The organism is Aliivibrio fischeri, assembly GCA_038993745.2.
GTDB lineage: Bacteria > Pseudomonadota > Gammaproteobacteria > Enterobacterales > Vibrionaceae > Aliivibrio > Aliivibrio fischeri_B.
Window position 1 is genome coordinate 228,209 of the sequence record CP160629.1, and the last position, 115,343, is coordinate 343,551.

Genomic DNA, 115,343 nt, shown 5'->3' on the forward strand with positions numbered 1-115,343 from the left:
AAGAAGAGAAGCCAGAGTTCGATCCGATCCTACTGCGTCCTGTAGACGATCTTGAACTAACGGTTCGCTCTGCTAACTGTTTGAAAGCAGAAGCGATTCACTACATTGGTGATCTGGTGCAGCGCACTGAGGTTGAGTTACTTAAGACTCCAAACCTTGGTAAGAAATCTTTAACTGAAATTAAAGATGTTCTAGCTTCACGTGGACTTTCTTTAGGTATGCGCCTAGAGAACTGGCCACCAGCGTCTATCGCTGAAGATTAATCAGTTCACTAATTATCTAGTTAGAAGGATTAGGTCATGCGCCATCGTAAGAGTGGTCGTCAACTCAACCGCAACAGCAGCCATCGCAAAGCGATGTTTAGCAACATGGCTAGCTCATTAGTTCGTCACGAAATTATCAAGACGACTTTGCCAAAAGCAAAAGAGCTACGTCGCGTAGTTGAGCCTTTGATTACATTAGCTAAGACTGACAGTGTTGCTAACCGTCGTCTAGCATTTGCTCGCACTCGTGATAACGAAGTTGTAGCAAAACTATTCACCGAGTTAGGTCCACGCTTTGCACAACGTGCTGGTGGTTACACTCGTATTCTGAAGTGCGGTTTCCGTGCAGGTGACAAAGCTCCAATGGCATACATTGAGCTTGTAGATCGCCCAGAAGTAGAAGCAGACGCTGAGTAATCAGAATAAGCTTTAAGAAAAAACCGAGTCTTAGGACTCGGTTTTTTTGTATTTGGACATTATAAATTTACTGTTCTAATTTATTAATTAATCTCGCCATTCATCTAAAAACGCATGAACTTTATCGACCATATTTGTTGAACCAACAAAGAAAGGCACTCGTTGATGCAGTTCGCTTGGTTTTATATCTAAGATACGCTGTTCACCATCGGTCGCTTTACCACCTGCCTCTTCAATGAGCATCGCCATTGGATTACATTCATACAGTAATCTTAATTTTCCATTGGGGTAAGCTTGAGTACTTGGGTAAAGATAAATACCACCTTTTAGAAGGTTTCTGTGAAAATCGGCAACTAAAGAACCGATATAACGTGAAGTGTATGGGCGATTGTCTTCTGGTTTACTTTCTTGGCAGAATTTAAGGTATTGTTTAATGCCTTCAGGGAAGCGAATGTAATTACCTTCATTTATAGAATAGATATTACCGTCTTTTGGGATTTGCATATTTTCGTGAGATAAGCAGAAAACACCAAGTGAAGGATCGTAAGTAAAACCATGAACACCATTTCCTGTGGTATAAACAAGCATGGTTGAAGAACCGTAAATAATGTAACCAGCAGCAACTTGTTTATGACCTGGTTGCAGGAAATCTTCTTCAGTAGCCGGTGTTCCAATTGGTGAAATACGACGATATATAGAAAAGATAGTACCAACAGAAACATTAACATCAATATTTGAAGAACCATCCAATGGATCCATTAATACAACGTATTTTGCGTTTTTGTTGAGCTCCTTATTAAAAGCAACTGCTTCATCTTCTTCTTCACTAGCGACACCACAGACTTGATCACGAGCTTCAAGTGCTGCTTTAAATTTATCATTAGCGTAAACATCTAATTTTTGTTGCTGTTCACCTTGAATATTCTCTTCACCAGATGCACCTGTAATATCAACTAATCCGGCTTTATTAATCTCGCGGTTAACGATTTTTGCTGCTAACTTGATTGAGCCTATTAATGAAGACAGTTCACCACTTGCATGAGGGAAGTCATGTTGTTTAGCGACAATGAACTCACCTAAAGTTCTTATTTCAGACATAGTTATTCCTTTAATTCTCTGTTATTAGATATCAACGCGAAGTCGGGTCAGGTACTGATTTATTTTTATAGTAGTTGTGTTACTGTTTGCTGTAATTCATTCTATAGCATAGAACTTTTTAAGAGTATTGAAGTAACTTTGTATAAAAGTTGCTCACTTAATTTAATATAAGACGGTTTTTATTATGCATATTCATATCCTTGGAATTTGTGGAACATTCATGGGTGGCGCTGCAACACTAGCACGTCAACTCGGACATAAAGTAACTGGTTGTGATGCTAACGTTTATCCACCAATGAACACATTATTAGAGTCTCAAGGCATTGAGATTATTGAAGGCTTTGATCCAAGCCAGTTAGACCCTGCACCTGATTTAGTCGTCATTGGTAATGCCATGAGTCGTGGAAATCCTTGTGTTGAATATGTATTAGATAAGAATCTTAAATACACATCAGGTCCTCAATGGTTACAAGAGTTTTTACTGCAAGATCGTTGGGTGATGGCGGTTGCAGGTACACACGGTAAAACAACAACATCAAGTATGCTAGCTTGGGTACTAGAAGAGTGTGGTTACAAGCCAGGCTTCTTAGTCGGCGGTGTATTAGGTAATTTTGGTGAGTCAGCTCGCTTAGGTGAAAGCATGTTCTTTGTTGTTGAAGCAGATGAATATGACAGTGCTTTTTTTGATAAGCGTTCAAAGTTTGTTCATTACCGTCCTCGTACGCTTGTATTAAACAACCTTGAGTTTGACCATGCCGATATTTTTGATGATTTGGCTGCGATTCAGCGTCAATTCCATCACTTAATCAGAACGGTTCCAAGTACTGGTCGCATTTTTGCACCTAAGCAAGATAAACCTTTAGAGCAAGTATTAGAACAAGGCTGCTGGAGTGAATTAGAGTTCACTGGTGAAGATGGTCAATGGAAAGCCATCAAACTTCAAAAAGATGGTAGTCAGTTTGATGTCTATTTTGAGGGTGAAAACGTTGGGCAAGTTAATTGGGACTTAGTTGGTGATCACAACGTAAGTAATGCGCTTATGGTCGTCGCTTCTGCACGCCACGTAGGTGTTATTCCTGATTTAGCTTGTGAAGCTTTGGGTAAATTTATCAATACTAAGCGTCGTCTTGAGTTGAAAGGTGAAGTAAATGGTGTGACGGTTTATGATGACTTTGCTCATCACCCAACAGCTATTGATCTAACATTAAATGGTCTACGTAATAAAGTTGGTGATAAAAAGATTATTGCCGTATTAGAACCTCGCTCAAGCACAATGAAACTTGGCGTTCATAAAGATACATTAGCGGCTTCACTGCATGCCGCAGATTCAGTTTATATTTATCAACCAGATAATATCGCATGGTCAGTTGATGACGTTGCACAACAATGTACTCAACCTGCTCACACGCATAATAACATTGATGCGTTCGTTGATATGATAGTGAACGAAGCACTGCCTGGTGATCAAATTTTGGTAATGAGCAATGGTGGTTTTGAAGGTATTCACGGTAAATTGCTTTCACGCTTAAGTGATGCAGTAAAACATATAGAAATGGTGGATTAATATGAGTAAACAAAAAGCAATTACGTTAGCTATGACAGGGGCTTCAGGAGCGCCTTATGGATTGCGTTTGCTCGAGTGTTTACTTGCTGCTGATTATCACGTGTATTTTCTTATCTCTTCTGCTGCTAGAGTTGTAATGGCGACAGAACATGATTTGAAATTACCAAGTGGACCTGATGCTATGAAAGCGGCATTAGTTGAACACTTAGGTTGTAATGCAGATAAGCTAACCGTTTGTGGTAAAGAGGACTGGTTTTCTCCTGTAGCTTCTGGTTCTGCTGCGCCTAAACAAATGATTGTCTGCCCATGTTCAGCTGGTAGTGTTGCTTCAATTGCTCATGGTATTTCTGATAATTTAATCGAAAGAGCGGCTGATGTGGTTTTAAAAGAACGAGGTCAGCTGATTCTTGTGGTTCGAGAGGCGCCATTCTCAACATTACATTTAGAGAATATGCTTAAGTTGTCGCAAATAGGGGCGACAATTATGCCTGCTGCCCCAGGTTTTTATCATCAACCCAAATCCATTGAAGATTTAATTGATTTTATGGTAGCAAGAATTTTGGACCATTTAGGTGTAGAGCAAGGGCTTGTACCTCGCTGGGGTTATGACCATCGATAGCTGCACAATAAAAGCTCTGGCTCATTAAGCTATTCACACTTACAATACGACTTCTCATCGGGGAGCTTTGGCTGAGATTAATGAAGATTGGATAATGTTCATTTAAACCCGTATCACCTGAACCAGATAATGCTGGCGTAGGAATTGAGATGACATTCTCCTATGAGTATTTCAACTCTAGCCTGTGCCGCTCAAAAGGACGAAAGAGCGCATAATGAAAACAACAGTAACTTCACTTCCAGTTAAAAAACTATCTCTCGCTATTGCATTAGCAAGCATCTCTTCTTTTTCTGTGTCCGCGTCAGAAACACTAACGGTATACACTTATGATTCATTTGCAGCGGATTGGGCCCCGGACCTAAAGTTGAAGCGGCATTTGAAGCTAAATGTGGCTGTAATTTAGAGCTAGTTGCATTAGATGATGGCGTATCTATTTTGAATCGTCTACGTCTTGAGGGAAAGAATGCTAAAGCTGATATTGTATTGGGTTTAGATAATAACTTAATGGCGGAAGCGAAAAAAACAGGGTTACTCGCTCAACATCACATCGATACAAGTTCGGTACATTTACCTAATGGGTGGAGTGATACAACGTTTATTCCTTATGACTTTGGTTATTTTGCTTTTGTTTATAACAAAGAGAAAGTAACTAATCCTCCAAAGAGCCTAAAAGAGTTGGTTGAACAGCGCGACGATTTAAAAGTGATTTATCAAGATCCTCGAACTTCAACGCCGGGGCAAGGCTTATTACTCTGGATTAAATCTGTTTATGGGGATGATGCCGCTCAAGCATGGAAGCAACTATCTAAAAAAACAGTGACGGTAACAAAAGGCTGGTCAGAAGCTTATAGTATGTTTTTAGAGGGAGAGTCGGATCTCGTTTTATCTTATACAACATCGCCGGCTTACCATATTATTGCTGAAAAAGATCAACGATTTGCTGCCGCTAATTTCTCAGAAGGCCATTACACTCAAGTTGAAGTTGCGGCAAAAGTTAAATCTACAAAACACAATAAACTTGCCGACGAGTTTTTAGCATTCATATTAAGTGATGAGTTTCAATTTGCGATGCCAACAGGAAACTGGATGTACCCAGTAACTAAAGTTGAACTACCAAAGGGATTTGAAACATTGACGGTACCTAATAAAGCATTGTCATTTAGCTCTGAAGATATCGCACAAAAGCGTAAATCTTGGATCCGTGAATGGCAGCATGCGTTAACTTTTTAATTGGTGTAATAAGGAGCCACTAGTGCTCCTTTATTTTATTCATGAAATCTCGAACTTTATTTAATTCCACGCCTTTATTCGGCTATATCGTTGCAGCTATTATTCTCTGCTTCGTTGGTGGTGCAATTAGTGCGCTTTTAATCGAATCTCCGAGTTTAGATTTACGTATTATTTGGTCTGATCCTTATTACCGCTACATCACTCAATTTAGTTTATACCAAGCATTTTTATCAACCATAATCAGTATTGGTTTGGCTATACCAACAGCCTATGCTTTATCTCGCCGTCAATTTATTGGGCGTGGATTATTACTAAAACTCTGTGCAACGACGTTAGTATTACCAGTGCTTGTGGGGGTTTTTGGTTTATTAGCTATTTATGGGAACAGTGGATTAATCGCTGATGTTTTTACTTGGTTTGGCGCATCGTTACCATTTTCGATTTATGGCCTAAATGGCATTTTATTGGCTCATGTTTTTTTTAATTTCCCTTTTGCAACTCGGCTGTTACTGCAATCATTAGATTCTATTTCCATTGAACAACATCAGTTATCTGCACACCTTGGATTAATGGGTGGAGTAAGTATCGTCTTGTTGCATGGCCGAGAATAAAACAGCAATTGCCACATGTTGCTGGGTTGGTCTTTATGCTTTGCTTTACGAGTTTTGCTACCGTAATGGCGCTAGGTGGTGGTCCTAAGTCCACAACAATAGAGTTAGCAATATACCAAGCAATTAAGTTTGATTTTGATTTGCAATCAGGTGCCATTTTAGCTTTATGGCAAATGTTATTATGTGGATTATTATCATTGTGTATTCAACGATTCTCAAAATCAGTTTCTGTTGATTCTGCATCGTTATCACAAGTGGTTCTATATCAAGATACCAATAAGGCAAAGTGGTGGGACAGAGCGTGGATAACGCTTTTAGGGCTTTTTATGTTACCTCCCTTATTTATGGTTGTTCTTAGTGGGCTTAATTCTCAATTATTTGTTGTCATCACGTCATCGGAGTTTTGGTCTGCATTAATCAACTCTTTAATTGTGGCCTTTGGTGCCGCTGTGATTGCATTATTTCTTGGTGTTCTGCTTTTACATACAACTCGGTCTTTGCGTTTAAAACAAAAAAGATTATTAGCAGATAAGTTAGATCTGATTGGTGTGATGATTTTAGTCACGCCGGGGTTGGTAATCAGTACGGGGCTTTTTTTATTATTAAGAAACATAACCGATGTCTTTAGTATCGCTATTTGGATTGTCATCTTAGTCAATGCATTAATGGCATTACCTTACGTAATAAAAACATTAGCTCAACCTTTGTTGCATATTGCACAGCAGTATCATTTATTGTGTGCAAGTTTGGGATTGTACGGATTGTCACGATTTCGAGTGATTGAATGGAAAGCATTAAGAAAACCTTTTGCTCATGCTTTTTCCATTGCTTTTATTATGTCTGTTGGTGATTTAAGTGCGATTGCCTTGTTCGGTAGCCAAGATTTTAGAACGCTACCACTCTATTTATTTCAATTGCTTGGCAGTTATCAGATGGAAGCGGCAGCCGTTATTTCATTGAGCCTTTTATTATTGAGTGTGGGTGTGTTTGCTGTTGTTGAATGGCTATTTTTATCAAAGAAAAGGAAACAATAATGCTGCGTTTTTCTGATGTGAAATATCGATATTATACTGATTTGTTTGAGTTCGATTTGAATGTAGAGCAGGGAAGCGTTGTTGCTATTTTAGGTCCTAGTGGGGCTGGTAAAAGTACCTTATTGAGCTTATTAGCAGGTTTTATTGAACCTGAAAGTGGTGATATTACAATAAATAACGAATCACAGCTTTTACGTGCTCCTCATCAACGTCCTTTATCTATGTTATTTCAAGAGCATAACCTTTTTGCTCATTTATCTGTTGCTGAGAATATTGGCTTGGGTATTAAGCCTAATTTACGTTTAAATGAGAAAGATAAAAAACGAATTAATGATGCGGCTCGCCAAGTTGGGGTTGATGATTTGCTGCAACGTTTGCCTGAGCAGTTATCTGGAGGACAAAAGCAACGTGTAGCCTTAGCCCGATGCTTAGTTCAGCAAAAACCTGTCTTATTATTGGATGAGCCATTTTCAGCGCTTGATCCTATCTTAAGGGAAGAAATGATTGTGTTAATTCAGGCGTTGATAAAGAGTGAAAAATTAACCGTTTTAATGGTGACGCACAGTTTACAAGATGCAAAAGCCCTTGCTTCTCATTATGCTTTTATTTGTCAGCAAAAAGTGCTGAGCCAGGGGCGTATTTCTGAATTATTTACTCAAGAAAAACCACCAGAATTAACGCAATATTTACAAGCGGTAAAGTAAACTTTGTTTATAAAAATGCGTATAATCGACTACACTCATTTTTATAGTAAATTGGCGTGACCTGAGTGCTCTCATACAGTAACATTAGCGCCCTTTTGAGCCTTAACCTTTGCGGGTTGTCTATTCTTGGCTTTCGAAAAAATTCTCATTCCATATCTTATAAAACAAATTAATTTTGAGGTGCGTTACCACTATGTCATTTGCTTTGGGACAACGTTGGATCAGTGATACAGAAAGTGATTTAGGTTTAGGTACGGTAGTGGCTGTTGATGACAGAACCGTATCATTACTTTTTGCTGCATCAGAAGAAAACCGTTTATACGCAAAACACGATGCACCCGTTACCCGAGTGATGTTCAATAAGGGAGATACCATTGAAAGCCATGAGGGCTGGTCACTTGATGTTGAAGACGTTATTGAAGAAGGCGGTTTATTAACTTATATCGGTACTCGAGTTGATACTGACGAAGCCAATGTGGTACTTCGTGAGACGTTATTGAGTCATCAAATCCGTTTTAATAAACCTCAAGATAAATTATTTGCAGGTCAAATTGATCGTATGGATCGATTTGCTTTGCGTTTCCGTGCACTTCAAAACCAATACGAACAACACAAAAGCCCGATGCGCGGTTTATGTGGCATGCGTGCAGGATTAATCCCTCACCAATTATTCATTGCTCATGAAGTGGGCCGTCGTTATGCCCCACGTGTTTTATTAGCCGATGAAGTGGGCTTAGGTAAAACCATTGAAGCGGGTATGATCATTCACCAACAGGTGCTTTCTGGTCGTGCTGAGCGCGTATTGATTGTTGTACCTGAAACACTACAACATCAGTGGTTAGTTGAAATGATGCGTCGTTTTAACCTTCATTTTTCTATTTTTGATGAAGAGCGTTGTGTTGAAGCTTATGCCGATTCTGAAAACCCATTTGATACTGCACAATTTGTTTTATGTTCTTTAGACTTTATTCGTAAGAGTAAGCGTCGTTTTGAGCAAGTCGTTGAAGCCGATTGGGATTTGCTAGTTGTTGATGAAGCGCATCACTTAGAGTGGAATCAAACTAAGCCTAGTCGTGAATATCAAGTTATCGAAGCGATTGCAGAAGAAACGCCAGGAGTATTACTGCTAACAGCGACACCTGAGCAATTAGGTCATGAGAGTCACTTTGCTCGTTTACGTCTATTAGATCCTGATCGTTTTTATGATTATGACGCATTCGTAGAAGAAGAACGTCAATATCAACCTGTGGCTGATGCAGTAACGGCATTAATGAGCGGTGAAAAACTATCAAATGATGCGAAAAACCGTATTACTGAACTGCTTTCTGAGCAAGATGTAGAGCCGCTATTTAGAATTATTGAATCATCAGCAGCAGAAGATGAACAAGCACAAGCTCGCCAAGAGTTAGTGGATAATTTAATGGACCGTCATGGTACGGGACGTGTGTTATTCCGTAATACTCGTGCAGCTATTAAAGGTTTCCCACAGCGTAATCTTAATTTAATGCCAATGCCTTTACCATCTCAGTATGCTACGTCTATGCGTGTTGCAACCATGATGGGTGGACGTATGACGGATGAAGCTCGTGCAATGAAGATGCTTTACCCAGAAGAAATCTTCCAAGAGTTTGAAGGTGATAGTGCGACGTGGTGGCAGTTTGACCCGCGTGTTAACTGGTTACTTGAATTACTGAAAGAAAACCGTAATGAGAAGGTGCTTATTATTGCATCTCGAGCTTCAACTGCATTACAACTTGAGCAAGCATTACGTGAGCGTGAAGGTATTCGTGGTACGGTTTTCCATGAAGGTATGTCAATTATTGAACGTGATAAAGCGGCAGCTTACTTCGCACAAGAAGAAGGCGGCGCACAGGTATTGATTTGTTCTGAGATTGGTTCTGAAGGTCGTAACTTCCAGTTTGCTAATCAACTTGTCATGTTTGATTTACCGTTTAACCCTGACTTACTTGAGCAACGTATTGGTCGTTTGGATCGCATTGGTCAAAAACGCGATATTGAAATTCATGTTCCTTACCTACAAGGTACATCTCAAGAATTGCTTGCTCGTTGGTTTGATGAAGGTTTAAATGCATTTGGTGAAACGTGTCCAACAGGTCGTGCTGTTTATGACAAATTTGCTGATGCAATTATTGCTATCTTAGCAACAGGTAAATCTGATGGCTTAGAGTCATTAATTGAAGAGTCGGCTGCATTAAATAAAGCGCTAAAAGCACAATTAGAGCAAGGTCGTGACCGTTTATTAGAAGTACATTCTAATGGTGGCGATAAAGCGAAAGAAATTGCAGAGCAAATTGCGGCAACCGACGGCGATACAAATCTTGTTAATTTTGCATTAAACCTATTTGATACCATTGGCTTAAACCAAGATGATAAAGGTGAAAATGCCATTGTTGTCACTCCAGCGGAAAACATGTTGGTATCAAGTTACCCAGGCTTACCTTATGAAGGTTGTACTATTACGTTTGACCGTGAAACCGCGCTTTCTCGTGAAGACATGAACTTGATCAGTTGGGAGCACCCAATGATTCAAGGTGGTATTGATCTTGTTTTAACCGAAGGGGTAGGGGCAACAGCGGTTTCTTTATTGAAGAATAAAGCATTACCTGCAGGCACTTTATTACTGGAATTGGTTTATGTAGTAGATGCGCAAGCTCCTAAACAGAGTGGTATTGCTCGCTTCTTACCTAAAACGCCTATTCGTATCATGATGGATGGTAAAGGTAATGATCTTTCTGCTCAGGTTGAATTTGAAAGCTTTAACCGTCAATTAAGCCCGGTTAATCGTCATATGGCGAGTAAGTTGGTTAATTCGGTTCAAAAAGAGATCCATGGATTAATCGATAAAGCGGAAATTAGCATGGAAGAGCGTTTAGAAAGCGTTCGCACTGATGCTGAAAAAGAGATGAAAGCAGCACTTAATTCAGAGCTTGAACGTTTACAAGCTTTGAAGGCAGTCAACCCAAATATTCGTGATGAAGAGTTAACTCAAATTGAAACTCAAATGAGCGAACTATCTGGTTATATTGGTAAAGCACAAGTTCAGTTAGATTCATTACGTCTAATTGTAGTGAGCCATAATTAAGTAACATCATGCTCTCTGAATAATGGTATGTTTCAGAGAGCATGCCTATAGTGAGTATAAGCATGGCAATGCTGGAATATTTACCACCCCAAGATCCGTGGATAGACATTGTTTATCAAGACGAATCTATTTTAGTGGTAAACAAGCCATCTGGTTTATTATCTGTACCTGGCCGAGCTCCTGAGCATTACGACAGTATGTGGAGCCGTTTAAAGGTTGAATTCCCTGATATTCAAGTTGTACATCGTTTAGATATGTCTACGTCAGGGTTAATGTTGTTTGCGATGAATAAATACAGCGAACGTCATTTAAAGAAACAGTTTCAGTACCGTCTAACGCATAAAATTTATTATGCGCGAGTATGGGGAAACATTGAGCAAGATGAAGGTGAAATTGATTTACCTTTAATTTGCGATTGGGAGAATAGACCAAAACAGAAAGTGTGTTTTGAGCATGGTAAACCTTCTCAAACTCGCTATCAAGTTGTAAGACGTGAAGAGAAAACGACGATTGTTCGGTTGTTACCGATCACTGGGCGCTCTCATCAATTACGTGTACATATGCTATCGATTGGGCATCCGATTGTTGGGATGAGTTTTATGCGAATGAGGAAGCGAAAAATTTCTCTTCTCGTTTGGAGCTGCATGCAGCTGAATTGAGCTTTTACCATCCCAAATCGGATTGGGTTCGCTCTATTTTTGTCCCTTGTGATTTTTACCCTGAAGCACAAGAGATGATGTTTTCTATTTATGATCCAATAAGAAAGCTACCAGATTATAAAACATTGAAATCATCTTAATAAAAAATCAGTTCGAGATGAATGTCTCGAACTGAATCTTTTCATTATGGTTAGCCTTGTGGCTTTACAACCATGACATTGATTGGTGAGTTTTCAACAACTTTACTTGCCACCGAACCAAGCATCACCTTATCAATTTTTGAGCGTTTGTGACTTGGCATAACAATAAGATCAGCACCTAAGCGTTCTGCGTAATCAAGAATTGTGACATAAGGTTTTCCTTCTGACACATGAACTCTATATACGACTTCCTCATCAACAAACTTCGCAGCAAACTTGTTTAATTGTTCGGATACATCAGCTTTCATTTGCTTTGCCGCATCTTTAGGAAAGTATGTAGAGACCATGGACATATGAATCCCCGGCAATACATTTAAAAGATGCAGCTCTGCATTTGATTGTTTTGCATGCCAAACCGCTAATTCAACGGCTTTATCTGCAAACCCTTTTTCGTTTAAATCTACTGGAACCAAGATCTGTTTATACATATTTTTATTACCTAATTTGGGGAGATGATTCTCCCCATAGATTCCATTCAATTATGCCGCTAAGTTATCCTTTTTTGCTCGGCGACGTTGATTTAAGCCTAATGCCAAAAGTAGTAGTAGAGTTGGAACAAATACCCACTCTTTTAATGGACGATCTGCATCAAGGACAACTTGTTTGATTTCCCAATCAAAATCAATACCAGATGCTTCAGCAGGACTTCCAAACTCAACCATATCGACAATCATTTTGTTGTCGACTTCAGATAGCATTAGCCCCATTGAACTGACCCGCTCTTCACCTGTAATAGCTCTCTCATCAAAAGGTAAACGAACGGTTTTGTTTATGATGTCACCTTCTAGGTTTTCACCACTCACTTGTAATTCCAGTGATTGTCCTATATTTAGCCCTTCTGCGATTTGAGCAATCTCAATTCCTTGGTGATAATCTTTTGCTGGATACAATTGATCCCACCAGTACCCCGGACGGAATAAAGAGAAAGTAATTAACAATAAAAGAGCGGTTTCCCACCATTTTGTTTTAGTAAACCACCAGCCTTGTGTTGCTGCAGAAAAAGTTAACATCGCAATGATCGATGAAATAACCGTTAATGCTAGGTGCCACCATGAATCAATCCCCATTAACAATAGTTGAGTATTGAAAATAAACATAAATGGCAGGATTGCAGTACGGATATCATAGGTAAAACCTTGGATACCGGTTCGTATTGGATCGGATTTCGCAATCGCTGCTGCTGCAAATGCAGCAAGACCTACCGGTGGAGTATCATCCGCTAAGATACCAAAATAAAAGACAAATAAATGAACTGCAATTAATGGAATGATTAATCCATGGGCAGCACCTAATGTCACAATAACTGGAGCCATAAGGGTTGATACAACAATGTAATTTGCTGTTGTTGGTAATCCCATACCAAGAATTAAACTGATCACCGCAGTAAATAACAGCATTAATATGATGCTACCGCCAGAAATAAATTCTACGAAATCAGTCATAACAAGGCCGATTCCCGTAAGTGTTACTACACCAACAACCGTACCAGCTGCTGCCGTTGCAACACCGATACCAATCATGTTTCTAGCACCTGATACCAGACTTTCTAGTAAATCATCAAATCCTTGTTTTACACTTTCGAACATATCGCCATCTTTAGTAAAAAAGCTGATTAATGGTCGTTGAGTTAACAAGATAAAGATCATAAATACTGATGCCCAGAATGCAGATAGACCAGGAGAAAATCGCTCAACAGTCAAACACCACACTAATACCACGATAGGTAATAAGAAATGCAAACCTGATTTGATTGTTGGACCAGGATCTGGCACTTCAGTTAACTCTTCATCAATTGCCATCATGGCATGTTCTTGATATTTAGCTGAAATACGAATTAAGCCAACATAAGACAGCAGCAATGCAATAGTAACAATTGGGGTTGCTGCATCTCCAAAGACACCTTTTGTCCAACCGATACCATAATAAACAGCAGCACTAATAATACACAAACCAAGAATAGTTCCTGTAAAAGAGAGCAAACTTTGAACGAGTGTTGGGTTATGACGACGTGGTAGACCTTTCATTCCAGCTTTACAGGCTTCAAGGTGGACAATATAAAGTAATGCGATGTAAGAGATAAGTGCTGGTAATAAAGCGGCTTTAATTACTTCAACATATGAAATACCTACGTATTCCACCATTAAGAATGCTGCGGCACCCATGATAGGTGGTGTTAATTGACCATTCGTAGATGCAGCAACTTCAACAGCACCCGCTTTTGTTCCTGGGAAACCAACGCGTTTCATTAGTGGAATGGTGAATGTGCCAGTTGTTACAACATTGGCAATAGAAGAACCTGAAACTAAACCCGATAAACCTGAAGCAACAACCGCTGCTTTTGCTGGGCCACCTTTCATATGACCGAGTAAAGAGAAGGCGACTTTAATAAAGTAAGCACCAGCACCTGCTTTTTCTAACATGGCGCCAAAAAGCACAAATAAGAAAACAAATGAGGTTGATACGCCTAAAGCAACACCAAATACCCCTTCAGTTGTTAGCCATAAGTGAGACATGGCTTTATTTAAGCTTGCACCTTTATGAGCAATAACATCTGGCATATGTGGACCAGCAAAGGTGTATAGAAGAAACACGGCTGCCACAACCATGAGTGGTGGACCTAATGCTCGTCGAGTTGCTTCAAGTAGTAAAATCATACCGGTAACAGCAGCCACAATATCAAATGTGGTTGGCGCACCAGAGCGACCTGCAAGCTCGGTATAAAAAATATAGATATAAGCAGCGGAGAAACTGCCTAATAAAGCCAGAATCCAATCAACCGCAGGAATGCGATCTCTTGGAGAGTTTTTAGTGCCGGATAAGCGGTGAATGCTAAAAAAATAGCAAAAGCTAAGTGTATTGAACGTGCTTCTGTATCATTAAGTATGCCGAAATCAAAAATGAACGGTAAAGGGGAAGCATACCAAAGTTGGAATAAAGACCAACATAGTGGAACAAACCATAAAATACGGCCAGATAATCCTTGCGGTGAACGAGCCCCGGTATCAGATTGGGCACCATTTCTTGCACATCTTGCGACGGTGAAGATTGTTGCGTCATGTACTTTTCCTTAGTGATGGTCGAATTTAATACTCTTTCAAATAAGTATTAGGTTTCCGAATATAGCCAATATATAGGCCAAAAAAGCTGATCTTTAAATTCGTTTATTGTCATAACCATCGTATTTATTTTTGTACTTACTTATTTAAAAATGAAGTATCAACATTGAATAATAAGATAGCTATTACCAATTGAGCGGTTGGTATTATTATTGTCCGTTTAAAAGAAAGATCAGAAAGTAGAGCGAAGAATAAAAGAGGCCATATGACCTCTTTTACCTAAAGAAGTGTTTCTATTTTAGTAGGCCGACTTCTTTGTAGTATTTCACTGCACCTGGGTGTAGTGGGATAGAAAGACCAGCTTTAACCATATCTTCTTTTTTCAAAGTCGCAAATGCTGGATGTAGACGCTTAAACGTATCGAAGTTTTCAAATACTGCTTTCGCTACGCTGTAAGCTACTTCATCAGATACATCAGATGTGGTTACCATTGTTGCCGCTACACCAAAGCTATTTACATCACCTGTAGTACCACGGTACATACCTGCCGGTACTGTGCTGTATGCGTAATAAGGATTATCCGCTACGATTTTATCAATCTCAGGTCCTGTTGCTGAAACCAGTTTGCATCACAAGAGGTTGTTGCTTCTTTGATTGAGCCATTTGGGTGACCAACCATATAGATGAATGCATCAATTTTATTATCACAAAGTGCTTGTGAACGCTCAGAACCTTTTAGTTCTGAAGCTAGCTTGAAGCTATCATTTGTCCAACCCATTGCGTCCATAACAACGCCCATGGTTGCTCGGTCACCAGAGCCTGGGTTACCAATATTTATACGCTTACCTTTAAGGTCAGCTACGTTGTTAATACCTGAATCTGTACGAGCTATGATGTTAAAAGGTTCAGTATGAAGAGAGAACATCGCACGTAGTTTTTTGTAAGGGCCTTGCTCTTTAAATTTGCTAGTACCGTTATAGCCATGGTATTGCCAATCAGACTGAACAATACCGAAATCTAATTCACCAGAACGAATAGTATTTACGTTATAAATCGAGCCACCTGTTGATTCAACAGAACAGCGAACATTGTGTTCTTTACGGTCTTTGTTAACTAATTTACAGATTGCACCACCCGTTGGGTAGTAAACTCCAGTTACTGAGCCTGTACCAATGGTTATGAATTCTTGGGCACTTGCAGTTCCCATACCCGCAGTCATCATTGCTGCAGCTACAGCCGTTGCTTTAATTACATTTTGTAATGCCATGTTATTCCCTTCCTTATTATTTTGCTTTTTATCATACAGCTCAATGAAAAGTATAAGATAAAAACCAGTATTTATTCACTTCATCATAAAGTGTTTTATATTTCCTGTTACAGAAATGGCGTGCAAATGATAGCAAACTAATGCAGCCAGTTTAAATTGATGTTAAATAAAATCTATCAAAAATGTGAAATAAACAGCTATTGATAGAGTTGTTTTTTGAAGTTTTTACCTAATTTAGGTGGTTTCTAGCACTTTTAGTGTGGTTAATGAGGAGAGTAATAGATAGGAGGAAGCACTTTATGAGAGGCATAAAGTGCTTAAATTTATGTGATTAAACTGAGTATTCAAACAAGTCGCAAACTGAATCAAACAGTTCAGCAACTTCAATATTACGAGTTGGTGTAATAAAGATAGTATCGTCACCCGCGACAACACCTAAGATACCTTCTGCTTTACCTAAAGAATCTAGTAGGCGGGCAATTAGCTGCGCAGCTCCAGGACCGGTATGAATAACAACTAATGCGTTGTTGTAATCAATATCCATAACGAGTTCACGTAATGAGCTTGAAACAGTAGGAACACCAAGTTCAACGGGTAGGCAGTACACCATTTCCATTTTTGCATTGCGTGTACGAACGGCACCAAACTTAGTCAGCATTCGTGAAACTTTAGATTGGTTGATGTTATCAAAGCCAGATTGACGAAGAGCATCAACGATTTCACCTTGGGAGCCAAATCGTTCAGCTTTAAGAATGGCTTTAAACTCTTTAACTAGTAGTTCTTGTTTTTCATTATTTCGCATACTGTTTTGATTCTTTTTGCAACAATTCTTACTATTCTCGCATAATTATTTATTTATAACCAAGTCAAAATGGTAAATTTGTGAATAATTACCAGTGATTAGTCGGTATCATTAGTAACGAATTTGTAGCACGGATCATATGTCGTTGCGTAAGGTCGCAAAGCGAGGAAAACTTCGTTGAATTTCACCTGTCCTTACTATAACGTCAGATTCAGTCTGAAAGTAAAATCTTTAAATAATAACAATATTCCTACCATTTCAAGGAGAACGAAAATGAAAGTAGCTGTTATTGGTGCCGCTGGCGGCATTGGACAAGCGTTAGCATTACTTCTTAAGAACCGTTTACCAGCAGGGTCAGATCTAGCTTTATATGATATTGCTCCAGTAACTCCAGGTGTTGCTGCGGATCTAAGCCATATTCCAACACCAGTATCAATCAAAGGATATTGCGGAGAAGATCCAACACCAGCATTAGAAGGTGCAGATGTTGTACTTATTTCTGCAGGTGTTGCTCGTAAACCTGGAATGGATCGTTCTGATCTTTTTAATATCAATGCAGGTATTGTTAAATCGTTAACTGAAAAGATTGCGGTAACTTGTCCTAAAGCGTGTATTGGTATTATTACAAACCCTGTAAATACTACGGTAGCAATTGCTGCAGAAGTATTAAAAAAAGCAGGTGTGTATGACAAAAATAAATTATTTGGTGTAACCACGCTGGATGTGATCCGTTCAGAGACTTTCGTGGCTGAATTAAAAGATAAAGATCCAGGTGAGATCCGTGTTCCTGTTATTGGTGGTCACTCTGGTGTCACAATCCTTCCTTTATTATCTCAAGTTCAAGGTGTTGAGTTTACAGCTGAAGAAGTGGCTGCATTGACTCCTCGCATTCAAAACGCGGGTACAGAAGTGGTTGAAGCAAAAGCGGGTGGCGGCTCAGCAACGTTGTCTATGGGTCAAGCGGCATGTCGTTTTGGTCTATCACTAGTAAAAGCACTGAGTGGTGAAGAAGGCGTTGTTGAATGTGCTTATGTTGAAGGTAACGGTGGACATGCTCGTTTCTTCGCACAACCAATTCTACTTGGCAAAAATGGGGTTGAAGAAATTCAATCTTATGGTGAGTTAAGTGCATTTGAACAAGAAGCGCTAGAAAGTATGCTAGATACGCTAAGAGGCGATATCAAAATTGGCGAAGAGTTTGTTCAATAAGTGTTAACTTAGACATTAATTGAAAGAATAAAGGGGCAGATAGTCTAACTATCTGCCCCTTTATTATGTTTGAAAGAAAAGGTGTGGATTATTTACTACGTTTAACGGCTAGGTGCGCTAATGCTTTCAGTGCTTCTTTATAATCTGATTCAGGAAGAATGGCTAATTCAGCAATCGCTTTATCTGCTTCTTCATCTGCTTTTTGTTTTGTGTACTCTAAAGAGCCAACTTCTTTCATACAAGCAAGGATCGGCTCAAGTTTATCTAAACCATTACCATTTTCGATTGCTTCACGGATCATTGCATTTTGTTCTTCATTTCCGTGCATCATTGCATGTAATAGAGGAAGAGTTGGTTTACCTTCAGCAAGGTCATCGCCAACATTTTTACCCATGTCTTCACCATCTGAGGTGTAATCCATGACATCATCAATAAGTTGGAAGGCGGTACCTAAATACTTTCCGTAATTCTGTAATGCCGTTTCAATTTCTTGTGGGGCATCGTTTAGGATCGCACCGATCTGCGTTGCGGCTTCAAATAAACGAGCTGTTTTAGAGTAGATCACTTGCATATAACTTTCTTCAGTCGTATTAGGATCGTTACAGTTCATTAATTGAAGAACTTCACCTTCGGCGATCACATTTACGGCTTCACTCATTAAACTAAGGATCTTTATGGATCCTAAGCTTGTCATCATTTGGAAAGAGCGGGTATAGATGAAATCACCAACAAGTACACTTGCTGCATTTCCGAACTCTGCATTTGCTGTTGCTTTACCACGGCGCATGTCTGATTCATCAACAACGTCATCATGCAACAGGGTTGCGGTATGAATAAACTCAATGAAAGCTGCAGCCATTGTATGGTCTTTACCTTCGTATCCAAGTGCTTTGGCAGATAAAATAGCAAGAACTGGGCGTAGACGTTTTCCACCGCCGCTTACAATGTAAAAACCAAGTTGGTTGATTAACGCAACATCTGAGTTGAGTTGGGCTAATATGGTCTCATTGACGATTGCCATGTCATCAGCCGTTAGGGCTTGAATAGCTTTAAAATCCATTATTCTTCCAGCAAGGTTAGGGCCTAAGTCAGGCTAAATTATAATAAGTGATTAACTAAATAATACACTAAAATGGGCTAAGCAATACAGTCGAAAATTGTCACCTTATAGCTTAATGAGCATGTAGGCGATCTTTTCATCATTTTTCTTCATTTTTGGTTGTCAGATTGAAATGATTAGCGTAGAATCCACGCCCTATTGATGACAAGTTTAACGCACACCAAAATTGTTGAGTAAACAAAATATATGGTAGTGCGGAAGTAGCGGAGTAAAATATGTACGCTGTTTTCCAATCTGGTGGTAAACAACACCGTGTAAGCGAAGGTCAAACTCTTCGTTTGGAAAAATTAGACGTTGAGACTGGCGCAACAGTTGAGTTCGACAACGTTCTTATGATTGCTAACGGTGAAGAAATCACTGTTGGTGCACCTCTAGTAGCTGGCGGTAAAGTAACTGCGGAAGTAGTTCAGCACGGTCGTGGCGATAAAGTTAAAATCGTTAAGTTCCGTCGTCGTAAGCATTCTCGTAAGCAACAGGGCCACCGTCAATGGTTCACTGAAGTCAAAATTACTGGCATCAGCGCTTAATCTAAGGAGAATAACAAATGGCACATAAAAAAGCTGGCGGTTCTACACGTAACGGCCGTGATTCAGAAAGTAAACGTCTTGGTGTTAAGCGTTTCGGTGGCGAATCTGTTCTTGCAGGTAACATCATCGTTCGTCAACGTGGTACTAAATTCCACGCTGGTACTAACGTAGGCATCGGTAAAGACCACACTCTTTTCGCTCTATCTGAAGGTAAAGTGAAATTTGAAGTTAAAGGTCCTAAAAACCGTAAATTCGTTTCTATCGAAGCTGAATAATAACTTTTTAAGTTAATTCTAAAGCCCTGCCAATTGGCGGGCTTTTTATTTATGGATAGTCACCAGTTAAACACTCTTCATCTATAATAAGAGTACTTAACTAGTGACTATATTGATATATACGTAGCGTAAAGATCATTGACGATCCAATCTTAAGGTCTCATTCTGGTCTACAGTAAATGAAGCCGTACTTAAATTATAAAATAAGTACCAACGCTACAGCTCGGAGAAGAAAATGAAATTCGTTGATGAAGCGACAATTAAAGTAGATGCAGGCGACGGCGGTAACGGCGTTGTTAGTTTTTGGCGTGAAAAATTCGTAGCCAAAGGTGGCCCTGATGGCGGTGATGGCGGTGATGGCGGCGACGTTTATCTAGAAGCTGATGAAAACCTTAATACATTAATCGATTACCGTTTTAATCGTTTTTATAACGCTGAGCGTGGTAAAAATGGTAGTGGTGGTAACTGTACAGGTAAACGTGGCGAAGATATTACGCTTAAAGTACCTGTAGGCACACGTGCGATTGATATTGATACAGGTGAGAAAGTTGCAGAACTAATGACTCACGGTATGAAGCAAATGGTAGCAAAAGGTGGTTGGCACGGTCTAGGTAACACGCGTTTTAAATCATCTGTAAACCGTGCCCCACGTCAAAAGACATTAGGAACAAAAGGTGAGGTTCGTGAACTTCGTCTAGAGCTTCTTCTTCTTGCTGATGTTGGTATGCTTGGTCTACCAAATGCGGGTAAATCTACATTTATTCGTGCGGTATCTGCTGCAAAACCAAAAGTAGCGGATTACCCATTCACAACGTTAATTCCTAGTCTAGGTGTTGTGCGTGCTCGTGGTAATAAGAGTTTCGTTGTTGCAGATATCCCTGGTCTAATTGAAGGTGCTGCTGACGGTGCTGGTCTGGGTGTTCGTTTCTTAAAACACCTTGAGCGTTGTCGTGTATTGCTTCATGTAATTGATATTCTTCCAATTGATGGAAGTGATCCTGTACAAAATGCATTAACTATCATTGATGAGTTAGAGCAGTACAGTGAGAAAGTAGCAAGCAAACCACGCTGGTTATTATTCAATAAAACAGACCTTCTATTAGAAGAAGAAGCTGACGAGAAGATCAATGAGATCCTAGAAGCATTAGCTTGGGAAGATCGTTACTTTAAGATTGCTGCTGTAAGTCGCACTGGTACTCAAGAATTGTGTGATGAATTAGCTGATTTCATGGATACATTACCAAAAGAAATCCAAACAGAAGAAGAAAAAGCAGCGAACAAAGTTGACTTCATGTGGGATGATTACCACAAAGATGCAATGTCTGGTAAAGACGTTGTTACTGAAGACGACTGGGATGATTGGGACGATGAAGAAGATGATGGCCACGTTATCTACGTTCGTGACTAACTTGTTCTGTGCTTATTACAGATAATCATTATAAAAAAACCGCACTTGTTGCGGTTTTTTTTATTTAAATCATTAAACACTGAGTTGAAAAGATTAGAATAGATTTCTATTTAACGAATCATTGCGAATAAACATGGATGAGAAGCAAAGAGAAATATCCCGCTTAGTAGCAAAAGCAGGACAAATGTTATTACAACATGGGGCTGAAAGTAGTCTGGTGTCTGATGTCAGTCGACGCTTAGGGATTGCAGTTGGGGCTGATGATGTTGAAGTATCTTTATCAGCGAGTTCGTTGGTTATTACAACGGTGATTAATGAGCACTGCATGACAACGACTCGTAGAGCACCTGATCGTGGAATCAACATGCGAGCCGTTACAGAGATCCAAAGGATCTGCATCATGTCAGAAAAAGGATTGCTTGATAGACATGATGCCACAGAAAAATTAGAAAAAGTGAGCCCTGAAAGATACAACCGTTGGTTAGTTGTGGTCATGATTGGTTTATCTTGTGCTAGTTTTAGCCGTTTAGCTGGCGGGGATTGGGCGGTCTTTCTTGTTACTTTTATTGCTTCAGCTTTAGGTATGATTGTTCGTCAAGAAATTGGACACAGAAACTTTAATCCGTTATTAAATTTTGGTGTTACAGCCTTCGTTACCACTCTTATTTCTTCTCAAGCCGTTATTTATCATATTGGTAATACTCCCTTTTTAGCAATGGCTTCTTCTGTTTTGATGTTGGTTCCCGGTTCCCATTAATTAATGCTGTTGCTGATATGGTTAAAGGCTATGTCAATATGGGTACGGCTCGTTGGACGTTCGCAACTTTACTTACCTTAGCGACCAGTATTGGTATTGTTGGTGCAATGAATTTAGTTGGAGCGTGGGGGTGGTTAAATGGATAGTTTGTCTTTAAGTAGTGGATTGGCGTTATTTATCGCATTATTAAATGATATGTTTTTTGCCATGATCCCTGCGGTTGGTTTTGCCTTGGTATTTAACGTGCCTGTTAAAGCATTAAAATATTGTGCGATCGGTGGTGCGATTGGGCATGGTAGTCGTTTTTTATTATTACACTTTGGTGTGCCGCTGGAGTGGGCAACACTATGTGCAGCCACAACCGTCGGTATGATTGGTGTTCATTGGTCGCACCGATTTTTAGCGCACCCAAAAGTATTTACAGTTGCAGCATTAATTCCAATGGTACCCGGTGTTTTTGCTTTTAAAGCCATGATTGCTGTTGTTGAAATAAATCACCTTGGGTATTCCCCTGAATTATGGGCAATGATGATTGATAATTTAATTAAGACCTTATTTACGGTTGCCGCATTGGCAATTGGCCTTGCTATGCCCGGGTTACTGTTTTACCGTAGAAAGTCGATTGTTTAAGTATAGTGATTAAGGAATAACCGTGAAAATTAGCATGATAGCCGCAATGGCAAAGAATCGTATTATTGGTATTGATAATCAGATGCCATGGCATTTACCCGCTGATTTCGCTTGGTTTAAAAAATGCACTATGGGTAAACCTATTGTCATGGGGCGTAAGACTTATGAATCTATTGGTCGTCCATTACCGGGCCGATTGAATATCGTATTAAGCCGTGATGCTAATTTACAAATAGACGGAGTGACTTGTGTTACTTCGATTGAAGAAGCGAAACAAGCTGCAGGTGATATTGAAGAACTTATGATTATTGGTGGTGGCTCAATTTACCAAGCGTGTCTTTCTGATGCAGATAAGTTATACCTGACTTTTATTGATGCTGACATCAATGGCGATACTCAATTCCCTGATTGGGGTGAGGGTTGGAATCAGACTCATTCTGAAACGTATTCGAAAGATGAAAAGAATCAGTATGATATGGAGTTTGTGGTTCTTGAGAGATAAGAGCAGGACGAACTTCGTTCTAAAGGGCGCTTCGCTTAAGGAGGCTGCGCCCTGAGGAATAAAAGCAAAGAGAAAAACGGAATACAGATTACTATCCTTGCAGGGTTCAGGTTTACTCACTTTTGATTTTCCTGAAACCTGAAATCTCGCTCTTTGTTCTTATAGTTTCTAGCTAGCGAAGCGTATAGTTCCTAGTTTCTACTCTTCCTCGTCCCTCGAGCGTAGCGTCCTCGTTTTTCGTTTCTTTTCGTTACTGTTCTATCGCCTTCTGCGTAAAATACTTCCCATCATCAACACGATACATCGTCATATATTCCCCCATACACAGCCTGTATCGAGTGCTATTACGTTATTTCCGTCATGACCCATCAATGCCGCCCAATGACCAAAAATCACTTTGTGAGAAAGGGGAAGACGATTTTCTAACTCAAACCAAGGTACGAGCTCATCACTATTAATATCTTGAGGAGGTAGCTTGCATTCCATATCCAAGCGTCCATCTAAGTGGCAAAAACGCATGCGAGTAAAGGCATTAATGATATAGCGATAACGATCTATGCCAGATAATGTGACATCCCATGTATCAGGGTAGTTCTCATACATGTTTTCTAATAGCCAAACCCATTTATTAGAGAGTAATACAGATTCAACTTCACGGGCGCAGTCTATTGCTGTAGCCATATTCCATTGAGGTGAAATGCCTGCGTGAGTCATTACGATGTCATATTCAGAATGAACAGCTAGTAATGGTTGATGGCGTAACCAAGTAAGCAGTTCTTCACTGTCTGGCGCGGTGAAAATAGGAGCGGTTTTATCTTTTTCTTTAACGCGAGAAATGCCTTGAGATACTGCAAGTAGGTGGAGATCATGGTTACCCAGAATAGTGACGGCAGCGTTACCTAATGATTTTACAAAGCGTAAGGTCTCTAATGATTTAGGTCCTCTTGCAACTAAATCTCCAGTTAACCAAAGTTGATCTTTTTCTCGATTAAACTCAACGCGTTCTAATAATAAAAGCAGTTCATCTAAACAGCCTTGAATATCACCAACAAAGTAAGTTGCCATGCCATTCTCTCAAAATATGATAAATATAAAAAAGGTGACCATAAGGTCACCTCAATTGAAATCAGTTAATGCTTACTCTGCACTATGATTTGCATCTAACCAGTTCGCCATATTAATAAACTGTTCTAATGTTAGGTTTTCAGGGCGCATAGAAGGATTAATACCTAATTCTTCCAACTGCTCTTTAGTTAGCAATGCTTTATAACAGTTACGGACTGTCTTACGACGTTGGTTAAAGCCTTCACGACATACACGGTCTAGCCATTTTAAGTTTGTTGCTGGGTAAGGCAGCGTTTCGTAAGGAACAAGACGAACAACCGCAGAATCAACCTTCGGTGGCGGAACAAATGCTGTTGGTGGCACTTCTAGTACAGGCATAACCTTACAGAAGTATTGAGCCATAACCGTTAAACGACCATATGCTTTTGTACCAGGACCAGCAGCTAGACGATTAACCACTTCTTTTTGTAGCATAAAGTGCATGTCTTGTACGTCTTTATGGAATTCAAAAAGGTGGAACATTAACGGCGTAGAAATATTGTATGGTAGGTTACCAAAAATACGCAGTTTATTGTTTTCTTTGATTAGCTGAGTGAAGTCAAAGCGCATTGCATCGCCTTCATGAATTGTTAGCTTACTGCCCAATTCAGGGTGGTTACGTAAACGTTCAGCTAAGTCACGGTCAAGTTCAATAACCGTAAATTTATCTACTTCACGTCCAACCGGCTCAGTGATAGCACCAAGACCTGGACCAATTTCTACAAGGTTTTGGCCTGGTAGAGGGTTGATTGCAGATACGATTCCATCGATCACATAAGGGTCATTTAAGAAGTTTTGACCAAAGCGTTTTCTTGCTTTATGGCCTAAATGGACATCATTTCTTGTACTCATTTATTTTCTACCAGTTCTATTGCATGGGTAAGTGCGGTAATAAAGCTTCCTGCATCTGCTTTTCCAGTACCTGCTAATTCCAATGCAGTACCATGGTCTACGGACGTACGGATAAACGGTAAACCTAACGTGATGTTTACGGATTTTCCGAAGCCTTTAAATTTTAGCACAGGAAGACCTTGATCGTGATACATAGCCAGTACCGCGTCTGCTTCTTGTAAGTATTTATCTTGAAATAACGTATCAGCAGGTAATGGACCGATTAAGTTCATTCCTTCTTGCTCACGTAATTCATTTAATGCTGGTGCTATGATATCAATTTCTTCGAGACCAAGACAGCCATCTTCGCCTGCGTGAGGATTTAATCCGCAAACAAAAATAGATGGGTTAGCAATTCCAAACTTGGTTATTAAATCTTGGTGCAAAATACGGGTAACTTGCTTTAAGCGATCCGCTGTAATTGCTTTTGATACATATGCGAGTGGGATGTGAGTCGTTACTAATGCAACTCTTAGCCCTTCAGTCGCAAGCATCATCACAACTTGTTGTGTATTTGATTGTTCAGCAAAAAATTCAGTATGGCCACTAAAAGCGACACCTGCTCGGTTGATTACCCCTTTGTGCACAGGGCCTGTGACGACGGCATCAAATTCACCATCCATATTACCTTGTGCAGCACGACGCAATGTTTCAAGAACATAGTGCCCATTTGCTTCATTTAATTCACCGGCAATAACGCTAGAGCCTAACTCGATATCTTCTACGAGTAGTGTGCCCGCTTTATGACTAGTGGCTGCTAATTGAGCGTTATAATCTTCAATTTGGATTTGAATACCAAGTTGCGCAGCTCTTTCTGCTAAAACTTGTTTGCTACCACAAATGACAAGTTGATGAGGCCAGTCTTGTTGAGCAATAGCAATAACAAGATCTGGGCCAATACCCGATGGTTCGCCGGGAGTGATCGCAATGCGTTTAATATTATTCATTGTCATCTTCACCATCGTCGTCCTGTAAGATTTCAACATAAGCACTTGCACGGATTTCTTGTAGCCATGCACCAGCTTCTTCATTAAATTTACGGTTAAGAAGAATTCGGTATGCTTTGTTTTTCATCGCAGCATCAGTTCTATCAACTTGGCGACGCTCTAATACTTCAGCAATATGCCAGCCGTGAACCGTTTTAAATGGTGCGCTAATTTGACCTACAGGTAGAGTTTCAACTTGGTGTTTAAATTCTGGTACGTATAAATCCGGAGTTTGGAAACCTAGTTCACCATCATTTGCAGCAGAGCCTGGGTCTTGGCTATAACGTTGTGCCATATCTGCAAAGGTTTCTTTACCTGATTTAATATCATCGATGATCGTATTTAATAGACGCTGTGCACCTTCATCACTCATGATTACTGAAGTTTTTATTAGAATATGACGCGCATTTACTTCTGTTACAGCAACCGTTTCAAGTCCTTTCACATCATCAATTTTTAATATATGGAAACCAACGCCTGAACGGAATGGACCAATAATACTGTTTTTACCTTGGCCGGTAATTTGGTCTGCAAAGATAGTTGGCATTTCTTCTTTACGCATCCAACCCCAATCACCACCTTGTAGAGCTTTTGGACCTTTCGAGTAGGTGTAAGCCATTGTCGCAAAATCAGCACCTTGCTTTAATCGCTCTGTAAGATCTTCAGCTTGTTTTTCTAATGCTTCTTTATCTGCTTGAGTTGCACCATCTTCAACTCTTAGCTGGATATGGCTGATTTTGTATTGAACTGTTGCTTGAGTTTCTTCTGCAAGTAGCAGAGCAAGACTCTCTACTTCTTGAGGAAGAATATTAATACGGCGACGTATTTGAGCATTACGAGCTTCACTTGCTGCTATTTCTTTACGAATTTGTTCGCGGAAATTGGCATAAGGAAGTCCTTGAGCTGCTGTTTTTTGTTGTAGCTGCGCTAAGGTCATGTTGTTTTCTTTTGCGATGTCATTCAATGCAGCTTCAAGGCGAGTATCATCAATACGAATACCCATTTTTGCAGCTTGCTGGCTTTGAATCGTATCAACAATGAGTTTCTCTAGTACTTGTTCACGAAGTACTGCTTCATCAGGAAGAGGTTGCCCCTTTTCTTGTGCGTTAATTTTTACTGTTTTTAATGAGGTATCAATGTCGCTTTGTAGTACAACCCCTCATCAACGATCGCAACAACACGATCAAGCTCAACAGGAGCAGCATGCACATTGATGGTTAGCAGCAATAAAAGTGTGCTAATCAGTGGGAATTTCCAGTTTTTCATAGTGTCATCCAAGAGTAAGGAGAATGAAGAGCCTTAGAGTGTTGGCTCTTCATGTATTTCCATATAATTAATTATTTAGGTAGAACGGGCGACCGTAGTCTAAGGCGTTATTCGCAGAGCCAGATGTAATTCCCGTATTGTTACCTAAGCCACGAATAGCAATAGAAAGCATTAAGTTACTTTCATATTTGGGCTCATAAGAACCAATAGGTAATGCAGGATCATTACTTGGAGCGATTAATTGGTCACTGTAAGTCAATCCGAATGACCAACAATCACTAAGATAAGTGACACCTACTAACGCTTCAATCATTTGGTCTTCTTTTGTATCGTGGAAATATTGACCTTTAAGGGCCCAATTTCTTCCCAGATTATATTCGCTTAAAAGACCTGCTTGATAGATACCATGCTGTGTAATGAGACTCAGGTCATCTTCAAAGTTTACGTTACTTTTAATGTAGTTTTTGCTCACATAGCGATAGTTTGCTTGGATATAACCCTTTGAAAAACGATATTCTAGTGTGCTGTTAGCGACTTGAAGTTCACTTACATTTGAGTCGTATTGAATACCACCATGATAAAAGAGGTAATCATCATAGTTAAAGTCACTCTCTATTGCCCATGCAGATGAGTTTTTATTATCATTATTTTCCTCTGTACCTGAACCATTTAAGTACAATATTTGCCCAAAAGAAATGTTCATTCTTTCTTTATATGTATCATCATAGAAGCGAGAGGTCGCACCAACACTAAATTGGTTTGCTGCAGCAATATAATCCACACCACTATATTGACGGTCTCTAAATAAGCCATAGTAATCCAACTGCAATTTACTGCTGTCATAACCGCCTTCGCCCTGACCACCGTAGATTTCACTTTGATCTACTTCTGGTACGTAGAGGTACTGTACTTTTGGCTCTAAGGTTTGTAAGTACTCACCTAAGAATTTATGGGTACTATCTAGGTAAATTGCACCATTGATACGAACCTCAGGAATGGTTCTTTCAGTTTGTTCTGCTAAATCAGATAAGGCCGCATATTTATCATCAAATTCTTGAGAATAGTAAGTATAAAGTAAGCTAGCTTCAGGGGTTAATGACCACCACGTTGAGCTTAAAGGTAAACTCAGTTTCGGTTCTAAATGGACTCGTGTGGCTGATGGTTTACTTGGGTCTTCAGTTGTAAACTTACTTGCATGGCTATGTAGTGTAAAATCGAGTTCTTTATAAAACTGCGGTGCATAATAGTTAAATTCAACTTGTGGCATTAAGCGATATGGGAAGCTATCATCAACTAATACTTGGAAGTCACGAACACGCATGGTCATATCCCAATCTTGGCTACGATAAGAAACTTCACCAGACTGTTGTAGCTGACCTTCATCACGAGTACCAATACTTGAGTTGAGGTCTTGGAAGTAATCAATATCACTTACTTTTGAATACTCAACATCAAATTTCCAGTGTTGTTGATAAATACCTGAATGATCCCAACTAACACCCCAACGAGAGCCTTTGTCTTTGAATTTGGCATCTTCATTTAAGTATTCAACATCAACAGTGCCTTTACCTAACTCTGTTAAGTATCGGAATTCAGCTTCCAATTGAGTACCACGTCTTTCCATATAGTTAATGGTCGTGGTTGCATCGTAATTTGGTGCAATATTCCAGTAAATAGGAACCGAAAGTTCAAAACCATTTTTACTATCAAGACCAATGCTAGGGATCAATACACCGGTTTTACGAGTATCGCCAACCGGTACCGTAACATAAGGTAAGTAGAAGATAGGTACATCAAGTACTTCAAAACGAGCATTATAGAATGTTGCCCATTCGTCTGATTGGTCTAATTCAATATCACTGGCTTTAAAGCGCCAACTATTATCGTCAGCAGGACAGGTTGTAAAAGAGGCGTCTTCTAATTGATAGATTTCTTGACCTGTCTTTAATACGCGTCCAGCTTGCCCACGAATTGGTTGGCACGACATTTTATATGCCGTATTTACCATGGTCGTATCTTCAGTCGATAAGTTAGTGGTTACTTTATCTGAGGTGGTTCTCATCTCCATGCTTGAGTAATCAACATTACCTTCAGCAATTGCGATGTTTTCTTGTTGATGTAAAGTAATGCTATCGGCTTTAATTTCTTGTCGGCCTTTAATAATATGAACATTACCTTTATAAACGGCTTTTGAATTGTTGCTCGCTTCAACACTGTCTGCTTGAATTAATACAGGTTGTTGATCTTCTTCCTCTTTTGATTTTTTATCAGGAACTTCACAAGAGTTAACTGCATCAGTTTGCAGAGGAAAAACAATGCCATTTTCTGGAGATACAGGTTCACTACCATTATCAGCAATGGCAGGAGTGCCGTAAAGAAGGCATCCAGTAAATGAGGCAAGTAGGCTACGAGAAGTAAAAGACATCGAGTTAGACGTTCCTGTTTGTTATATTAATCCGCTGATATACTCAAAGATACTAGACAGAGTCACTTCTTTATAATAAAGCAAAACCTATGCCCAAACCACCTTAAGATGTCGCGATCATAGATTAATCATTGTAAAGTGTAAGGCTCCATTTGCTCATGGTGTGACAGAGTAAAAATAGAAAAATTCATTAATTGGAATATAAAATGCAAATATTCGGCAAAATATTAGGCGGTTTTTTTGGTTTCCTATTTGGCGGCTTTTTTGGGGCTGCATTAGGAATCTTTATTGGCCATCAGTTTGATAAAGCTAAACGTATGGCTAATAGTGGATTTACTTTCCAAACTGGCGGAGCATCTCAAACTCAGAGACAAGCTGAGTTCTTTCATGCAGCGTATGCTGTTATGGGGCATGTAGCGAAAGCTAAAGGTCAAGTAACACGTGAAGAGATTCAATTAGCATCAATGATGATGGATCGAATGAATCTTTCTGATGAACAAAAACGAGAAGCACAAGAAGCTTTCCGTGAAGGTAAAGAAAGCGATTTTCCACTACGTGAAACACTAAGAAATATTCGCTCAATTACTGGTGGCCGTTACGATTTATTGCAGTTCTTTTTAGAATTACAAATTGCAGCGGCGATTGCTGATGGCGATATTCATCCTAGTGAGCGTGATGTATTGCATATCGTGGCTGAAGAGCTTGGATTTAGTGCAGAACAACTTGAAAAACGTTTGAGAATGCAAGAAGCGGCATTTCGTTTCCAACAAGGTGGTGGATTCTCTGGGCACCAAAGTGGTGGCTCACATCAACAAGGGCAATGGCAACAAGCAAGTTCTGCGAGTCAGTTAAAAGATGCATATAATTTACTTGGTATTAGTGAAGATGCTGATCCCAAAACAATTAAGCGTGCTCACCGTAAATTAATGAATGAGCATCACCCTGATAAGCTGGTTGCAAAAGGTTTACCACCAGAAATGATGAATATGGCCAAAGAGAAAGCACAAGAAATTCAAGCGGCTTACGATTTAATTAAGAAAGAAAAGGGCATTAAATAGAGTCATCAAAGAAGTTATATGGGCATGTATTATGCCCATAGGAAGTACACTTATTTGAAATCAGGTTTATTGTTGATTTAATTTCCAGTTATAGTCATAACGAATATCGCCTTTGAATGGTTTTAATTCTGGGCGATATTTTTTTAGGTGCTCAAATAGTTGTTGTTGACTACCAAAATCAATAGCAAACCAATCATAAATAGAGGAGAGCTGGACATTCTCTTCTTTAATTAAAACCCCTTTATCACTGTTGATGAACTCGGTTGCGGCTTTATCTAGTAATTTATCGCTGTTTCTAGCGGTAAAGGCTTTAGGTTGTAAATTAGGACAGCCTAAACTTGCGCAATTTACGGCATAGTGAGTTCTAGGATCATTCCAAATCGGTCTTAAAATTCGATGTTCAATATCATTAAGAGTGAGGGCTTTTCCTGCAACCGTAATAATCTCTTCATCCCAAGGACCAAAGCTGAATAATCCTCCTAGCTTGGTAATAGATTCAATTGGGTAATCCATTAGGATAAGTTTTACCGTAAGAGCATTGTAAAGGTTAACCCAATAAGCATATTGTTCTGATTTTTTGTACTCTCTTGGGTCTATACGGCTCATTTGACGTAAATAACTATTGAGCGTTCGTTCATCTGCATCTGTGACGTGAGCATAGTCAAAAAGCGTGAATTCCCCTTTAGTAATAAGGTATTTATCTAATGTTTGCTGCCAGTATTGGTGAGATATTGTGGTGGCGTTTTTTTCATTACTTACGTTCCAGTAGCTCCATAATTCAGATTTTGGTGCAGCGAACGTATTGAATGAAAAAAGCAAAAGTAACGAGGATATAAAGGTTTTCATAAAAGGGTTCCTGACTTTTGGTTTAGTTATATGTGATTATAGATGACACTATTTTATAGACAAAAAAGAGGTTGATACGTTCATATCAACCTCTAACATTTCCTGAATCCTGAATCCTGAATCCTGAATCCTGAATCCTGAATCCTATTTTAAGAAGCTTGGGATTTTCGCTTCATATTCTGCGATCTTATCAGCATGTTGCAGTGTTAACCCGATATTATCTAAACCATTTAGCAGGCAATGGCGGCGAAATTCATCAATTTCAAAAGAATACTGTTTATTGTTAGCGGTCACTAACATTGCTTCTAAATCCACAGTAACCTCAGCACCTTCATTCGCTTCAACGAACTGAAAAATTTCATCCACTTCAGATTCAGTTAGGCGAACGGGTACCATTTGGTTGTTGATTGAGTTGCCATAGAAAATATCAGCAAAACTTGGTGCGATCATTACTTGGATACCATAATCCGCTAGCGCCCAAGGTGCATGTTCACGAGAAGAGCCACAACCAAAGTTTTCACGAGCAAGTAGAACGGTAGCACCTTGATAGCGAGGTGCGTTCATAACAAATTCTGGATTGGGTTGCTCACCAGCATCATCAAGAAAACGCCAATCGTGAAATAGATGTTTACCAAAACCAATGCGATTTACTTTTTGAAGAAATTGCTTTGGTATAATGGCATCGGTATCAATGTTCGCCGTATCTAAAGGAACGACTAGACCTGTATGTTGCTTAAAACCTGACATAGTAAATTCCTTTTATGCTTGTTCTGTAATGGTGCGGATATCAACAAAGTGACCTGCAATTGCAGCAGCGGCAGCCATCGCAGGGCTCACTAGGTGAGTTCGACCATCACGGCCTTGACGACCTTCAAAGTTACGGTTTGATGTAGATGCACAACGCTCATGTGGACCTAGACGATCATTGTTCATTGCAAGACACATAGAGCAGCCTGGCAGACGCCATTCAAAGCCTGCTTCTTTAAAGATCACATCTAGACCTTCTTTTTCCGCTTGTGCTTTTACTTGCTCAGAGCCTGGAACAATTAGAGCTTGTACATGAGAGGCAACTTTACGTCCTTTAGCAATGGCTGCCGCAGCACGCATGTCTTCAATTCGCGAGTTAGTACAAGAGCCAACAAAAACTTTATCAACGTTGTAATCAGACAGAGATTTACCCGCTTCAAGACCCATATACGCTAAGGCTTTTTCTGCAGACGCTTTTTCTACAGGGTCAGCAAAGCTTTCTGGTGCTGGGATTGGTGCATCTACTGCGATTACTTGGCCTGGGTTGGTTCCCCAAGTTACTTGCGGTTTAATTTCTGAGGCGTCAAGCGTAACGACTGCATCAAACTCAGCATCATCATCCGTTTTCAATGATGACCAGTATTCGATAGCGGCGTCTAAATCTGCACCTTGTGGTGAGAACTTACGACCCGCAATGTAATCAAATGTGGTTTGGTCTGGTGCGATTAGACCCGCTTTAGCACCTAGCTCAATGGCCATGTTACACACTGTCATACGACCTTCCATAGTAAGGTCAGTAATTGCTTCGCCACAGAACTCAACTACGTAGCCCGTACCACCAGCAGCCGTTGTTTTACCAATGATTGCTAGCACGATATCTTTTGCCGTGATGCCTTCAGCGACTTTACCTTTAACATCGATTTTCATGGTTTTCGCACGTGCTTGTTTTAGCGTTTGTGTTGCTAGTACGTGCTCAACTTCTGAAGTACCGATACCGAATGCTAGTGAACCAAATGCACCGTGAGTTGCGGTGTGTGAATCACCACAAACAATCGTCATACCCGGTAAAGTAATACCAAGCTCTGGCCCCATTACGTGCACAATACCTTGGTATTTATGATTTAGATCGTAAAGGGTAACACCAAATTCTTCACAGTTTTTAGACAGCGTTTCCATTTGGATTCGTGCCATTTCACCAGAGGCATTAATGTCTTTGGTTTGTGTTGAAACGTTGTGATCCATCGTTGCAAAGGTTTTGCCTACTTGACGAACTTTACGTCCTTTTTCACGTAGACCGTCGAACGCTTGTGGTGACGTTACTTCGTGAACCAAATGGCGGTCGATGTATAAAATAGGGTTTTCGCCTTCAGCTGCAACGGCAACATGGGCATCGTAAATTTTTTCGTATAATGTTTTTGCGTTAGACATTGCTTCTTCCTTGAATTACGAATTCAAAATGTACTCAGCGATTTTATCGCCCATTGCTGATGTAGTTAGTGCTGGTTTATCACCGGCTAGATCTGCCGTTAGTTCACCGGCTGATAGCGCTTTAGATACGGCAGCTTCAATACTTTGTGCTGCTTCTTCTTCACCTAGGCTATAACGTAGCATGAGTGCTGCAGATAAGATCTGAGCAACAGGGTTAGCAATATTTTTACCTGCGATATCAGGCGCTGAACCACCTGCAGGTTCATACAAACCAAAGTTGCTCTCATTTAAACTAGCAGAAGGAAGCATGCCCATTGAACCTGTGATCATTGCACACTCATCAGAGATGATGTCACCAAAGATGTTTGAACATAGCATCACGTCAAACTGAGATGGATCTTTGATTAGCTGCATGGTCGCGTTATCAATGTACATATGATTTAGGGTTACATCAGGGTAGCCTTTGGCCACTTCTTCTACTACTTCACGCCATAAAATAGAGCTTTGTAGAACGTTAGCTTTATCAATAGAGTAAACGTTTTTATTACGTAGACGAGCAGATTCAAAAGCAATTTTTGCAATGCGTTCAATCTCATAACGATGATAAATTTCAGTATCGTACGCTTTCTCTTGAGGACCTTCACCTTCACGGCCTTTTGGTTGACCAAAGTAGATACCACCCGTCAGTTCACGAACAACGACGATATCAAAACCACGTTCAGAAATATCAGCACGTAGAGGAGAGAAGTTTTCTAATCCTTTGTGGATCTGTGCTGGGCGAAGATTACAGAACAGTTGGAAGTGCTTACGAAGAGGAAGTAGAGCACCACGCTCTGGTTGGTCATTTGGTGGAAGGTGTTCCCATTTTGGGCCACCAACAGAACCAAATAATACCGCATCAGATTCTTCACAGCCTTTCACTGTGCTTTCAGGAAGTGGGCAACCGTGGTTATCAATGGCAATACCGCCAACATCATGTTGCTCACGTGAAAATGAAATTGCGTGTTTTTTCTCAATTGCATCCAGAACTTTATGTGCTTGTTCCATCACTTCAGGACCAATGCCATCACCTGGTAGAACCGCAATTTTGTATGTTTTGTTTGTCATGTTAATCCTTTAATCTTCAATATAATTTGGCAAATTAAAGCGGAGAAAGGTTTATCTCCGCTTATTTATAATTTTTAGGTTCTAAACGGTTTCTACTTTTTTCTGTTTAATTTCAGCAATTTGATCAGCACGGTGAATACTATTGATTACGTGAAGTAGTGCTTGTCCTGATGCTTCGATAATATCGGTCGCTAAACCGGTACCGTGATATTTACGACCTTTGTAATTGGCAATAATATCTGCTTGACCTAAGCCATCTTCACCTTCGCCTTTAGCGGTTAAATCAAACTTATCTAGCACGATGTCGTAGCCTGTTAGTTTGTAGATACATTGATAAAGTGCGTCTACAGGACCATTACCGACAGCGGCTTCGCATTTCTCCTCGTCACCACAAAGTAACTTGATACTCGTGGTTGCCATGACGCTGCCTGATTGCACACTTAGATAGTTCAACTTATAGAAGTCATCTTCATCGCGCAGGTTAGCAAAATGCATTAGTGCTTCTAAATCGTAATCAAATACTTGTCCTTTACGATCTGCCAGCTTTACGAAATCAGCATAAAGGGTGTCTAGGTTGTATTCGTCTTCTTTATAACCCATTTCATCCATATGACTTTTTACTGCTGCACGACCTGAACGACTGGTTAGGTTTAGTGCTTGGTTTTTAAGGCCAATCGACTCTGGCGTCATGATTTCATAAGTGTTTTTATTCTTTAGCATGCCATCTTGGTGAATGCCTGATGAATGGCTAAAAGCGTTTGCGCCTACGATAGCCTTATTACTTTGAATTGGCATATTACAAAGCTGACTCACTAGTTTACTGGTGCGGTGAATCTCATCGTGTTTAAGGTTGGTGTGTACACCTAGATATTCAGAACGTGTTTTTAGGATCATGGCGATCTCTTCTAGAGAGCAGTTACCAGCACGTTCACCAATACCATTAATCGTTCCTTCAACTTGTCGAGCGCCTGCTTGAACAGCAGCAATGGAGTTGGCAACCGACATACCCAAATCATCATGACAGTGAACAGAAATGATGGCTTTATCTATATTAGGAACACGGTTAAATAGGGTTTGAACAATGCCACCAAATTCACCTGGAACGGTATAGCCAACGGTGTCAGGAATGTTGATGGTATTGGCACCTGCATTAATAGCGGCTTCAACCATGCGGCATAGATTATCGATAGGAGTACGGCCTGCATCTTCACAAGAAAACTCAACATCATCCGTATATTTACGTGCGTGTTTTACTGCTTTTACGCCCATTTCAACCACATCATCGTAGCTACGGCGTAATTTATCTTGAACATGAACGGTAGAGGTTGAAATGAAGGTGTGAATTCGGAACGCTTCAGCGACTTTTAGCGCCTCAGCTGCGGCATCAATGTCTTTTGCAACAGCACGAGAAAGACCACAAATTCGACTGTTTTTAATATGCTGGGCAATGGTTTTTACTGATTCAAAATCACCCGGAGATGACACCGGAAAACCGGCTTCAATGACATCGACTCCTAAACGCTCAAGCGCATAAGCAATCTGCAATTTTTCTTTAACCGTTAGACTTGCTGATAGTGCTTGTTCGCCATCACGTAGGGTGGTGTCGAAGATAATGACTTGATCGCTCATGAGCCTGCTTCCTTGTGTTTGTCATTTGCCTTGATGACGGATATCCATAAAAAAACCCGCCATGGTTAGCGGGTTTTAAAATTTGGTTTATGGTTTCTTTTGGTCCATAACCTACCCGCGTGAGATGTTCACGATCAGGAGGAGGTTTAGAGCAAAAGAAGATACTGTTTTCATTTGATAATACAATCCATAAAAATAATTAACAAATTAATATCGCACTCAGTAAGTATCGTCAACCCCTAAATCCCATTTTCAGTGGTTATTAATGTTTTTTTGCTTAAATGTTACAAAATAAGAAGAAAAACGATTGCCTTGGTGTTTATTTGTGCGAGTTGCTCGCTTTTTGATTCTTTTTGAATTTAATTAATCAAATGATTAAATGTGAGTGAATTAATTTGTTAGAACAAAGAGGGAAGTTATCTATAATTAATCAAGTGATTAACTGTCTTTAAAGTCGTCAACTGTAAATAAGGTGTTATTGGTAATGAAGCAGTCAGGAAGGCCTAAAGGTGAATCAGAAGTTCGAGAAAAACTCATTTTTCATGCGAGAGAGCTTTTTGTTTCCATGCCCTATAACAAAGTATCGACGAGGCTCATAGCCACTAATGCTAATGTAAATATTGCCATGATCCGTTATTACTTTGGAAACAAAGAAGGACTTTTTGAGGCGATGTTTAAGGAGACTATTGCTCCTGTTACGCAGCAATTTCAACGATTATTAAAAGATGATACTGAACAAGATCTGGTTGAGTTTATGCGAGCGTATTATAAGGCCATGATTAAAGTTCCAGCCTTTCCTAAATTAATCCTGCGCATTATGGATGCTGAGAGTGAACAGCAAGCGGCACTTCAGCAAATCATTATTGGGATATTGCAGCCAATGCAAAACAAATTATTCGATCCCCAAAAAAGTAAGGCGTTATTTAAAAATGGAGTTGATCCAATTAAAGCTCGTCTTTCGTTAATGAGTTTAATGATTTTTCCATTTCTTGCCCCTAAGAAAATGTTAGAGCTTCATAATATTGAGTTGAATGAAACGTTTTTGATGGAATTACTAGAACATAATATTCGTTTATTAGGCGAAGGATTATTAAAAAATAAAAGAGATACAGATAATGAAAATAAATAAGAAATACCTCTTTTTTCCAGTTGTTGCAGTTGGTGTGATTGTTCTTATTACTATCACAAAATTACGTCCAGACGCTGAAACTAAGCCACTTGAAGACCGTTCAAAAGTCGTCAATATCCAACTATTAGAGCCTCAATCAATCGCCCCTCAAGCCATTGGTTATGGAAAAATCAGACCGAAGTTTGAATGGAAAGCCATTGCGGAAGTATCAGGCAAAGTGGTGTATCGCCATCCTGAATTACATAAAGGAAATATTTTATTAGCCGGAACTGAAGTACTGAGAATAGATCCATTGGATTATGAGTTAAAACTCGCTCAAGCAGAAGCGGACTTAGGATCGAGCCAAACTCAATTAGCAAAAGTGGATTTAGAAGAAAAAAACATTCGAAATACATTAAAAATAGAAAAAAACCGACTTTCTATCAGTAAGAAAGAGTTAAGCCGTAAAATAAATTTGCAAAAGAAAGGGTTAACGTCTCAATCGGATTTAGACCAGCAGAATCAATCCTATTTAGCACAGCAGAAAGTGGTTCAAGATATTCAAAATCAAATCTTATTATTGCCTGATGAAAAAAAAGTAGCAGCGGCAATGGTTAAGGTAAACCAAGCTAAATTAGAAGAAGCGCAACGCTCTTTAGAAAAAACTTCGATTATATTACCAACAGATGTGCGAATTTCTGAGGTGGATATTGAAGCGGATCAAGTAGTTAATCTACAGCAAACCATGTTTATTGCGCATGGAATTAAAACCATGGAGATGGAAGCGCAAATCTCTATTCATGACATGCAGACATTAGCTCAAAGTGTGAAAGCTTTTCAGCTAAGTGAACAAGGTATGCCAAATATTGATTCATTACCATTAACGGCGAATGTGGAATTAAGCAGTGGTCGCTTTGATGCTAAATGGGAAGCGAAAGTCGCTCGTATTAGTGAAACTGTCGATCCAAATCAAGCAACGGTTGGTGTCATTTTAGAAATAGATCAAAATTACCGAGCTTTGCAACCTAACTCATTGCCACCATTAGTGAATGGGATGTTTGTGAAGGCAAGGATCGAGGGTGACGCGTCAGAGCAGTGGGTGATCCCTGAAAGTGCGTTGCATGGCGATAAGATCTATTTATTAGGGCAAGATAACAAATTAATTATCCTTCCGGTTGAGATTGTTTATCGACGCAATAACCAAGTTGTCGTTGTTGGAGATATTAAGAGTAATGATCGTTTGATCTTAAATGATCTGCTGCCTGCGATTAATGGCATGCAATTGCGTTTGGCCAAATCAAATAATGATGAGGAGCCTGTTCAATGATCAAGTTCTTTGCTCGCCATCCAACCGCAGCTAACTTATTAATGCTCACTTTATTGCTGCTTGGTTTGGTTTCTTTATCTCAATTAAAACGAGAGACATTTCCCGAATTTAGTCCTCCTTATATTTTAGCTGGCGTTGTGTACCCAGGGGCTTCGCCACAAGAAGTGGAAGAGAGCATTTGTATTCGAATGGAAGACGCCGTTGATGGTTTAGGCAATATTGAAGAAACTAAATGTGAAGCGATAGAAGGCTCAGCTCGATTAGTCATTAAGCTTAATGAAAAAGCGGATATCGGGCGTATGTTGGTAGATGTACAAACTCAAATTGACTCAATCAATGACTTTCCAGCAGAGATTGAATCGCCAATTGTTCAAGAGCTTGATTGGAATGAACCAGTGGTGGATGTGGCGATTACTGCTGATACGACATGGCCGGAATTAAAAGCCTACGCAGAGAAATTAAAGCAAAGTTTAAAACTTGATTATGACGTGTCTTTAGTTGAGGTGAGTGGGTTTTCTGATCATCAATATCGAGTGGAGTTAGATGAAACTGCCATTCGTCAGTTGGGGTTGAATGTCAGTGATATTGCTAATCAATTAGCTCAACAAAACATTAAATTGCCTAGCGGTAATATCGAAACGCCAGAAAAGAACTTTTTAATTCGTTTTGATGAGAGAAAAACCACACCTGAGGAATTAGCAAAAACGGTAATAGGGGCATCAGAGAATGGCGCATTACTTCGCTTAGGAGACATTGCCACTATCACGGATCGTTTTGAACTTGATGAACAGAAAGTACTGTTTGATGGCAAGCCATCAGCGGTACTTAAGATCAGTAAAAATAAAGCTGACGATGCTCTGCGAATCAAAGATCGTGTCTCTGAGTTTGTTGAATATCAGCAATCCGTCGCACCCGATGGCGTGACGTTAGAAATGACTAATGATCTCTCATCGCTGCTTTGGGATCGTTTGACTATGATGGTAAAAAACGGGTGGCAGGGGATCATTCTGGTTTTCTTAACCATGTGGCTGTTTTTTACTTTCCGCTATTCTTTCTGGGTTGCTGCTGGTTTGCCCGTGGCTTTTTTAGGTGGACTGTTCTTAATGGCGAGTTTAGGGCTCTCTATTAATATCATGTCTCTTGTCGCCTTATTAATGGCCATCGGGATCATGATGGATGATGCGATTGTAATTGCAGAATCCATTGCTTCTCATCTTGATAGAGGGCAAAAGATTGATGATGCGGTGTATAACGGCGTTAAAAAAGTATTCCCTGGAGTCTTGTCTTCGTTTTTAACCACCGTGTGCATTTTTGGTAGTTTGATGTTTTTACAGGGAGAAATGGGGGCAGTATTAAAGGTTATTCCACAAGTTCTGATTTTAGTTTTGTCATTGAGCTTAATTGAGGCGTTTTTAATTTTACCTAACCACCTTAGTCACTCATTACACAGGGCAAAAAACGATAAACCGATTACTGGGTTTAAAAAGAAAGTATTGGATCGTTTTGAGCACTTTAGAAATACCACTTTAGTGAATGCAGTGACAAAAGTGGTGGAATGGCGTTATGCATTCTTAGGTGCCGTTATTGCGAGTTTATTGGTTTCTTTTTCTTTGATATCTGGCGGCGCATTAAAGTTTGTTGGTTTTCCTGAGCTCGATGGTGATATTGCCGAAGCGCGTATTATTTTGCCCCCAGGGTCTTCATTATCTCAAACTGAATTAGTCGTAGATAAGATTGTTAATGCAGCGAATAAATTGAATAAACAATGGAGTGAAGAAAAGGAAGGTGGTACGCCATTAGTTGAGCATATTACCGAGCAATTTAATACTAATGCTGACGCCAATGAATCTGGTCCTCATTTAGCCACAATACGTTTAGATTTATTAAGTGCGGAAAAAGAAATACGTTAATTGATGACTTTATTGATGCATGGCGTGAGGAAGTGGGAGATTTGGCTGAGCCGATAGCGATGGTTTTTAAGCAACCAACCATGGGGCCGGGTGGGCGAGCAATTGAAATTCGTATGATGGATGATGATTTACACACATTGAAGTCAGCATCGTTAGAAGTTCAAGCCTATTTGAATGACTTTGCTGGCGTTTATGGTGTGCTTGATGACATGAGAATGGGAAAAGAAGAAGTATTAGTAAAACTTCGCCCTGGAGCTGAAGCGTATGGTGTGACGGGTCAATTGATTGCTAATCAATTACGTGCTGCTTATTTTGGACAAACAGCAGATGAAATTCAATTAGGTGTTGAGAACATTGAGATTGAAGTGCGTTTAAATAAACAACAAGCAGGTGATTTACATACTTTAGAGAACTTTCCAATCATTTTGCCTACGGGAGACCAAATACCTCTAGCCTCTATTGCTACGTTAGATTTTCAGAGAAATTATGTTCGAATACAGCGAATTAATGGGTTAAGAACGTTAAGTGTTTTTGGTGATGTTCATGCATCACAAGTTAGCTCAACAGAAATACTTAATCAGTTTAAAAAAGATCTCGCACCAGAATTGAAAAAGAAATACCCAGGACTGCGTTTTGATTTTGAGGGTGAAGCGAAAGATTCGGCGGAAACGGGGCAATCCATAGGTACCGGATTTATGCTTGGATTGTTTGGAGTATTTGTTATTCTCAGCTTCCAATTTAGAAGCTACTTAGAACCGTTTGTGGTGATGTTAGCGATACCATTAGCGCTAATTGGCGTGTTATGGGGACATGTTTTATTAGGTCACCCACTGAGTATGCCAAGTATTATGGGCTTCGTTTCTTTAGCGGGTATCGTCGTTAATGATTCCATTTTACTGGTGCAATATATACGACATCATGTTGATGATGGAGATTCTGTTTATGAGTCAGTTATTAAAGCAAGTCGTGAGCGTTTTAGGGCGGTATTCTTAACCTCAATTACGACGGCTGCTGGACTGTTGCCATTATTATTAGAGACCAGTTTACAAGCCCAAGTTATTCAGCCTTTAGTGGTTTCAATCGTATTTGGTATCTTTACTTCAACCTTATTGGTGTTGTTTATGATACCTGCGGCTTATGCGATTTTAGCTGACTTTGGTTTAGTGAAGAAACATGAAGAACTTCATTAAACGGATAGAGCTTAGAATGAAAACAGTAAGTTAATTGAGAATACGGAATCGGTATTACTTAGCCCTGGAGGTACGCGATCTAAATACTGTTGTGATTGCGCAACCTTTAGGGCGATTTCTTCTGTGATGTTGTTTGTCACACTGACTTCTGAATCCACACGAGTGTTACTGTGACCAGCTGTGACGGTAACTTCTCCAGCTAATGTTAGGTTACTAAGAGCCTTCCAAGATGTACGCACATTAGTTCGAATAATTGGCTCTTGTACCGTCTCTGGCAGGATTAAGTCATCATCATCAATTTCATCAAGGTTTGGATTTTGGTAACGAAAACCTGGACCAAATTCCACTTCCAATAGTAATTTTTCTGTATTACTGACTTGGTAACCCAAACCACCCGAAAAGGTATAGTCATTGAAGTATGCGCTATATTTGGTATTTAACCCTTTAAAGTTGGCATAGAGATAGTAATCAGGACTGATTTTATAGTCACTCTGTAAATTAAGGCTTAATTGGTCTTTATCTGTTTCACCATCATCTTTTGCTAGGTAGTATTTAACCTCACCAGTATGACGATGCTGTCCAGCAGTGTAGCTGGCTTCTAAACGACCATTAAGAGATTGAGAATCATCATTACCTTTACTTGATTGGTAACCGAATTCAATTTGGCTTTTCCATGGTGAAGGTGGTGTTGTATCAGGTTCTTCCATTTCCGCTTCTAGTTGACTAATGACAGGGTTAATACTTGGTTTTTTCTCAAGTGTTAACTCTTTTGTCCCTGCTTCACAGTCATCTTTGGATAAATAATATTTTTCTTCATCCACATGGGAGTTCGTCCCAGAGGTATAAACCGATTCTAGACTACAATTTTGAGATAATGAGCGATCGTTTCCATAATCTATTTCGATTGAGTTAGGAGAGGAAGATGATGTATCTGCGTCTTCAATATCGATCTCACTTGCATGAACAGATGCACTGATTGCGATAAGCCCTGTAAGTAAACCTTTTTTAACACACATGAATCCTGAGAGATAAAATCGTAGACGAGTATAAGTATATTATTACATTCGTGAGTTAAATTTGAGTCAAAATCTTTATTTTGCGAAAGGAGTGATGGAGATGGAAGGATAGTTATTTCATCCCTTTGCCAAATGGTTATAATGTAGGGCTAAATTTAGGATGGTGAAAGAGTAGTAATGGCTGATAATCGTAAGCAAAATCGCAAACCAGACGCACAAGTTGATGCGTTAAAAGTACCACCGCATTCGTTAGAAGCTGAACAATCGGTTTTAGGTGGCTTGCTACTTGATAATGAACGCTGGGATACGGTTGCCGAAAAAGTAGTGGCAAGTGATTTTTATAGTCGCCCACATAGACTGATTTTTGAATCACTTAAAGCCATCCTAGAAGACAGTTTGCCTTTGGATTTGATCACCTTATCAGAGCATCTTGAACGTCATGAAAATTTAGATTCGGTAGGTGGCTTTGCTTATTTAGCTGATTTAGCTAAAAACACGCCAAGTGCTGCAAACATCAATGCTTATGCTGATATTGTACGTGAGCGTGCAATGGTACGTAACCTGATTGGTGTTGCGAATGAGATTGCAGATGCAGGTTATGATCCTCAGGGTCGAACTTCTGAAGATTTACTTGATATGGCGGAGAGTAAAGTTTTTGCCATTGCAGAAGAGCGAACTACCGAAAATGAAGGCCCTCAAAATGTCGATTCAATTCTAGAGAAAACGTTAGAACGTATCGAGATTTTATACCAAACTCCGCAAGATGGGGTAACGGGGGTTTCAACTGGTTTTACTGACCTCAATAAGAAAACCGCAGGTTTACAAGGGTCAGATTTGATTATCGTTGCTGCTCGTCCATCGATGGGTAAAACTACTTTTGCGATGAACTTATGTGAAAACGCAGCAATGGACCAAGATAAACCCGTCCTTATCTTTTCTTTAGAGATGCCCGCAGAACAGCTAATGATGCGTATGTTGGCTTCTCTTTCTCGTGTAGACCAAACTAAAATTCGTACCGGCCAGCTTGATGACGAAGATTGGGCTCGTATTTCTTCTACTATGGGCATTTTGACTCAGAAGAAAAACATGTATATCGATGATAGCTCAGGCTTAACACCGACAGAATTACGTTCACGTGCTCGTCGTGTTGCGCGTGAATCTGGTGGTCTAAGTATGATCATGGTCGATTACCTTCAATTAATGCGTGTACCTGGCTTGCAAGATAACCGTACGTTAGAGATCTCTGAAATATCACGCTCGTTAAAAGCGTTAGCTAAAGAGTTGAACGTTCCTGTTGTGGCGCTGTCGCAACTTAACCGTTCCCTAGAGCAACGTGCAGATAAACGTCCGATTAACTCGGATTTGCGTGAATCGGGTGCGATCGAGCAGGATGCCGATTTAATCATGTTTATTTACCGTGATGAGGTATATAACCCTGAGAGTAATCGTAAAGGTATCGCTGAAATTATTATTGGTAAGCAACGTAACGGTCCTATCGGTTCTGTTAGCTTGACTTTCCAAGGGCAATTTTCTCGTTTTGATAATTACGCAGGCCCTGCGTTTGATGATGAATAATAAGGCTGAATCATGAGTTATATGAAAGCGGCCACAGCGCAGATTGATATGTCTGCACTTGCCCACAATTTGCAAAAGATTAAACAACAAGCTCCGAGTAGTAAATTACTGGCTGTTGTAAAAGCAAATGGGTATGGCCATGGATTGCTGAATATCGCTAAAGGAGCTCAAGGAGCTGATGCATTTGGTGTCGCTCGTATTGAAGAGGCGCTGCAGCTTCGAGCTGGCGGTATTGTAAAACCTATTTTATTACTTGAAGGGTTCTACTCAGCAGGTGACCTGCCTATTTTGGTGACTAATAACATTCAAACGGCGATTCATTGTAAAGAGCAGTTAGAAGCATTAGAAAGTACAGACTTAGAATTTCCAGTTGTTGCTTGGTTAAAAGTAGATTCAGGTATGCACCGTTTAGGTATTCGTCCTGAAGAGTTTCAAGAATATGTTGATAGACTACATGCTTGTAAGAATGTCGCTAAACCTTTGCGCTATATGAGCCACTTTGGCTGTGCGGATGAACTTGATAGTTCAACGACAACAGAGCAAATCGATACCTTTATGTCGCTAACAAAAGGGTGTCAGGGAGAGCGTTCTCTTGCTGCATCTGCAGGCTTATTAGCTTGGCCTGATAGTCGTTTAGATTGGGTTCGTCCTGGCATTATTATGTATGGCGTTTCTCCATTTGCAGAACAATCAGCACAAGAATTAGGTTATTTGCCTACCATGACTCTTACCTCTCATTTGATCGCAGTTCGTGATGTAAAAGCGGGTGAAAGTGTTGGTTATGGTGCAATTTGGACCAGTGAGCGTGATACTAAAATTGGTGTTATTGCGATTGGCTATGGTGATGGATACCCTCGAACGGCTCCAAATGGCACGCCAGTGTTAGTTAATGGTCGTAAAGTCCCTATTGCGGGTCGAGTGTCTATGGACATGTTGACCGTTGATTTAGGTCCAGATGCTCAAGATAAAGTGGGAGATGAAGCCATTTTATGGGGACGAGATCTTCCTTCTGAAGAAGTCGCAGAACATATTGGAACTATTGCCTACGAGTTAGTGACTAAATTAACATCACGTGTGCAAATGCAATACACCTAATGAGAGTCTTCTTGAATTCATTTTCTTTTAAAAGCGCTACTGGTTTAGCGCTTTTTCTTATTTCTCACTTGGCTTTTTCAGAAAGCGATATTTGGCCAACATCTTTACCCGAAACCGCTGCTGTCCCTTTTATGTACTCATCAGAGAGTTTGGGGACTACCATAGGCGCTGCGGGTGTCATGAAAGGCGTTGGGCAACCTCAAGCAACATTGTTTGCCGCTGGTTTGTATTCCAGTAAAGGCTCTTATCTAACTTACTTATCAGCAAATAACTTTCAAATTAGCCATTCATGGTTAGTTGGAGCTAATGCTTATAACGCCAGTTTTAAAGACATGGATTACCATCTTGGTGCTGCGGGTAATAATGATTCGTTGCCAGAACAAGAAGTGTTTACGGACAGTGTTGAAGCTCAATATCATTTAACTGCACAATATGTCTTGCCTATCGGTAATGGGGAAAGTCTTGGGGCAAGAGCTGCGTATCAACCAGAACGAAAAATTAAGGGGTTTAATCCTCTTGATAGCGGTGTCTCGAGTATAGAGTTAAGTCCATTTTATTATTCTCGTGAATTGTCTGATGTTGCCGGATGGAATGAGCCTGAATCGAATTGGGGTATGAAGGTTCATTTTGATTGGGATAATCGAAATAGTGTTCGAAACACTACGCATGGTTCTCGCACAGAATTAGATTTTACCTATTCACCAGAAGCGAGTTCACAGCAAGAGTGGTGGACGTGGGAGTTCCAACAAAGTGCCTTTTTTGATTTAGGAAGTTTAGGCAATGTGATCAATAAACAAGTTTTGGCTTTAGATATGTATGTTGCAGACACGCCTAGTTGGGATGAGCAGCATCAACCACCTGAATACGCAGGTATAAAGTTGGGTGGGTTATATCGATTAAGAAGTTTCGGTGGGGGACGCTTTCATGGACGATCTGCTGTGCATTACTCTGCAGAGTATCGTGTTATGCCTGATTGGCAGCCTTTAGAAGAATGGCCTATCTTTAATCTTTATGATGTACCTTGGTGGCAGTGGGTCGCTTTTGTTGATGCCGGACGTGTGGCAGATGAATTTTCTTTATCGACACTTCATAGTGATATGAAATGGAGCGCTGGCGGTGCTATTCGTTTTCAGGTTGAAGGTATTGTTGTTAGAACTGAAATGGCGTGGGGTAATGAAGAAAGCCAATTTAGAGTAATGATAAATCAGCCTTTCTAGATATTTATGAGAAAAATGAAGTGAACTCTAGTGTTCTTTCATTTGGATTGGGATAATGTTCACTAATAAAAGTTTTAATGTGACCTAACTCAAAAAGGGTGAGCGTAGTTTTGGTCATAATAAATAAAGTTCACCAATTTTTAGATTCGTATAAACGGGAGTTCTTAGCTACGACTTGGAACTTACAAGCATATTACACAGGATATTTTTACCATGTTAAAAAACATCAACCCAACAGAAACTCAAGCTTGGGCAGACTTAACAGCGCACTTTGAAACAGCACAAGATTTTAATTTATCAGATTTATTTGCTGCTGATGCACAACGTTTCGATAAGTTTTCAGCAACGTTTGGCCAAGATATTTTAGTCGATTTTTCTAAAAACTTAATTACTGAAGAAACAATGAAGAAGTTGTTTGCACTTGCTGAGCAAACAGAATTATCTTCAGCAATTACAGCGATGTTCAGTGGTGAAAAAATCAATAAAACTGAAGGTCGTTCAGTGCTTCATACTGCGCTTCGTAACCGTAGCAACACACCAGTGATGGTTGATGGTGAAGATGTAATGCCTGCAGTAAATGCAGTATTAGAAAAAATGAAAGGCTTCACAGAGCGTCTAATTTCTGGTGAGTGGAAAGGTTACACTGGCAAAGAAATTACGGATATCGTAAATATCGGTATCGGCGGTTCAGACCTTGGTCCATACATGGTATCTGAAGCTCTAGCACCATATAAAACGCGTCTAAATATGCACTTTGTTTCTAACGTAGATGGTACGCACATTGTTGAAACACTGAAGCCGTTAAACCCAGAGACAACGTTATTCTTAATCGCTTCTAAGACGTTCACAACTCAAGAAACAATGACGAACGCACACAGCGCTCGTGATTGGTTCCTTGCTGAAGCTGGCGATCAAGCGCACGTTGCTAAACACTTTGCAGCACTATCAACAAATGCACAATCTGTATCTGAGTTTGGTATTGATACTGACAATATGTTTGAATTCTGGGATTGGGTTGGTGGTCGTTACTCACTATGGTCAGCTATCGGTCTTTCTATCGCATTAGCGGTTGGTTTTGATAACTTTATTGAGTTGTTAGAAGGGGCTCATGAAGTAGATAAGCACTTCGCTGAAACCGATCTTGAAAATAACGTACCTGTTATCTTAGCGCTAATCGGCCTATGGTATAATAACTTCCACGGTGCTGAATCTGAATCTATTCTTCCATACGACCAATACTTACACCGTTTTGCTGCGTACTTCCAACAAGGCAACATGGAATCAAATGGTAAGTGCGTTGATCGTAATGGCAACCCTGTTGATTATCAAACAGGTCCAATTATTTGGGGCGAACCAGGTACAAATGGCCAACATGCGTTCTACCAATTAATTCACCAAGGTACAAAACTTATCCCTTGTGATTTTATTGCTCCAGCAATCAGCCACAACCAAGTAGGCGATCATCATCAAAAACTGATGTCTAACTTCTTCGCACAAACTGAAGCGTTAGCGTTTGGTAAAACAGAAGAAACAGTGAAAGCTGAATTTGCTGCTGCAGGCAAAACAGAAGCTGAAGTCGCTGAGCTGGTACCATTTAAAGTATTTGAAGGTAATCGTCCAACGAACTCAATTCTTGTTAAACAAGTTACTCCTAAAACACTAGGTAACCTTATCGCAATGTACGAACACAAAATTTTCGTTCAAGGTGTGATTTGGAACATCTTCAGTTTCGACCAATGGGGCGTAGAACTTGGTAAGCAACTGGCTAACCAAATTCTTCCTGAGTTAGCTGATGATAAAGCGGTAACGTCTCACGACAGTTCAACAAATGGTTTAATTAACGCATTTAAAGCGTTTCAAGCTTAATCATTAGCTTATTGCGTTAATTTATTAAAAAAGAGCTGACTTCGGTCGGCTCTTTTTGTCTCTGTAGCTAATACATTACAGGCAATAAAAAAGGTTGATACCTAAATATCAACCTCTATCGTTCTAGTCCCTAGTCCCTAGTCCCTAGTCCCTATTACTCAAAACAGATCTCAATAAATGCATTACCCCATTCTGAAGCAAATGGCATGATAATGATCGCACCTTCACATTTATGAGTAATGGTATGGCCTTTACCTGATACAACGATAGGCGTTGCCATATTAAATTCAAAACCACTTTCAGAAAGAATGCGCTTTGCACCACCCGTAACCATATTGGTAATTTCACCAACCATGTCAGTCACTTCTTCATTAATGCTGTTTGGGCGTTCACCCAACATGTTTTGCATTACTTGTAGAGCAAGTTGCTCATCAAAAGTAATCGACATTGAACCTTTACTTTGAGGGCCAACCATTCCTATTAGACCTGATACATCACCACGGGCAATTTCATCTTTTTTGATACGAGGCTTTTGAGGTTTTAAGTCCATTGATGCCATCGTTTTAATAACATTCATAAATGAAGCTAAGAATGGGTTTACAAATTCAGCGCGCATGGTGAGTGATGTCCTTTAAATATTATTTTAATTTTTCTTATTGTTACTTAAACAAGTCTTGCAAGTGCCATGAGTTTCAACAATATGGTTCTCAACTGAAAAGCCGATTTGTTCAGCATGCTTAGTTAGCTGCTTAGTAATATCATTATCATGGAATTCAACAACGTCATCGCAAGTTCGGCAGATGAAAAGTTGTGAGAAATGAGCGTGTTCACCGATCACACAGCAAGAAATATAGCTATTTATTGATTCGACCTTATGCACAAAACCTTGAGTGACCAAAAAATCTAATGCTCGATAGATGGTTGGCGGCTTTGCTTGGGGTTCTATTTGTTTTAATTGTTCTAATAGATCATAAGCACTGATCGCCCCTGATGAGTCACAATCAGCTCTAAAACAGTTAATCGTTGTGGAGTTAACCTTACTCCACGTTGTTGGCATAGCAGCTCAACCTTTTGTTTTTGTGTACGATTCAATGAAAATATGTCTTATTTTTTGAACAAGTTGAGGAGTTTAACATAACTCTCGTTATTTTTTATCCACTATTTAGAGAATTATTATTTGTTATGTGAGTTGCCTAATAGAGTTTATGGGATGGTTGTTTGTGTTCTTATTATGTTAGAATTGAGGCCTTGATCACTGAAAGAATTAACCTATGAGCTCTTATCCACTACAACGTTTTTCTGTTGCCCCTATGCTTGATTGGACTGATTATATAGGTTTTATAAAGGATTAAGAGGGGTAAGGGGGACTATAGGGAGACTTGTAGCAGTTTATCTTTCAATTGTTTATGAATAATCAGTGTGATTTTTGTTTAATTACTGTACGGTTGTTGTTGACACCTCTTTGTATTCAGAGTAATAATTTGGTATCAGGAATATTTCAGAACAGAACAGCGTAACCATTGATTTAATACTTAACTTTTATTTTTTATTATGTATAATATTTGCACTATTTTTCTGATAACCTAATATAATAAGAGAGTGTTACAGTGGCTGGATGTGAACCTAAAGTTGATCCAAATGAAGTGTTTCAACGTATTCAAGATTTAGCAAAATTTGCAAGAAGTGTACTTCACTGGTCTTTTCCTGATTTAGACAAAGTCAACCCTTCTTTCAGTGTTATAGCAAGTACTTGTGAATTGTTAATTACTATTCTTCGTGGTGAAGAACACACTGGCTCAGAAGACGCTCAAAGCGTAGCAGAATTTATGCGTGATATCGCTCAGGCCATTGTAGACCGAGATGATAAGGCGCTTATTGATATTATGGCGCAGCTAGACGAATACTTAGAAATGAGTTCTAGTAAAGCTAGCTTAGCTGCTGTTTAAAGTAGTTATACCCCAATTAAACCTAAGGCTAGAATATGAAATATGAAACTTACAAAGCAATAATGTCTTGTTTAGATACTATCGAGACTGAGCTGAATAAAGTAGCAGAAGCCGTTGGTCATGTTAGTTTTTCTGAATTCATGACAAACGAAATAGCTTGTGATGAAGAATTAAAGCAAGCTGCGTAATTAATTATTTTTAATGAAAAAAACCTCCTAAGTGGAGGTTTTTTTTATTTTCGCAACTTTATAATTTTCCACCGCCCCAAACTGCTTGTCCTAATATCTCAAAATCAATATTTTTAATTTCTGTATGAGTTAGTTCCCAAGGTTGATAAAAATGATTATTGTCACTTACAAAAGTAATTTTTGTAGGTTGGAACTGTAAGCGTTTAATCATTATCTGACCGTTAACTCTGAATACATAAATTCCATCACCTGCAAAATCATCAACTCGTTTTATTATGACTCTCGCCCCATCTTTAAGGGTAGGGTACATAGATTCGCCTTTAACCTTCATTGCAAAGACTTCTTTAGGGTTTACTCCTAATTCATCTCGTAAAAATACTTCTGCAAAATTTATCTCTGTTGCCACTTCAACTTCAACTAATGACCCATGACCTGCACTTGCTTCAACATCATAATAAGTTAATGAAATCATTCCTTTTGGCGTTGGTAACTCACCATTTTGTGATATATGTCTCGCTTTTATAAAAATATCATCAGGTATTTTTCCTCGCTTTCTCCACGTTTGAATTGTTGAAGCAGTTGTACCTAAAACCTTTGCTAAATCTACGTTTTTTGATGTGTTAGTTAGTTTCTTTAATTCTATAAGTTGCTCATCTACGTTGTTCATTAGTGGTTCCTTGTGGTTCAAAAGTGGTTGCAATTAAAAATAAATGGTCAATAATGTGTCTAGGTTAAGTGGACGCGATTAGAACCGCTTTTAGTTGCTCTAAATAGTTTCAGAATAACACAGGTGAATCATGAATACGCAATTTGCATTATTAGCTCGTTTCGGTAGCACTACAATTGAACTGAAAGAAATAAGTCAAGAATTTCTAGGAATAACAGCAAAAACTGCTGAACAAAAGGCGAAAGCGTGTGATTTGCCTTTTCCTACCTTCAAATTACGTGATTCAGAACGAAGTCCAACACTAATAAAGATTGAAGATTTAGGTTCATACATTGATGAACAATATCAATCTGCCCGTGAAGAGTGGGAAAGCGTAAACGTTCATTAAAAATGTAAGAAGTGATATTGCGATGATTAGAGTAATGCTTGATTTAGAACTTGTAAGTAAAAACGGAAATACCGTCATTACTTGTCTTAAAGCTACAAGGCTCATTTCATCAACCATGTTAGTGATTAATGAGTTTGATATTGAGCTTAGAGAGCAATCAATAACTAACATACTAATCAACTTCAATTCATGGTTGAGCACTTTAGGTAAGAAAGAAAATATTCAAATTTTAGGTGATTGGAACAGCTTAGATAATGTTGTCTTACTTGATGCATATGAAGTTAATCAGATCACTCCTCACTTTGGCTTTATCTGGCAGCCATTCAAATTAATTGTTTAATAGATGAAAAATAAGGACAAACCATGAACACACCAATCCATGCAATCAATATTGATTTTTCACACTCAAGTGAAGCAAAGCTTTTGCACCGAGTCATTGAAAATCAAATGAACCCATGCAATGACCCACAAGAAGATAATTATCTTTCTGCTGTATTAGTTCAATTGGAAGAATCAATCGAGTTACTCGAAAGCCTAGAAGAGTAAGTCATGAAAGTAGAAAAACACGAGGAATAAATATGACGTATTTAGATCCGATTCATGCACCTTGCCCTGATATGGAAGGCATGAAAAATACAAGCCCCGAAGCAGTCAAACAAGCACTTTTACAAATAGAACAATTACGTGATGCTCATGGAATAAGACGACGTAAAAAACCAGTGCCTAAGCCTCTTCATTACGTTTGTACTTTTAGCGGATGCTCTGAGCCTTGGAGTTTGCAATGAGTATTCAAGTTAAGCCGCATCCTATTTTAAGTGAGGCATACATTCTTGATATGAACGGAGCTTCACTTTATTTCGATGAATATCAAATTGGAGCGTTACACCTTTTTTTGTATTTGCATTCTCGAATGATTGCTTCTTTTCCTATCTCTATTTTTTTAAATGAAACACTAGAACAGTTTACCGCTCTTAATGTTCCTAAAGTAGAAAAAGAAAAAGGAGTATAGGGATGAGTCGAAACTCCAAATATGAAGCAAAAAAGAAAGCGGAAGGATTAAAAAAAGTCACGGTTTGGATACCTAGTGAGCGAGAGGTTGAATTTCAATTATTAGCAGCAGCATGCTGCGATTATCGTCATCTTAGTTTTGACACGTTGCGCGATACCTTGAGCGGAAAGTTCGTCTCTTTAGAGCGCTTATAACCCTCGTCACTGGTGACGACATAATATCAATATTAATGAATATCCAATGAGGTTAACTATGAACACATCAGCCAAAGTGCTCGCCGTTGAAGGTGCTATCGAATTATTTATTGAGATACGCGAAGAAACTAAGCGCGAGAATGAGCTAGCCATTCAAAGTGGGATGGAACCCCAAAGAGCCGTTGATGACCTTAACCAATTAATCAATCTTCTTGCTGAAGTAAGAAATGACGTTATGTGGTCATGCATTGAATAAGTAATTTATCAAATTGTTGTCGTTACTATTTTGGGCGTCATCCCCTCTTCTTAGGTAGTAATGGCAACAAACGCCTAGCCCCCGTTAAGGGCTTTTTATTTTTTATGGCTGCGCTACTTTAAAGGACGGGTTATCAAGTGAAATATAATGCATCAATTATTAGCAATAAGATTAAATGCAAAGTACGCACTAAAGACCTCATTGAAATTAAAGAAATCTTTGATGCTCCTTTGTTGTTGGTATCAGCCATGCAAAACGCTGAAACGAAAGGTGCATTGTTTATACAAAAACTCAAAGACACCGCAAGCACCTACACCTATAAATGGGGGACGCCTTTCTCTCGTCATTTCATCCCACGATTACCATTTATTGTTCGTGAAGATATTGAATACCAAATCATTAAAAGACTAAAGCGCAAGAACGCCACACCTAAGAACGTGAATCACTTCATCAACGCACTTGTTAAAGAAGCCCTCAAAGCATCCGCTTTAGTGGAAAATAAATTTCCCTTTAGTGATGAAAGACGCAGCAGCAAAACCAAACGAGATTTTGAGCGCGTAAACCCATCATTAAAACCGTTACTGACAAGTGATATTAATGAATCCGTTATCTTTGACCATCACGCTCTATTAAGTGATGAAAAGCTTGATGTCATAACAAGAAATCTAACCGAACGATTCACTCGTATTATTCAAGAAATGAGTATTGATGATGATAACGGGCATGCTTACTTAAATGCTCTGCAATCGTCGTTTGCACTCATCTCTGAATTAATGTGTTCGTTCTATATTCTCCCTCCTCAAGTAAAGGAAAAGCATAAATGTCTTATTGATGCAGAGCATGAATTAGAAGCAGCTATCTGTCGTTGTTTAAATGAAGATTACCTTATGCGTAAGTTTCTTTATTTGCGCTCTCACTCGATGGAAACACAAACAACGAGAAGCAAAACAGTGGCTAGATTCTATGAGTGTATTCAATCCAGAAACAGGCATTGCTTTTGATTTGAGTGAAGTCGTTAAACGTACGACTTCCGATCAAGAAAACCGTCGTGTTGAGTTGATCGTTCGCTCACGTGGGGACGAAGAAAGAGCCATTGATTTGGGGTATGTTGGCGTTTTTATTACGTGGACACTTCCCTCTAAATACCACCGTAATTCAAACAAGTGGAATGGTTGCACCGTCAAAGAAGCTCATAACAATCTTATGGAGCAATGGAAACTGGCACGTGCCAATTTTAAAAAGCAAGAAATTGATTGGTTTGGCCTACGAGTGGCCGAACCTCATAAAGATGGCACACCACACGCGCATATGTTTATTTATGTTCACCCAAACCAAAAAAAAGCATTGGTAAACATTTGTGCCCGAATCGCTCGCAGTGAAGACCGTGATGAACTTTATAATTCAGACATTATGAAGAAACGTTTCTTTGCTGAATCGTGCGACCCCGAAAAAGGCAGCGCAACGGGCTACATTATCAAATACATATCTAAAAATATTAATGGTGCTCACATGCCAGAAACCGACGCAGAGAAAAACGCGCAATCGGTTCAGGCGTGGGCATCCACTCACCGCATTAAACAATTTTCACAATCAGGCTCTAAACCTGTTGGTTTATGGCGACAATTTAGACGAGCAAAACCAAATGATACGGCATTTGATGAAACGCTTAATGAAGTGCGCCATGCGTGTGATAAATCTCGATGGAAAGATTTTTGTCAATTGGCAGGGACTGAAAAACTGGCTTATGAAGAGAAAATCAATAAGTACGGTGAAACGGTTAAACGTGTCATTGGTATCGAGTGGCTTGGCCGTGTGATTGAAACATGCAAAGAGCAATATGAATTAGTTAAGAAAAAAGATGTACCGCTCCTCGCTTCGGCTCTTGCTCTTAAAAAGAAACGGAGTTTCGCCCCTTGGAGCACTGAAAATAACTGTAACTCGCTTCAAGAATACCCCATTTCAACGTTAGAAACAGCCCTCATAGATATGACTGGATGGAGTATTAAAGGCGTTCAGTGCTTGATTAAGCCATTACAAAAAGGGGCTAAAGTCCCCATCGATAAGTTTATGACCATTAGCCTTAGAAATAACCAATTAACGGTGTCTTAAAAAGACTCTAGAACAAGCATTGTGCCAATTTAAGACTTAAGGAGTGATAATGCTAATCACCTGCCCTAGATGCGAAAGCAAAGCGCGCATAGCGACCTCAAAAGCCATCACGAAAGAAACGCGCGAGGCTTATTGTCAGTGTTTGAATTTAAATTGTGGGATTATCTTTGTTACGTACACGTCCGTGTGCCGTATTATCGAACCTACAGGACAAAAGCCCAATCCTGAACTGCAACCAGAATTGTGTAAGTTAGAAGACATAAATCAAGTTGATATGTTTAGATAAATATAACTTTTATATTTATTACATAAATTAAAATAACTCTTCCAATTCTGGGTATCGAGCAGTTAAAAAACTATCATGTAGGTATTGCCAACGCCAAAATGTACTAAACGGATGCTCAACACTTAACATTGCTTCGATTGTTTCTATAGCTCCTTCTTTTATTGATCGACCTGTAGACGGTTTTTTTAACAAATTTCGAGCAGTCATAAATGCAATCATATATTCGTATATTTGCTCTATTAATGCTTCACGACTTACACCCCGTAAAGCAGTATTAGTGCTGTTATAGCATTCATTTAGGAGTCGCACTGTATTTTGTGTTTGTTCACAAGGGTTTTCATCGGTTGCTTCAACTAATACATCATCATCTGGAGCAACGGTCATTACTAATCGAATTTTTCGAGATATATTAATAGTTGTATCTGTACAATCTAATAAATTAGTATGAGTATTACTCTTTAGACTATTGCAACGACTGCATGAGTAATATAGGTTGTTCCAATCTGTTCGCCCACCGCCAGCCTGTTGAGGATTGAAATGCTCAACTTCAACATCTTGAATATCATTCCTTTCACATAAGTAACATTTTTCAAAAAACATTCTTTTTAAGGCGTTAACTACTTGCTCATGATTATACTGATTACCATGCGATAAACATTCAGGTGCCTCTGCCAATCTAGTAACATTAAACAATTTATTATACTCCTAAATCGTCTATAGATTGTTGTGCCATGAGATATACAACCTTAGATTTTGAATCTAGTTGTCCTTCAACCAATGTCAACTTTTCAATTAAGACTTCAACCCGTTCTTTATTTAACTCAACATTAGGAGTTAGAGTGGCAAGTTCGTTAACAATATCTATTAAGTTATTTGAGTTAGTTGTTGTTCCTAATAAACCTTTAATTATGGCTTCATAAGAATATAGAGATAAGTCTTCTAATTGTTCAAATTTACTCAAATCGTAAATAACTGCATTATCAACTGATTGTAAAACAAAAGGAGAATGAGTAGATACTATGAATTGTATATTAGGATAAGATTTATCGAGGAATGATAATATTTTTTTCTGAAGTGATACATGCAAATGAGCATCTATTTCATCAATAATAACTATACCTGACAGTTCTTTAGGATGAATATCTTGTAGTTCAACCTTCATTAATAGGTCTATATAGATTTTTAAAATTGACGAATAACCAGAAGATAAGTCAGAAAACGTATATGGATTTTTCCCATCTTGATTGATGTAAAAAGTTTTTTCTTGTTCGTTATAAACTAGTTGTAATGACTTATCTTCAAATAAGTATTGTAAGTCATAAGTAATCGTTTGAAGCCATAAATCCACTTTATTTTTTTGTTCAGCATCATTTCGTAGAGCATATGCTAAGTAACCTGCTTCTAGAAAAGCAACAAGGTAAGTTTCAAAACTAGTAGAAAAATCTTGGCTTATTTGTTGAGATTTACCAATCTGTTTTATTTCAGATAACGTTTGGTGTTGAGGTCGTTGATTCTTTGAATATTGGCGAGTAGCTTCAAAAAAACTAACAACTAGCGACTTTTGTAAAGACTTATCTAATGCATTATCGTGATTATCCCATTCAAGTTCAATAGTATTAATCTTAAAAACATTTGCCAATTGAAGCTCAAATTCTTTTAATATATTTTTATATTTATCTTGTTGAACTTTATTATTGCTTTTATTTTTTAATGCTTGTTTATAGGTGGAAATATTTGAGTGTAGATTACTTATTTCTTGAATCTTACGTGGTTCAATACTTGATTTGATGGAATCAAATAATGAATTTAGAAAGAGAGTTTTTCCACATCCGTTCATTCCGGTAACTATTATATTTTTCCCATTAGCTTCAATTGAGATTGCTTTTTCTGTATTTGGTAGCAATCCGTTGATGTGAGTTATATATTTATCCATAAGAATTTCGTATTAAAGAGTAAAAAAACAATTTTACTTTAAATTAATCACATTACTAGTTTACTTATTATAAATGCGCATGAAAACGATCCTACCTGCTTTTAATTATTGGCTTCAATCCTTTATGGGGCAAGGTTTCACGGCTATTTCGCTATGCGCTTAATCTTTCGTTTTTTAACGTGCGGAATTTCGGCGCGGAGGGGAGGGTGAGTCCGAACAAGGCCTGTGCGCCCTCCTCGATTATCTAATTCTGACCTCTTCCATTTTCTAAAACCTTGATATAGAAACGGGTTCTATACTCTTCAAAAAGAATCATTGTTACTTTAATTCTATTCCAGTTATTTAGCGGTTATAGGAGAAAAGTATATGTATGTTACTTGTCCTGCTTGTCACAGTAAGGCTAGAACGATTGAGCAAAAAAAAGAAACAGCAACGGAAAGCGTATTAACGTGCCAATGTTGTAATTTAAATTGCTCATCTTCTTTTAAGCTTTCTCTTCTCATGGTGAATAAAGGTGAAACCTCTGGCAAAAAGGAGGCTGCATGATTGTTTGTCCTGATTGCGGTGCCTCATATCGAATAGAGACATCTCGGCCTATTTCTAACGAAGTCAGAGAGTATTACGGTCAATGTAAGGCCTGTGGTATCCGCTTTCTTTTATATGCGACTTTCAAAGAGTTCATTGTTAAAAACTCAGAGAGCAAACCACCTAATAAGGCACTCCAACCTCAAATTGCTCAAAAGAGAAATAACATGCTTCGATTACTTTCTCCTAAGTCTGAATGTATAGAGAAACCAACAATGACATTTAGATAACTCTTAGGTAATAGGACTTAATCATTTAATTTAAGAAAACGAGAATACATATGAAAATCGAATCACAAACAAAACTCAACACCTTTAAAGAATCCGTTCAAATTCTCTATGATGTATCAGACGCGAGTGAAACCTTTAATGTCTCTCCAGCAGCCAGTCAAATATTAATTGATGATGTAAAAGAGACAGACGACTTTTTAACACGCATTAATGTCGTCACAGTAGATAATTTAATTGGTGAAGCTATCGGTTTAGGTGTTGGACAATTGATTGTATCACGAACTGATACATCGGCAGGCAATGAGCGAAAAACACGCTCAGTTTATGATTTAACACCAATGCCGTATGAATGTGTTCAAACAAACTTTGATACACATATTACTTACAAACAACTTGATGCTTTTGCTCATTTAAAGAATTTTGAAGAACGAATAAATAATCAAATTCGAATTCAATCTGATTTAGATAAAATTCGAGTAGGTTTCTATGGTACATCGGCAGCTAAAAATACAGATATTGAAACCAATCCAAATGGTGAAGATGTAAATGAAGGTTGGATTGAAGCATTACGAAAACATAAATCTGAAAATGTATTATCAGAAGTAGTGCCAGATTCAGGTGAAATCCGAATTGGTGAAGGTGGAGACTTTGTGAATCTTGACCTTGCGGTTCTTACTATAAAGAATTTATTAGATCATGTATTTGCATCATCAAATGATTTAGTCGCTATTGTTGGTAATGAATTAGTTGCCAGTGACCAAGCAAGACTTTATGCACAGAACGGCAATACCCCAAGCGAAAAAGCAAAGATTGAAATGAGACAGGTCATTTCTACTTATGGCGGCTTACCTACCTATACAGTCTCTAATTTCCCACCGCGCGGCATTATGGTGACTAGCTTTGATAATTTATCGATTTATATATTAAATAACTCGATTCGAAAATCAGTAGGCGTCAAAAACGATAAAAAGGATCGCATTGAAAATTTTGAATGTATGAGCATGGCTTATCTTGTTGAGCAATTAGGTAAGACGGCTACACTTGAATTTGATAACGTTAAACTTAAAAAATCAGGCTCTGATGTTTGGGAGTGAGGATTATTTAGAATTCACTATTGCAGCAAACTATTTAAGCTCATTGTTATGAGCTTTTTTATTTTTGGAATAAAAAATTTAGGTAAAACGCCTAGAGCTTTAGTCAGAAAGCAACATAGTAAGCATGATAAGCTGTTGACATTTACTTAAACTTATTGGCATTAGAGTTATGACAACAAAAGACAGCATATTTCCTGTAGGCTCAATGGCTTATGAGGCTGATATTAGTGAAAAAGCTAATGTTAGGAATGATTCTTCTGAATCTTCATATCCATTTCCACCAAAAACTTCACCGTATTGGACTTCATCTCCATCGAATAGTGTTTATGGTCGTTCTTATGATGAAGCTGTTCAAAATTATACGAAAAAACAATCAGAACTATCACCTCCCCAAGTAACATCACCTGGTTATCAAGCAGCTACAGTTGATAATACTATATCTCAAACACCACAGCTTGATCCGAATAATATGTATTGGCCACCTTATGATTTTATTAAGGGTGAGCAAATTGAAGTTAAATACACAGAACAAAAAAATGAATTTGCTTTTATGTCTTTAAGTGAGGCAAATGAGTTTATTAAAAATTTATACGATGATTTAGGTGGGAAGGATACTATTTCAAGTTATAAAGATTATAAAAAAGGTTTAATTGATGGTATAGGAACTGCTAGGCAGAATGCACAAGAGCTAGGTTCATTAGGAGTGGTTGCATATACTAAAAATATTAATGGTAGAGATTGGGTAATCATCAAGGGCTATAAAAAACATTTAAAGACATTGATGAGAGGAAATAAATGGCTCGCTAATAATCCTAGAGTTGTCGAATTAGGTATGGGGTTAGAATCACTTAAAGGTAGTATTCGATATGCCAAATTTAATGTAACAGTGGAGGTAATCGCCGCTGTTGGGATTAATGTCGTAGAGTATGCACTTAATGACAAAGCTACATTAGAAGAGCTGATTGGAAATTCATCTGGTGATATTCTTAAGGGATTGGCTACATTAGCAATAGGAGCTGTTCTTACTCCAATAATAATTGGTCTTGCTGCACCTTTTGTAACAGCAACTTATCTTACGACTAATGTTGTTTGGGTTATATCTACTTTTGTTGTTGGACAAGGTTTGAATGCCATTGACTCTAATTATAAATTAAGTGAGCAAGCGACAAACGAAATTAAGAAAATAATGGAATCAAATAAATGAGCAAAATGAAAATTGTATTATCATTATCAATCATTTTATTAGTACTGTTAGTGTGTGTTTATTTTGCTATAGAGTCACTTAGCTATTTGTTTGGTTATCATGATTTTATTGTTGTAAATGGAGTGCTTAATCAGATATCTGTATACGCAATGATATATCTTTTAGTCGTTGCTATTTTAGGTGGTGCTAGGCAGTTTAAAGGAAATACGACGCCAGTATCTAGTAATATTAAGCGTTTTGTTCTTATTGGTTTTTTTATCTCTGGTGCGATTGGGGTTCTGAATTTTACGGCTCAGAATTATTATGTATCAAAACATAATCTAGTTTTATGTGAAAATTTAACGCAATTAGATACTCGTTTTTATAGTAAAACTTATGCTAAAAATATTAATCTTTGTGATGAATCTTTATAAGGCTCATTAAAGCCCACGCTAATGTGGGCTTTAGTACTTACAATTATTCTTTATTATGCAATTTATGTGGAAAGAGCTGAGTATAAACTTGCCACAAAATATTTAAGTTTCTATGTCCTGTCACTTGAGCTACTTCTTCAATTGAATATCCTTTCTCAAATAATCGACTTGCACCTTCACGTCTTAAATCGTGATAGCGTAAATCTTTTATATTTAAGTCATTTCTAACTCTCTGAAAGCCTGCACTAACACTTCTTGAATTGTAGGGAAAAATCAAATCATTGGTTTGGTTCTGACGTAAAACAATATCAAATGAACCTGCTAAGAGAGGTACTATCATGTGGTTGCCTTCTTTTTTTCGAGGGTCTTTTCTATTTCTAACTAGTATGGTTTTGTGATCATGATTTAAGTCGTCCCAACGTAAAGAACACACTTCACCAATACGCATACAAGTTAGAATGCTAAAATCTAAAATATCAATGTATGGGATTCGAGTTTTTCCGTTCTCTCGATAATTTTGGCGTTGAAGAAGTCCTTTTTTTAATTGTTCTAACTCGTTTTCGGTTGGTCGCCTTGTTCTTTTTTGGCTTTTTCCTATTAGGTTCATATCAATTAGAATAGGGATTGCTTCATCAAATATTGTGTAATTAGATTCAATATTAAAAACAGGTTTAGACTTCTTCATTACAGAACGGAGGTAAGCTATATCGTGGTAAATAGTGGCTGGTTTTGTGCCAGTTCCTTTTCGGTTTCGGCAGTGCTCAATTAGATCACTTGTTTGGAGTTCGTGACTGTTAATCTTTGCTATATCGCAATCTCTAAGCATTTTTATTACAAATTGCTTAGTTCTTCCTGTGTTATCCCATAAATCTCTATCATTAATAAAAAGATCTAAGAGAACTGCTAACGTGCTTGTTTTTAAGTTCTTTTTTAATCCGTTAGCTTCAATTTCTGCAACTTGTTTTATACCAAATGATTTGGCAAGAGATTTCTTTTTAAAAGTTTTGCTTTCTCTGTGTATAATTGCTGAATTCTTTTTAACTATAATGGTTACTTTGAATCGAGATTCACCGTTTTTTAGTTTTCGTGTTTCTACCGTATAGCTTGCCATTTGTCCTACTCCTAAAAGGGGTACTCAAGGGGTACTAGTTAAAGAAATTCAAGGAAATTCTAGGTTATTAACTGTGTATTTGTACAGTATTTTTTTAAGGCTAAATTGTGTCAAACCCTGAGAACACCAATAAATATCCACTACAACGCTTTTCCGTTGCCCCTATGCTTGATTGGACAGATCGTCACTGTCGTTACTTCCATCGTCAATTATCTGAGCATGCGCTTTTATATACTGAGATGGTAACTACTGGTGCGATCATTCATGGTAAAGGTGATTTTCTTGCGTATAACGAAGAAGAGCATCCAGTAGCCTTGCAGCTAGGTGGTTCAAACGTTAAAGATTTAGTTCATTGTGCGAAATTAGCAGCAGAACGTGGTTATGATGAAGTAAACCTAAATGTGGGCTGTCCATCAGATCGAGTACAAAATGGCCGTTTTGGTGCTTGTTTAATGGCAGAACCAGACTTAGTAGCTGAATGTGTCGCTGAAATGAAAGCGGTTGTTGATATTCCAGTGACGGTAAAAACTCGTATTGGTATTGATGACCAAGATAGCTATGAGTTTTTAACTAAGTTTGTTTCAACTGTTCATGAAAAGGGCGGTTGTGATCAATTTACTATTCATGCTCGTAAAGCATGGTTAAGCGGTTTAAGCCCGAAAGAAAACCGTGAGATCCCGCCACTTGATTACCCACGTGCGTATCAAATTAAGAAAGATTTCCCACAATTAATTATTGCGGTTAATGGTGGTATTAAAACATTAGCGGAAGCAAAAGAGCATTTAGAGCATTTAGACGGTGTGATGATTGGACGTGAGGCTTACCAAAGTCCGTATTTATTAGCGGAAGTTGATCAACAACTTTTTGGTAGTGACAAGCCAATTAAAAAGCGTCGTGAGATTGTTGAGTCTATGTACCCATATATTGAACGTCAGCTAGAGAATGGAGCTTACTTAGGCCATATTACTCGTCATATGTTAGGTCTATTCCAAAGCATGCCGGGTGCGAGACAATGGCGTCGTTATATCAGCGAAAATGCGCATAAGCCAGGAGCTGGCATTGAAGTGGTAGAAACAGCACTTGCTAAAATTCCTTCTGAATTAGATGTATAGATTTTAGCCATTCTGTCGATAAATTAAGTTAGATACGTAAAAGAAGAGTATATAAATAAACCAAATCGTTTATTATTACTTCATATGAACCAAATAGCGTCGCAAATGGAGACTACGCATGAACAAACTATCCCTCGCCACTGTTGTTGCTTCTGCTGCCTTAGTTATGGCAGTACCTGCACATTCAGCAGAGAAGGAATTTACAACTAAAGTTGCTATTGATGCGTGGTTCCCTGATGGAAAAGTTGGCTCTAAAGAGGGAGCGGTAAGAGATAATGATGTTGATGCATCACAAGCTTTCTCTATTGCGTTTGAACATCCATACCCAATTTTACCTAATGTAAAAGTACGTTATACACCAGTAAAAGCGGATCGTTTTGAATACGACCAAATTGATTACACCGGTTACTATAAATTATTAGAAACTGATGGTCTGCAATTTGATGTGGGTTTAACACTAACTCAATTTGCAAACGGTGAATTTAATAAAGGTGGTTCAATTCCTGGAGGTCCAGCAGACCAAAGCTTTAGCGAAACAGCATTAAATATGTATGCTGATGCATCGATGCACATTCCAAATACAAACTTCCATATTTTTGGTCAGTATGACTTTGGTAGCAGCAGTGACACTCGTACAATGGATGGTCAAGCAGGTGTGAAATACATTCTTCCTGTTGATGCTGTCGATGTTGAATTTAAACTTGGTTATCGTGTAATGGATCATGAGTTTGGTTATTTTGAAGGCTTTGATAGTGACCAAGCAAACGTCATGGTTGATGGCTGGTTTGGTGGTTTGTCGTTTGATTTCTAATCGATAAAAACTGTATCAACAATAATGAATTATTTTTAAGGTAGCGATTCAGGTGACTGAGTCGCTATTTTTTTATTTTAAATTTGCTCAAATTACGTTTATTGACCATGCTTATAAAGTGGATACTGCCATAAGTTGTGTTATGGCTGTTGTCGTAAGAAGGATGCCGTTATGACCACTTTAAGTGAATTAAAATTAATGTATCAAGAAGATCAATTGGTTGAAGCAGTAATAGAACCCGTTATTGTTGAAGACTCTTGGATCGTTGAATTTCGCCATGTCCGTGGTGGTCTGGTTTTATTAACGGATTTAAAAGGAGGAGAGGTGAAATATCGTGATTTAGAAGCGGCCTCAAAGAGCGCATTGGCTGTTGGTTTTAGTCAGGTAAGAATCAACGAATAAACGATAAAAGTCATCCCATTAACGCAAAGCAACCATTTCTTTCTTCCAAAAAGTTATAAAACATACTTATCTATTCTTTCTTGTTATAGAAAATTCTCGCTAATCTAACATGACGCAATGAATAGGGATGTCGTCATGTTATTAAAGGAACTCTCCGCACTCGCTAGTCCACTTAATGACCAACAAATAGGTCAGTTACAGCAAGCCGCTTCTGAATTGTCGCCACAGCAATTGGCGTGGGTCAGTGGCTACTTCTGGGGGATAAGCCAAACATCAGGTGCAACACAACCAATCAATCAAGCTGCTGCAGCGGTATCAAGCCAACCTGCTGGTAAGTTATCTATTATTTTTGCCTCTCAAACAGGTAATGCCAAAGGCGTTGCTGAAGCATTAAAAGAAGAAGCGGTAGCGGCAGGTATTGCTGTTGAGCTTTTTGATGCCAGTGATTACAAAGGTAAAAATTTAGCAAAAGAAACTCATGTCATTATTGTCGCTTCAACCAATGGTGAAGGTGAGGCGCCTGATAATGCCATTGAGTTACATGAATTTTTACAATCGAAAAAAGCACCTAAGCTCGATAATTTACATTACGGTGTTATTGGTCTAGGGGATTCAAGTTATGAGTTTTTCTGCCAAACAGGTAAAGATTTTGATGCCTTCTTATCAAAACAAGGGGCAACACCGTTTATTGAACGTGTTGATCTTGATGTCGATTATGAAGCTCCGGCTGCAGAGTGGCGAAAGCAAGCACTTGATAAAGTAAAAGAGGCATTAGCTTCTGAAGCACAAAGTGCGCAAGTGGTTCAGCTTCCTGTTGGACAAGCCGCTCATACCTCTCAATACTCAAAACAAAATCCGTATACCGCTACGCTATTAACCAGCCAAAAAATCACAGGGCGAGATTCAGGTAAAGATGTTCGTCATATCGAAATTGATTTAGATGGTTCAGGATTAACTTATCAACCGGGTGATGCTCTTGGTGTGTGGTTTGAAAATAGCCCAGAGCTCGCTTCAGCAATTTTGAAGCAAGTCGGTTTAACGGGTGATGAAGCGGTTGAGGTGGATGGTGATTCAATATCGCTTCAAAAAGCCTTGGTTGAAAAATATGAAATCACCTCAGCAAATCCGCAATTAGTGACTCAATATGCAGAGTTGTCAGGCAGCAAAAAGTTAGAAAAGCTAGCAGCAGATAAAGATAAGCTTCGCCAGTATTCAGGGAATACTCAAGTTATTGATGTATTGTCTGAGAAAAAAGCAAAACTCACCGCAGAGCAACTGGTTGGTTTGCTTCGTCGCTTAACTCCTCGTCTATATTCTATTGCATCAAGTCAGTCTGAAGTCGATGAAGAAGTGCATTTGACGGTAGGGGTTGTGGAGTATCTGCAAGGAGATGAAACACGTTTTGGTGGTGCATCTAGCTTTTTATCTCATCGCTTAGAAGAAGGCGATGATGTGAAAGTATTTGTTGAACACAATAACAATTTCAAATTACCTCAAGATGATAATGCCCCAGTGATAATGATTGGACCAGGTACAGGTATTGCCCCATTCCGCTCATTTGTACAGGAGCGTGATAACCGTGATGCAGAAGGTAAAAACTGGTTATTCTTTGGTGATAGAACGTTTACTCAAGATTTTTTATATCAGGTGGAGTGGCAGAAATACCTTAAATCGGGAATTGTGAATCAGCTTGATGTTGCTTTTAGTCGTGATCAACAAGAAAAAGTGTATGTACAACACCGAATCTTAGAGCATGCCGCACAAGTATGGCAGTGGCTGCAAGATGGGGCGTATATCTATGTATGTGGTGACGCAACTCGTATGGCGAAAGACGTACACGAAGCATTGATTTGCGTTGTAGAGCAACATGGACAGAAAACGAGAGAAGAAGCAGAGCAATTTGTAAATGAGCTGCGTAAGGCAAAACGTTATCAAAGGGATGTGTACTAATGAGCGAATTAATTGACGTTAAAACGATTTTATCAGGGACAGAGCTTGGTCCACTTGCTGATAACGAGCGATTAAAGCGTGAAAGTAAGCATTTACGTGGCACGATCGTAGAAGATCTGCAGGATCGAATTACTGGCGGATTTACCAAAGATAATTTTCAGCTGATCCGCTTTCATGGCATGTATCAACAAGATGATCGTGATATTCGTGCTGAGCGTGCGAAACAAAAATTAGAACCCTTGCATAATGTCATGCTACGAGCTCGTATGCCTGGCGGCATTATTACACCAAAGCAGTGGTTGGCGATTGATAAATTTGCTGAAGAAAATACCTCTTATGGCAGTTTGCGCTTAACGACACGTCAAACCTTCCAGTTTCATGGTGTGTTAAAACCAAATATTAAATTAATGCATCAAACATTAAACAGTATCGGTATAGATTCAATTGCGACAGCAGGGGATGTAAACCGAAATGTGTTATGTACGACTAACCCTGTTGAATCCGAACTTCATCAAGAAGCGTATGAGTGGGCGAAAAAAATCAGTGAGCATTTATTACCAAAAACACGTGCTTACGCTGAAATTTGGTTAGATGGTGAAAAACTAGAAACTACGGATGAAGAACCGATTTTAGGCAGTAATTATCTGCCTCGTAAATTTAAAACCACCGTTGTTATTCCTCCGCAAAATGATGTGGATGTACATGCGAATGATTTGAACTTCATTGCCATTGCAGATAATGGAAAATTGGTTGGTTTTAATGTGCTTGTGGGTGGTGGTCTTGCAATGACGCATGGCGATACAGCAACTTACCCACGTAAAGCGGATGATTTTGGTTTTGTACCGTTAGAGAAAACCCTTGATGTTGCAGCGGCAGTGGTGACTACTCAGCGTGACTGGGGTAACCGTTCAAATCGTAAAAATGCAAAAACCAAATACACATTAGATCGTGTGGGTTCTGATGTATTTAAAGCTGAAGTTGAAAAACGAGCTGGCGTTCAATTTGAAGAAAGTCGTCCCTATGAGTTAACGGAACGCGGTGATCGAATCGGTTGGGTTGAAGGGATTGATGGTAAGCATCACTTAGCATTATTTATTGAAAATGGGCGTTTATTAGATTATCCGGGAAAACCACTAAAAACAGGTGTGGCTGAAATTGCTAAGGTTCACCAAGGTGATTTTAGAATGACAGCAAATCAAAATTTGATTGTTGCTGGTGTCCCTTCTGAGCAAAAAGATCATATAGAGCAAATTGCTCGTGCGCATGGTTTGATTGATGATACTCATTCAGAGCAGCGTAAAAATTCAATGGCTTGTGTGGCGTTTCCTACGTGTCCATTAGCCATGGCGGAAGCCGAGCGTTTCTTACCTGAATTTGTGACTGAAATTGAAGGTGTATTGAAAAAACACAATCTGCCAGAAGAAGACAACATTATTTTCCGAGTCACTGGTTGTCCAAATGGTTGTGGCCGAGCAATGTTGGCTGAAATTGGTCTTGTTGGTAAAGCGCCAGGGCGTTATAACTTCCATCTTGGTGGTAATCGCAGTGGAACTCGAGTTCCTAAAATGTATAAGGAAAACATCACTGACCGTCAAATCCTTACTGAAATTGATCAACTTGTTGGTCGTTGGGCGACCGAACGTAATGAAAATGAAGGGTTTGGTGATTTTACGATCCGTGCAGGTATCGTAGATGAAGTGAAAGTATCAAAGAGGGATTTTCATGCCTAAATTGCAATTATCAGAGCTGTTATCGTTAACCAAGGTTGAGCAAACATTACGTTTAGCTGAGGTTAATGTTGAGCTTGAGAAACTAACAGCCCAAGAGCGTGTTGTTTGGGCGTTGGAAAACTTAGAAGGTAACCCTGCGTTGTCATCCAGTTTTGGTATTCAAGCTGCGGTGATGTTGCAATTAGTTACTGAAGTAAAATCAGATACCCCTATTATTTTGACTGATACCGGGTATCTATTTCCTGAAACTTATCAATTTATCGATCAATTAACGGACCGATTGAATTTAAATCTTCATGTCTTTACTGCGGATGAGAGCCCAAATTGGCAAGAGGCCCGTTATGGTAAATTATGGGAGCAAGGTGTAGAAGGCATTGAGAAATATAATAAACTCAATAAAGTTCAGCCGATGCGTCGTGCTTTAGATCAACTTGAAATTGGAGTTTGGTTTTCAGGGTTACGTCGAGAGCAATCGGGTTCTCGAGCAAATTTACCTATTTTAAGTATCCAAAATGGCGTTTTTAAATTCCTCCCAGTCTTAGATTGGACAAATAAAGAAGTTCATTACTTTTTGAAAGAGTACGATTTACCTTACCATCCATTATGGGACCAAGGGTATTTATCTGTTGGTGATACACACACAACTCAGAAATGGGAACCGGGAATGAGCGAAGAGGAAACTCGATTTTTTGGCTTGAAGCGGGAGTGTGGATTACATGAAGATGACGGTGAACTTGATGGTTCTGGAATTTAAATGATAAAACTATCATTAAATAAATTTGATTGGATTAAAAGGCAGCGATAACGCTGCCTTTATTTATCTTGATTGTTTATAAATTCATTATTTCCAAAGAGAAGTTAATGAATCTAGTAAACCAGAACTTGCATTTTGAGAGCTTAAGTACTCAGTAATTACAGGAGTAAATTGCGAGATCAAAGCTGGGTCTAATCCAAGAGCTGAAAAAGCTGCTTTTACACTATCCATATTTGAAATCATGCTGCCTAATCCACCAGGAATTGCTCCGTTAGAGATTCAAGACCAGGGATCATACTATTTAATTCAGAGCTTTCAGAATCCGATAGGCCATTACCTGCCATCGCTAATAGAGCGCCAGCACCGCCAGCAGCTTGATCAGCTGAGATATCAAGGTTTTCAGTTAACATTCCAACTAATGGGTTAGAAGCGGTTGTCTCTTCTGTTTTGGCATCGTCACTGCCACCAAAAAGATTAGAAAGAAAAGCATTAGCTGGTGCAGCTGCTGTGAGTGAAAGTGCAAGCGTTGATAAGATTAGCGTTTTTTTCATTGTCATTTCCTTTTAACATATCAATATTGTTTTTGTAACATTGTAGTTAGAGTATGACACAAAAAAAAGCGATACCCATAGGCATCGCTTTTTAATTTTATATTTAATCTTTTTTGAGAAAGATTAAAGGATATCTAGTAGTTCAACTTCAAATACTAGAGCAGCATATGGAGGGATTGCAGCACCAGCGCCACGCTCACCGTATGCTAGGTTTTGTGGAATAGAAAGTTTCCACTTAGAACCTACAGGCATTAGTTGAAGAGCTTCAACCCAACCTGCGATAACGCCAGTTACTGGGAATTCAGCAGGTTGGCCACGTTCTACAGAGCTATCGAATACAGCACCGTTAGTTAGCATACCGTGGTAGTGAACACGTACTGTTTTATCAGAAGTTGGAATTTCACCAGTACCTTCAGTTAGTACTTCATATTGAAGGCCTGACTCTAGTACAGTTACTTCTGGACGAAGTGCGTTATCAGCTAGGAAAGCTTCGCCTTCAGCAGCAGCAGCTTTTGAAGCTTCTGCACGAGCTTCTTCAGCACGCATGTGAAGTGCTTGAAGTGCTTCGTTGATAGCGTCAACTTCGATTTCTGGCATATCACCAGTTAGTGAAGTTGCGATACCTTTAGCGATAGCAGCAACGTTTAGGCCTTCAAGACCTGATTGTGCTAGTTGTTGGCCCATTTGAAGACCAATGCCGTAGCTTGCTCTTTGTTCTACTGTTTCTAATTTTACTTCAGACATACAGTCTCTCTTTCTTTATATGGTATAAACGAAAGCATAAAGGATACAGAGATCTAAGCTTAAGGTAAACTTTTGTACTTCTTTGAACTCTGATATTAGAATAAAACGTGAGCTCACCAGTTTCGCATGAGGCGATGGTATGAATAAAAAGAAAAAAATGAATGTAAAGCGCCCAGATTTTTCTGAGCAATTGGCTAATTTAAAGGAAAAGTGTGGGCCTATTATTGAAAAAGTTGCACCTTATTGGCAACGATTACCTCAATTTCACCAAAAAGCATTACGCATTTTAGTTCCTGTTACCTTTGTTTTAATTTTATTACCAAGTGGTGCAGAGGAAGAAGTAGATAGTATTCAGCCTACCGTGATCCCTGCGCCTGAAATGCAGAGACAAAGTGTCAGCTTAAACCTTGAAGGGTTAAGTGAACAAGAGGCATCATCAAACCGCAATCAAAGAGAAACGAGAGTCAATAGAGAAGAAAAAGTACCGACTCAAACAGCCTCTATTGAAAAAGAAACAACGACCGTTGAAGCCAAATGGCACGATTATCAAATTCAAGAAGGTGATACCCTTTATCAGGTATTTAGAAAAAATAATCTGCCATTAACTGAATTAAATAAAGTGGTGAAAATTGAAGGGGCAGATAAACCATTAAGTAATATTAAGAAAGGTCAACTGTTTCGCTTTAAACTCAATCAACAAGGCGATCTAGATATCGTACAAATAGAACGTGATGGTCAAGCGATCATGTACTTTAGAATGTCCGATGGTAATTTTGGACGCAGTAAATAATCTCTCTTTTTACTATCTTCCTCTTATGTTCTTTAACCACGTTTTAGGCATAAGAGGAATGACAATCAATGCAATCCCCACTGCTGTTAATATGTCTGGGATCTCGTCAAACCAAATCACACCAAATATAACCACAAAAATTAATCCTGAATATTCAGCCAAAGAAATCTGAGTTGCAGGGGCTTTTTTGTATGCAATGGTCGCTAACCCATTATAACTAATAATAAAAGTTGCGCTCAGAGCAATCCAAAGAACTTCATGATAATGCAATGGTTGCCAATAAAGCCAAGCTAAACCACCTGAAACAGGTAAGGATAATAATGTAGTCCAAAATAGTGTGGTAATAACGGATTGATCGTTAGGTATTTTTCTTACCAAAATATTATATAACGCCAATGTAGTTGCGGTTCCTAAAGCAAAAATAGCAGCCCAGTGGAATTGAGAAGGACGAAGAATAATAAGAGCCCCTAAAAACCCGACTATGGTTTGAAATATTTTCTTTGTCGATGGCTTTTCATTAAGCAAGAGTATTGAAAGCGGGATCATTAACAATGGTGCAGTATAAAAAACAGCATTGGCAGTCGCTAAAGTTAAGTAGGTGATTGATACCACCATACAACCACTACCAATTAAAAGAACATGAGCTCGTATTAGCGTTACTTTAGGGTTGCTTAAGCATCTTAATTTGGGTTGTTGATGAAACCAAAAAGGAAACAGAAGAGCGAGTGAGATCAATTGACGCAGAAATATATATTGAAAAGGCGAGACTCCACCATCCAATACTTTAACTGCAACATCAGAAAGTGAAGCAAGTAAGTTACCTAATATCAATAAGATAATAGCTAAATGAGTAGGAGCCATCATTGATCTCATACTCATCTTATTTTTCTAAACGCATATCAACATGGGGAATATCATCCTCAAGATACATATCAGAAATTACCTGAAATCCATGTTTTTGATAAAAGTGAGTTAGATGTTCTTGAGCACCAATATCAATCGTCTCTCCTGGCCATAATTCTTCACAACACGCTAAAGCTTGTGATAGCAGTTTATGTCCTAAACCATCACCTCTTGCAGTGCCTTTGGTTGCAACTCGTCCAATACTGACATTGATATAACTGGTACCTGCTGGCAGCAATCGAGCGCAGGCTATAATTTCATTATCTTTAGTGCCAATTAAATGATAAACCCCATCTTGGCAATCTTTGCCATCAAGTTCTGGGTAAGGGCAGGTTTGCTCTACAACAAAAACATCGACTCTTAAACGAAGTAATTCATAGAGTTGAGAGGTGGTTAATTCGGTAAATGGTATTTTTTGCCAATGGATCATGGAATTTATCTCGGTGAAAATGAAGAGTATCCAAGATACCTATGTTCACTTTTTTTGGCATTAACTTATGTTAACTTTTTAATTCTGTTTTTTATTCGACTTAAGCTGATATGAGTTATGCCAAGGTAAGCGGCAACTTGGTAATCGTTGAGTTGGGCTAATAGTTCTGGATAATTTTGACAGAAAACCTCGTAACGAGCTTGAGGAGAGTTTAATAACATAAAGCGTTCTTTTCTTTCTTTATACAAAAGTTGTGTTTCTAATAACTTGATATAAAGAGGGAGAGCATTTTTTCGCCATCGGTCCAGTAGAGAGATAGGTAATGTTATTAAACTTGTTTGAGTAATGGTTTCAAGAGTATAAGGAGATGACGTTTGATCTAATAATTCTTCAAAGCCAACGACCCAATCGCCATTCCAATAAAACTCCTTACTAAATTGCTTGCCTTGTTCGGTGAGATAACAAGAATGACAAAACCCATCAATAAGAAAATAGAATTCATTAGCAACATTATTTTGTTTGATAAGTATAGACTTAGCAGGAAGAGTTTTTAGCTTACCTAACTTAACTATTTGAGATATTTCATGGGGAGTAAACCCGTGTGATTCCAGTTGAGTGGTAAAAAGATCATTCATAGTTAAGTACTTTTATTATTAGAAGATGATGTTTTAATAGTGGAAAACTTAGCATACAGATAAAAAAATAGCATGGTGAAATCACCATGCTATTTGTTTTGTAAAAGAGATGAATTTTATTTTGCTAAGTTAAGTTGATATACAGCAAAACCAACATCATCAGTTGCAACACGTTTCATTGGGTATTGACCTTTATCTTTAATAAACTGAGTTGCTTTTTCGCTTGGTGATGTTTCAAAGCGAATATCCAGTTTTTCGCCATTTTTTATTGGTGCGAAAGACCAGTTATTATCAGCTGATGGTTGAACTTGACCTGCCTCTTTACTAACTCGAGAAATGTAGTTAGCAAGAACGGTACGGTTTTCATCTGGAGAATCAAAAGCGATGAAATCAGCACCTGTGCCAGGGAACTTATTGCTGTAAGCTCGGTAGTTGTTAGTTGCGATAAGGAAGTCTTGCTTCGCATCAATTGGTTTGCCTTGGTATGTTAAACCGATGATACGCTCAGAACCTTCATTAATTAAATTACAGTCACCGTCATATTTTGCTGGTTGAGTAATGTCAATTTGGTAGTTAACACCATCAATGACATCAAAGTTATACGTACGGAAACCATCCCAATCAATTAACTGTTGAGGTGCAGTACTGTTGATGTCGATTTGTTTAAATTGACCAGCAGAGCATTCAAGCCACTCTTTTACTTCTTTACCCGTTACTTTCATTGCAACTAATGTATTCGGGTATAGGTATAAATCAGCCGCATTACGGAACGTCAATTGGCCTGATTCAACTTCTGTAAAGTTTGTTGGATCATTTCCACGACCGCCAGCTTTGAATGGCGCTGCCGCAGAAAGTACTGGAGTACCATCTAAATCAGGGTCGCCTTGAATGAAGCGTTCAACGTAATCTTTTTGTGCAAGGTTAACGATTTGAACGGTAGGATCATCTTGAACTAAAGCTAAGAAGCTATACATAACATCATCAGCTTTACCAATTGGCTGGTTAACGAAATCACGCGTGCCTTTATGATCAGCTTCTAAAGCTTGTACGATGCCTTTATCAGCGTCAGCCAGTGATTTCTGATTTGTTTTATCAAAAATAGGGCGAGCTTCTGATTGACCTTTTACTACACTCCATTTGCCATCTTTTTGCTCAAGAGTTAAATCCATTACACCAACATGGCTACCCCAGCGGCCAGGCATAACAGCAGCAACGCCGTTAATTGTACCGTTTTCGTTATCAATACCTTGCAGGTTATCGAATCCTTTTCCTGGGAAAACCGCATGTGAGTGACCAAAGGCAATAGCATCAATACCGTCTACTTCAGAAAGGTAGTAGGTTGAGTTTTCTTCACCTTGTTTGTATGGATTCGTTGATACGCCAGAGTGAGGAATTGCAACGATAACATCAGCACCTTCTGCTTTCATTTGAGGTACTAATTCTTCTGCTGTTTCTTTTATGTCACGAGCAAAAACTTTACCTTCAAGATTCTTTTTATCCCATACCATGATTTGTGGTGGAACAAATCCGATGTAGCCGACTTTGATTTCGTGCTCTACACCTGCCGTATCTTTTAGTTTATGAGTTTTAATGATGTATGGTTTGAAATAATGCTCTTTTGTTTTTGCATCATAAACGTTCGCGCTGATGTATGGGAAATCAGCATCATTAATTGATTCTGCTAAAAACTCTAAACCGTAGTTAAATTCGTGGTTACCAATATTACCTGCATCGTAATCTAATTGATTCATCGCTTTATATGCAGGGTGAACTTCACCAGCTTCAATGCCTTTATCTGCCATGTAGTCACCCATTGGACTACCTTGCAATAAATCACCATTATCAACTAAAACACTGTTTGTTACTTCAGCACGAGCTTCTTTTACCAATGTTGCTGTACGAGCTAAACCAATTTTTTGAGTCGGCTTATCTTTGTAGTAGTCATAATCCATAAGGTTAGTATGGATGTCTGTTGTTTCTACCACTCGTAGATTAATAACTTCATCGGTATCGGTAACTGTTGGGCTACAACCTGAAAGGGTAAGTAGACCTAGACCAGCTAATACTGCAATTGAAACAGGTTTTGCTGAGAGGTTCATAGTGTGTCTCCAAAAGGTGATAATCATAAAAGCGCCAATAAGATAACAGATTGGCTATGTTATAAATGTAACTGGCCTCTCAATGTGTGCAGTTGATCTTGTTTCAGTACGCTTTATGGTAATCAGATCACAGCTTTATTTTTAATTAGTTAGCCATGCTATCGACCGATATTTTGATTTTCCCTTCTCGATTTTTCTTTATTTTTTCTGAATGAAACGCATTAATTTTTTTTGCGTTAGCATTAAATCGAATAAAAAATGAAATTTTAGAATTTCAGGTAATAAAGTAACCCGTCTATAGTGGTTTTATTGGAATGACAATTCGCCGCCTGCAACGATAAAAAGAAGTGTTAAGACTATCACCAGAAGCAGGAGCCATTACCAAATTTAGCCTAAAGGACAAAAGCACATGGACGCAAAACGATTGACCCACCTTCAGCAACTAGAAGCGGAGAGTATTCATATTATTCGCGAAGTGGCAGCTGAATTTGATAACCCTGTAATGATGTACTCGATTGGTAAAGATTCATCAGTGATGCTGCATTTAGCTCGTAAAGCATTTTATCCAGGAAAGATCCATTCCCACTTCTTCATGTTGATACCGATTGGAAATTCAAAGAGATGATTGAATTTCGTGATAAAACAGCAGAAAAATACGGTTTTGATCTATTGGTACACAAAAACCCTGAAGGGTTAGAAATGGGCATTAATCCGTTTGTGCATGGATCATCAAAGCACACCGATATCATGAAAACACAAGGTTTGAAACAAGCATTAAATAAATACGGATTTGATGCGGCTTTTGGTGGAGCTCGTCGTGATGAAGAAAAGTCACGCGCCAAAGAACGTGTTTATTCATTTAGAGATAAAAACCATACGTGGGATCCAAAAAATCAACGCCCTGAGCTATGGAATACGTATAACGGACAAGTCAATAAAGGGGAAAGTATTCGAGTATTCCCGCTTTCAAACTGGACTGAGTTGGACATTTGGCAATACATCTATTTAGAAAATATTGAAATTGTTCCTCTGTATTTATCAGAGAAACGCCCAGTGGTTGAGCGTGATGGCATGTTGATCATGGTAGACGATGAGCGCTTAAAACTGGAAGAAGGTGAAGAGATCCAACATAAAGATATTCGTTTTAGAACTCTAGGTTGTTATCCATTAACAGGCGCGGTGGAATCAAAAGCGAATACATTGCCTGAAATTATTGAAGAGATGCTAGTTGCGACCTCCAGTGAGCGTCAAGGACGAGCGATAGATCATGATTCATCTGGCTCCATGGAGCTCAAGAAGCGTCAAGGTTACTTTTAATATCAGGCATCTAAGGAAGGATTAAATAAATGAATAGTGCAGTAGAGCAACAACTGGCAGAGCTTGGTATTGAAGCTTATTTAAAAGAACATCAATACAAATCATTACTTCGTTTTTTAACGTGTGGATCAGTAGATGATGGTAAAAGTACCCTCATAGGCCGATTACTCCATGATTCAAAACAAATCTATGCAGATCAACTAGATGCAGTTCATGCTGACAGCCAACGAGTGGTACTACGGGTGAGCGTCCAGACTTAGCTTTATTGGTTGATGGCCTGCAAGCTGAACGTGAGCAAGGTATTACGATTGATGTGGCATATCGTTACTTCTCAACTCAAAAACGTAAATTCATCATTGCCGATACACCGGGGCATGAGCAATACACTCGTAATATGGCTACGGGTGCATCAACCTGTAATGTCGCCGTGATTTTGATTGATGCTCGTAAAGGGGTGCTTGATCAAACTCGCCGTCACTCTTATATCGCAAATCTTCTTGGTATTCGTCATTTTGTTGTAGCAGTGAATAAAATGGATTTAGTTGACTATTCTCAAACTCGTTTTGAAGAGATTAAAGAGGAATACTTAGCTTTTTCTAAGAAATTGAATAATCCAAATTTAGATATTTCTATTTTACCTTTATCTGCATTAGAAGGAGATAACGTAGTAAATCCAAGTGAGGCATTATCTTGGTATCAAGGTGAACCACTATTAGAAGTCCTTGAGAATGTGGATATTGATGCAGATAAAGGCAATGGTGAGTTTAGATTCCCTGTGCAATACGTTAATCGTCCAAACTTAGATTTTCGTGGTTTTGCTGGAACGGTCTCTTCTGGTGGAATTTCTGTTGGTGATGAAATTGTGGCTTTACCATCAGGTAAAAAATCGAAAGTCGCTCGTATTGTTACCTTTGATGGTGATTTAACATCTGCTCAAGCAGGCCAAGCGGTAACGCTAACACTTGAGGATGAAATTGATATTAGTCGTGGTGACTTGTTAGTTAAATCACAGTCGAACTTGCAAGCCACGGATCAGTTTAAAGCTGAGATTGTATGGATGACGGAAAAAGGATTAGAACCGGGTCGTCAATACGATATTAAAATTGCAGGCAAGAAAACAGTGGGACAAATTGATGCTATTCACCATCAAGTGAACATCAACAGTCTAGAAAAGTTTGATACTCAAGAGTTGCCGCTGAATGGTATTGGTTTATGTGATGTATCGTTAACGGAAACCGTGAGTTTAGATCGTTATCAAGATTGCGCAGATACTGGCGGATTTATTTTTATTGATCGTCTAACTAATGTAACGGTAGGGGCAGGGATGATCCAAAACCTATCTGATTTGAGTGAGACTAAGCCAATTAATGACAATATCAGTGCGTTTGAAATTGAGCTAAATGCGTTAATTCGTAAGCACTTCCCACATTGGGAAACCAAAGATATTTCTAAGCTTTTAGGCTAAGGACTGTCACTATGGCATGGGAACAAGGATTCGTTCTGGCGTTATTAACTCTGATTATTGTGAGTTTATTGGCAAGTAAGTTAAAACCAAGCGTCATATTTGCAGGTTCTGCATTTATTGCTTTTATGGTTGGTATGATTGATTTACCTAGCTTGGCAAAAAATTTTACTAATTCATCTTTGCTAACGCTAGTGCTGCTTATTTTAAGTTCTTGTGCTTTAGAAAAAACACGCCTTATCAGTTGGGTTGGTCGTTATATTTCTGAAGGAAGGTTAGGGAGTGTGGTAGGCAAATTAGGTCTATCTACTGCCTTACTTTCTTCTTTTACCAATAATACAGCGGTTGTTGTTTCACTGATTGGTGCAATCAAACGTAATCAACGACACGCTCCTTCACGATTACTTATTCCCTTATCTTATGCCGCTATCTTAGGTGGAACATTAACGTTAATTGGTACTTCAACGAACCTTATCATTAATAGTTTTGTGGAAGATACGGGGTTACCGAGTTTAAGTTTCTTTGCCCCTACAACGATTGGTCTAGCCGTTCTATTTGGTGGTTTATTGATTTTAATTCCACTGAGTTATTTATTGCCTCAGTACGATGAAAGTCATCAAGATGAATTACCGTATTTTTTAGAAGCAAGAGTAGAAGGTGGCTCACCACTAGTAGGTAAATCAATCAGTGAAAATAACCTTCGAGCATTGCGTAAGCTGTTTTTAGCTGAAGTGATTCGTAATGGAAAAACCATACCATCGGTTGAGCCAGATATGATTTTATTAGCTGGAGATAGGCTGCTGTTTTGCGGAGACATTGAAAGTGTTACGACGTTACAAGAAATTAATGGCTTAACCTTATTTGGTCAGCATCATTTAAATGGACAGAACCTACTTGAAGTTGTTGTAAGCCAATCGGCTTCTATTCGTGGAAAAAGCATTAAGTCAGCTCAATTTAGAGAACGCTTTGATGCGGTAGTGGTTGCTATTCGCCGAGGGCATGAACGACTTGAAGGTGGATTAGGAAAAATTGAATTACAAGCAGGGGATACATTAATTTTGGTTCCCGGTAAAGACTTTGAACAGAGCAAGCAACAACTAAAACGTGAATTCGTCATTATCAGTGATTTAGATTCAGCCGCAAAACTGGATGGAGACAAGAGTGCTTTAGTTTTGGTTGGTTTTGCTGCTGTGATTACCGCTGCTTTACTTGATGTGTTTCCTATTATTAAAGGACTCTCTGTTTATCTACTTGGTATGCTAGCGCTAGGTATTATTAATTTAGGTGAAATTCGTAGACGATTCCCAATTGATATTGTTGTTATTGTTGGTGCTGCGCTTTCTATCGCACAGTTAATGTTGTCATCAGGACTATCTGTTCAATTAGGTGAAATGTTTATTGAGCTGTTTAATGGCTGGGGAGTAATGGGGGCATTAATTGCGGTATACCTTATTACGTTGGTGTTGACTGAACTTATTACCAATAATGCAGCGGCAGCACTGGCTTTTCCTATTGGTTATAGCATGGCATTGGGGTATGGCGTTGATCCCATGCCTTTTATTATGGCGGTGCTTTTTGGTGCGAGTGCCAGTTTTATTTCCCCTTATGGATATCAAACTAATCTACTCGTTTTTAGTGTGGGCAATTACACACTGCTCGATTATGTGAAAGTGGGATTACCCATGTCGATTATTTATTCGGTACTGGTATTAGCATTAATCCCTTACTTTTTCCCATTTTAATTCAAGGATGAAACATGACAGCACAATCAGTAATAAAAGATGAGAATGTCGTTTGGCATCAACATACCGTAACAAAGGAAATTCGTTCCGATCTTAAAAAGCAAAAACCGGCGGTGCTTTGGTTTACTGGATTATCGGGGGCAGGTAAATCAACCATTGCAGGTGCATTAGAAAGTAAATTGGCAGAGCTTGGGTATCATACCTATTTACTTGATGGCGATAATGTCCGTCATGGTTTATGTAAAGATTTGGGCTTTTCAGATCATGATAGGCAAGAAAACATTAGACGTATTGGTGAGCTTTCAAAGTTGATGGCAGATGCTGGGCTTATTGTATTAAGTGCGTTTATTTCACCTCATAGAGCTGAGCGTCAAATGGTTCGAGAATTACTGCCTGAGGGGGAGTTTTTAGAAGTCTTTGTGAATACCTCTCTGGATGAGTGTGAAAAAAGAGATCCGAAGGGCTTATATAAAAAAGCACGAGCTGGTGAGATAAAACATTTCACAGGGATTGATTCTGAATATCAACAACCGGTAAACCCCGAAATTGATTTGCCCGCAGGAACTCAGTCGATAGAAGCATTAGTTGAACAGTGTTTAGAAGAGCTAAAAGTACGTTCAATTATCTAGAAGAAAAAATAGCCCTAATAGTGATTGTTTTTGGAACTACTAGGGCTTTAATTATTTTTGATGCTTATCTATTAACTTAGACAACTAAGCCATCGTTGAAATGGATTTTGCAGCAACATCCGTTTCAACCATAAACTTCTGACTTAATAAACTGATGAGGTTATCGTAATAATTTTCATTCGGTTTATTGCCTAGCAGTTTACATAGCTCAGCACCAGTAGGACTAAATCGGTAATATACCAATCGAGACCCTTTCTGCATTGGTTTTATTGCGATGTTCTTCCCTTGATATTGCAAGGGTAAGGCGGGTTCAAACTCAATCTCTCCTGACTCTAGTTCAGTGCTAAGTAGTAAACCTAATTCAATAAGAAGCAATAAACTTGAATAAGGTAGTTTGTAGTTACCTAAATGAATGAGTTGAGGCCCATCGGTTTTATAGAAATTAAAAAAAGTACCAGCACACTTATAACCCAATAGGAGTTTTTTACTGTTGTCTTGTCCAAAGCTACATGCGAGTGAAGCTGCTCTTTGAAATGTTTGAGCTTCGCGTTGGGTCATGTCTTTTAGAACTTTAAGGGCTTTCATTGAAGTGGAACCAGGGCTGATCACTTCTTGTTTGAATATTTGGCTCCACAGTTTTTGCATTGATGAGTCGTGGATATCTTTTGCCATTTCAAAGAAACGATGTAGCCAATCAGGATCAGGTTCGCCTGCGGTTTCATCATTGCAATAATCGTGAGCGAGTTTTACGATTTTTTCTAAATTTTGTTGTTGTTGTTCACGCAATAATTTTTCACGATATAACGCACGTTTGAGTAGTGTTTCTTCTGGTTTTGGAGGCTGAAGATTGGCCGCAAGACCTTGCTGAATTGCAATTTCTTTTAGTCGTCTAGCGCTGCTAACTACATAATGTTCTTTTTTATGAGTTGGTTGTTCTTTTTTAGTTGTTTCATCTTTAGTGATGATAGTTTGCTGCGTATTCATGAGTTCGCCTAGCTTCGATTTAACATGATTTCCCATTATCTTATCGGTTGCTGAAAATAAAAACTTTAATCTCAAAGCGATATTTGCGAGTTAGTCAAATAAAGTAGCAGGTAATTAGTGGCGAAATGATAAATTTTTGTTAAAATAAATCAGTTGATTAATAACGTTGGAGAGGGGAAATGAAAGAGTCAAATTTTAAGAAGATTCTATTTAGCGTTACATTGGTTAGTGTTTATGCAGTAACACTGGTTTATTTATCTAATTATATTTAACTAAACAAAATAAACCAGTGTAAAATATTTGTTAATTACTCATCGTCATATTCTTCTAATCTTACACCTTCAATAAGATAACCGGTTTCAGCAAGTTCACTATCAATGGTTTCTGTTTTTAACTTACCAACAATATAAATGACATCCCACAACTGCTGTATTGGAGCGCCTTTTTCGAATTTCACGTAAATAATCTGGTTTGGTGGTGGTGGTGGAACATGAATACATGCACCAAAGTAAGGCACTAACAGAAATTCTGTGATCATTTTATCGTCGCCCTCTAAAGGGATCACAAAACCGGGTATTTTTACCATACTTCCGTTTAATTCTTGTCTAACCGAACCCACTAAAGATTGTTGCATTTGACCACCATTGTGATCAATTTTAGGCATTCCCATTGAATCAAATTGATTTCTTTCTTGTTCAGGAATCAAATCAATCCAATCAAGTTTTAATACCTCATTACTGAATGCACTAAAAGGCATCAGCATTAATAGGCAGATAATTATTTTCTTTTTCATTAAAAGGGTCCTTATAACCTTATTGTCATGCCATCACTTAAAGAGTGTCGGTAAGCTTGTATTGCTGGAATAACGCCAATCACAAAGCCTGAACACAAAACAAGACCAAGTAGCTTGAGTTCATAAAGTGTTGGTAGGGTTAACTCAATGGCAATGCCATAATATTGTTGGATTATAGGTTGTAGAATACTGAGAGATAAGTAAAGCCCCATTAGGCCTACTATGATCCCAAAGCTGGTTATTACAACAGCTTCACTAATCAATAAGATAAAGATATGCTTAGGTTGAGCCCCCATTGCACGCAAGATAGCCATTTCTCTACGGCGCTCTTGCAAGCTAGTTAATAGGCTTGTTAGCATTCCCATTAAGCCCGCAGCAACAACAAAAACAGATACGGCTAAGAGCGCTTGCTCTGCCACAGACATCATTCCCCATAATTCATGTAATGCGATACCGGGAAGAATGGCACTAAGTGGTTCTTTTGAATATTCATTAATGTAGCGTTGTAGAGCAAAGGTTTGAATCTTTGATTTTAATCCAAGCATGAAAGCTGTGATTTCTGCAGGTTCAAATTTTTGTTTTTCTAAGACTTTTGCATCGGGAGTATTGCCTAAATGCGCACCGCTTTCCCAGCCAACATGAATGGCAGATATTGCTTCTAGTGAAACATGTAAGGTTTTATCTACAGGTGTTCCTGTTGGTTTTAAAATGCCTACGACAGTAAAAGGTAAATTATCGTGTCTGGTAAAAGACTTATCACTGATCCCGTGCGCAATAACCAATTTATCCCCTAGATGATAATTGAGTTTATTAGCAACATCAGCACCTAATACAACATCAAATAATCCATTAAATGGTTTGCCTTCTTTAAATTCAAGAGGCTGTTTTTTTCCATATTGATAAAAACGAAAATAGTCTTGATTCGTTCCCATAACACGGAAACCTTTATGGGAATCACCCAGAGAAATCGGAATGGCCCATTTTACCGCTCTTTGATGAATGATTTCTTGATAGCTTTTCCAATCAATATTATTTGTCGCATTACCTATTCTAAAAACAGAATAAAGCAATAGGTTAACTTGACCAGAACGAGCACCAACAATCAAATCAGTATTCGAAATCGTGTTCGCAAAACTATTCTTAGCTTCGGTACGAATACGTTCTACGCCAACTAATAGCATTACTGAAATAGCAATAGTTGCAACAGTAAGTAATACGGTTGTTTTACGATTAATTAGACTTTTCCAAGCTAATTTTGTAATGCCTATCATGAGATGCCTCCTGCTTTATTCAATTCTCTTAAATCAATACTTTGATCGAATAAAGACTCTAAACTTGGGTCATGGCTGACAAAAAGTAAACTCGCGTTACTGTTTCTGCACTCATTCATTAATAACTCAATAAAAGCAAAACGAGTTTCGTGATCCAGTGCTGATGTCGGTTCATCGGCAATGATTAATTTAGGCTTTCCAATAAAAGCTCTAGCGGCGGCCACTCGTTGCTGTTGGCCAATACTTAAGTCTGTAATTGGCTTATTAAAATGAGAAGCCGGTAATTGAAGCTGCGTTAAAAGACGTGTTGCTTCTATGCGTAATTCTTTTATAGATAATGTTTTTTTTGAAGAAAATTGATAAGGCAAAATTACATTATCGATAACGGATAAATATGGGAGTAAGTTAAATTGCTGGAAAATATAACCAATATTATCAGCTCTGAATCTATCTCTTTGATTTGATGAGAGTTGATTAATATCAGTACCATTAATTGTTACACAACCAGACGTTGGTGAAAGGATACCCGTTAAAAGACTCAATAGGGTTGATTTACCACTTCCACTCGGACCTTTAATAAATAGTTTGCTTCCTTGTTTTTGAGTAAAAGAAGGAATATTTAATGTTAATTCGCTTTGATTGGGCCAATGAAAAGTCAGGTTTGATAATTCAATAATGTTCATAGTAAAACTGGCGATGTTACCACCGCCATACCTAAGTTATAGAGTGATAACTGATGATTTTGGTGTTAATGAAGCGGCTTTTTGTCCAGCATCACCAAGATATTGAATTGTCATTTTATGTGTATGAGGGAAGTGAGTGAACCACTGAGTTTCTATTTGGTCTAGGTTTGAAATCGCTTCACAGTGATATTCATATTGAGCACTAAACTCACCATGCTTGCCATGTTCTTTATGGTGTTCACCATCATGGTGGTCATGGTCATGGTCATGATCGTGGTCGTGTTCATGGTCATCATGATCGTTATGATTAACTAGGTTATGAGATACATGAGCTTCTTCAAATGTACATTTTGCATTTTCAGGAAGTGTAAAGATCAGGTTTGGGTTGTTTAATGTTTTTACTGCATTAGCAAGTACTTGCTTTTGAGCGTCATCCTTTGGTGCATGTTCAAAACCAACAACATCAGCGCCAGGAGCGGTGATCTCAAAAAGTAGGTGATCGCCATCTTGAGCAATATTGGTTTCAACCACACCATGGACATGAGCATCGTGGTGACGATGTTCACTTTCATGATGTTCTCCATCATGATGATTATGATCATGGTGGTCATTAGCATTTGCAGCATAACTTACCGAGAATAAAGAACCTGAAACTGCTAAGCAAAGAAGTGTTTTTTTATTACAGATAGACATAATAATTTCCTATTTTCTAAGAATGATAAATTGAATGTGATTATTGTTTAGAGAATAGACGGAGTTGGAGGTGCTCGCGAATGAACTGTTATGTTTAAAGGTGATGAGTTTTCAACTATAGAAAATAAAGAGCAAATAATTAGCTGGGGGATAACTGGTGGTGATGTAACGTTGATACAAATACCAGAGCTAAATGATTGAAACTGCTGGCAATGGTGATCTTCATGATGATGTAAGTTGGTATCAACTTGGTGATTAGCAACCAAAATACCAAACAACGCTAGGAGTATTGCAAACCCCCAATTTAACCAGCGTTGTTTAGTAAAGAAATACGATTGCATTGTACTACCCTAATTGAATGAGTAGTAAATGTAATAATATAACATTTTATAAGCAAGGCATTATTTATAATTGAGTGTGAATTAGCGCTATAACTTGCTTAATTTCATCGTTTGATAACTTTCCTTCTTTAATGAAAAGAATTTTTCCTTCTTTATCTTGAACAATAATAGCTGAACTTTCAGGTTGTAAATCCCAAGCTTTTGCGACCTTACCATGCTCATCTAATACCATTGAAGACCATGAAAACTCTTCTTTGCTTTCTTCAGCAGAAGACTTCACAAATCCACCGGTTCCCCAGATAGAATCATCTTGATTGATGATAGTTGTTGTTTGATATTCTGTTTCTGGGAACTTTTCTAATGTAATTGCACTCATAAGATCGGCGTTCATTGCTTTCGCACTGCTTCGACCTGCTATTGCCTGCAATACTCGAACTTTTCCTTTAAGTTGTTCAGTATTCCAGTTTTGATAGGTTGCAGCTGAGTTTTTAAAAAAGATTTCACCATACTGTTCAATCGAAACTGATGGAACTTCTTTATTAAGAGTTAGGTTGTGAGCAAATGAAAGAGAAGGGAGCAGACAAGCCGCAAGTGTAAGTAGTTTTACTTTTTTCATTTTTATTATCCTTGATGATTAACCTTCGTAGTTTAGTGTAGCGATAAGAAAAAAGCGATTCGACCAGTCTTTGTGGTTTTGATTTTCTCCTTGTTGAAAATAGTTTTGCTTCCTATAATGTTAATCACTTGTTTTGTTTGTAATAAAACGGTGTAGATTGGCGTTTGTTTTCAGGACTAATAAAACCTTTATATGGATAATCGGGGAATGGCTATGTTTAGAAATTTTAAGGCTTATCGACCATTGCAAGTCGCTCGTTTTGTAAAAACGTTATTTAAGGGTAATTTGCATATTGAAGGAATTGGAACTTTTGAGTTTGATGGCGGTAAAATTTTAATGCCAAATCAAGGAACTAAGAAAATGCTATTAGTTATGAGTGAAGTGAATCAACATATTCGTCAACTATCAATGATGCCAGCTTAAAATTATAGTAATAGTTAATAAGAGGTGCTCGTAGTCATGAGCACCTTTTTTGTTTATATAAAACAAACACCAGTACCTTTTAAACCACAATAACCATCAGGGTTTTTAGCTAAATATTGTTGGTGGTATTCTTCGGCAAAGTAAAAGGTTTGGACTGGTACAATTTCCGTCGTAATAACTCGCATGATACCTTGTTTTTCTAGAGCTGCTTGGTATTGCTGTTGCGTTTGTTTCGCTGTTTCCTGTTGCGCTTTAGATGTTGTATAAATAGCTGAACGATATTGTGACCCAATATCGTTACCTTGTCGCATTCCTTCTGTCGGGTCGTGTTTTTGCCAGAAAGAATGTAATAAGGTATTTAATGAAATTATTGTTGGGTCAAAAATGACTTTTACAACTTCAGTATGATTGGTTGTTCCTGTACAGACTTCTTTATAAGTAGGGTGTGATGTTACTCCTCCACTGTATCCAACCGCAGTAGAGTAGACGCCTTCTAATTGCCAAAAAAGACGTTCAGCACCCCAGAAGCAACCCATACCAAAAAATATTTGCTCAAAATTTGGCGGTATGAATTCTAAATTACGTTGAGAAATAAAATGAAGTGGTGGTGACGTTGGTTGTTTAGTTGTCATGTTGCATCCTTCAACTGAGTTAATATAGAAGACATTTATCTTGTGCTACTCTATAAAACGAGTAAATTACCATTGCATATAATGCATTAATGAATCAATAGAATAATTACAAGTATGATAAAGAAGTTACCTTTATTCATTATAGTCTGTTTGCTTGCTATCTCATCTCAAGCCTTAGCAGAAACAGAACTAGAAATAGAGGGATTAGAAGGACCTTTACTGAGTAATGTTGAAGCATATATCTCAGGTATTCCAGAAGAAGACTATTCTGTCTCTCTTCGTTTCCAAGCTCGTCTTCAAGAAAGTATTACTGATGCCTTAAAAGCTCTTGGTTATTACCAATCAACAACAACCTTTGTTGTTGAAGGGGATATATCTGATCGTACTTTGCTCGTAAATATAGACGCAGGCCAGCCTGTAATTATCTATGTTAGTGATATAGTAATTAGTGGTGAAGCGGCGGCAGATGAGGATTTTATTAACGCGGTCGATAACTCTGGATTAAATCTTGGACAAGTGATTAACCATGGTCGATATGAAAGTTTAAAAAGTACGTTACAAAATCTGGCCTTAAGAAAAGGGTATTTTGATGGCGACTTTACAACGAATAGATTGGAAATCGCTCCTAGACGACATCAGGCTATAGTTCGAATTCATTATGATAGTGGTAAACGATACAGTTTTGGTGAAACATCGATTGATGGTAGTCAAATTGAAGAAAAAAGAGTTCGTTCTATTATTCCATTTCAAGCAGGAGACCCTTATCTTGCAAGTCAAGTTGGTGAATTAAATCAATATCTTTCAAATACAGAGTGGTTTTCTTCTGTTTATGTTGAGCCAGATATCGACGCAGTTGGAAAAACATATCAATTGCCAATGAAAGTTCATCTTTCTCCTCAAGTAAGAAATCAATTAGAAACAAGTATTGGTTATGCAACTGACGTTGGTGCTAGGGGAAAAATTCGTTGGAAAAAGCCGTGGTTAAATCCGGAAGGACATAGTTTAGATACCGCCCTTTCAATTTCAAAACCAGAACAAGAAGCAACCATTTCTTATAAGATCCCGTTAGAGCAAGTTTTAAAAGATTACTACGTTGTTAAATATGGACTTAAAAATGTAGATAACAATGATACGGATAGTTTGGAATCGAATTTAGCTTTTGAAAGACATTGGGTTTATGACTCAGGTTGGCATCGAACTATCTATACTCGTTTTTTATATGAAGAATTTACTCAAGGTGTACAAGATGGCACAGCATGGTTAGTGCTACCGGGGATCTCTTTTTCTAAGAGTCGCTCACGTGGTGGTACGATGCCAATGTGGGGAGATAAAAAAGCATTTACCATTGAGGCGACAGATCAAGCTTTAACATCGGATGTGAAGTTATTACGTTTACAAGCTCAAGGTGCGATTGTTCGTAGTATCGGAGAAAATCACAGAGGTGTAGCTCGTGCAGATATTGGTGCAATATATACTGATGATTTTTATAAGTTACCGCCATCAATTCGTTTTTTCGCTGGTGGTGATAATAGTATTCGTGGTTATGGATATGAAGAAGTATCTCCAAAAGATAGTGAAGGTTATTTAACTGGTGGCCAATATATGGCGACAGCTAGCCTTGAGTATCAATATCGAGTAGTCGGTAATTGGTGGGTTGCAACGTTTGTTGATTATGGTGATGCATGGCTAGATACTCCAGATTGGAAAATGGGTACCGGTGTGGGTATACGATGGGCTTCGCCTGTAGGTCCAGTTCGACTCGATTTCGCATGGGGCTTGATGCTGAGCCTGGAGACGAATTTAAAATCCACTTTACCTTGGGGCCTGAAGTATGAGTTCCATTGAAATGAACGAAGAACATAACAATCAAGAGTTGAAGAAAAAACGACGTTTTAGTCGTCACTGTCTTTGCTTTGCTCTTTTTTTTCCATCAATACTATTATTACTCCTATTAATAATTGGTGCTGTTGTTTTTACTAATTCTGGATTAAAACTGATAGTTTGGGGGCAGAAAAAGCGCTTCCTGAGTTATCAATTGAAGGGGTTGAAGGCAGCGTCATTCCTGAATTCACATTATCGAAGATAACCTATGATAATAAACAGTTACTCAGTACGGAGATTTCTCGTTTTCATTTTGCATTAACACCTAATTGTTTATTAATCCCTTCAGTTTGCATCGATGATATTTCTGTGGATGGACTGACGTTAGATTTTCCAACACTCCCAACTTCAAATGAAGAAGAGCCAACTGATACTGCTGAAAATACGTTGTTGTCGATCCCTATCCCGATAGCAATAACCAATATTACTTTAAATAATATAGATGCGGATATTTTGGGAAATCATATTCAGTGGAAAGCATTTTCTACTGGAGTGAATATCTACAAAAGTGATTTAACATTAACGCCCTTGAACTGGGATCATATTCGTTTAGAGCTTGCTTCAAGTGAAAGCGCTTCTGAAAAAAATACAGAAAAACCAACATCGTCAAAAAAAGATGATGCGCCTATCGTTTTACCTGAAGTATTTATTCCTTTAAATATAAAAGTGGAACAGTTCGCACTTCGTGATTTTATCCTGCAGCAAGAGACTCCCGTAAAAGTAAACAAACTAAATTTCAAGGCAACTGCTGGTGAAAATAACGCGAGTATTAATGATTTTTACTTGGATGTACCACAAGCAAATTTATCACTTAATAATGAGATAGTTTTAAAAGGAGATTATCCCCTTACCTTAGACGGACTTCTTGAGCTAAAAGAAACGGAACTAAAAGGTCATAAGTTAGCTATAGAGGCTGATGGAAGTGTTGCTGATTTGAATGCTTCATTAACCTTGAGTGGTGGTTTAAAGGTTAAAGTCGATGCAAATGTTCACCCTTTAGATAAAAAATTTCCATTTGATGTACATGTTTATAAAGGTGACCTGTACTGGCCATTAACTGGCGATAAAGATATTAAGGTTCAAATTCCCAATATAAAAACAAAAGGCAATCTTGAGCAATATAACTTTGCGAGTGCTCTATATATAGAGGGGAAATCAATTCCTCAAACAGATATGCGCTTAGAAGGAAGAGGAACATTAGAGAAGGTCGATTTATCCGATTTGTTAATTGATACGTTAGGTGGTTCTATTTCAGGAAGTGCAGAAGTCAATTGGGCTTCATTGGTATCGTGGAAAACAGATATTAATTTGCTGAATATACAACCCGGATTACAGTGGCCAGAAGCGGAAGGTGACATCAGTGGGCAATTGATCACTGATGGACATTTAACTAAAGATGGTGGATGGGTTGTTGATGTACCAACTATAGATATTAATGGTGTATTTAGAAATTACCCTTTATTAGTTCAGGGCGCATTAAAAGCGGATGATGTTCAAGGTGTGGGTGAACCACATTTAAACATTTCCCAGTTAACAATCAATCATGGTGATAACGGATTAGCAGTTTCTGGAGAGTTAAATAAAGAGTGGGATTTAAGTGTTGATATCGATTTTCCTGAATTATCAGATAGTGTACCGGATGTTTATGGAAAATTGATTGGTAATGTCGCATTAACAGGAGAGTTAACTAAACCTAGGGTTGATGTTGATATTAATGCATTAGGGCTGCAGTTCCTTAAAAAAGCAACCTTAAATAAAGCGTCAATAGAAGGATATATTGTACCGTCCCCAACAATTGATGCAGATTTAAGTATTAAGCTATTAGATGGGAAATACCAAAAACAAGTATTGAATGATTTGAGCATTCGATTTAGTGGTAAAGAGCAAGCTCATAAATTACAAATAGATTTAAATTCAAATGTTATCGATTCTCATCTTGTGTTTAAAGGTGCTCTTGATCGAACTCAAGGTTGGAAGGGGGAATTAAGTGAAGCTGATGTTATCACTGAAATTGGACCATGGAATTTAGATAAAAAAGCCGATCTTGCTTACGACATTAAAAAAGAAGAATTATTTGTTCAGGCAAACTGCTGGAGTCAGGGGAAAACTGCTCTCTGCTTAAATAAAGATTTATATGCAGGAAAGTCTGGTGATGCTGATATCAGCATTAAACATTTTGAATTTAGTAAACTACAAAAATTCATTCCAGAAGAAACCGTTATTAATGGCGAAGTTAATCTTGATGCATTAGCTAAGTGGTCTGTTGGTCAATCACCTTATGTTAAAGCTAAATTGCATCTTCCAAAGGGGAATATTCAACAGCAGATGGAAAGCCCTCTTATTATTGGTTGGGATGATTTTACTGTTAATGCTGAAATGAAAAATGATGAGTTAACTACTGATTGGCTGCTAGCGTTAACTGATAATGGTCAACTAACAGGAAATATGAAAATTGATCAGTTAACAAAAGCAAAAACATTAACGGGTAATTCAAAGATAGAGAAAGTCTCATTAGCGATGTTAGAACCTATCCTAGGGGAATACAGCCAGTTAAGGGCAATGGTGAATTCTGATATTGATATTTCTGGGCCAATAGAACACCCGAAATTGTCAGGTAATTTGAGTATCGATGAGATAAAAGTCAAAGGTGAGGTATCTCCCGTAGATATTAATGAGGGAAATGTTGATATTGTCTTTTCTGGCCATAGCGGAAAACTAAGCTCATTAATTACGACTGCTGATGGTGATTTGCATATTGATGGTGCTGCGCATTGGAGTGACCTGAATAAGTGGGATGCTGGCTTAGATATTTTTGGCAACGAATTACAAGTCAATGTGCCACCCATGGTAAAACTCAAAGTTAAGCCTGATATGAAGATTCGAATTAATCCAACACTCGCTAAGATTACGGGTTCTATTGGTATACCGTGGGGTAGGATTGTTGTTCAAGAATTACCAGAGAGTGCCATTGGGGTATCTAAAGATGAAATCATTCTTGGTGATGATCTAAAACCAATAGAAAAACCATCACCATTACCTATGACGGTTGAAACCGATATTAATATCAATATTGGTGATGATGTACTGCTATCAGCATTTGGTTTAGAAGGTGGATTAGTTGGTAATCTTAATATTACTCAAAAAAATAAAGGGCCATTTATTACAGGTGAAGTAAATATCGAAGAAGGGACATATCGTTCATTTGGGCAAGATTTACAAATTAGAAAAGGTAAAATTCTATTTAACGGTCCAGCAGACCAGCCTTATGTAGATATAAAGGCGGTTCGAAACCCTGAGAATACAAAAGATGATGTTGTTGCTGGTATTAAAGTTACAGGTCCAGCGGATACACCAAGAGTTGAAATCTTTTCATCACCAAGTATGCCTCAAGCAAATGCGCTTTCTTATTTATTAAGAGGGCAAGATATTGATGGGGAGTCGGGTGGTAATGCCATGACAACCACTTTAATTGGATTAAGCTTGGCAAAAAGCGGAAAGGTTGTCGGTGAAATAGGTCAGGCATTCGGTGTGCAAGATCTACAATTAGATACGGCGGGTTCAGGAGAAGATTCACAAGTAACGATTAGTGGTTATATAGCCCCTGGATTACAAGTGAAGTATGGAGTCGGCATATTTAATTCATTAGGTGAATTTACATTGAGGTATCGAATTATCAGTGACCTCTATATAGAAGCTGTATCAGGAGTAGATAATGCAGTGGATTTAATTTACCAGTTTGAATTTGATTAAAATAGGTCAAATGTGGATAACTTTGTGGGTAAGCTGTTGCCATGATAAGGGTAAAAAAAGATAAGTTTTCTTTTGAATAAAATGCCATCAAACAAGCATAAAATATAAAAAAAAAGCTATTTTATGCTTGCTAATGAAATCGAACTCCCTATAATGCGACCTCACTGACACGGAGCGCTCAACCAAGAGCTGCAAAGGGTTGGTAAGAAAAACGGTTTGAAAATTAAATTTAAAAAAGTGTTTGACACGAAAGTTTAATTAGCTAAAATGACCGTCCTCTTCACAGAGAAGCGGAAACGCTTTGAAAGTAGAAGAAAAGCTCTTTAAAAATTAGAAACCTATTAATCTGTGTGGGCACTTGTGAATTGATAATCACTATTTGCGAAAGCAAATAACTAATCAATGAACTGAGTGACTACACAAAATTACTTTTATGTAACAATCAGTATTAATCATTGAGTCGGTTTTGTTTCTGCTTCTCTTTATAGAAAAGACAGAGCAACCAAAAAAACTTTAATTGAAGAGTTTGATCATGGCTCAGATTGAACGCTGGCGGCAGGCCTAACACATGCAAGTCGAGCGGAAACGACTTAACTGAACCTTCGGGGAACGTTAAGGGCGTCGAGCGGCGGACGGGTGAGTAATGCCTGGGAATATGCCTTAGTGTGGGGGATAACTATTGGAAACGATAGCTAATACCGCATAATGTCTTCGGACCAAAGAGGGGGACCTTCGGGCCTCTCGCGCTAAGATTAGCCCAGGTGAGATTAGCTAGTTGGTGAGGTAAGAGCTCACCAAGGCAACGATCTCTAGCTGGTCTGAGAGGATGATCAGCCACACTGGAACTGAGACACGGTCCAGACTCCTACGGGAGGCAGCAGTGGGGAATATTGCACAATGGGCGAAAGCCTGATGCAGCCATGCCGCGTGTATGAAGAAGGCCTTCGGGTTGTAAAGTACTTTCAGTAGGGAGGAAGGTGTTGTAGTTAATAGCTGCAGCATTTGACGTTACCTACAGAAGAAGCACCGGCTAACTCCGTGCCAGCAGCCGCGGTAATACGGAGGGTGCGAGCGTTAATCGGAATTACTGGGCGTAAAGCGCATGCAGGTGGTTCATTAAGTCAGATGTGAAAGCCCGGGGCTCAACCTCGGAACCGCATTTGAAACTGGTGAACTAGAGTGCTGTAGAGGGGGGTAGAATTTCAGGTGTAGCGGTGAAATGCGTAGAGATCTGAAGGAATACCAGTGGCGAAGGCGGCCCCCTGGACAGACACTGACACTCAGATGCGAAAGCGTGGGGAGCAAACAGGATTAGATACCCTGGTAGTCCACGCCGTAAACGATGTCTACTTGGAGGTTGTTCCCTTGAGGAGTGGCTTTCGGAGCTAACGCGTTAAGTAGACCGCCTGGGGAGTACGGTCGCAAGATTAAAACTCAAATGAATTGACGGGGGCCCGCACAAGCGGTGGAGCATGTGGTTTAATTCGATGCAACGCGAAGAACCTTACCTACTCTTGACATCCAGAGAATTCGCTAGAGATAGCTTAGTGCCTTCGGGAACTCTGAGACAGGTGCTGCATGGCTGTCGTCAGCTCGTGTTGTGAAATGTTGGGTTAAGTCCCGCAACGAGCGCAACCCTTATCCTTGTTTGCCAGCACGTAATGGTGGGAACTCCAGGGAGACTGCCGGTGATAAACCGGAGGAAGGTGGGGACGACGTCAAGTCATCATGGCCCTTACGAGTAGGGCTACACACGTGCTACAATGGCGCATACAGAGGGCTGCAAGCTAGCGATAGTGAGCGAATCCCAAAAAGTGCGTCGTAGTCCGGATTGGAGTCTGCAACTCGACTCCATGAAGTCGGAATCGCTAGTAATCGTAGATCAGAATGCTACGGTGAATACGTTCCCGGGCCTTGTACACACCGCCCGTCACACCATGGGAGTGGGCTGCAAAAGAAGTGGGTAGTTTAACCTTCGGGAGGACGCTCACCACTTTGTGGTTCATGACTGGGGTGAAGTCGTAACAAGGTAGCCCTAGGGGAACCTGGGGCTGGATCACCTCCTTAAACGATAGATTACGGTTTATGAGTGTTCACACAGATTAATTAGGTTTTGAATTTAGAGTATCTTAGTGTCCCGTTCGTCTAGAGGCCTAGGACACCGCCCTTTCACGGCGGTAACAGGGGTTCGACTCCCCTACGGGATACCATCTTTAAGTATTCTCCTGGAGAGTCTTTAAAAATGGTTACACGCATAAGCGTGAAATCGCTCTTTAACAATTTGGAAAGCTGACTGATTTAAATAACTTACGAGTTATCTAAATCAAAATTTAAAAGTTCTTAATATCCTTTGTTTTACTTTGTAAAACGAAGAACAACACATTCAAGTGTTCTTGTATTTTGAATCCGGCGAAAAACCAGAACTCGCAATGACGAGTTCAACCTTGGTTGTTTATGCCATACGAAACCTCTTGGGGTTGTATGGTTAAGTGACTAAGCGTACACGGTGGATGCCTTGGCAGTCAGAGGCGATGAAAGACGTATTAACTTGCGATAAGCCCAGATTAGGTAGTAAAAACCATTTGAGTCTGGGATTTCTGAATGGGGAAACCCACGTGCATAAGCACGTATCGCTACGTGAATACATAGCGTAGCGAGGCGAACCGGGAGAACTGAAACATCTAAGTACCCCGAGGAAGAGAAATCAACCGAGATCCCGAAAGTAGCGGCGAGCGAAATTGGGTTAGCCCTTAAGCTTTTAATGAGACAGGTGAAGGCTCTGGAAAGTGCCGCGATACAGGGTGATAGCCCCGTAACCGACATCTCATCATCAGTGAAAACGAGTAAGGCGGGACACGTGATATCCTGTCTGAATATGGGGGGACCATCCTCCAAGGCTAAATACTACTGACTGACCGATAGTGAACCAGTACCGTGAGGGAAAGGCGAAAAGAACCCCTGTGAGGGGAGTGAAATAGAACCTGAAACCGTGTACGTACAAGCAGTAGGAGCACCTTCGTGGTGTGACTGCGTACCTTTTGTATAATGGGTCAGCGACTTATATTCAGTGGCAAGGTTAACCGTTTAGGGGAGCCGTAGGGAAACCGAGTCTTAACTGGGCGTTCAGTCTCTGGATATAGACCCGAAACCAGGTGATCTAGCCATGGGCAGGTTGAAGATTGAGTAACATCAATTGGAGGACCGAACCGACTAATGTTGAAAAATTAGCGGATGACTTGTGGCTAGGGGTGAAAGGCCAATCAAACCTGGAGATAGCTGGTTCTCCCCGAAATCTATTTAGGTAGAGCCTCGGACGAATACTACTGGGGTAGAGCACTGTTAAGGCTAGGGGGTCATCCCGACTTACCAACCCTTTGCAAACTCCGAATACCAGTAAGTACTATCCGGGAGACACACGGCGGGTGCTAACGTCCGTCGTGGAGAGGGAAACAACCCAGACCGCCAGCTAAGGTCCCAAAGTTATAGTTAAGTGGGAAACGATGTGGGAAGGCTCAGACAGCCAGGATGTTGGCTTAGAAGCAGCCATCATTTAAAGAAAGCGTAATAGCTCACTGGTCGAGTCGGCCTGCGCGGAAGATGTAACGGGGCTAAACTATACACCGAAGCTGCGGCAATACAGTTTACTGTATTGGGTAGGGGAGCGTTCTGTAAGCGGTTGAAGGTGCGTTGTAAAGCGTGCTGGACGTATCAGAAGTGCGAATGCTGACATGAGTAACGATAAAGCGGGTGAAAAACCCGCTCGCCGGAAGACCAAGGGTTCCTGTCCAACGTTAATCGGGGCAGGGTAAGTCGACCCCTAAGGCGAGGCCGAAAGGCGTAGTCGATGGGAAACGGGTTAATATTCCCGTACTTCTTACAATTGCGATGGGGGGACGGAGAAGGCTAGGTGGGCTTGGCGACGGTCGTCCAAGTTCAAGTATGTAGGCTGTGATCTTAGGCAAATCCGGGATCACACTAGGCTGAGATACGATGTCGAGCTACTACGGTAGTGAAGCCATTGATGCCATGCTTCCAGGAAAAGCCTCTAAGCTTCAGATTGTAAGGAATCGTACCCCAAACCGACACAGGTGGTCGAGTAGAGAATACTAAGGCGCTTGAGAGAACTCGGGTGAAGGAACTAGGCAAAATGGTACCGTAACTTCGGGAGAAGGTACGCTCCTAGCGGTGATGAGACTTGCTCTCTAAGCTGCCGGGAGTCGCAGATACCAGGTGGCTGCAACTGTTTATTAAAAACATAGCACTGTGCTAAATCGTAAGATGACGTATACGGTGTGACGCCTGCCCGGTGCTTGAAGGTTAATTGATGGGGTTAGACTTCGGTCGAAGCTCTTGATCGAAGCCCAAGTAAACGGCGGCCGTAACTATAACGGTCCTAAGGTAGCGAAATTCCTTGTCGGGTAAGTTCCGACCTGCACGAATGGCGTAATGATGGCCACGCTGTCTCCACCCGAGACTCAGTGAAATTGAAATCGCTGTGAAGATGCAGTGTACCCGCGGCTAGACGGAAAGACCCCGTGAACCTTTACTACAGCTTGGCACTGAACATTGACCCTACATGTGTAGGATAGGTGGGAGCCTTTGAAGCACGTACGCCAGTATGTGTGGAGGCAATCTTGAAATACCACCCTTGTATGCTTGATGTTCTAACGTTGGCCCCTTATCGGGGTTGCGGACAGTGCCTGGTGGGTAGTTTGACTGGGGCGGTCTCCTCCCAAAGAGTAACGGAGGAGCACGAAGGTGGGCTAATCACGGTTGGACATCGTGAGGTTAGTGCAATGGCATAAGCCCGCTTGACTGCGAGAATGACAATTCGAGCAGGTGCGAAAGCAGGTCATAGTGATCCGGTGGTTCTGAATGGAAGGGCCATCGCTCAACGGATAAAAGGTACTCCGGGGATAACAGGCTGATACCGCCCAAGAGTTCATATCGACGGCGGTGTTTGGCACCTCGATGTCGGCTCATCACATCCTGGGGCTGAAGTCGGTCCCAAGGGTATGGCTGTTCGCCATTTAAAGTGGTACGCGAGCTGGGTTTAGAACGTCGTGAGACAGTTCGGTCCCTATCTGCCGTGGGCGTTGGATGATTGAAGGGGGCTGCTCCTAGTACGAGAGGACCGGAGTGGACGAACCTCTGGTGTTCGGGTTGTCACGCCAGTGGCATTGCCCGGTAGCTAAGTTCGGAATCGATAAACGCTGAAAGCATCTAAGCGTGAAGCGAGCCCTGAGATGAGTCATCCCTGATACTTTAAGTATCCTAAAGGGTTGTTGGAGACTACGACGTAGATAGGTCAGGTGTGTAAGTGCTGCGAGGCATTGAGCTAACTGATACTAATTGCCCGTGAGGCTTAACCATACAACACCCAAGGGGTTTTGAACGGATTTAAAGTTGCAAGAAACGAATTTGAATGTGCATTAAGAATTAAGCTTTCCGAATTAAAGAATTTGCTTGGCGACCATAGCGTTATGGACCCACCTGATCCCATGCCGAACTCAGAAGTGAAACGTAATAGCGCCGATGGTAGTGTGGGGTTTCCCCATGTGAGAGTAGGACATCGCCAGGCTTGAATTTGAATAAGAGCCCGTTCAGTTGAACGGGCTTTTATTTCGCTCCCAGACTGTCACTGTGAGCCAAGTCAACATAACGTTTTTAACGATTCAAAAATAATTGAAAAAGTTGAAAATATTATCTTGACTTTCAAATCAGACAGCGTATTATACGCAGCCTGAAACGACGAAGCGGAAACGCTAAGTGGTTGAAAGACAAGCTCTTTAACAATTTAACCAAATCAATCTGTGTGGGCACTTATGAATTGATAATCAACACATTATCAATGAACTGAGTGACTACACAAAATTACTTTTATGTAACAATCAGTATTAATCATTGAGTCGGTTTTGTTTCTGCTGAAACAAAGCAAAAAAAACTTTAATTGAAGAGTTTGATCATGGCTCAGATTGAACGCTGGCGGCAGGCCTAACACATGCAAGTCGAGCGGAAACGACTTAACTGAACCTTCGGGGAACGTTAAGGGCGTCGAGCGGCGGACGGGTGAGTAATGCCTGGGAATATGCCTTAGTGTGGGGGATAACTATTGGAAACGATAGCTAATACCGCATAATGTCTTCGGACCAAAGAGGGGGACCTTCGGGCCTCTCGCGCTAAGATTAGCCCAGGTGAGATTAGCTAGTTGGTGAGGTAAGAGCTCACCAAGGCGACGATCTCTAGCTGGTCTGAGAGGATGATCAGCCACACTGGAACTGAGACACGGTCCAGACTCCTACGGGAGGCAGCAGTGGGGAATATTGCACAATGGGCGAAAGCCTGATGCAGCCATGCCGCGTGTATGAAGAAGGCCTTCGGGTTGTAAAGTACTTTCAGTAGGGAGGAAGGTGTTGTAGTTAATAGCTATGGATTTGACGTTACCTACAGAAGAAGCACCGGCTAACTCCGTGCCAGCAGCCGCGGTAATACGGAGGGTGCGAGCGTTAATCGGAATTACTGGGCGTAAAGCGCATGCAGGTGGTTCATTAAGTCAGATGTGAAAGCCCGGGGCTCAACCTCGGAACCGCATTTGAAACTGGTGAACTAGAGTGCTGTAGAGGGGGTAGAATTTCAGGTGTAGCGGTGAAATGCGTAGAGATCTGAAGGAATACCAGTGGCGAAGGCGGCCCCCTGGACAGACACTGACACTCAGATGCGAAAGCGTGGGGAGCAAACAGGATTAGATACCCTGGTAGTCCACGCCGTAAACGATGTCTACTTGGAGGTTGTTCCCTTGAGGAGTGGCTTTCGGAGCTAACGCGTTAAGTAGACCGCCTGGGGAGTACGGTCGCAAGATTAAAACTCAAATGAATTGACGGGGGCCCGCACAAGCGGTGGAGCATGTGGTTTAATTCGATGCAACGCGAAGAACCTTACCTACTCTTGACATCCAGAGAATTCGCTAGAGATAGCTTAGTGCCTTCGGGAGCTCTGAGACAGGTGCTGCATGGCTGTCGTCAGCTCGTGTTGTGAAATGTTGGGTTAAGTCCCGCAACGAGCGCAACCCTTATCCTTGTTTGCCAGCACGTAATGGTGGGAACTCCAGGGAGACTGCCGGTGATAAACCGGAGGAAGGTGGGGACGACGTCAAGTCATCATGGCCCTTACGAGTAGGGCTACACACGTGCTACAATGGCGCATACAGAGGGCTGCAAGCTAGCGATAGTGAGCGAATCCCAAAAAGTGCGTCGTAGTCCGGATTGGAGTCTGCAACTCGACTCCATGAAGTCGGAATCGCTAGTAATCGTAGATCAGAATGCTACGGTGAATACGTTCCCGGGCCTTGTACACACCGCCCGTCACACCATGGGAGTGGGCTGCAAAAGAAGTGGGTAGTTTAACCTTCGGGAGGACGCTCACCACTTTGTGGTTCATGACTGGGGTGAAGTCGTAACAAGGTAGCCCTAGGGGAACCTGGGGCTGGATCACCTCCTTAAACGATAGATTGCGATTTATGAGTGTTCACACAGATTGATTAGGTTAAAAAATTAAGAGACTTAATGTTGGGTCTGTAGCTCAGTTGGTTAGAGCGCACCCCTGATAAGGGTGAGGTCGGTGGTTCAAATCCACTCAGACCCACCAATACTTCTCCAGAAAGTATTGGATAACATTATATTTTGGGGCTATAGCTCAGCTGGGAGAGCGCCTGCCTTGCACGCAGGAGGTCTGCGGTTCGATCCCGCATAGCTCCACCATCTTTAAGTATTCTCCTTGAGAGTCTTTAAAAATGGTTTCGAAAGAAACATTGCTCTTTAACAATTTGGAAAGCTGACTGATTTAAATAACTTACGAGTTATTCAAATCAAAATTTAAAAGTTCTTAATATCCTTTGTTTTACTTTGTAAAACGAAGAACAACACATTCAAGTGTTCTTGTATTTTGAATCCGGCGAAAAACCAGAACTCGCAATGACGAGTTCAACCTTGGTTGTTTATGCCATACGAAACCTCTTGGGGTTGTATGGTTAAGTGACTAAGCGTACACGGTGGATGCCTTGGCAGTCAGAGGCGATGAAAGACGTATTAACTTGCGATAAGCCCAGATTAGGTAGTAAAAACCATTTGAGTCTGGGATTTCTGAATGGGGAAACCCACGTGCATAAGCACGTATCGCTACGTGAATACATAGCGTAGCGAGGCGAACCGGGAGAACTGAAACATCTAAGTACCCCGAGGAAGAGAAATCAACCGAGATCCCGAAAGTAGCGGCGAGCGAAATTGGGTTAGCCCTTAAGCTTTTAATGAGACAGGTGAAGGCTCTGGAAAGTGCCGCGATACAGGGTGATAGCCCCGTAACCGACATCTCATCATCAGTGAAAACGAGTAAGGCGGGACACGTGATATCCTGTCTGAATATGGGGGACCATCCTCCAAGGCTAAATACTACTGACTGACCGATAGTGAACCAGTACCGTGAGGGAAAGGCGAAAAGAACCCCTGTGAGGGGAGTGAAATAGAACCTGAAACCGTGTACGTACAAGCAGTAGGAGCACCTTCGTGGTGTGACTGCGTACCTTTTGTATAATGGGTCAGCGACTTATATTCAGTGGCAAGGTTAACCGTTTAGGGGAGCCGTAGGGAAACCGAGTCTTAACTGGGCGTTCAGTCTCTGGATATAGACCCGAAACCAGGTGATCTAGCCATGGGCAGGTTGAAGATTGAGTAACATCAATTGGAGGACCGAACCGACTAATGTTGAAAAATTAGCGGATGACTTGTGGCTAGGGGTGAAAGGCCAATCAAACCTGGAGATAGCTGGTTCTCCCCGAAATCTATTTAGGTAGAGCCTCGGACGAATACTACTGGGGTAGAGCACTGTTAAGGCTAGGGGGTCATCCCGACTTACCAACCCTTTGCAAACTCCGAATACCAGTAAGTACTATCCGGGAGACACACGGCGGGTGCTAACGTCCGTCGTGGAGAGGGAAACAACCCAGACCGCCAGCTAAGGTCCCAAAGTTATAGTTAAGTGGGAAACGATGTGGGAAGGCTCAGACAGCCAGGATGTTGGCTTAGAAGCAGCCATCATTTAAAGAAAGCGTAATAGCTCACTGGTCGAGTCGGCCTGCGCGGAAGATGTAACGGGGCTAAACTATACACCGAAGCTGCGGCAATACAGTTTACTGTATTGGGTAGGGGAGCGTTCTGTAAGCGGTTGAAGGTGCGTTGTAAAGCGTGCTGGACGTATCAGAAGTGCGAATGCTGACATGAGTAACGATAAAGCGGGTGAAAAACCCGCTCGCCGGAAGACCAAGGGTTCCTGTCCAACGTTAATCGGGGCAGGGTAAGTCGACCCCTAAGGCGAGGCCGAAAGGCGTAGTCGATGGGAAACGGGTTAATATTCCCGTACTTCTTACAATTGCGATGGGGGGACGGAGAAGGCTAGGTGGGCTTGGCGACGGTCGTCCAAGTTCAAGTATGTAGGCTGTGATCTTAGGCAAATCCGGGATCACACTAGGCTGAGATACGATGTCGAGCTACTACGGTAGTGAAGCCATTGATGCCATGCTTCCAGGAAAAGCCTCTAAGCTTCAGATTGTAAGGAATCGTACCCCAAACCGACACAGGTGGTCGAGTAGAGAATACTAAGGCGCTTGAGAGAACTCGGGTGAAGGAACTAGGCAAAATGGTACCGTAACTTCGGGAGAAGGTACGCTCCTAGCGGTGATGAGACTTGCTCTCTAAGCTGCCGGGAGTCGCAGATACCAGGTGGCTGCAACTGTTTATTAAAAACATAGCACTGTGCTAAATCGTAAGATGACGTATACGGTGTGACGCCTGCCCGGTGCTTGAAGGTTAATTGATGGGGTTAGACTTCGGTCGAAGCTCTTGATCGAAGCCCAAGTAAACGGCGGCCGTAACTATAACGGTCCTAAGGTAGCGAAATTCCTTGTCGGGTAAGTTCCGACCTGCACGAATGGCGTAATGATGGCCACGCTGTCTCCACCCGAGACTCAGTGAAATTGAAATCGCTGTGAAGATGCAGTGTACCCGCGGCTAGACGGAAAGACCCCGTGAACCTTTACTACAGCTTGGCACTGAACATTGACCCTACATGTGTAGGATAGGTGGGAGCCTTTGAAGCACGTACGCCAGTATGTGTGGAGGCAATCTTGAAATACCACCCTTGTATGCTTGATGTTCTAACGTTGGTCCCTTATCGGGATTGCGGACAGTGCCTGGTGGGTAGTTTGACTGGGGCGGTCTCCTCCCAAAGAGTAACGGAGGAGCACGAAGGTGGGCTAATCACGGTTGGACATCGTGAGGTTAGTGCAATGGCATAAGCCCGCTTGACTGCGAGAATGACAATTCGAGCAGGTGCGAAAGCAGGTCATAGTGATCCGGTGGTTCTGAATGGAAGGGCCATCGCTCAACGGATAAAAGGTACTCCGGGGATAACAGGCTGATACCGCCCAAGAGTTCATATCGACGGCGGTGTTTGGCACCTCGATGTCGGCTCATCACATCCTGGGGCTGAAGTCGGTCCCAAGGGTATGGCTGTTCGCCATTTAAAGTGGTACGCGAGCTGGGTTTAGAACGTCGTGAGACAGTTCGGTCCCTATCTGCCGTGGGCGTTGGATGATTGAAGGGGGCTGCTCCTAGTACGAGAGGACCGGAGTGGACGAACCTCTGGTGTTCGGGTTGTCACGCCAGTGGCATTGCCCGGTAGCTAAGTTCGGAATCGATAAACGCTGAAAGCATCTAAGCGTGAAGCGAGCCCTGAGATGAGTCATCCCTGATACTTTAAGTATCCTAAAGGGTTGTTGGAGACTACGACGTAGATAGGTCAGGTGTGTAAGTGCTGCGAGGCATTGAGCTAACTGATACTAATTGCCCGTGAGGCTTAACCATACAACACCCAAGGGGTTTTGAACGGATTTAAAGTTGCAAGAAACGAATTGAATGTGCATTAAGAAGACAATAAGCTTTCCGAATTAAAGAATTTGCTTGGCGACCATAGCGTTATGGACCCACCTGATCCCATGCCGAACTCAGAAGTGAAACGTAATAGCGCCGATGGTAGTGTGGGGTTTCCCCATGTGAGAGTAGGACATCGCCAGGCTTGAATTTGAATAAGAGCCCGTTCAGTTGAACGGGCTTTTATTTCGCTCCCAGACTGTCACTGTGAGCCAAGTCAACATAACGTTTTTAACGATTCAAAAATAATTGAAAAAGTTGAAAATATTATCTTGACTTTCAAATCAGACAGCGTATTATACGCAGCCTGAAACGACGAAGCGGAAACGCTAAGTGGTTGAAAGACAAGCTCTTTAACAATTTAACCAAATCAATCTGTGTGGGCACTTATGAATTGATAATCAACACATTATCAATGAACTGAGTGACTACACAAAATTACTTTTATGTAACAATCAGTATTAATCATTGAGTCGGTTTTGTTTCTGCTGAAACAAACCAAAAAAACTTTAATTGAAGAGTTTGATCATGGCTCAGATTGAACGCTGGCGGCAGGCCTAACACATGCAAGTCGAGCGGAAACGACTTAACTGAACCTTCGGGGAACGTTAAGGGCGTCGAGCGGCGGACGGGTGAGTAATGCCTGGGAATATGCCTTAGTGTGGGGGATAACTATTGGAAACGATAGCTAATACCGCATAATGTCTTCGGACCAAAGAGGGGGACCTTCGGGCCTCTCGCGCTAAGATTAGCCCAGGTGAGATTAGCTAGTTGGTGAGGTAAGAGCTCACCAAGGCGACGATCTCTAGCTGGTCTGAGAGGATGATCAGCCACACTGGAACTGAGACACGGTCCAGACTCCTACGGGAGGCAGCAGTGGGGAATATTGCACAATGGGCGAAAGCCTGATGCAGCCATGCCGCGTGTATGAAGAAGGCCTTCGGGTTGTAAAGTACTTTCAGTAGGGAGGAAGGTTCATGCGTTAATAGCGTATGGATTTGACGTTACCTACAGAAGAAGCACCGGCTAACTCCGTGCCAGCAGCCGCGGTAATACGGAGGGTGCGAGCGTTAATCGGAATTACTGGGCGTAAAGCGCATGCAGGTGGTTCATTAAGTCAGATGTGAAAGCCCGGGGCTCAACCTCGGAACCGCATTTGAAACTGGTGAACTAGAGTGCTGTAGAGGGGGTAGAATTTCAGGTGTAGCGGTGAAATGCGTAGAGATCTGAAGGAATACCAGTGGCGAAGGCGGCCCCTGGACAGACACTGACACTCAGATGCGAAAGCGTGGGGAGCAAACAGGATTAGATACCCTGGTAGTCCACGCCGTAAACGATGTCTACTTGGAGGTTGTTCCCTTGAGGAGTGGCTTTCGGAGCTAACGCGTTAAGTAGACCGCCTGGGGAGTACGGTCGCAAGATTAAAACTCAAATGAATTGACGGGGGCCCGCACAAGCGGTGGAGCATGTGGTTTAATTCGATGCAACGCGAAGAACCTTACCTACTCTTGACATCCAGAGAATTCGCTAGAGATAGCTTAGTGCCTTCGGGAGCTCTGAGACAGGTGCTGCATGGCTGTCGTCAGCTCGTGTTGTGAAATGTTGGGTTAAGTCCCGCAACGAGCGCAACCCTTATCCTTGTTTGCCAGCACGTAATGGTGGGAACTCCAGGGAGACTGCCGGTGATAAACCGGAGGAAGGTGGGGACGACGTCAAGTCATCATGGCCCTTACGAGTAGGGCTACACACGTGCTACAATGGCGCATACAGAGGGCTGCAAGCTAGCGATAGTGAGCGAATCCCAAAAAGTGCGTCGTAGTCCGGATTGGAGTCTGCAACTCGACTCCATGAAGTCGGAATCGCTAGTAATCGTAGATCAGAATGCTACGGTGAATACGTTCCCGGGCCTTGTACACACCGCCCGTCACACCATGGGAGTGGGCTGCAAAAGAAGTGGGTAGTTTAACCTTCGGGAGGACGCTCACCACTTTGTGGTTCATGACTGGGGTGAAGTCGTAACAAGGTAGCCCTAGGGGAACCTGGGGCTGGATCACCTCCTTAAACGATAGATTACGGTTTATGAGTGTTCACACAGATTGATTAGGTTAAAAAATTAAGAGACTTAATGTTGGGTCTGTAGCTCAGTTGGTTAGAGCGCACCCCTGATAAGGGTGAGGTCGGTGGTTCAAATCCACTCAGACCCACCAATACTTCTCCAGAAAGTATTGGATAACATTATATTTCGGGGCTATAGCTCAGCTGGGAGAGCGCCTGCCTTGCACGCAGGAGGTCTGCGGTTCGATCCCGCATAGCTCCACCATCTTTAAGTATTCTCCTTGAGAGTCTTTAAAAATGGTTTCGAAAGAAACATTGCTCTTTAACAATTTGGAAAGCTGACTGATTTAAATAACTTACGAGTTATTCAAATCAAAATTTAAAAGTTCTTAATATCCTTTGTTTTACTTTGTAAAACGAAGAACAACACATTCAAGTGTTCTTGTATTTTGAATCCGGCGAAAAACCAGAACTCGCAATGACGAGTTCAACCTTGGTTGTTTATGCCATACGAAACCTCTTGGGGTTGTATGGTTAAGTGACTAAGCGTACACGGTGGATGCCTTGGCAGTCAGAGGCGATGAAAGACGTATTAACTTGCGATAAGCCCAGATTAGGTAGTAAAAACCATTTGAGTCTGGGATTTCTGAATGGGGAAACCCACGTGCATAAGCACGTATCGCTACGTGAATACATAGCGTAGCGAGGCGAACCGGGAGAACTGAAACATCTAAGTACCCCGAGGAAGAGAAATCAACCGAGATCCCGAAAGTAGCGGCGAGCGAAATTGGGTTAGCCCTTAAGCTTTTAATGAGACAGGTGAAGGCTCTGGAAAGTGCCGCGATACAGGGTGATAGCCCCGTAACCGACATCTCATCATCAGTGAAAACGAGTAAGGCGGGACACGTGATATCCTGTCTGAATATGGGGGGACCATCCTCCAAGGCTAAATACTACTGACTGACCGATAGTGAACCAGTACCGTGAGGGAAAGGCGAAAAGAACCCCTGTGAGGGGAGTGAAATAGAACCTGAAACCGTGTACGTACAAGCAGTAGGAGCACCTTCGTGGTGTGACTGCGTACCTTTTGTATAATGGGTCAGCGACTTATATTCAGTGGCAAGGTTAACCGTTTAGGGGAGCCGTAGGGAAACCGAGTCTTAACTGGGCGTTCAGTCTCTGGATATAGACCCGAAACCAGGTGATCTAGCCATGGGCAGGTTGAAGATTGAGTAACATCAATTGGAGGACCGAACCGACTAATGTTGAAAAATTAGCGGATGACTTGTGGCTAGGGGTGAAAGGCCAATCAAACCTGGAGATAGCTGGTTCTCCCCGAAATCTATTTAGGTAGAGCCTCGGACGAATACTACTGGGGGTAGAGCACTGTTAAGGCTAGGGGGTCATCCCGACTTACCAACCCTTTGCAAACTCCGAATACCAGTAAGTACTATCCGGGAGACACACGGCGGGTGCTAACGTCCGTCGTGGAGAGGGAAACAACCCAGACCGCCAGCTAAGGTCCCAAAGTTATAGTTAAGTGGGAAACGATGTGGGAAGGCTCAGACAGCCAGGATGTTGGCTTAGAAGCAGCCATCATTTAAAGAAAGCGTAATAGCTCACTGGTCGAGTCGGCCTGCGCGGAAGATGTAACGGGGCTAAACTATACACCGAAGCTGCGGCAATACAGTTTACTGTATTGGGTAGGGGAGCGTTCTGTAAGCGGTTGAAGGTGCGTTGTAAAGCGTGCTGGACGTATCAGAAGTGCGAATGCTGACATGAGTAACGATAAAGCGGGTGAAAAACCCGCTCGCCGGAAGACCAAGGGTTCCTGTCCAACGTTAATCGGGGCAGGGTAAGTCGACCCCTAAGGCGAGGCCGAAAGGCGTAGTCGATGGGAAACGGGTTAATATTCCCGTACTTCTTACAATTGCGATGGGGGGACGGAGAAGGCTAGGTGGGCTTGGCGACGGTCGTCCAAGTTCAAGTATGTAGGCTGTATTCTTAGGCAAATCCGGGAATACACTAGGCTGAGATACGATGTCGAGCTACTACGGTAGTGAAGCCATTGATGCCATGCTTCCAGGAAAAGCCTCTAAGCTTCAGATTGTAAGGAATCGTACCCCAAACCGACACAGGTGGTCGAGTAGAGAATACTAAGGCGCTTGAGAGAACTCGGGTGAAGGAACTAGGCAAAATGGTACCGTAACTTCGGGAGAAGGTACGCTCCTAGCGGTGATGAGACTTGCTCTCTAAGCTGCCGGGAGTCGCAGATACCAGGTGGCTGCAACTGTTTATTAAAAACATAGCACTGTGCTAAATCGTAAGATGACGTATACGGTGTGACGCCTGCCCGGTGCTTGAAGGTTAATTGATGGGGTTAGACTTCGGTCGAAGCTCTTGATCGAAGCCCAAGTAAACGGCGGCCGTAACTATAACGGTCCTAAGGTAGCGAAATTCCTTGTCGGGTAAGTTCCGACCTGCACGAATGGCGTAATGATGGCCACGCTGTCTCCACCCGAGACTCAGTGAAATTGAAATCGCTGTGAAGATGCAGTGTACCCGCGGCTAGACGGAAAGACCCCGTGAACCTTTACTACAGCTTGGCACTGAACATTGACCCTACATGTGTAGGATAGGTGGGAGCCTTTGAAGCACGTACGCCAGTATGTGTGGAGGCAATCTTGAAATACCACCCTTGTATGCTTGATGTTCTAACGTTGGTCCCTTATCGGGATTGCGGACAGTGCCTGGTGGGTAGTTTGACTGGGGCGGTCTCCTCCCAAAGAGTAACGGAGGAGCACGAAGGTGGGCTAATCACGGTTGGACATCGTGAGGTTAGTGCAATGGCATAAGCCCGCTTGACTGCGAGAATGACAATTCGAGCAGGTGCGAAAGCAGGTCATAGTGATCCGGTGGTTCTGAATGGAAGGGCCATCGCTCAACGGATAAAAGGTACTCCGGGATAACAGGCTGATACCGCCCAAGAGTTCATATCGACGGCGGTGTTTGGCACCTCGATGTCGGCTCATCACATCCTGGGGCTGAAGTCGGTCCCAAGGGTATGGCTGTTCGCCATTTAAAGTGGTACGCGAGCTGGGTTTAGAACGTCGTGAGACAGTTCGGTCCCTATCTGCCGTGGGCGTTGGATGATTGAAGGGGGCTGCTCCTAGTACGAGAGGACCGGAGTGGACGAACCTCTGGTGTTCGGGTTGTCACGCCAGTGGCATTGCCCGGTAGCTAAGTTCGGAATCGATAAACGCTGAAAGCATCTAAGCGTGAAGCGAGCCCTGAGATGAGTCATCCCTGATACTTTAAGTATCCTAAAGGGTTGTTGGAGACTACGACGTAGATAGGTCAGGTGTGTAAGTGCTGCGAGGCATTGAGCTAACTGATACTAATTGCCCGTGAGGCTTAACCATACAACACCCAAGGGGTTTTGAACGGATTTGAAGTTGCAAGAAACGAATTGAATGTGCATTAAGAATTAAGCTTTCCGAATTAAAGAATTTGCTTGGCGACCATAGCGTTATGGACCCACCTGATCCCATGCCGAACTCAGAAGTGAAACGTAATAGCGCCGATGGTAGTGTGGGGTTTCCCCATGTGAGAGTAGGACATCGCCAGGCTTTAAATTATGAACACTTGTCAGTGACGACAAGTAGTCCACTGCGGAGTGGTAGTTCAGTTGGTTAGAATACCGGCCTGTCACGCCGGGGGTCGCGGGTTCGAGTCCCGTCCACTCCGCCACTTATTAAAAAAAGCCCTAATCGAAAGATTAGGGCTTTTTTGCATCTGTAGAAAACGGAATGAGATAAGCAAAGCGAAGTAGCAGCTCAGTTGGTTAAGCTTTTTATTGGAGAGCTTAGCGGCCTGTCACGCTGAGGGGCATATCGCTGGTTGATAGAAAGTCCCGTTAACGTGGCCACTTATTTAAGAAGCCCTAATCGAAAGATTAGGGCTTTTTTACATTTGTAGAAAACAGAATGAGATAAGCAGGGCGAAGTGGTAGTTCAGTTAGTTAGACTTTTTATTGGAGATCTTAGCGGCCTATCACGCCGAGGGACGTGTCGCTCTGAAGGTTGGTAGAACGTCCCATTAACTCCGCTACTTATTTAAAGAAAACGGAATGAAATGAGCAGAGCTAAGTGGTAGTTCAGTTGGTTAGGCTTTTTATTGGATAGTTTAGCTGTCTGTCACGCCGGAGGACGTGTTGTTTTCAAGGTTGATAGAAAGTCCCGTAAACGTAGCCATTTATTTGAAGAAACCCTACCGAAAGATTAGAACTTTTTTACATCTGTAGAAAACGGAATGAGATAAGCAGAGCGAAGTGTGAGTTCAGTTCGTTTTAGACTTTTTATTGGAGAGCTTAGCAGTTTGTTGTACTTGGGAACTTTCTGAGAAGGTTTGTTAATTATTTAAGCTAAAAAAAGAGGCGAACAAGCGCCTCTTCTATTAACTTCAATTTCTACATTTCTTTTTCAAGCTTCTTAGCTTTATCAATCATAGGAGTGATTGTTGACCCTTGTACTAAAATTGAAAAAACAACAACAGAGTAAGTCATTACAAGAATGATTTCTCTAACATCTATATTCTTTTCGGGTATAACCATAATTCCAGCTGGTATAGCTAGTGCCATTGCTAATGCTAAACCGCCTCTTAAGCCGCCCCAAGTTAAAATACGTACTGATAATGGGTTGTAAGTTCTAAATCGATTAAAGCCAATGTATGAGATAAATACACTTAAATAACGGCTTGTTAAAACTAAAGGAATAGAAATTGCCATTAATATCCAATCTTCTTGATGGAATTGGAATAAAAGCATAGACATACCAATTAATAGGAATAGTACGCCATTGAGGAATTCGTCGACAAGTTCCCAGAAGTGATCTAAATGATCTTCACTTTCTTTTGAAAAGCCAATAAATCGAGTCCAGTTTCCTATCATAATACCAGAGACAACCATTGCTAGAGGACCTGAAACATGAAGCACTTCTGCTAGCGCATAACCAGCGGTTGGTATACCAATGGTTAATAGTAGCTCCATTGAATGGTCATTGGTTGAACTTATTAGATAATGGAAAACTAGCCCAAGAATAAATCCATAGGCAATCCCACCAATAGCTTCTTGGAAGAATAATCCAGTTACACTTCCTACAGTAGGTGTTTCATGACCGAAAGCGATGGTAAAGAGAGTTACAAAGATAACAAGGCCAAAGCCATCGTTGAATAATGATTCGCCTTCAATTTGAGTTGAGATTCGTTGCGGAGCATTCATCTTTTTAACGATAGCAAGAACGGCTATTGGGTCAGTTGGTGATATTAATGCACCAAATAGTAAGCAGTAAATAAGATCTAAATTAACGCCGATAACATTACAAATTGCCCATAAAACAAAGCCGATAAAGAATGTTGAAAATAATGTAGCTCCTAAGGCAAGAACCGTTATTTCCCATTTTTGATCTTTTAAGTTTTGTAGCTTTATGCCCAAGCCTCCAGCAAAAAGCAGAAAACCTAGAATCCCTTTTAATAAAAAATCTTCAAAGTTAATATCTGTTAACGTCTCAGTTGCGACTTCCCTAAGGTTAAACCAGTTATTTTGACCGGCAATGATAATGCCTAATGAAAGCATCATGGAACCTGCAGTAATAGCAATGGTTGTTTGCATTTTTCCAATTTTACTATTGAAAAATGCGATTAACATTGCAGCAGCTGCGAGAAAGCAGAGTGTGTTATATACGGACATTGCTTAACCTCTAGATTTTTATTTAATGTAACAAAGTGTGATTTATATCATTTTCCGCTCTATTTGATAAATATCAAATTTTATTTTCATTTTGTTGAAATAAAAATGCTTTTAGACGTCTAGATTTCTATAAAATGTGTGATAGGATTGTAACAGAAACGTATTATGGATGAGGTTGTACCGTGGCAGGAAGCAATATAAAAGTACAAATAGAAAAGCAACTTTCAGAGCGAATTTTATTGATTGATGGTGGTATGGGCACCATGATTCAAGGTTATAAGTTTGAAGAGGAAGATTATAGAGGGGAACGTTTTAATAAATGGCATTGTGATCTTAAAGGTAACAATGATTTATTAGTTCTTTCACAACCACAAATTATAAGAGATATCCACGAAGCCTATTTAGAAGCTGGTGCTGATATCCTTGAAACGAATACTTTTAATGCAACAACTATTGCTATGGCTGATTATGATATGGGAAGCCTTAGTGAAGAGATTAACTTTGAAGCAGCAAAGCTTGCTCGTGAAGTTGCAGATAAATGGACCGAGAAGACACCAAATAAGCCTCGTTATGTCGCAGGAGTGCTTGGACCAACAAACCGAACTTGTTCTATTTCTCCAGATGTAAATGATCCAGGCTTTCGTAATGTATCGTTTGATGAATTAGTGGAAGCTTATTCAGAGTCAACTCGAGCACTTATTAGAGGTGGCTCAGATCTTATTCTTATCGAAACTATTTTTGATACATTAAATGCTAAAGCGTGTTCTTTTGCTGTCGAGTCTGTTTTTGAAGAGCTTGATGTTACTCTGCCCGTTATGATTTCAGGGACAATTACTGACGCATCAGGAAGAACCTTATCGGGACAAACAACAGAAGCTTTTTATAATGCATTAAGACATGTAAAACCTATTTCTTTTGGTCTTAATTGTGCGCTTGGCCCTGATGAATTACGTGAATATGTAAGCGAGCTTTCACGTATTTCTGAATGTTATGTTTCTGCGCATCCAAACGCTGGCTTACCTAATGCATTTGGTGAGTATGATTTATCCCCTGAAGATATGGCTGAGCATGTTGCGGAATGGGCAAGTAGCGGATTTTTAAATCTCATTGGTGGATGTTGTGGCACCACTCCTGAACATATTCGTCAAATGGCTTTAGTTGTTGAAGGTGTGAAACCTCGACAATTACCTGAATTACCCGTCGCTTGCCGTCTTTCCGGATTAGAGCCTTTAACAATAGAAAAAGATTCTTTGTTTATTAATGTTGGTGAACGTACAAATGTTACTGGATCTGCACGTTTTAAACGCTTAATTAAAGAAGAGCTTTATGATGAAGCACTAAGTGTTGCTCAAGAGCAAGTTGAAAACGGTGCTCAAATTATCGATATCAACATGGATGAAGGCATGCTTGATGCTGAAGCATGTATGGTTCGTTTTTTAAATCTTTGTGCATCAGAGCCTGAAATATCTAAAGTTCCAGTGATGGTTGATTCTTCTAAATGGGAAGTAATTGAAGCTGGATTAAAGTGTATTCAAGGTAAGGGGATAGTTAATTCAATCTCTTTAAAGGAAGGCAAAGAAAAGTTTGTACATCAAGCTAAGTTAATACGTCGCTATGGTGCTGCAGTGATCGTTATGGCTTTTGATGAAGTCGGCCAAGCGGACACTCGTGAGCGTAAAATTGAAATTTGTACCAATGCCTACAATATTTTAGTTGATGAAGTTGGTTTCCCACCTGAAGATATTATTTTTGACCCTAATATTTTTGCGGTTGCTACAGGTATCGATGAGCATAATAACTATGCAGTAGACTTTATTGAAGCTGTTGGTGATATAAAGCGAACTCTTCCTCATGCAATGATTTCAGGTGGTGTTTCTAACGTCTCTTTTTCTTTCCGTGGAAATAACTACGTTCGTGAAGCTATCCATGCCGTATTTTTATATCACTGTTTTAAAAATGGTATGGATATGGGTATCGTAAATGCAGGACAGTTGGAAATATACGATAACGTACCAGAAGATTTGCGTGAAGCGGTTGAAGATGTAGTTCTGAATCGTAGAGATGATTCTACGGAACGTTTACTTGATATTGCAACTGAGTATTTAGAACGAGCTGTTGGTAAAGTTGAAGATAAATCAGCTTTAGAGTGGCGTGATTGGCCTGTTGAAAAACGTCTTGAACATTCTCTAGTGAAGGGGATAACAGAGTTTATTGTCGAAGATACAGAAGAAGCTCGAATCAATGCAGAAAAACCAATAGAAGTAATTGAAGGGCCATTGATGGACGGAATGAACGTCGTCGGTGATCTTTTTGGTGAAGGAAAAATGTTCCTTCCTCAAGTAGTAAAGTCTGCTCGTGTAATGAAACAAGCAGTTGCTCATTTAGAACCGTTTATTAATGCGTCCAAAGAAGTTGGAGTAACAAATGGAAAAATACTTTTAGCAACGGTAAAAGGTGATGTTCATGATATTGGTAAGAATATCGTTGGCGTTGTTTTACAGTGTAATAATTATGAGATAATTGATCTTGGTGTCATGGTCTCTTGTGAAACTATCTTAAAAGTAGCCAAAGAAGAAAATGTAGACATCATTGGTTTATCTGGATTGATAACACCATCATTAGATGAAATGGTCCATGTTGCTAAAGAGATGGAACGACAAGGGTTTGATTTACCATTATTGATTGGTGGAGCAACAACTTCAAAAGCACATACAGCGGTAAAAATTGAGCAAAACTATTCTCAACCTGTTGTGTACGTTAATAATGCTTCTCGAGCTGTAGGTGTCTGTACGTCACTACTTTCCGATGAACTAAAACCTTCTTTTGTTGAGAAGCTAGATATTGATTATGAACGAGTTAGGGAGCAGCATAGTCGTAAACAACCGCGAACTAAGCCAGTAACTTTAGAGGCTGCACGAGCGAATAAAGTTGCTATTGACTGGGCTTCTTATACACCTCCTGTCCCGCTGAAGCCTGGTGTACATATATTTGATGATTTTGATGTTTCAACATTGCGTAATTATATTGATTGGACCCCATTTTTTATGACTTGGTCTCTTGTTGGGAAATACCCTAAGATCTTAGATCATGAAGAAGTAGGTGAAGAAGCCAAACGATTATTTAAAGATGCAAATGATCTATTAGATCGAGTTGAAAAAGAAGGGTTACTTAAAGCTCGTGGAATGTGTGCGTTATTTCCAGCTTCTAGTGTTGGTGATGATATTGAAGTTTATACTGATGAATCACGCACTAAAGTTTCAAAAGTACTTCACAATTTGCGACAACAAACGGAGAAGCCGAAAGGTTTTAACTACTGTTTATCAGATTACATAGCACCCAAAGAGTCGGGTAAAAATGATTGGATCGGTGGTTTTGCTGTAACTGGTGGTATTGGTGAGCGTGAACTAGCCGATGAATATAAAGCAAATGGTGATGATTATAACGCTATCATGATTCAAGCGGTGGCTGATCGTCTAGCTGAAGCCTTTGCTGAATATTTACATGAAAAAGTACGTAAAGAAATTTGGGGTTACTCTCCTAATGAGACACTTTCAAATGACGATTTAATCCGTGAGAAATACCAAGGTATTCGTCCTGCTCCTGGTTACCCAGCTTGTCCTGAACATACAGAAAAAGGGGCTTTATGGGAGCTAATGAATGTTGAAGAATCTATTGGAATGTCTTTAACATCAAGCTATGCAATGTGGCCCGGTGCATCTGTGTCAGGAATGTATTTTTCACATCCGGATTCTCGTTATTTTGCGATTGCTCAGATTCAGCAAGATCAAGCCGAAAGCTATGCCGATCGTAAAGGTTGGAATATGCTTGAAGCTGAGAAGTGGTTAGGTCCAAATTTGAATTAATAGTGAATTGATCTTTTAAACTAAAAAATGCCCATTAAATGTAATGGGCATTTTTGTATGTATCACTTATTGTTCAAAAAGTTCTTTGTGCAAGATTTTAACGGCTTGTTTAG

General features: G+C 40.0%; 81 protein-coding genes, 6 tRNA genes, 9 rRNA genes, 14 pseudogenes and 1 riboswitch (2 of these 111 running past the window's edge). Of the genes and pseudogenes, 71 read left to right on the forward strand and 39 right to left on the reverse strand.

Annotation, left to right across the window (positions count from 1 at the left end; all coding sequences use genetic code 11):
* A protein-coding gene (gene rpoA, locus AAFX60_001140) for a DNA-directed RNA polymerase subunit alpha (protein XDF77871.1) crosses the window boundary here: on the forward strand, positions 1-263 show its 3' portion. The gene continues 727 nt to the left of window position 1, outside the view; only the last 263 of its 990 coding nucleotides appear in the window; the start codon falls outside the window, past its left edge; its stop codon occupies positions 261-263.
* A gap of 36 nt (positions 264-299) precedes the next feature.
* Positions 300-680 carry a 50S ribosomal protein L17 gene (gene rplQ, locus AAFX60_001145; protein XDF77872.1) on the forward strand — a complete coding sequence of 127 codons (381 nt, stop codon included), beginning with the start codon at positions 300-302 and terminating at the stop codon, positions 678-680.
* An 87-nt stretch (positions 681-767) separates the two neighbouring features.
* On the opposite strand, the gene fbp is transcribed toward rplQ, so the two are convergent.
* On the reverse strand, positions 768-1,778 hold the full coding sequence (fbp, locus tag AAFX60_001150; GenBank protein ID XDF77873.1) for a class 1 fructose-bisphosphatase: 1,011 nt from the start codon (positions 1,776-1,778) through the stop codon (positions 768-770).
* A 184-nt stretch (positions 1,779-1,962) separates the two neighbouring features.
* Between fbp and mpl the strand changes: the two genes are divergently transcribed.
* The 7 genes and pseudogenes from mpl (at position 1,963) to rluA (ending at position 11,442) form a co-directional block, all read left to right on the forward strand.
* The gene (gene mpl / locus AAFX60_001155) at positions 1,963-3,342 is read left to right on the forward strand and encodes a UDP-N-acetylmuramate:L-alanyl-gamma-D-glutamyl-meso-diaminopimelate ligase (GenBank protein XDF77874.1); all 1,380 of its coding nucleotides are present in this window, start codon (positions 1,963-1,965) and stop codon (positions 3,340-3,342) included.
* Between the two features lies 1 nt (position 3,343).
* On the forward strand, positions 3,344-3,961 hold the full coding sequence (locus tag AAFX60_001160; protein ID XDF77875.1) for a flavin prenyltransferase UbiX: 618 nt from the start codon (positions 3,344-3,346) through the stop codon (positions 3,959-3,961).
* Between the two features lie 48 nt (positions 3,962-4,009).
* A riboswitch (TPP riboswitch) is annotated at positions 4,010-4,122 on the forward strand.
* Between the two features lie 53 nt (positions 4,123-4,175).
* Positions 4,176-5,191 (forward strand): annotated as a pseudogene (gene thiB / locus AAFX60_001165) (thiamine ABC transporter substrate binding subunit).
* Positions 5,192-5,232: 41 nt separating this feature from the next.
* Positions 5,233-6,836: pseudogene (gene thiP, locus AAFX60_001170) on the forward strand (thiamine/thiamine pyrophosphate ABC transporter permease ThiP).
* Complete coding sequence (gene thiQ / locus AAFX60_001175) at positions 6,836-7,540, forward strand: thiamine ABC transporter ATP-binding protein (protein ID XDF77876.1); 705 nt, start codon at positions 6,836-6,838, stop codon at positions 7,538-7,540. Before thiP ends, thiQ begins: the two are co-directional and overlap by 1 nt.
* A 193-nt stretch (positions 7,541-7,733) precedes the next feature.
* Positions 7,734-10,643, forward strand: coding sequence for an RNA polymerase-associated protein RapA (rapA, locus tag AAFX60_001180; protein XDF77877.1), 2,910 nt, complete (start codon positions 7,734-7,736; stop codon positions 10,641-10,643).
* A 62-nt stretch (positions 10,644-10,705) separates the two neighbouring features.
* Positions 10,706-11,442: pseudogene (rluA, locus tag AAFX60_001185) on the forward strand (bifunctional tRNA pseudouridine(32) synthase/23S rRNA pseudouridine(746) synthase RluA).
* A 50-nt stretch (positions 11,443-11,492) separates the two neighbouring features.
* Here the strand turns inward: rluA and AAFX60_001190 are convergent.
* From AAFX60_001190 to argR, 4 genes and pseudogenes are all read right to left on the reverse strand, one after another.
* On the reverse strand, positions 11,493-11,930 hold the full coding sequence (locus tag AAFX60_001190; GenBank protein ID XDF77878.1) for a universal stress protein: 438 nt from the start codon (positions 11,928-11,930) through the stop codon (positions 11,493-11,495).
* 51 nt (positions 11,931-11,981) lie between these two features.
* Positions 11,982-14,559: pseudogene (locus tag AAFX60_001195) on the reverse strand (TRAP transporter permease).
* Positions 14,560-14,851: 292 nt separating this feature from the next.
* A pseudogene (locus tag AAFX60_001200) lies at positions 14,852-15,825 on the reverse strand (TAXI family TRAP transporter solute-binding subunit).
* 331 nt (positions 15,826-16,156) lie between these two features.
* The gene (gene argR / locus AAFX60_001205; protein ID XDF77879.1) at positions 16,157-16,627 is read right to left on the reverse strand and encodes a transcriptional regulator ArgR; all 471 of its coding nucleotides are present in this window, start codon (positions 16,625-16,627) and stop codon (positions 16,157-16,159) included.
* A 273-nt stretch (positions 16,628-16,900) separates the two neighbouring features.
* On the opposite strand from argR, the gene mdh reads away from it, so the two are divergent.
* Positions 16,901-17,836, forward strand: coding sequence for a malate dehydrogenase (mdh, locus tag AAFX60_001210; GenBank protein XDF77880.1), 936 nt, complete (start codon positions 16,901-16,903; stop codon positions 17,834-17,836).
* Between the two features lie 88 nt (positions 17,837-17,924).
* Here mdh and ispB read toward each other — a convergent pair whose 3' ends face one another.
* Positions 17,925-18,896, reverse strand: coding sequence for an octaprenyl diphosphate synthase (gene ispB, locus AAFX60_001215; GenBank protein ID XDF77881.1), 972 nt, complete (start codon positions 18,894-18,896; stop codon positions 17,925-17,927).
* A gap of 275 nt (positions 18,897-19,171) precedes the next feature.
* On the opposite strand from ispB, the gene rplU reads away from it, so the two are divergent.
* The 6 genes and pseudogenes from rplU to folA all read left to right on the forward strand — a co-directional run bounded on the left by rplU (position 19,172) and on the right by folA (position 23,055).
* The gene (gene rplU / locus AAFX60_001220; protein XDF77882.1) at positions 19,172-19,483 is read left to right on the forward strand and encodes a 50S ribosomal protein L21; all 312 of its coding nucleotides are present in this window, start codon (positions 19,172-19,174) and stop codon (positions 19,481-19,483) included.
* 17 nt (positions 19,484-19,500) lie between these two features.
* Positions 19,501-19,758, forward strand: a complete 258-nt coding sequence (gene rpmA, locus AAFX60_001225) for a 50S ribosomal protein L27 (protein ID XDF77883.1) — start codon at positions 19,501-19,503, stop codon at positions 19,756-19,758.
* A 235-nt stretch (positions 19,759-19,993) separates the two neighbouring features.
* The gene (gene cgtA, locus AAFX60_001230) at positions 19,994-21,166 is read left to right on the forward strand and encodes an Obg family GTPase CgtA (protein XDF77884.1); all 1,173 of its coding nucleotides are present in this window, start codon (positions 19,994-19,996) and stop codon (positions 21,164-21,166) included.
* Between the two features lie 133 nt (positions 21,167-21,299).
* Positions 21,300-22,069 (forward strand): annotated as a pseudogene (locus AAFX60_001235) (threonine/serine exporter family protein).
* Positions 22,062-22,553: a threonine/serine exporter family protein gene (locus AAFX60_001240; protein ID XDF77885.1), complete on the forward strand. Its 492-nt coding sequence runs from the start codon at positions 22,062-22,064 to the stop codon at positions 22,551-22,553. Before AAFX60_001235 ends, AAFX60_001240 begins: the two are co-directional and overlap by 8 nt.
* A 22-nt stretch (positions 22,554-22,575) precedes the next feature.
* The gene (folA, locus tag AAFX60_001245; GenBank protein ID XDF77886.1) at positions 22,576-23,055 is read left to right on the forward strand and encodes a type 3 dihydrofolate reductase; all 480 of its coding nucleotides are present in this window, start codon (positions 22,576-22,578) and stop codon (positions 23,053-23,055) included.
* Between the two features lie 250 nt (positions 23,056-23,305).
* Here the strand turns inward: folA and apaH are convergent.
* The 5 genes and pseudogenes from apaH to lptD all read right to left on the reverse strand — a co-directional run bounded on the left by apaH (position 23,306) and on the right by lptD (position 29,727).
* A pseudogene (apaH, locus tag AAFX60_001250) lies at positions 23,306-24,120 on the reverse strand (bis(5'-nucleosyl)-tetraphosphatase (symmetrical) ApaH).
* Positions 24,121-24,192: 72 nt separating this feature from the next.
* The gene (gene rsmA / locus AAFX60_001255; GenBank protein ID XDF77887.1) at positions 24,193-25,011 is read right to left on the reverse strand and encodes a 16S rRNA (adenine(1518)-N(6)/adenine(1519)-N(6))-dimethyltransferase RsmA; all 819 of its coding nucleotides are present in this window, start codon (positions 25,009-25,011) and stop codon (positions 24,193-24,195) included.
* Positions 25,008-25,997, reverse strand: a complete 990-nt coding sequence (gene pdxA / locus AAFX60_001260; protein XDF77888.1) for a 4-hydroxythreonine-4-phosphate dehydrogenase PdxA — start codon at positions 25,995-25,997, stop codon at positions 25,008-25,010. Before pdxA ends, rsmA begins: the two co-directional genes overlap by 4 nt.
* Positions 25,990-27,302: pseudogene (gene surA, locus AAFX60_001265) on the reverse strand (peptidylprolyl isomerase SurA). The gene pdxA and the pseudogene surA overlap by 8 nt, the downstream one beginning before the upstream one ends.
* Before the next feature lie 67 nt (positions 27,303-27,369).
* Positions 27,370-29,727: an LPS assembly protein LptD gene (gene lptD / locus AAFX60_001270; protein XDF77889.1), complete on the reverse strand. Its 2,358-nt coding sequence runs from the start codon at positions 29,725-29,727 to the stop codon at positions 27,370-27,372.
* Positions 29,728-29,933: 206 nt separating this feature from the next.
* On the opposite strand from lptD, the gene djlA reads away from it, so the two are divergent.
* Positions 29,934-30,785 carry a co-chaperone DjlA gene (djlA, locus tag AAFX60_001275; protein ID XDF77890.1) on the forward strand — a complete coding sequence of 284 codons (852 nt, stop codon included), beginning with the start codon at positions 29,934-29,936 and terminating at the stop codon, positions 30,783-30,785.
* 66 nt (positions 30,786-30,851) lie between these two features.
* Here djlA and AAFX60_001280 read toward each other — a convergent pair whose 3' ends face one another.
* From AAFX60_001280 to leuA, 5 genes are all read right to left on the reverse strand, one after another.
* Positions 30,852-31,631, reverse strand: a complete 780-nt coding sequence (locus tag AAFX60_001280; protein XDF77891.1) for a DUF547 domain-containing protein — start codon at positions 31,629-31,631, stop codon at positions 30,852-30,854.
* 144 nt (positions 31,632-31,775) lie between these two features.
* Entirely contained in the window at positions 31,776-32,378 is a 603-nt protein-coding gene (leuD, locus tag AAFX60_001285; GenBank protein ID XDF77892.1) for a 3-isopropylmalate dehydratase small subunit, read from the reverse strand.
* Between the two features lie 12 nt (positions 32,379-32,390).
* Complete coding sequence (gene leuC / locus AAFX60_001290; protein ID XDF77893.1) at positions 32,391-33,806, reverse strand: 3-isopropylmalate dehydratase large subunit; 1,416 nt, start codon at positions 33,804-33,806, stop codon at positions 32,391-32,393.
* Between the two features lie 15 nt (positions 33,807-33,821).
* A complete protein-coding gene (gene leuB, locus AAFX60_001295; GenBank protein XDF77894.1) occupies positions 33,822-34,913 on the reverse strand; it encodes a 3-isopropylmalate dehydrogenase in 1,092 nt (363 codons plus the stop codon).
* A gap of 81 nt (positions 34,914-34,994) precedes the next feature.
* Positions 34,995-36,542, reverse strand: coding sequence for a 2-isopropylmalate synthase (gene leuA / locus AAFX60_001300; protein XDF77895.1), 1,548 nt, complete (start codon positions 36,540-36,542; stop codon positions 34,995-34,997).
* Between the two features lie 484 nt (positions 36,543-37,026).
* Between leuA and AAFX60_001305 the strand changes: the two genes are divergently transcribed.
* From AAFX60_001305 to AAFX60_001315, 3 genes and pseudogenes are all read left to right on the forward strand, one after another.
* On the forward strand, positions 37,027-37,671 hold the full coding sequence (locus tag AAFX60_001305) for a TetR/AcrR family transcriptional regulator (protein XDF77896.1): 645 nt from the start codon (positions 37,027-37,029) through the stop codon (positions 37,669-37,671).
* On the forward strand, positions 37,658-38,977 hold the full coding sequence (locus tag AAFX60_001310; protein ID XDF77897.1) for an HlyD family secretion protein: 1,320 nt from the start codon (positions 37,658-37,660) through the stop codon (positions 38,975-38,977). The genes AAFX60_001305 and AAFX60_001310 overlap by 14 nt, the downstream gene beginning before the upstream one ends.
* Positions 38,974-42,077: pseudogene (locus AAFX60_001315) on the forward strand (efflux RND transporter permease subunit). Before AAFX60_001310 ends, AAFX60_001315 begins: the two are co-directional and overlap by 4 nt.
* Positions 42,078-42,088: 11 nt before the next feature.
* Here AAFX60_001315 and AAFX60_001320 read toward each other — a convergent pair.
* Complete coding sequence (locus AAFX60_001320; protein ID XDF77898.1) at positions 42,089-43,093, reverse strand: DUF481 domain-containing protein; 1,005 nt, start codon at positions 43,091-43,093, stop codon at positions 42,089-42,091.
* A gap of 177 nt (positions 43,094-43,270) precedes the next feature.
* On the opposite strand from AAFX60_001320, the gene AAFX60_001325 reads away from it, so the two are divergent.
* The 4 genes from AAFX60_001325 (at position 43,271) to pgi (ending at position 48,846) form a co-directional block, all read left to right on the forward strand.
* Entirely contained in the window at positions 43,271-44,668 is a 1,398-nt protein-coding gene (locus AAFX60_001325; protein XDF77899.1) for a replicative DNA helicase, read from the forward strand.
* Between the two features lie 12 nt (positions 44,669-44,680).
* A complete protein-coding gene (gene alr / locus AAFX60_001330; GenBank protein XDF77900.1) occupies positions 44,681-45,763 on the forward strand; it encodes an alanine racemase in 1,083 nt (360 codons plus the stop codon).
* Between the two features lie 11 nt (positions 45,764-45,774).
* Positions 45,775-46,980: a hypothetical protein gene (locus tag AAFX60_001335; protein ID XDF77901.1), complete on the forward strand. Its 1,206-nt coding sequence runs from the start codon at positions 45,775-45,777 to the stop codon at positions 46,978-46,980.
* 213 nt (positions 46,981-47,193) lie between these two features.
* Positions 47,194-48,846: a glucose-6-phosphate isomerase gene (pgi, locus tag AAFX60_001340; GenBank protein ID XDF77902.1), complete on the forward strand. Its 1,653-nt coding sequence runs from the start codon at positions 47,194-47,196 to the stop codon at positions 48,844-48,846.
* A 154-nt stretch (positions 48,847-49,000) separates the two neighbouring features.
* Here the strand turns inward: pgi and AAFX60_001345 are convergent, their stop codons facing one another.
* Together AAFX60_001345 and zur are read right to left on the reverse strand one after the other, a co-directional pair.
* Positions 49,001-49,462: a chemotaxis protein CheX gene (locus AAFX60_001345; GenBank protein ID XDF77903.1), complete on the reverse strand. Its 462-nt coding sequence runs from the start codon at positions 49,460-49,462 to the stop codon at positions 49,001-49,003.
* Between the two features lie 27 nt (positions 49,463-49,489).
* A pseudogene (zur, locus tag AAFX60_001350) lies at positions 49,490-49,938 on the reverse strand (zinc uptake transcriptional repressor Zur).
* A gap of 515 nt (positions 49,939-50,453) precedes the next feature.
* On the opposite strand from zur, the gene AAFX60_001355 reads away from it, so the two are divergent.
* Both AAFX60_001355 and AAFX60_001360 read left to right on the forward strand, forming a co-directional pair.
* On the forward strand, positions 50,454-50,792 hold the full coding sequence (locus AAFX60_001355; protein XDF77904.1) for a hypothetical protein: 339 nt from the start codon (positions 50,454-50,456) through the stop codon (positions 50,790-50,792).
* A 35-nt stretch (positions 50,793-50,827) separates the two neighbouring features.
* Entirely contained in the window at positions 50,828-50,980 is a 153-nt protein-coding gene (locus AAFX60_001360; GenBank protein XDF77905.1) for a hypothetical protein, read from the forward strand.
* Positions 50,981-51,038: 58 nt separating this feature from the next.
* Here the strand turns inward: AAFX60_001360 and AAFX60_001365 are convergent, their stop codons facing one another.
* A complete protein-coding gene (locus AAFX60_001365; GenBank protein ID XDF77906.1) occupies positions 51,039-51,647 on the reverse strand; it encodes a S24 family peptidase in 609 nt (202 codons plus the stop codon).
* 130 nt (positions 51,648-51,777) lie between these two features.
* Between AAFX60_001365 and AAFX60_001370 the strand changes: the two genes are divergently transcribed.
* From AAFX60_001370 to AAFX60_001415, 10 genes are all read left to right on the forward strand, one after another.
* Positions 51,778-52,035 carry a pyocin activator PrtN family protein gene (locus tag AAFX60_001370; protein ID XDF77907.1) on the forward strand — a complete coding sequence of 86 codons (258 nt, stop codon included), beginning with the start codon at positions 51,778-51,780 and terminating at the stop codon, positions 52,033-52,035.
* A gap of 22 nt (positions 52,036-52,057) precedes the next feature.
* Positions 52,058-52,375: a hypothetical protein gene (locus AAFX60_001375; GenBank protein XDF77908.1), complete on the forward strand. Its 318-nt coding sequence runs from the start codon at positions 52,058-52,060 to the stop codon at positions 52,373-52,375.
* A gap of 23 nt (positions 52,376-52,398) precedes the next feature.
* On the forward strand, positions 52,399-52,581 hold the full coding sequence (locus tag AAFX60_001380; GenBank protein ID XDF77909.1) for a hypothetical protein: 183 nt from the start codon (positions 52,399-52,401) through the stop codon (positions 52,579-52,581).
* A gap of 32 nt (positions 52,582-52,613) precedes the next feature.
* Positions 52,614-52,820, forward strand: a complete 207-nt coding sequence (locus AAFX60_001385; protein ID XDF77910.1) for a hypothetical protein — start codon at positions 52,614-52,616, stop codon at positions 52,818-52,820.
* A complete protein-coding gene (locus AAFX60_001390) occupies positions 52,817-53,044 on the forward strand; it encodes a hypothetical protein (protein ID XDF77911.1) in 228 nt (75 codons plus the stop codon). Before AAFX60_001385 ends, AAFX60_001390 begins: the two co-directional genes overlap by 4 nt.
* A gap of 2 nt (positions 53,045-53,046) precedes the next feature.
* Positions 53,047-53,238 (forward strand): hypothetical protein, encoded by a 192-nt coding sequence (locus tag AAFX60_001395; GenBank protein ID XDF77912.1) that lies wholly within the window; start codon positions 53,047-53,049, stop codon positions 53,236-53,238.
* A gap of 58 nt (positions 53,239-53,296) precedes the next feature.
* Positions 53,297-53,494 (forward strand): hypothetical protein, encoded by a 198-nt coding sequence (locus AAFX60_001400; GenBank protein ID XDF77913.1) that lies wholly within the window; start codon positions 53,297-53,299, stop codon positions 53,492-53,494.
* A 137-nt stretch (positions 53,495-53,631) separates the two neighbouring features.
* Positions 53,632-54,495 carry a hypothetical protein gene (locus tag AAFX60_001405; protein XDF77914.1) on the forward strand — a complete coding sequence of 288 codons (864 nt, stop codon included), beginning with the start codon at positions 53,632-53,634 and terminating at the stop codon, positions 54,493-54,495.
* On the forward strand, positions 54,458-55,603 hold the full coding sequence (locus tag AAFX60_001410) for a replication endonuclease (GenBank protein ID XDF77915.1): 1,146 nt from the start codon (positions 54,458-54,460) through the stop codon (positions 55,601-55,603). Before AAFX60_001405 ends, AAFX60_001410 begins: the two co-directional genes overlap by 38 nt.
* A 49-nt stretch (positions 55,604-55,652) precedes the next feature.
* Positions 55,653-55,889: an ogr/Delta-like zinc finger family protein gene (locus tag AAFX60_001415; protein ID XDF77916.1), complete on the forward strand. Its 237-nt coding sequence runs from the start codon at positions 55,653-55,655 to the stop codon at positions 55,887-55,889.
* 27 nt (positions 55,890-55,916) lie between these two features.
* Here the strand turns inward: AAFX60_001415 and AAFX60_001420 are convergent, their stop codons facing one another.
* Positions 55,917-56,582, reverse strand: coding sequence for an HNH endonuclease (locus AAFX60_001420; GenBank protein ID XDF77917.1), 666 nt, complete (start codon positions 56,580-56,582; stop codon positions 55,917-55,919).
* Between the two features lie 4 nt (positions 56,583-56,586).
* Positions 56,587-57,822, reverse strand: a complete 1,236-nt coding sequence (locus tag AAFX60_001425; GenBank protein XDF77918.1) for an AAA family ATPase — start codon at positions 57,820-57,822, stop codon at positions 56,587-56,589.
* Between the two features lie 366 nt (positions 57,823-58,188).
* On the opposite strand from AAFX60_001425, the gene AAFX60_001430 reads away from it, so the two are divergent.
* The 5 genes from AAFX60_001430 (at position 58,189) to AAFX60_001450 (ending at position 61,348) form a co-directional block, all read left to right on the forward strand.
* The gene (locus AAFX60_001430; GenBank protein XDF77919.1) at positions 58,189-58,368 is read left to right on the forward strand and encodes an ogr/Delta-like zinc finger family protein; all 180 of its coding nucleotides are present in this window, start codon (positions 58,189-58,191) and stop codon (positions 58,366-58,368) included.
* Positions 58,365-58,637 carry an ogr/Delta-like zinc finger family protein gene (locus AAFX60_001435; protein ID XDF77920.1) on the forward strand — a complete coding sequence of 91 codons (273 nt, stop codon included), beginning with the start codon at positions 58,365-58,367 and terminating at the stop codon, positions 58,635-58,637. Before AAFX60_001430 ends, AAFX60_001435 begins: the two co-directional genes overlap by 4 nt.
* A gap of 50 nt (positions 58,638-58,687) precedes the next feature.
* Positions 58,688-59,731, forward strand: coding sequence for a phage major capsid protein, P2 family (locus tag AAFX60_001440; protein XDF77921.1), 1,044 nt, complete (start codon positions 58,688-58,690; stop codon positions 59,729-59,731).
* A 169-nt stretch (positions 59,732-59,900) separates the two neighbouring features.
* Positions 59,901-60,935, forward strand: coding sequence for a hypothetical protein (locus tag AAFX60_001445; GenBank protein ID XDF77922.1), 1,035 nt, complete (start codon positions 59,901-59,903; stop codon positions 60,933-60,935).
* A complete protein-coding gene (locus AAFX60_001450) occupies positions 60,932-61,348 on the forward strand; it encodes a hypothetical protein (GenBank protein XDF77923.1) in 417 nt (138 codons plus the stop codon). The genes AAFX60_001445 and AAFX60_001450 overlap by 4 nt, the downstream gene beginning before the upstream one ends.
* 43 nt (positions 61,349-61,391) lie before the next feature.
* Here the strand turns inward: AAFX60_001450 and AAFX60_001455 are convergent, their stop codons facing one another.
* Positions 61,392-62,459, reverse strand: a complete 1,068-nt coding sequence (locus AAFX60_001455) for a site-specific integrase (GenBank protein ID XDF77924.1) — start codon at positions 62,457-62,459, stop codon at positions 61,392-61,394.
* Between the two features lie 107 nt (positions 62,460-62,566).
* Between AAFX60_001455 and dusA the strand changes: the two genes are divergently transcribed.
* From dusA to AAFX60_001485, 6 genes are all read left to right on the forward strand, one after another.
* Entirely contained in the window at positions 62,567-63,571 is a 1,005-nt protein-coding gene (gene dusA, locus AAFX60_001460; GenBank protein XDF77925.1) for a tRNA dihydrouridine(20/20a) synthase DusA, read from the forward strand.
* 118 nt (positions 63,572-63,689) lie between these two features.
* Positions 63,690-64,382, forward strand: coding sequence for a TIGR04219 family outer membrane beta-barrel protein (locus tag AAFX60_001465; GenBank protein ID XDF77926.1), 693 nt, complete (start codon positions 63,690-63,692; stop codon positions 64,380-64,382).
* A 171-nt stretch (positions 64,383-64,553) separates the two neighbouring features.
* On the forward strand, positions 64,554-64,784 hold the full coding sequence (locus AAFX60_001470) for a hypothetical protein (GenBank protein XDF77927.1): 231 nt from the start codon (positions 64,554-64,556) through the stop codon (positions 64,782-64,784).
* A gap of 135 nt (positions 64,785-64,919) precedes the next feature.
* Positions 64,920-66,734 carry an assimilatory sulfite reductase (NADPH) flavoprotein subunit gene (locus AAFX60_001475; GenBank protein XDF77928.1) on the forward strand — a complete coding sequence of 605 codons (1,815 nt, stop codon included), beginning with the start codon at positions 64,920-64,922 and terminating at the stop codon, positions 66,732-66,734.
* Positions 66,734-68,464: an assimilatory sulfite reductase (NADPH) hemoprotein subunit gene (gene cysI, locus AAFX60_001480; GenBank protein ID XDF77929.1), complete on the forward strand. Its 1,731-nt coding sequence runs from the start codon at positions 66,734-66,736 to the stop codon at positions 68,462-68,464. The genes AAFX60_001475 and cysI overlap by 1 nt, the downstream gene beginning before the upstream one ends.
* Positions 68,457-69,218, forward strand: coding sequence for a phosphoadenylyl-sulfate reductase (locus AAFX60_001485; GenBank protein XDF77930.1), 762 nt, complete (start codon positions 68,457-68,459; stop codon positions 69,216-69,218). Before cysI ends, AAFX60_001485 begins: the two co-directional genes overlap by 8 nt.
* 87 nt (positions 69,219-69,305) lie before the next feature.
* On the opposite strand, the pseudogene AAFX60_001490 reads toward AAFX60_001485, so the two are convergent.
* Positions 69,306-69,769, reverse strand: a pseudogene (locus AAFX60_001490) (DUF2780 domain-containing protein).
* Between the two features lie 123 nt (positions 69,770-69,892).
* On the reverse strand, positions 69,893-70,513 hold the full coding sequence (locus AAFX60_001495) for an FKBP-type peptidyl-prolyl cis-trans isomerase (GenBank protein ID XDF77931.1): 621 nt from the start codon (positions 70,511-70,513) through the stop codon (positions 69,893-69,895).
* Between the two features lie 139 nt (positions 70,514-70,652).
* Here AAFX60_001495 and AAFX60_001500 point away from each other — a divergent pair, with 139 nt between their 5' ends.
* Complete coding sequence (locus AAFX60_001500; GenBank protein XDF77932.1) at positions 70,653-71,303, forward strand: LysM-like peptidoglycan-binding domain-containing protein; 651 nt, start codon at positions 70,653-70,655, stop codon at positions 71,301-71,303.
* A gap of 12 nt (positions 71,304-71,315) precedes the next feature.
* Here the strand turns inward: AAFX60_001500 and AAFX60_001505 are convergent, their stop codons facing one another.
* The 4 genes from AAFX60_001505 to AAFX60_001520 form a co-directional block, all read right to left on the reverse strand.
* Complete coding sequence (locus AAFX60_001505) at positions 71,316-72,164, reverse strand: DMT family transporter (GenBank protein XDF78872.1); 849 nt, start codon at positions 72,162-72,164, stop codon at positions 71,316-71,318.
* Positions 72,165-72,183: 19 nt separating this feature from the next.
* Positions 72,184-72,636 carry a GNAT family N-acetyltransferase gene (locus AAFX60_001510; protein XDF77933.1) on the reverse strand — a complete coding sequence of 151 codons (453 nt, stop codon included), beginning with the start codon at positions 72,634-72,636 and terminating at the stop codon, positions 72,184-72,186.
* Positions 72,637-72,701: 65 nt separating this feature from the next.
* On the reverse strand, positions 72,702-73,271 hold the full coding sequence (locus AAFX60_001515) for a Crp/Fnr family transcriptional regulator (protein XDF77934.1): 570 nt from the start codon (positions 73,269-73,271) through the stop codon (positions 72,702-72,704).
* A gap of 116 nt (positions 73,272-73,387) precedes the next feature.
* Positions 73,388-75,370, reverse strand: a complete 1,983-nt coding sequence (locus tag AAFX60_001520; GenBank protein XDF77935.1) for a bifunctional 2',3'-cyclic-nucleotide 2'-phosphodiesterase/3'-nucleotidase — start codon at positions 75,368-75,370, stop codon at positions 73,388-73,390.
* A 409-nt stretch (positions 75,371-75,779) separates the two neighbouring features.
* Here AAFX60_001520 and cysD point away from each other — a divergent pair.
* The 4 genes and pseudogenes from cysD to cysC all read left to right on the forward strand — a co-directional run bounded on the left by cysD (position 75,780) and on the right by cysC (position 80,520).
* Positions 75,780-76,687 (forward strand): annotated as a pseudogene (gene cysD / locus AAFX60_001525) (sulfate adenylyltransferase subunit CysD).
* Positions 76,688-76,716: 29 nt separating this feature from the next.
* Positions 76,717-78,152: pseudogene (gene cysN, locus AAFX60_001530) on the forward strand (sulfate adenylyltransferase subunit CysN).
* A gap of 11 nt (positions 78,153-78,163) precedes the next feature.
* The gene (locus AAFX60_001535; GenBank protein ID XDF77936.1) at positions 78,164-79,891 is read left to right on the forward strand and encodes an SLC13 family permease; all 1,728 of its coding nucleotides are present in this window, start codon (positions 78,164-78,166) and stop codon (positions 79,889-79,891) included.
* 14 nt (positions 79,892-79,905) lie between these two features.
* Complete coding sequence (gene cysC / locus AAFX60_001540) at positions 79,906-80,520, forward strand: adenylyl-sulfate kinase (protein ID XDF77937.1); 615 nt, start codon at positions 79,906-79,908, stop codon at positions 80,518-80,520.
* Between the two features lie 84 nt (positions 80,521-80,604).
* Here the strand turns inward: cysC and AAFX60_001545 are convergent, their stop codons facing one another.
* The 7 genes from AAFX60_001545 to AAFX60_001575 form a co-directional block, all read right to left on the reverse strand.
* A complete protein-coding gene (locus tag AAFX60_001545) occupies positions 80,605-81,504 on the reverse strand; it encodes a TIGR03899 family protein (protein ID XDF77938.1) in 900 nt (299 codons plus the stop codon).
* Positions 81,505-81,811: 307 nt separating this feature from the next.
* A complete protein-coding gene (locus tag AAFX60_001550; protein ID XDF77939.1) occupies positions 81,812-82,297 on the reverse strand; it encodes a DUF3299 domain-containing protein in 486 nt (161 codons plus the stop codon).
* Between the two features lie 11 nt (positions 82,298-82,308).
* Entirely contained in the window at positions 82,309-83,568 is a 1,260-nt protein-coding gene (locus tag AAFX60_001555; protein ID XDF77940.1) for an ABC transporter permease, read from the reverse strand.
* Positions 83,565-84,251 carry an ABC transporter ATP-binding protein gene (locus AAFX60_001560; GenBank protein ID XDF77941.1) on the reverse strand — a complete coding sequence of 229 codons (687 nt, stop codon included), beginning with the start codon at positions 84,249-84,251 and terminating at the stop codon, positions 83,565-83,567. The genes AAFX60_001555 and AAFX60_001560 overlap by 4 nt, the downstream gene beginning before the upstream one ends.
* Before the next feature lie 36 nt (positions 84,252-84,287).
* Positions 84,288-84,944: a DUF2796 domain-containing protein gene (locus tag AAFX60_001565; GenBank protein XDF77942.1), complete on the reverse strand. Its 657-nt coding sequence runs from the start codon at positions 84,942-84,944 to the stop codon at positions 84,288-84,290.
* Between the two features lie 47 nt (positions 84,945-84,991).
* Positions 84,992-85,285, reverse strand: a complete 294-nt coding sequence (locus AAFX60_001570) for a DUF2607 family protein (protein ID XDF77943.1) — start codon at positions 85,283-85,285, stop codon at positions 84,992-84,994.
* A gap of 64 nt (positions 85,286-85,349) precedes the next feature.
* Positions 85,350-85,901, reverse strand: coding sequence for a YtfJ family protein (locus AAFX60_001575; protein XDF77944.1), 552 nt, complete (start codon positions 85,899-85,901; stop codon positions 85,350-85,352).
* A gap of 213 nt (positions 85,902-86,114) precedes the next feature.
* On the opposite strand from AAFX60_001575, the gene AAFX60_001580 reads away from it, so the two are divergent.
* Complete coding sequence (locus tag AAFX60_001580; GenBank protein ID XDF77945.1) at positions 86,115-86,324, forward strand: DUF1107 domain-containing protein; 210 nt, start codon at positions 86,115-86,117, stop codon at positions 86,322-86,324.
* Positions 86,325-86,377: 53 nt separating this feature from the next.
* On the opposite strand, the gene msrA is transcribed toward AAFX60_001580, so the two are convergent.
* A complete protein-coding gene (gene msrA, locus AAFX60_001585) occupies positions 86,378-86,956 on the reverse strand; it encodes a peptide-methionine (S)-S-oxide reductase MsrA (protein XDF77946.1) in 579 nt (192 codons plus the stop codon).
* Between the two features lie 114 nt (positions 86,957-87,070).
* On the opposite strand from msrA, the pseudogene AAFX60_001590 reads away from it, so the two are divergent.
* The 17 genes and pseudogenes from AAFX60_001590 to AAFX60_001670 all read left to right on the forward strand — a co-directional run bounded on the left by AAFX60_001590 (position 87,071) and on the right by AAFX60_001670 (position 109,371).
* Positions 87,071-88,791: pseudogene (locus AAFX60_001590) on the forward strand (autotransporter assembly complex family protein).
* A gap of 166 nt (positions 88,792-88,957) precedes the next feature.
* Positions 88,958-92,587, forward strand: a complete 3,630-nt coding sequence (locus AAFX60_001595) for a translocation/assembly module TamB domain-containing protein (protein ID XDF77947.1) — start codon at positions 88,958-88,960, stop codon at positions 92,585-92,587.
* Between the two features lie 514 nt (positions 92,588-93,101).
* A 16S ribosomal RNA gene (locus AAFX60_001600) occupies positions 93,102-94,654 on the forward strand.
* Between the two features lie 67 nt (positions 94,655-94,721).
* Positions 94,722-94,797 (forward strand) — tRNA-Glu (locus AAFX60_001605).
* 273 nt (positions 94,798-95,070) lie between these two features.
* Positions 95,071-97,960: ribosomal RNA gene (locus AAFX60_001610) — 23S ribosomal RNA — on the forward strand.
* A 92-nt stretch (positions 97,961-98,052) separates the two neighbouring features.
* Positions 98,053-98,168, forward strand: a 5S ribosomal RNA gene (gene rrf / locus AAFX60_001615).
* Positions 98,169-98,534: 366 nt separating this feature from the next.
* Positions 98,535-100,085: ribosomal RNA gene (locus tag AAFX60_001620) — 16S ribosomal RNA — on the forward strand.
* Positions 100,086-100,154: 69 nt separating this feature from the next.
* Positions 100,155-100,231 (forward strand) — tRNA-Ile (locus AAFX60_001625).
* Positions 100,232-100,268: 37 nt separating this feature from the next.
* Positions 100,269-100,344 (forward strand) — tRNA-Ala (locus AAFX60_001630).
* Positions 100,345-100,611: 267 nt separating this feature from the next.
* Positions 100,612-103,500: ribosomal RNA gene (locus AAFX60_001635) — 23S ribosomal RNA — on the forward strand.
* Positions 103,501-103,595: 95 nt separating this feature from the next.
* Positions 103,596-103,711, forward strand: a 5S ribosomal RNA gene (rrf, locus tag AAFX60_001640).
* Positions 103,712-104,076: 365 nt separating this feature from the next.
* Positions 104,077-105,627 (forward strand): 16S ribosomal RNA (locus AAFX60_001645).
* A 69-nt stretch (positions 105,628-105,696) separates the two neighbouring features.
* A tRNA-Ile gene (locus AAFX60_001650) sits at positions 105,697-105,773 on the forward strand.
* Positions 105,774-105,810: 37 nt separating this feature from the next.
* Positions 105,811-105,886 (forward strand) — tRNA-Ala (locus tag AAFX60_001655).
* A 267-nt stretch (positions 105,887-106,153) separates the two neighbouring features.
* Positions 106,154-109,043, forward strand: a 23S ribosomal RNA gene (locus tag AAFX60_001660).
* Positions 109,044-109,134: 91 nt separating this feature from the next.
* Positions 109,135-109,250 (forward strand): 5S ribosomal RNA (gene rrf / locus AAFX60_001665).
* Together the 16S, 23S and 5S rRNA genes with 6 tRNA genes alongside form the textbook arrangement of a ribosomal RNA operon.
* A gap of 44 nt (positions 109,251-109,294) precedes the next feature.
* Positions 109,295-109,371, forward strand: a tRNA-Asp gene (locus AAFX60_001670).
* A gap of 718 nt (positions 109,372-110,089) precedes the next feature.
* Here the strand turns inward: AAFX60_001670 and AAFX60_001675 are convergent.
* Positions 110,090-111,367 (reverse strand): sodium:proton antiporter, encoded by a 1,278-nt coding sequence (locus AAFX60_001675; protein ID XDF77948.1) that lies wholly within the window; start codon positions 111,365-111,367, stop codon positions 110,090-110,092.
* Positions 111,368-111,549: 182 nt separating this feature from the next.
* Here AAFX60_001675 and metH point away from each other — a divergent pair, with 182 nt between their 5' ends.
* Positions 111,550-115,230 (forward strand): methionine synthase, encoded by a 3,681-nt coding sequence (metH, locus tag AAFX60_001680; GenBank protein ID XDF77949.1) that lies wholly within the window; start codon positions 111,550-111,552, stop codon positions 115,228-115,230.
* A gap of 66 nt (positions 115,231-115,296) precedes the next feature.
* On the opposite strand, the gene lysC is transcribed toward metH, so the two are convergent.
* A protein-coding gene (gene lysC, locus AAFX60_001685; GenBank protein XDF77950.1) for a lysine-sensitive aspartokinase 3 crosses the window boundary here: on the reverse strand, positions 115,297-115,343 show its 3' portion. 1,306 nt of this gene lie beyond the right edge of the window; the window shows 47 of its 1,353 coding nt (coding positions 1,307-1,353); its start codon lies beyond the right edge, outside the window — the gene reads right to left on this strand; its stop codon occupies positions 115,297-115,299.

Coding starts and splice junctions, on each gene's coding strand:
- AAFX60_001450 (XDF77923.1), top strand. CDS start 60,932: ATGAGCAAAATGAAAATTGTATTATCATTATCAATCATTTTATTAGTA.
- AAFX60_001520 (XDF77935.1), bottom strand. CDS start 75,370: ATGAACCTCTCAGCAAAACCTGTTTCAATTGCAGTATTAGCTGGTCTA.
- rpmA (XDF77883.1), top strand. CDS start 19,501: ATGGCACATAAAAAAGCTGGCGGTTCTACACGTAACGGCCGTGATTCA.
- mpl (XDF77874.1), top strand. CDS start 1,963: ATGCATATTCATATCCTTGGAATTTGTGGAACATTCATGGGTGGCGCT.
- AAFX60_001410 (XDF77915.1), top strand. CDS start 54,458: ATGAGTGTATTCAATCCAGAAACAGGCATTGCTTTTGATTTGAGTGAA.
- AAFX60_001515 (XDF77934.1), bottom strand. CDS start 73,271: ATGAATGATCTTTTTACCACTCAACTGGAATCACACGGGTTTACTCCC.
- AAFX60_001575 (XDF77944.1), bottom strand. CDS start 85,901: ATGAAAAAAGTAAAACTACTTACACTTGCGGCTTGTCTGCTCCCTTCT.
- djlA (XDF77890.1), top strand. CDS start 29,934: ATGCAAATATTCGGCAAAATATTAGGCGGTTTTTTTGGTTTCCTATTT.
- AAFX60_001380 (XDF77909.1), top strand. CDS start 52,399: ATGAACACACCAATCCATGCAATCAATATTGATTTTTCACACTCAAGT.
- AAFX60_001360 (XDF77905.1), top strand. CDS start 50,828: ATGAAATATGAAACTTACAAAGCAATAATGTCTTGTTTAGATACTATC.
- AAFX60_001375 (XDF77908.1), top strand. CDS start 52,058: ATGATTAGAGTAATGCTTGATTTAGAACTTGTAAGTAAAAACGGAAAT.
- ispB (XDF77881.1), bottom strand. CDS start 18,896: ATGGATTTTAAAGCTATTCAAGCCCTAACGGCTGATGACATGGCAATC.
- argR (XDF77879.1), bottom strand. CDS start 16,627: ATGCGAAATAATGAAAAACAAGAACTACTAGTTAAAGAGTTTAAAGCC.
- fbp (XDF77873.1), bottom strand. CDS start 1,778: ATGTCTGAAATAAGAACTTTAGGTGAGTTCATTGTCGCTAAACAACAT.
- AAFX60_001400 (XDF77913.1), top strand. CDS start 53,297: ATGAACACATCAGCCAAAGTGCTCGCCGTTGAAGGTGCTATCGAATTA.
- AAFX60_001555 (XDF77940.1), bottom strand. CDS start 83,568: ATGATAGGCATTACAAAATTAGCTTGGAAAAGTCTAATTAATCGTAAA.
- AAFX60_001190 (XDF77878.1), bottom strand. CDS start 11,930: ATGTATAAACAGATCTTGGTTCCAGTAGATTTAAACGAAAAAGGGTTT.
- AAFX60_001415 (XDF77916.1), top strand. CDS start 55,653: ATGCTAATCACCTGCCCTAGATGCGAAAGCAAAGCGCGCATAGCGACC.
- AAFX60_001320 (XDF77898.1), bottom strand. CDS start 43,093: ATGTGTGTTAAAAAAGGTTTACTTACAGGGCTTATCGCAATCAGTGCA.
- AAFX60_001485 (XDF77930.1), top strand. CDS start 68,457: ATGCCTAAATTGCAATTATCAGAGCTGTTATCGTTAACCAAGGTTGAG.
- lptD (XDF77889.1), bottom strand. CDS start 29,727: ATGTCTTTTACTTCTCGTAGCCTACTTGCCTCATTTACTGGATGCCTT.
- AAFX60_001395 (XDF77912.1), top strand. CDS start 53,047: ATGAGTCGAAACTCCAAATATGAAGCAAAAAAGAAAGCGGAAGGATTA.
- thiQ (XDF77876.1), top strand. CDS start 6,836: ATGCTGCGTTTTTCTGATGTGAAATATCGATATTATACTGATTTGTTT.
- AAFX60_001675 (XDF77948.1), bottom strand. CDS start 111,367: ATGTCCGTATATAACACACTCTGCTTTCTCGCAGCTGCTGCAATGTTA.
- AAFX60_001390 (XDF77911.1), top strand. CDS start 52,817: ATGAGTATTCAAGTTAAGCCGCATCCTATTTTAAGTGAGGCATACATT.
- AAFX60_001580 (XDF77945.1), top strand. CDS start 86,115: ATGTTTAGAAATTTTAAGGCTTATCGACCATTGCAAGTCGCTCGTTTT.
- AAFX60_001455 (XDF77924.1), bottom strand. CDS start 62,459: ATGGCAAGCTATACGGTAGAAACACGAAAACTAAAAAACGGTGAATCT.
- AAFX60_001385 (XDF77910.1), top strand. CDS start 52,614: ATGACGTATTTAGATCCGATTCATGCACCTTGCCCTGATATGGAAGGC.
- AAFX60_001495 (XDF77931.1), bottom strand. CDS start 70,513: ATGTCTGAAGTAAAATTAGAAACAGTAGAACAAAGAGCAAGCTACGGC.
- AAFX60_001440 (XDF77921.1), top strand. CDS start 58,688: ATGAAAATCGAATCACAAACAAAACTCAACACCTTTAAAGAATCCGTT.
- cysC (XDF77937.1), top strand. CDS start 79,906: ATGACAGCACAATCAGTAATAAAAGATGAGAATGTCGTTTGGCATCAA.
- msrA (XDF77946.1), bottom strand. CDS start 86,956: ATGACAACTAAACAACCAACGTCACCACCACTTCATTTTATTTCTCAA.
- leuA (XDF77895.1), bottom strand. CDS start 36,542: ATGAGCGATCAAGTCATTATCTTCGACACCACCCTACGTGATGGCGAA.
- leuB (XDF77894.1), bottom strand. CDS start 34,913: ATGACAAACAAAACATACAAAATTGCGGTTCTACCAGGTGATGGCATT.
- cgtA (XDF77884.1), top strand. CDS start 19,994: ATGAAATTCGTTGATGAAGCGACAATTAAAGTAGATGCAGGCGACGGC.
- leuD (XDF77892.1), bottom strand. CDS start 32,378: ATGTCAGGTTTTAAGCAACATACAGGTCTAGTCGTTCCTTTAGATACG.
- AAFX60_001280 (XDF77891.1), bottom strand. CDS start 31,631: ATGAAAACCTTTATATCCTCGTTACTTTTGCTTTTTTCATTCAATACG.
- AAFX60_001365 (XDF77906.1), bottom strand. CDS start 51,647: ATGAACAACGTAGATGAGCAACTTATAGAATTAAAGAAACTAACTAAC.
- AAFX60_001160 (XDF77875.1), top strand. CDS start 3,344: ATGAGTAAACAAAAAGCAATTACGTTAGCTATGACAGGGGCTTCAGGA.
- AAFX60_001305 (XDF77896.1), top strand. CDS start 37,027: ATGAAGCAGTCAGGAAGGCCTAAAGGTGAATCAGAAGTTCGAGAAAAA.
- AAFX60_001475 (XDF77928.1), top strand. CDS start 64,920: ATGTTATTAAAGGAACTCTCCGCACTCGCTAGTCCACTTAATGACCAA.
- AAFX60_001545 (XDF77938.1), bottom strand. CDS start 81,504: ATGAATACGCAGCAAACTATCATCACTAAAGATGAAACAACTAAAAAA.
- AAFX60_001565 (XDF77942.1), bottom strand. CDS start 84,944: ATGTCTATCTGTAATAAAAAAACACTTCTTTGCTTAGCAGTTTCAGGT.
- AAFX60_001445 (XDF77922.1), top strand. CDS start 59,901: ATGACAACAAAAGACAGCATATTTCCTGTAGGCTCAATGGCTTATGAG.
- AAFX60_001370 (XDF77907.1), top strand. CDS start 51,778: ATGAATACGCAATTTGCATTATTAGCTCGTTTCGGTAGCACTACAATT.
- AAFX60_001470 (XDF77927.1), top strand. CDS start 64,554: ATGACCACTTTAAGTGAATTAAAATTAATGTATCAAGAAGATCAATTG.
- leuC (XDF77893.1), bottom strand. CDS start 33,806: ATGTCTAACGCAAAAACATTATACGAAAAAATTTACGATGCCCATGTT.
- AAFX60_001510 (XDF77933.1), bottom strand. CDS start 72,636: ATGATCCATTGGCAAAAAATACCATTTACCGAATTAACCACCTCTCAA.
- AAFX60_001345 (XDF77903.1), bottom strand. CDS start 49,462: ATGCGCGCTGAATTTGTAAACCCATTCTTAGCTTCATTTATGAATGTT.
- alr (XDF77900.1), top strand. CDS start 44,681: ATGAGTTATATGAAAGCGGCCACAGCGCAGATTGATATGTCTGCACTT.
- AAFX60_001425 (XDF77918.1), bottom strand. CDS start 57,822: ATGGATAAATATATAACTCACATCAACGGATTGCTACCAAATACAGAA.
- AAFX60_001570 (XDF77943.1), bottom strand. CDS start 85,285: ATGCAATCGTATTTCTTTACTAAACAACGCTGGTTAAATTGGGGGTTT.
- mdh (XDF77880.1), top strand. CDS start 16,901: ATGAAAGTAGCTGTTATTGGTGCCGCTGGCGGCATTGGACAAGCGTTA.
- AAFX60_001500 (XDF77932.1), top strand. CDS start 70,653: ATGAATAAAAAGAAAAAAATGAATGTAAAGCGCCCAGATTTTTCTGAG.
- rsmA (XDF77887.1), bottom strand. CDS start 25,011: ATGAGTACAAGAAATGATGTCCATTTAGGCCATAAAGCAAGAAAACGC.
- pgi (XDF77902.1), top strand. CDS start 47,194: ATGTTAAAAAACATCAACCCAACAGAAACTCAAGCTTGGGCAGACTTA.
- pdxA (XDF77888.1), bottom strand. CDS start 25,997: ATGAATAATATTAAACGCATTGCGATCACTCCCGGCGAACCATCGGGT.
- AAFX60_001465 (XDF77926.1), top strand. CDS start 63,690: ATGAACAAACTATCCCTCGCCACTGTTGTTGCTTCTGCTGCCTTAGTT.
- AAFX60_001325 (XDF77899.1), top strand. CDS start 43,271: ATGGCTGATAATCGTAAGCAAAATCGCAAACCAGACGCACAAGTTGAT.
- AAFX60_001430 (XDF77919.1), top strand. CDS start 58,189: ATGTATGTTACTTGTCCTGCTTGTCACAGTAAGGCTAGAACGATTGAG.
- AAFX60_001435 (XDF77920.1), top strand. CDS start 58,365: ATGATTGTTTGTCCTGATTGCGGTGCCTCATATCGAATAGAGACATCT.
- rplU (XDF77882.1), top strand. CDS start 19,172: ATGTACGCTGTTTTCCAATCTGGTGGTAAACAACACCGTGTAAGCGAA.
- AAFX60_001240 (XDF77885.1), top strand. CDS start 22,062: ATGGATAGTTTGTCTTTAAGTAGTGGATTGGCGTTATTTATCGCATTA.
- AAFX60_001535 (XDF77936.1), top strand. CDS start 78,164: ATGGCATGGGAACAAGGATTCGTTCTGGCGTTATTAACTCTGATTATT.
- rplQ (XDF77872.1), top strand. CDS start 300: ATGCGCCATCGTAAGAGTGGTCGTCAACTCAACCGCAACAGCAGCCAT.
- AAFX60_001560 (XDF77941.1), bottom strand. CDS start 84,251: ATGAACATTATTGAATTATCAAACCTGACTTTTCATTGGCCCAATCAA.
- cysI (XDF77929.1), top strand. CDS start 66,734: ATGAGCGAATTAATTGACGTTAAAACGATTTTATCAGGGACAGAGCTT.
- AAFX60_001550 (XDF77939.1), bottom strand. CDS start 82,297: ATGAAAAAGAAAATAATTATCTGCCTATTAATGCTGATGCCTTTTAGT.
- AAFX60_001310 (XDF77897.1), top strand. CDS start 37,658: ATGAAAATAAATAAGAAATACCTCTTTTTTCCAGTTGTTGCAGTTGGT.
- AAFX60_001505 (XDF78872.1), bottom strand. CDS start 72,164: ATGGCTCCTACTCATTTAGCTATTATCTTATTGATATTAGGTAACTTA.
- rapA (XDF77877.1), top strand. CDS start 7,734: ATGTCATTTGCTTTGGGACAACGTTGGATCAGTGATACAGAAAGTGAT.